A 113223-nucleotide genomic window follows, 5' to 3' on the forward strand; every position below is an offset into this window, starting at 1 on the left:
CACCGCCTCGTGGAGTTGCAGAAACCGGGTGCGGTCGACGATCCGCCGTACGTAGTAGTCCTGTTCAAGTCCCGCGAGTGAGGTCCGCTGATCACGCAGCGCGGCCACGAGCGCCGTCCGGCGACGCGCCGCCTCGGGATCAACGATTTCCGCCAGACGTTCGAGAATCGCTTGCATCAACGGATGCCCGTCCTCGAGCTCATCCAAGCGGTCCATCCATAACTGCATCACGGTGGCATCCAACGTTGGCTGATACGCCCCACCGGGTGCCGGGCAGTCACGACCGAGCCGCAGTGACTGGCAGCGGTACGAGTTGCCTTGTTTGCTCATCCGTTCGGCGCATCCGGCGCAGCGCAACAAGCCGGTCAGCAGGTATGCGCTGCCAGGAGCACGACGGCCCTGTCGTACGCCGTACTTCGACAGCCTGGTCCGCTGCTCGAACAGAGCCGCGATACTGAGCTGCTCTGCAGGTGTGATCAGCGGCGGTTGCCCGGGCGCCATGACTGACACAGGTTCGCCGGTGCGTGGGTCGATCCACGGACGGACCACTCCGCTGTAACGGCCGTCGGCGTACTTGATTGTCTCCGGCAACAGTCCTCCGATGGTGGGCGACCGGAGGAGTTGCGCGATCGTGCCGACTCCCCAGCTGCCACCTCGTGGCGCCCGAATACCTTCGGCGTTCAGCCACCGTGCCACCTCGACGAGCGAGGAGCCTCGAAGGATCCGGTCAGCGATCTGCCGAACGACGGGTCCGGTCACTGGGTCGATCGCGAGTTGTCCATCACGAACAACGAGACCGTACGGCGGTGCGCCACCCACCCAGCGACCCTGTGAACGCAAGTACGTTTTGGCCGACCGAACGCGTAGGCCCAAGTTGACCGACTCGGACCGCGCATGCTCGGCGAGCAATTCCAGCAGTCGGCGATCGGAAGTGTCCGAGGTGTCGAGGCCGTCCTGGACGGAGACCAGACGACCGCCGACCGCGCCGATGGTCTGCAGGAACTCCCCGACCTTTCCGATCCCCTGCCTGGAGAGCCGATCGAGCTTCCACACCACGAGCGTTCCGACCACACCGGATGACACGGCCGCCAGTGCGTCTCTGAGTCCCTGACGACGGCCTGCGGCATCGAGGAACGCGGAGTGGCCACGGTCGATGTGAGTTCGCCGCACCGTCAATCCCTGGTCGCTGGCCCAACTTCGGCAATCGGCTTCCTGTCGTTCGATTGCTGTCTGTCCGGGCCGGTCGACGGAGACGCGCAGGTACAAGTCGGCGTACTGGTTCCTCGTCATCGTCTGCGCCCCCAGAAAGCCCTGATCTGCGGCAAGAGTCGCCGTTGAACAGGTCTATCGGACGCTTCCGACATTCCTGCCAGGACGTGGTAACGATCAGCGCGGGAGGATCAGGGTGTCGGTGAGGAGTTTGGCGGTTTTGCGGAGGGTGGCTGGAGACGAGGAGAGGTCGGTGGCGAGGGTGTAGGGGGTGAGGGGTTCGCCGGGGCCGACCAGGCGGTGGCGGTGGGCTATCAGCCAGACGATGGCGCGGGGCCAGGTGGACAGGCGGGCCTTGGCCAGCAGGTCGGGGGCGTCGCGGACCAGGCGCTCGGCGATGTCGAAGGCGTCGGGGGCGTATGCCATACCCAAGGTTTCGCCGGCCATCAGCCAGGCGTGCGGCGCCAGCACGGAGAGCGTGGCGGCCTGGTGGTTGTCGAGGCCCTGAAGGTCGGGTTGCGGGGGTGAACCGAGGCCGGCCAGCGCGCGGTAAGCGTCTTCCAGGTCGTTCGTGGCGTCGTCGAGGAAGACCCGTTCGCCGGGTTTCGCGCCGACCGTGTCGATCATCGCGGCGGCTTCCAGCGCGGGCTGCCAGACGTCGACGGCGTCGACCGCCTCCTCGATCGTGTCGAGCGGCAGGTTCGCCTGCTCGCCGGCGAACTCGAGCCAGGCCTTCACCACCACCGGCACCGCGTCGAAGTAGGTGCTGTCGGCAAGCACCTTGCGGGGCAGCCAGTGCGCCAGGAACAGCTCGACGAGCACGCCGCTGACGCGGAGCGGACCGCCGACGGTGTGGTCGACCGCGTGGTCGATCCACAACCGGACGATGTCCGCGGCATCGTCGGGCAGACCAACGGCCTGCCGCGACTCGAGGAAGTCCTCGACCAAGTGCTCGCGCTGCCGCGGCGACAGCAGTGGCCGCATCGGCGGGCGCACCGGGCGCTCCGGCATCTGGGTGAGCCGGTTCACCAGCAGCCCGGTGAAGAACTCGAAGTCCTCGCTGACCGGCGGATCGTCGTAGTCCCGGGTCTCGCCGAGCGCCTGCAGGATGATCCCGGCCGCGATCGGCGGCCGCACGGTCCGGATCGTCACCCGGCCGCCGCGCTGGTAGGCGTCCAGGACGCGGTCCACCGGTGGGCCGACGAACACGTCCTTGATGATCCCGCCGAGGTTGTTGTCGACGAACACCACCAGGGTGTGCGGATGCTGCTCGTCGTCGTAGTCCAGGACGACGCTGAGACCGTCGCCGGTGATGTCCTCGGACACGATCGCGCTGGTCAGCCGGAACCCGGCGATCCGGGTCACCCACTCCGGGACTTCGTCCTGCGTCCGCAGCCGGGACACGTGGGCCCGCTGCAACGGCAGCCGTCCGGCCGGGCCGACCGTCCGGGCCAGGCTGGTCAGCAGCACGAAGGACTCCAGATCACGGCGTTCGCCGAGAACGTGGGCTGCGTCGGCCCAGAAGAACCGCTCGACCTCACCGATCTCGTCCGGCCGTCCGGCCGGCCACAGCTGGTCGGCGAGCATCGCGGCCGAGCGGGCCACGGACGCCTCGGCGATCACCGGGTGCAGCGCGGCCGGCGCCGCCGCGAGGTCGAGAGTGAGCGTTTCCAGCAGGGTCTCCAGCACAGCGACACTCGGCGTGGTGTCGACATCGACACCCGCCGCCGGCGGCGCGTAGGGCTCGTCGGGATCGGAGCCGACGAGCCGCAAGTGGCTGCGCCGTCCGTCCCGTCCACTCGGAGACTTGGTCACCTCCGTGAGATTACCGTCCGGGACCAGTCCACCGCAGTCCCCACCGCGCGCCCTGTGGACAACTCGGAAACGACGGCCCGTGCTCGGCAGCGCACGGGCCGTCAGAAATAGTCCGGGCGTCAGCCCTTCAGCGCACCGGCCATCAGCCCGCCGATGAACCACCGGCCGAGCAGGATGTAGACGATCAGCGTCGGGAACGACGTGATCAGCGCGCCCGCCATCGAGGCGGCGTAGTCGACCTTCTGGCCACCTGCCAGCGCCGCCAGTCCGAGCGTCACCGGGCCGTTGTTCTGCTGGGTCAGGAACAACGCGAACAGGAAGTCGTTCCAGACCGAGGTGAACTGCCAGATCAGCGTCACCACGAATCCGGAGATCGAGATCGGCAGGATGATCCGGGCGTACGTCTGGATCAGCCCCGCGCCGTCCACCCGGGCCGACTCGATGATCTCGTTCGGCACGATCGTGGCGTAGTAGTTGCGGAAGATCAGCGTGCAGATCGGGATGCCGTAGATGCAGTGCGCGACGATCAGCGTCGGTACGCCCCGGGTCACGTCCAGCTCGGTGAACGTGGTCCGCAGCGGCAGCATCACGGCCTGGTACGGGATGAACATTCCGAACAGGATGAACGCGAACACGATGTTCGCGCCCGGGAACCGCCAGCGGGCCAGTACGAACCCGTTCACGGACCCGATCATCGAGGAGATGATCGCGGCCGGGATCGCCAGGGACAGCGACCGGATCATGTACGGCTGGAGTACGTCCCAGGCCTTGCGCCACGGATCCAGCGTCCACGTCTTCGGGAACGACCACTGCGACGCGGCCGTCGTGTCCCCGGACGTCTTGAAGCTGGTGATCAGTACGACGTACACCGGGATCAGCACGAACAACAGGAACAGCAACAGCAGGACGTACCGCACCGTCCGGCTGCGCCGGGTCGAACCGTCGGCGATCGCCCCACGCCCCGGCTTCTGCCGGATCGCGGCGGCGGCATGCCCGGTCGCAGCAGCAGTATCGGCGCTCATTCCTCAGTCTCCTGCCGGACGGTCCACGCGAGGTACGGGATGACGAGTACGGCGACCACCGCGAGCATCACGATGCCGATCGCGGCCGCCTTGGCCTGGTCGCTGCGCAACAGCGTGTTCCACATCAGGATGGCCGGCACCTCGGTACGGAACTGGTTCGGCCCGGTGATCGCGTAGATCAGGTCGAACAGTTTCAGCGAGATGTGGCCGAGGATGATCAGCGCCGACAGCGCGATCGGTGACAGCTGCGGGAACAGCACGTGCCGGTACAGCTTGAACTCCGACGCGCCGTCCACCCGGGCCGCCTCGCGCAGCTCTGGCGGGATCCCGCGGAAGCCGGCCAGGAACAGCGCCATGATGTACCCCGACATCTGCCAGACCGCGGGCAGCGCGATGGACGCCATCGTCGTCCATCGACTGCCTGCGGTCCACCACGGATTCTCCAGGAAGTGCAGATGGAGGATCTCGAACAACCGGTTCAGCCCGCGGGCGTCGTCGCCGGTGGACGGGTTCAGCAACCACCCCCAGACGACGCCCGAGGCGATCATCGAGATCGCCATCGGGAACAGGTAGATCGACCGGAAGATCGACTCGCCGGGCACGCCCTTCTCCAGCAGCAGTGCCCACAGCAGGCCGAAGACCAGCGTGCCCACGATGAACGCCACCGTGAGCACACCGAGGTTCTTCAGCGAGTTGAGGAACCGGTCCTCACTGAACAGGTGACCGTAGTTCTCGAACCCGACGTAGTCCGCCGGGCCCTTCCGAGCGGTGTGCCGGTTCGTCAGCGAGGTGTTGAAGGACCAGGCGATCAGCCCGTAGACGAAGTACCCGAGCAACAGCACGGTCGGCAGCAGCACTAGGGCGCCAGGTCCCCAGGTGCGGATTCTTCCGTGCACGCCTAGCCCTCCAGTCCGGTCGTTCGCAACTCGCGTCGCATCAGCTCGTCTTCATCGCGGTACCGAGCGCGGACTGCAGCTTCGCGACGTCCGGGCTGCCGCTGAACTGGCTCAGCGCGGACAGGATGTCGTTGTTCTGACCCAGCGTGCAGGCCGCACCGTGGGCACAGGACGGGACGATCGTGTCCTTCTTCCAGTCCGCCATCGCGCTCTGCTGGTACTTCGGGTAGTCCGCCGGGTCGGCGTCCGAACGGGCCGGGATCGAACCCTTCTTGGTGTTGAACGCCTTCTGGCCCTCGGCCGAACCGACGACCTTCAGCCAGCACTTCGCACCGTCGGGGTCCGCACCGTTGGTCGGCAGCGTGAACGAGTCGGCGAGGAACTGGAAGTCCTGCCCGGTACCCGGCGCCGGCCAGTAGGTGTACGCGGTGTCCGGCACCTTGTCGGCGAGCTGCTGCGCGGCGACCCAGTCACCCATCAGCGTGTAGCCGGCCTTGCCGCTGTTCACGTAGCCCAGCGCGTCCGGCCAGTCGATCGCCTCGCGGTCGGTGTTGGTGAAGGTGAGCAGCGTCTTGTACTTGTTCAGCGCCGCGGTCACGTCACCGCCGGACCAGTCGGTCTTGCCGTCCCACAGGCCCTTGAACTTGTCCGCACCGAGCTCGCCGAGCAGCACGGCCTCGACCAGCATCTCCTGGGCGAAGCCCTTGGAGACCGCGAGCGGGGCAGCCACACCGGCGGCCTTCAGCTTGGTCAGGTCGGCGATCCACGCGTCCACGTTGGCCGGGGCCTTGGTGGCGTCGATGTTCGCCTTCTTCAGCACCGTCGGGTTCGCCCAGACCACGTTCGCCCGGTGGATGTTGGCCGGGATCGAGTAGATCTTGCCGTCGACGGTCAGGTTGTCGATCAGGTTCTGCGGGAACGCCTTGTCCAGCCCGTAGTCCTTGTACAACTGAGTGACGTCGTCGACCTGGCCGGCGTTGATGTAGTCCTTCAGCTCGGCACCGGCGTGCGCCTGGAAGGTGGACGGCGGCTTGCCCGCCTGCAGGTCGTTCGCGAGCACCTGCTTGGCGTTCGAGCCCGCGCCACCGGCGACGGCGGAGTTGACGAACTTGTAGTCCTTGCACTCGGTACCGAACACCGACACGAGGCCGTCCAGACCGGCCTTCTCACCACCGTCGGCCCACCAGGTGAAGACAGTGACGTCCTTGCTCGCCGACGAGCCTCCACCGCCGCTGTTGTCGTTGCTGTTCCCGCAGGCGCTCACCGCGAGAAGACCCGCCGCACCCACGAGCGCCAGGGTCTTACTCAGACCACCACGCATGTTAAATCTCCGATCAACGTTGATGGAGCCGCCGCTGACAACGATGCCCCCTTGACGGCCCCCACTCTGGAACTGCTACTGGCGAGTGTCAACGTTCCGCGCAGGCGCGTTGCGCAGCCGTGACCCCGTGTGGGTTGACAGTGTGAGAGCGCGCACATCGAGTGTTCGATCACAGCACTTGCGCACAAAGTCAGGGCCGGAGCAGCACCTTGATCGCGCGCCGTTCGTGCATCGCGGCGTACCCCTCGGCGACGTCCGCGAGCGGGAGCTCGGAATCGAACACCTTGCCCGGGTCGATCTCCCCGGCCAGTACGTCGGCCATCAACTGCGGCAGGTACGCACGGCACGGCGCCGCGCCGCCGCTCAGCCCGACGTTGCGGCCGAACATCGTCCCGATCGGCACCTCGACCCCGTGCGGCACGCCGACGAACCCGACCGTCGCGCCGGCCCGTGCGACCTCGAACGCGGTCGTCATCGACTGCTCGGTGCCGACGCATTCCAGTACCGCGTCCGCGCCGACCCCGTCGGTCAGTTCGAGGACGGCGTCCCGCGCCGCGTCGCCGCGTTCGGAAATGATGTCCGTGGCACCGAATTCCTTCGCCAGCTTCTGCCGTGGCTCGTGCCGTGACAGTGCGACGACTCGCTCCGCACCCATCCGCGACGCCGCGAGGACGCCGCACAGCCCGACCGCGCCGTCGCCGACGACGACCACGGTGTCGCCGGCCTTCACCCGCGCCGATCGAGCCGCGTGCCACCCGGTGCCCATCACGTCGGAGAGCGTGAGCAGTGACGGGACGAGAGAGTCGTCCGGTACTTCGGGCGTCGCGACCAGCGTGCCGTCGGCGTACGGGAGCTTCACGTACTCACCCTGGCCGCCGTCCGCTTTCGCACTGCCGTAGCCGACCAGGTTCTGGCAGGCGGTCTGGTATCCCGCGAGGCAGTGCGGGCAGGTCCCGTCGCTCACCACGAACGGCGCGATCACGAAGTCGCCGGGCTTGACCGTGCGGACCTCGGACCCGATCTCCTCGACGATGCCGACGAACTCGTGCCCGATCGGCCGCGGTTGCTTGACCGGGTTCTCCCCGCGGTACGGCCAGAGGTCGGAGCCACAGATGCACGAGGCAACGACCTTGACCACCGCGTCCCCCGGCCCGTCGATCTTCGGATCAGGCCGCTCTTCCAGCCGCACGTCGAACGCTCCATGAATCACGGTGGCTCGCATGGAGCCCACCCTAGATGTGATGTCCAGGGACGTTGGTCAGTCGGGTGATGGGTGGTTGGCCTCCGATGGAGCTGTGGGGTCGGTGGTGATTGTAGAAGTGGAGCCAGGCGGGTAGTGCTTCTTGGCGTTCGGTTTCGGTGCGGTAGTAGCGGGCGTAGGCCCAGCCGTCGGCCAGGGTGCGGTGGAAGCGTTCGATCTTGCCGTTGGTCTGGGGCCGGTAGGGCTTGGTCTTCTTGGGTGTGACGCCGAGTTCGGCGCAGGTGGCGTGCCAGGCGTGGGAGCGGTAGGCCGAGCCGTTGTCGGACAAGACTCGTTCGGTGGTGATGCCGTGGTCGGCGTACCAGGCCACGGCGCGGCGCAGGACTGCGGTGGCGGTGGCGGCGGTTTCGTCGGTGTGGAGTTCGGCGTAGGCCAGTCGGGAGTGGTCGTCGATGACGGTGTGCAGGTAGGTGCGGCCGAGGCGGGGTCCGTGGTGCCGGTCGCGGTCGCCGGTGCGGTGGGCGGTGGTGGTGCGGTTGCGTTTGCCTTGCTGGCGTCCGACGTAGCGCCAGCCGCCGCCGTCGGGGATGTTGCCGAACTTGGTCACGTCGACGTGCAGAAGTGAGCCGGGGTGGTCGTGTTCGTAGCGGCGCAGGGGTTCGCCGGTGACGCGGTCGATGCGGGACAGCCGGTTGATCCGGCAGCGCACCAGTACGGCGTGCACGGTCGAGGCCGGTACGCCGACACGGCCGGCGATCTGCACCGGGCCGAGCCGAAGCCGCCACCGCAGCCGCACAATCTGCCGTACCAGCGCCGGCGAGGTCTTGGCGGGGCTGTGGTGCGGCCGCGAGCTGCGATCGGCCATCCCGGCCGAGCCCTCGAGCCGGTACCGCTCAGCCCATTTACGCGCCGTGCGTGGCGAGACCATGAACCTCTTCGCAGCCGCAGCACAGGTCCAGCCTTGCTCGACCACCAGACGCGCCAGCCGTAACCGGGTGCGTGGGGTCAGGGTCGCGTTAACGTGGGACACGAAGGCCTCCTGGTTGGTGAAGCGGTTCCTTAGACAGCTCCACTTCACAACCGGAGGCCTTCACCTGTCACACAGACTCACCGCCCACCCGAAGAACAACCTCCCTGGACATCACACCTAGATCAGGCCGGTACGGGAACCTTCTCGACCCGCTTCGCACTCCAGGCCAGCCAAACGCAGGCGGCTGCGAGCAGTACGCCGTGGCCGATGCGCAGGGCGGGCGGGCCGAAGAACTGCGGGAGGAACAAGCCGAAGCCGACCGCGAACAGGATCGCCGGCACGGTACGCCGCCGGATCGCGACGATGATCGCGCCCGCCGCCATGGTCAGCAGCCCGACGCCGAACATCGTCATTGCGACCGGGTTGTACCGCACGTCCTCGGCCAGGTCGAGCAGGTTCGGCTGGTGGGCGATCGCGTGCAGGCCGAAGTCCTCGGCGCCGTAGTACGGCAGCGTCAGGCCGGCGCCGATCCAGAACACGATCGCGGCCGTCCGGTTGACGTTCAGCAAAGCGACGGCGACCAGGATGAACCCGATCATCGCGCACAGGTGGGCGATGACCCACGCGGTGGCGCCCATCGCGGCGGCGGCGCCCGAGGTGGTCGACTCGTCCTCCCACGGGCGGAGGGCGGGGTAGAGCAGGAACAGAACGCCTGCGACGGACAGGGGGATCCTCATGATTGGTTCCTCAGGCTGGCGAGATACATCCGGACGATTTGGTCGTAGGTCTCGTCGAGGTCCTCGGGCAGGCCGAAGCCGCCTGCCGACTCGACGGATGCGAAGCCGTGCACGAGCACCCGCAGGCGCCGGGTCGCATGCGCCGCTGCTGGGCCTTCGAGGCCGTATCCGCGCAGCGTTGCGTACATGACGCCGACCAGCTTCTGGCCGGCCGCCTCCTGCACCGGGTGATGCAGCGGGTCCATCGGCATCGCGGCATACCGCTTCGGATGCGCGACGACGTACGCACGGTAGGCGTGCATCAGCGCGGTCACCGCCTCGTCACCGCCCATTCCCAGGACGGCGGCGGTGAACTGCTCGGTCATGTCCTCCAGCACCCGGACCCCGACGAGCGCCTTCAGCTCGCCGAGGTTCGCCACGTGCTTGTACAGCGACGGCGTGGCGACCCCACAGCCCTGCGCGACCGCGGCGAGCGTGAGGCCGTCCGGCCCGTGCTCGTCGACGATGCCCAGCGCCACCTCGACCACGGCAGCAGGCGTCAGCGTCCTTCTAACGACCATAGCCCCAAGGCTAATGGCATTAGCCAACCGCGGTCAACCGATTCAGATCCCCGCGTACCGTCCCCGCCGGTGGACCAGGGCGGGTACGTCGTCCGCGCCGAATTCGACGTGCGCGATCTCGAGCTGGATCTGCAGGCCCCACCCGATCGCCGGCGGATCCGGGTCGACCAGCGTGCAGCCCGCCCAGGTCGAGACACCGACCGGCGCCGGTCCCCAGGCGGTGTCTGTCCAGTCGATCAACCGGAACGGGCCACCTGGAGCCGGCGCGACGTACCCGAACGCGTCGGCCAGCTGCCGGTGCGGCTCGCCGAGCAGCGACACCACCGCAGTCCTTGCCTCACGCAACATTTCCCACAGGTCCGAGTCCGGGTCGAGCAGGCCGATCACGTACCCGGGCTCGCCGTCCGCGACCAGCATCGACGACACGGTGAGCCCGGCCCGCTCCCCCTCGTACGCCGTCGTCCACAGCCCGACCGGCGACGGCAGCCGCCCGCGGAACCGGCGTACCGGACTCCGCTCGGACTCGGGTGGGAGGAACGGGTGGTCGCCGTGAATCGTCACTGCGCCACGGTAACCCGCTCCGGCAGGCTGAACTTGTCGATCGGGTCGTACCTGAGCCCGCCGGAGCCGCGGACCGACTCGACCGTGCCGTTCGCGCCGAACACGAACCGGTATGCCTCGCCGTACGACCCGTACCCGTTCCCGCCGGAGACACGGGCCACGTCGCCGTCCACCTCGAGTGGTTGCGGCTCGTCGGCCGGGTTCGGCCCGGTCGGGTCGGTGGCGTAGAGGCGGCCGCCGAGGACGACGAAGTCCGTGATGCCCCACAGGTTCGCGAAACGGCCGGTGAACCGGGTCAGGTCCTGGTCGCCGCGGTCCTCCGACGCGGCCAGGTCGAGCAGCCGGAAGAGACCTTCCGCGAGCTGGGAGGCCGGTCCGTCGATCGCGTTCGTCAGCACCGACACCACCACGCGCTGCTCGGGGTCGACCAGCGTGCGGGTGATGTGGCCCGGGTACCCGCCGCCGTGCCCGAACACCTCACGGTCGCCGACCTTGTTGACCGCGAGGCCGAGGCCGTACCGGGCCTTCTCGTCACTGCCGGTCGTCCACAGCGGGTGCTGCATCTCGCGCTTGGACTTGTCGGACAGCAGCCGGTCGTCGCCGGGCAGGTGTGCGGAGAAGTACGTCACCAGGTCGCGCGCGTTACCGAAGAACCCGGTCGCCGACGCGAGCGCCCGGGTGTCCACGTGCTCGATCGGCACGCGCGTGTCGGCGTACGAGAGTGCGCTGTAGCCGGCGGCATACTCGGAGAGCCGCGCCGGATCCAGCTCCGGACCGAGCGCGGACAGGCCGAGCTTGTCGACGATCGCGGCCTGGACGTAGGAGTTGTACGACGTACCGCCGGCCGCCTCGATGACGAGTCCGAGCAGGCCGTACCCGATGTTCGAGTACTTGAAGCGCTCGTTCTCCGGGATCACCGCGGACGTCTCGCTCCGCAGTACGGCGAGGAGCTGGTCGCGGTCCGGGAAGGCCGTGGCCAACTGCCACCAGTCGGCGTCGTCGCTGTCCCGGGTGATGCCACCGGCATGCGCGAGCAGCTCGCGGACGGTCCGCTCGCCGGCCGGCGTACCGACGATCTCGGTGACGTGCTGGGACACCTTGTCGTCGAGCCGCAACCGGCCCTGCTCGGCCAACTGGAACACCGCGGTACCGGTGAACGTCTTCGAGTGCGACGCGATCCGGAACAGGTGCTGCTCGGTCAGCGGTACGTCGTTCTCCACGTCGGCGCGACCGTACGCCTTGGAGAACACGACGCTGTCCTCCGCGTACACCGCCGCCTGGACCCCAGGGACGCGTTGATAGTGCTGGTTGAACCTCAGCCAGCTGTCGAAGTAGGTGAGCGCCTCGCGCAGGTTTTCCGGATTCAGGGCCTCAGACATGACGCCTAGATTGAATGACGCGGAAGCGACTCGCAACGTAAGCGCCGTCGGTGTACGTGGCGTTGGCCGCCGGATTCGCGCCGGTGCCGTGGAAATCGCTGAAAGCAGCCGATTGATTCACGAACACCTGGCCGGTCAGGTTCTCCGACAGCGCGACACCCGCGTCGAGGGCCGCGTCCCGTGCCTCGTCGAGGATCTTCGGGTCGGTCGAGTAGATCCCCGCGGTCATCGCGCCGCCCTCGGTCACGGTGGACCGGAACAGCTCGATCGACTGCGCGGTGTCGGCCGTCTTCACGATGAACGACACCGGGCCGAAGCACTCGCGCCGGTAGACATCGGCGTCCTCAGCGTCGATCGCGACGAGCAGCGGCGTACGGACGACGGCGTCCGGGAAGGCCGGGTGCTGGATAGCGCGCGACTCGAGCACGACGTCGCCGTACTCCGGAGCGAGTTCGAGCCGGCTGATCACGGCCTGGTTGACGATGCCGCCGAGGATCTCGACCGCGCGGGCGTCATCGCCGAGCAGTCTGTCGATCGCGGTCGCCAGCGCGGCGCCGACCTCCTCGAACGACTTGTGCCCCTCGTCGGTCTCGATCCCGCCGGCCGGGACGAACAGGTTCTGGGTGGTGGTGCACATCTGGCCCGAGTACAGGCTGAGGGTGAAGGCGAGGTTGCTGGTGAGCGCCTTGAAGGAATCCGTCGAGTCGATGATGACCGCGTTCACGCCGGCCTTCTCGGTGAAGACGGTCGCCTGGGTCGCGTTCTGCTCGAGCCACTCGCCGAACTCGCTGCCGCCGGTGAAGTCGATCAGCTTCACCTCGGGACGGGTCGCGAGCGGCTTGGCCAGGCCGTCGCCTGCGCGCTCGGTGGCCAGGGTGACCAGGTTCGGGTCGAAGCCGGCCTCGGCGAGCACCTCGCGGCAGACCTCGACCGTGATCGCCAGCGGCAGGACCGCCAGCGGGTGCGGCTTCACCACGACGGCGTTACCGGTGACCAGGGAGGCGAACAGGCCGGGCCAGGAGTTCCAGGTGGGGAACGTGTTGCAGCCGATCACCAGCGCGACGCCGCGGCCGGTGACCGTGAACGTCTTCTCCATCCGGATCGGGTCGCCCTTCGCGGGCTTCTCCCAGGTCGCGGTGGCCGGGTACCGGTTCATCTCCTCGTAGGCGTAGGCGACCGACTCCAGTGCGCGGTCCAGCGCGTGCGCGCCGCCGGCCTGGAACGCCATCACGAACGCCTGCCCGCTGGTGTGCTGGACCGCGTTCGCCAGCTCGAAGACCCGCTTGTGCAGCCGGTCGAGGATCTCCAGCGTCACCCCGGTCCGGCCGTCGATCCCGGCGCGCCGCCAGTCCGCCAGTCCGTGCTGGGCGGCGGCGAGCAGCTCGTCCAGGCCCTCCTCGACCACCCGCGGGTACGCGACGTCCATCGCGATCCCGTACGGCGACTGCTCGGTGACGACCGTGCCGCGCGCACCGGGGATGTCGAGCCGGTACTCCGTACTGAGATGTGCCTCGAAGGCGGCCTTGCCGTCGGCGGCCGCGGTCTCGCCGTACACCCGCGGGCTCGGCGACTCGGGGAACGCGGAGTGGTAGCCGCGGTCGTGGATCGCCTTCAGCGCGCCGTCGAGACGCTCACGGTGGGAGGAGAGCAGGTCCGTGGTCATGACTGCGATGTTACAGTCAATGGCGCAACTGGGACCAGGGTGTCACAAAGACTGAGGACGGCGGATGAGTGACTTGCCGGAGCGGGTCGCGGCGGCAATGTGGGCGGAAGACACCGCCAGTGCCGGGCTCGGGATGAAACTCGTCGAGGTCGGCGAGGGTACGGCGCGGCTGGAGATGACCGTCCGCGAAGACATGGTCAACGGGCACGGGATCGCGCATGGTGGATTCGTGTTCTGTCTGGCCGACTCCGCGTTCGCGTTCGCGTGCAACTCGCGCAATCGGGTGACGGTCGCACAGGCCTGCGACATCGTGTTCGTGGCCCCGGCGCACCGCGGCGACGTGCTGGTCGCTTCGGCTTCCGAACGGACAAGCTTCGGCCGGAACGGGATCTACGACATCACGGTCACCCGCGGCGACGAGGTGATCGCCGAGTTCCGCGGCCGCAGCCGCCAGCTCTCCGGAACCATCGTGGAGGAATCATGACGCGCGAGGCCTTTCTGGTCGACGGGGTACGGACGCCGATCGGGCGGTACGGCGGTGCACTGTCGGCGGTCCGTCCGGACGACCTGGCCGCGCACGTGATCTCGTCGCTGCTGAACCGGACCGCGCTCGACCCGGCACGGATCGACGACGTGATCCTCGGCTGCGCCAACCAGGCAGGTGAGGACAACCGGAACGTCGCGCGGATGGCGGTGCTGCTCGCGGGCCTGCCCGACTCCGTGCCCGGTACGACGATCAACCGGCTCTGCGGGTCCGGGCTGGACGCGGTCGCGTACGCGGCCCGGTCGATCATTGCCGGGGACAACGACATTGTGGTGGCCGGTGGGGTGGAGTCGATGTCGCGGGCGCCGTTCGTGATGCCTAAGGCAACTACCGCTTTCTCCCGCCAGGCCGAGGTGTTCGACACCACGATCGGGTGGCGGTTCGTGAATCCGGTGCTGAAAGCGCAGTACGGGATCGATTCGATGCCGGAGACCGCGGAGAACGTCGCGGCTGAGTTCGACGTGTCTCGTGAAGACCAGGATTTGTTTGCGTTGCGGTCGCAGCAACGGGCCGCGAAGGCACAGGCGAACGGGCGGTTGGCCGAGGAGATTGTCTCGGTTGACGTGGCTGGGAAACGCGGCTTGGTGACAACTGTTGATGCCGACGAACATCCACGTGAGACGTCGCTCGAAGCTCTGGCCGGGTTGAAGACTCCGTTCCGATCGCCTGGGACCGTTACGGCAGGCAATGCGTCCGGGGTGAACGATGGGGCCGCGGCGTTGCTGGTGATGAGTGCGGAAGCCGTCGAGGAGCACGGGGTTACACCGATCGCTCGGGTGGTCGGGACGGCTGCGGCGGGCGTGCCGCCGCGGATCATGGGGATCGGGCCGGCGCCCGCGACCCGGAAGCTGCTCGACCGGACCGGTGTCGCGTTGTCCGACATCGAGGTGATCGAGCTCAACGAGGCGTTCGCGTCGCAGTCGCTCGCCGTACTGCGCGAGCTCGGGCTGCCCGACGACGCCGAGCACGTCAACCCGAACGGCGGGGCGATCGCGCTCGGGCATCCGCTCGGCATGTCCGGGGCGCGACTGGCGCTGACCGCCGCGCTGGAGCTTCGGCACCGCGACGCCCGGTACGCGCTGGCCACCATGTGCATCGGCGTCGGTCAGGGCATCGCGACCCTGCTCGCCCGTCCCTAGGAGTCGTCCATGCTGGGTGAAGCTTGTCCCGTGGAGTTGCGCGACGCCGGCGAACAGCTTTCCGTCGACGAGCTCCGGTCCCGCCAACTTTCGTTGCTGCAGGCAACTGTACGGCGCGCGTACGAGAACGTGCCGCATTACCGTTCGGCGTTGGATGCGGTCGGGTTCAAGCCGGATGACCTGCAGTCGCTCGCAGATCTTTCGCGGCTGCCGTTCACCGCCAAGAAAGACTTGCGGGACAACTACCCGTTCGGAATGTTCGCAGTACCTCGAACCGACGTGGTGCGGGTGCATGCGTCCTCGGGTACGACAGGGCGGCCGACGGTGGTCGGGTACACGCGGCGGGATCTGGACAACTGGGCCGATCTGATGGCGCGGTCGATCCGCGCGGCGGGTGGACGTGCCGGGGACGTCTGCCATGTGGCCTACGGGTACGGGCTGTTCACCGGCGGGCTGGGCGCGCATTACGGGGCCGAGCGGCTCGGGTGCACTGTCGTACCGGTGTCCGGTGGGATGACCGAGCGGCAGGTGGATCTGCTCCGCGACTTCGGCGCGCGGATCATCATGGTCACGCCGTCGTACTTCCTCGCGATCGTCGACGAACTCGAACGCCGCGGCCTCGACCCACGGGACACGTCGTTGCGGATCGGGATCTTCGGCGCCGAGCCGTGGACCGAGGCGATGCGGACCGAGGTCGAGGAACGGACCGGGATCCACGCCGTCGACATCTACGGACTGTCCGAGGTGATGGGCCCGGGCGTCGCGCAGGAATGCGTCGAGACCAAGGACGGCCTGCACATCTGGGAGGACCACTTCTACCCGGAGATCATCGACCCGGTGACCGGCGAAGTACTTCCCGACGGCTCCGAGGGCGAGCTGGTCTTCACCACGCTCACCAAGGAAGCCTTCCCGGTACTGCGCTACCGCACCCGCGACCTGACCCGGCTCCTCCCCGGCACGGCCCGCCCCGGTATGCGCCGGATGGAGAAGATCACCGGCCGCACCGACGACATGATGATCGTCCGCGGCGTGAACGTTTTCCCCACCCAGATCGAGGAACAGATCCTCCTGGTCGAAGGCCTCACCCCGCACTACCTCTGCGTCCTCACCCGCCCCGGCCGCCTCGACGAACTCACGGTCCAGGTCGAGGCAGCCGCTGACTTGACCGACCGCTCGACCGCCGCCACCACCCTCGCGCACCGCATCAAGGAGCGCGTCGGCGTCACCGCCACGGTCGAGGTCGTCGACCCGCACGCCCTCGAGCGCTCCTTGGGCAAAGCGAAACGCATCCGCGACGACCGCCAAGCGTAAGAAATGCGGTTTCCTCCCTCGGCGCCGGTCCGCTACGGTGCTCGTGCCGGGGGTTTCGGCACCCCGGCGGCAGAGAGGAGGTGAGCGCGATGTCGAGTCCGATTGTCGTGCTGCCCTGCTGCCGCGTCCGCGGCTGACCGGGGTGGCTTCGTACCACCAAGGAGCTGTCGCATGACCGAAGTACAACGTCCGTCGCTGACCGCCGCAGAGCGCGAACAGCTGATCGGATGGCTCGACCTGCAGCGTTCGTTCGTCCGGATGAAGTGCGCGGGGCTGAGCGAGGCGGATGCCCACCGCAACGTCGTACCCACCTCGCCGCTGATGACGCCGGCCGGCCTGGTCGCGCACCTGCGCTGGGTCGAGTATTCGTGGTTCCAGCTCGGGATCGCCGGCGTGCCGGACACCGGGCAGACGCCGTGGACCGAGGGCGCGCACGTCGACGCCGAGATGTTCGTCGACGACGTACCACTGGAGCAGTTGCTGGACGAGTACGACGCGGAGTGCGGGCAGTCGAACGCCACGATCGCCGACCTGCCGCTGGACACCGTCGAGAAGGGACAACCTGCTGACAAGGCAGCTTCTTTGCGGTACGTCCTGTGCCACATGATCGAGGAAACCGCCCGCCACGTCGGCCACCTCGACATCATCCGCGAACTCCTCGACGGCACGAAGGGTTACACGAAGCAGGAGTAACCCGGTTACGCCTGCGCCGAGGGGTGGATAGGATGTCCGGCATCTGGCACGGGGTAGCGACAAGAGGTGTGATGAGGGAACCCTCCGTACGCCGTTATTCCGGGCGGTCAGTCGAGGAGTGGAAGGCCGCGCGCCGGGAACGGCTGCTGGCTGCCGCGCTCGAACTCTTCGGGACCGAAGGCTATCCGGCGACATCCGTGGAACGCCTGTGTACACAGGCGAAAGTGTCCACCCGGCACTTCTACCACGAGTTCCAGAACAAGGAAGCCGTGCTGCTCGCGGTGCACGCGCAGGTGATCGAGTTGGCGGTCCGGAGTACCGGGGACGCACTCCGCCGGACCGCCGACCGGCCTGTCCGGGAGCGGATCGCCGCGGCCGTCGAGGAGTACCTGAGAACCATCATGACCGACCTCCGGCGGGCCCGGATCTCGTTCGTCGAGGTGGTCGGCACCAGCCCGGCGGTCGAGGAGCAGCGCAACGCCTTCCGCGAACTGCTGATCCGCAACGTCCGCGACCTCGGCGACACCGCCGTCGAACGCGGCGAGATCAAGCGCAAGGACTTCCGGTTCCTCGCGCTGGCGTTCTTCGGCGCGGTGAACGCGGTCGTCCACGACTGGATGCTCGCCGACCCACGACCCCCGGAACAGAAGATCCAGAACTCCTTACGGGACCTCGCCGTCCAGCTGATCACCGGTTAGGTAGCGTTTGCGGATCTCGGCGAGGGCTTCGTCGCGCGGTACGGCGGCGCCGGCCGCGTACGCCGTCTCGTACCCTTCGGCGCCCAGGGCATCGCGAAGTTCGTCGACGAGCCGCTGCACGTCGGCGTCCGGGATCGTCCGCAGGCCCTTCATGGTGGCGGCCAGGCCGAGCACTCGCGCGACCTCCTCCGGCTTGCTCGTCAGCAGGTCGGCGTGCAGCCCGATCTCCACGACGGCCGCCGCGACCGGCATGTCCTCGGTGCCGAGCGCGAGCCCGATCGCCTGCCGGGCACAGTCCTGCGCCTTCTCCACGTCGCCGGTGGTCGCGTAGATCCGGCTGAGCTGGCCGAGCATCACGGCCTGTCCGTGCGGCGCCATCCGTTCGGCCTCGAGGTCGAGCGTGGCGTACGCACGCTCGGCGAGCTCGCGCGCCTCCTCGATGTGACCGAGCCGGAACTCCACCTTGGACAACCCCATGAACGCCATCGCTTCGCCGGCGCGGGACCCGGTCTCCTCGGACAAGCGCAGGGCCCGCTCCAGGTCGGCGCGGGCGCCGTCGTGGTCGCCGAGCTCGAGCCGGCTCATCGCGCCGCTGCCGAGCAGTTGGCCGACGCCTTCGCTCGTACCGAGCTCCTCGATCAGCTGGAGCGCCTCGGTCAGCGACGCCAGCGCAGCGACGTGGTCGCCGGTGCTGCTCTGGTACCCGGCGAGACCGCGCAGCGCCATCGACGTACCGAACCGGTCGCCGATCTCGCGGAAGCCGGCCAGCGCGACCGTCAGGTTGGCCGCCATCTCGTCGACCTCGCCCTCGTTCTCCCGGAACATCGCGCTGGTCATCACGCCCATGTTCCGGATCCACGGATCGGCGTGCCGGGAGGCGGCCTCGAGTTCGGCGAAGCAGGTCGCCTTGTCCCGCCGGATCGCGGCCCAGACCGCGTTGGTGAACAAGCCGATGCCGGAGTCGACGAGGATCCGGTGCCGGCGCGTCATCCAGCGCACCGTCGCCAGCCCGCGGACCGCCTGCCGGAACGACGTGCCCGGGTCGTCACCGGTCGACATCCGCCCGAGCGCCAGCAGGTACAGCGCCTCGGCTTTGTCCAGCGGCACGGTCGGACCTGGTACCGCGAGCGCGGCCTGCATCCAGTTGACCGCTTCGGCCGGGCGGCCGCTCATCGTCCAGTACTCACCGAGCACGGCGACCATCTGGACGGCGATCCGCGCCGACTCGGTGTCGATCGCGGTCCGGAGCGCGTCGATCAGGTTCTCGTTGTCGGCGGTCAGGCGGGCGATCCACTCGATCTGCTCAGCGGTCCGCAGCTTCGGCCGCGCCTTGCGGAGCATCCGGCTGAAGTACGCCGTGTGCGCCCGCCGGAAGCGGTCGTACTCACCGGAGGCGTCGAGTTGCTCGGCGCCGTACGCACGGACCGTCTCGAGCATCCGGTACCGCACGGACCGCTCGTCGGCGGCGGCTTCGACGAGCGACTTGTCGACAAGGGACGCGAGGACGCCGAGGACCGACTCCGCGGGAATGGACTCGTCGCTGCAGATCTGCTCGGCCGCCTCGAGGGTTGCGCCGCCGGAGAACAGGGAGAGCCGGCGCGCGACCGCCTGCTCGTCCGGGTCCAGCAGGTCCCAGCTCCACTCCACCACGGCCCGCAGCGTCTGGTGGCGCGGCAGGGCGGTCCGTGAGCCGCTGGTGAGCAGCCGGAAGCGGTCCGCCAGCCGGTCCACGATCTGCGGCGGTGTGAGCGCACGCAGACGGGCTGCGGCGAGCTCGATCGCCAGGGGCATGCCGTCCAGCCGTCGGCAGATCTCCGCGACCGCCTGCCGGTTGGCGTCGGTCAGCTGGAAGTCAGGGCGTACGGCGCGAGCACGGTCGACGAACAGCTGCATCGCTGGGTATTCGTCGGGCACGGTGTCCTCGGGCGGCAGCGCGAGCGGTCCGACTGGGTGCAGGTGTTCACCAGGGATGCTCAGCGGCTCCCGGCTCGTCGTGAGTACGCGCAGCCGCGGGCAGGACGCCAGCAGCGAGTCGACGAGCCCGGCGACCTCCTGGACGAGGTGCTCGCAGTTGTCCAACACCAGCAGGACGCGGCGATCGCCGATGACTTCGACGAGTCGCAGCGTCGCAGCACGGCTCGTGGGGATGTGCTTGGGCGCAAAGCGGGCCGGTTGGAGGTCCACGAACTCGCTGGCGCCCAGCGCGGACAGGACCGCTGGTGCTACGTCTGCTGCGTCGCCCAGTGGTGCGAGCTCCACGAACCAGATGCCGTCGCCGGACTGGTCGACGAGAGTCCTGCCGGTCTCCGTGGCCAGTCTGGTCTTGCCTGCACCGCCCGGGCCGACCATGGTGACCAGCCGGGTCCCGTTGCTCAACAGACGAGTCAGCTCGGCCACGTCCTCACGGCGACCGACAAAGCTCGTCAGCGGAGCCCGCAGGTTGCTACGGGGTGCTGACGGAACAGGAGCCGGTACGGCAGTGCTCTTGGCGGCAGGGTCTACCGGGTCGCCACGCAGCACCGACACGTGGAGGTCGCGCAGCCGGCTGCCCGGGTCAGCGCCCAGCTCGTCGGCCAGCGTGGTGCGGATCCGTTCGTACGCCGTCAACGCCTCCGCCTGCCGGCCGTCGGCGTACAGGGCGCGGATGAGCAGCTCGTGGACGCGCTCGCGGAGCGGATGGGTGACGGCGAGGTGTTCGAGATCGGAGATCAGGTCGCGGGCGTGGCCGCAGCTGACCGCCGCCTCCGCCAGGTCCTCCGCGCCGGCCAGCCGCAGCTCGGCGAGGCGATCTGCCTCGACCGCCGCGAACGGGAGGTCGCGCAGGTCGGTCAGGGCCTCACCACGCCAGAGCTTGTCGGCCTGCGTGAGCAGCACGTGCGCCTGCTCCGGGTCGGACGTGAGCAGCGCACGACCGCGCCGTACCAGCTCCTCGAACTGGAGGGCGTCGACGCAGTCCGGACCGATCGTCAGCGTGTACCCGGCCGGGCCGGACTGGACCGAGATGCTCGACTCGGTGGCGGGCAGACTCGCGCGCAGCCGGGAGACCAGGGACTGCAGTGCGTTCGCACTCGGTGCCTCGCTGCCCCACAACCCGTCGACCAGCGTCTCGACGCTGACCGGCCGGCCCGCACTCAGTGCGAGCCGCGCGAGCAGCCCGCGCAGGCGTACGCCGCGGATGTCGAGCGGAGTCCCGTCGGCCGCCCACATCGCGAGAGGCCCAAGCACCGCTATGCGCACTCCACCAGCCTCGCACATCCCGCCGACCAAATACCCTGCCTTTTGTCACTCGGCTCCTTTAAGGTCGGGAGCCGTGACAGAAATCGCCGCGCCGACGCAGCTCGCGCTCTCCCGAATCGTCGCCGAACGTCAAGCCAAGGGCCGGGTTCCCGGAGTGGTGGGTGCTGTCGCCCGCGGCGGGTCGCTGGTCTGGTCCCACGGGGCCGGATCGGCGGATCTGGACAATCCCGGCGTACCACCGACAGCCGACTCGCAGTTCCTGATCGCCTCGCAGAGCAAGACGCTGACCGCGGTGGCGATCATGGCGCTACGCGACGAGGGCAAGCTCAGCTTGGACGACACGGTCGACCAGCTGATCCCGGACAGCAAGCACGAGGGCATCACCGTACGGCAGATGCTCAGTCACGCCAGCGGGATGCAGCGCGAGCCGGTCGGCGACGTGTGGGACCTGATGAAGTTCCCGTCCCGCGACGAACTCGTCCCCGGCTGGAACGCGGCCGAGCGGATCGGCAAGCCGCACGACAGGTTCCACTACTCGAACCTGGTCTTCTCGCTGCTCGGCGAGATCGTCGCACGGCTGGACGGCCGGTCCTGGTACGAGTCGGTGAAGGCGCGGATCCTCGACCCGCTGGAGATGCGCCGAACGACGGTCGGCATGGACGGCGGGCCGGCTCAGACCGGGTACTACGTGCCGCCGTTCTCTGATGTGCCCGTCCGTGAGCCGCTGCTCGACATCGGCGCGATGGACGCCTGCGGCGGGCTCGCGTCGACTGCCGAGGACCTGGCGAAGTGGGCGATGTTCGTCGCGGACCCGGTCGACGAGGTGCTGTCGAAGGACACCCTCGAGGAGATGTGCCAGGTGCAGATCATGGCGGACGTGGACCGCTGGCAGCTCGCGTTCGGGCTCGGGTTCATGTTGCTGCGCCGCGGTGACCGGCTGTTCGTCGGCCACGACGGCGGCATGCCCGGCCACATCACCTCGACGTTCGTCGACCGCTTCTCCGGTACGGCCGGGATCGCGCTGTTCGGGTCCACCTCGGCACCGGCCCCGAGCGCGCTGGCGACCGACCTGATCATCAAGGTCCTGGAGGACGACCCGCTGCCACCCGAGGCCTGGGTCCCCGGCACGTCGGTCCCCGAGGAACTGTCCGGCGTACTCGGCACCTGGTTCACCGAGGGCAGCCCGTTCGTCTTCTCGGTCGAACAGGGCGTCCTCCAAGCCAAGTCCCCCACGGCCGCGGAGTACCAGTCCCCCGCCGTCTTCGAACGCATCTCCGAAAACGTCTACCGAACCATCCGCGGCCGCGAAACCGGCGAACTGCTGACAATCACCCGAGACCCAGCCGGCCACCCCACAAAGTTGCACTGGGCAACCTACCTCTGCACCCGCAACCCCCTCGCCTTCGCCGAGATCAAGCCCGACTAGCGGTTCACGTACGGCGGCGGTAGGCGCGGATTGCTAGGGGGGCGAAGACGGCTACCAGGCCGATCATCCAGGCGAGGGTGATCAATAGTGGCTTCTCGATCGGGCCGCCGAGCATGAGGCCGCGCATGGTGTCGACCAGGTACTTGACCGGGTTGACCTTGACGAAGGCTTGCAGGAATCCCGGCAGCGTGTCGGTCTTCACGAAGACATTGCTGCCGAAGGTGAGCGGGAACATGACCAGGAACGCGACCCCCTGCACGCCCTGCGCGGTCTTCAGCGACAGGCCGAGCCAGACCCAGATCCAGCACATCGACAGCGCGAACGCCAGCACGATCAGCAGCGCGAGTACGCCGTACCCGATGCCGTTCTGGAACCGGAACCCGAGCGCGAACCCGGTACTCATCAGGATCACGATCGACAGCGTGTACCGGACCGCGTCGCCGAGCACCGCACCGACCAACGGCGCGATCCGCGCGATCGGCAGCGACCGGAACCGGTCGAACACGCCCTTCGCGAAGTCGTCGTTGAGCGCGACGCCGGTGCCCATCGTGGAGAACACGACCGTCTGCACGAGCAGACCCGGCAGCAGGAACGGCAGGTAGTCGCGCCACCCGGCGCCCTGCGCGATCGCACCACCGAACACGAACAGGAACAGCACCAGGAAGATGATCGGCTGGAACGTCACGTCCGCCAGCGCTTCCGGGTTCTGCCGGATCCGGACGATGTTCCGCCAGGCCAGGGTCAGGCTCTGCTGGGCCCACGCGAACGGGTTGGCCCGCCTTGTTTCGATTGCCATCGTGCTCATCGGCCGGCTCCTTCCAGAACCTTGGGCTCTTCGGCGGTGTGACCGGTCAGCGCCAGGAACACCTCGTCCAGGCTGGGCAGTCGCAGCGACAACTCGGTCACCGCGATCCCGGCCTCGTCCAGCCGGCGTACGACGACCGGCATCGACGAACCGTCCGTCACCGGCACGCTGACGAGCGCGTTGACCACGTCGACGGTCGGCCGGGTACCGACGGACTCGGCGACGATCGCCGCGACCCGCTCGATGTGCGACGGCTCGGCCGGTCGTACGTCGAGCGACTGCTTGCCCGCCTGGGCCTTCAGCTCCGCGGGCCGCCCGTTCGCGACCACGGCGCCCTTGTCGAACACCACGATCGAGTCGGCCAGCGCATCGGCCTCTTCGAGGTACTGCGTGGTGAGCAGGACGGTCGTACCGTCGAGCACCAGGTTCCGGACCGTCTCCCAGACGCCGTTGCGGGCGTGTGGGTCGAGACCGGTCGTGGGCTCGTCGAGGTACAGGATGCTCGGATTGCCGACCAGGCTCGCGGCCAGGTCGAGCCGGCGGCGCATACCGCCGGAGTACGTCTTCGCGATCCGGTCGCCGGCGTCGGTCAGCTCGAACCGCTCCAGCAGTTCGTCCGCCTTGCTCCGGGCCTGCGGGCGCGAGTACCCGAGCAGCCGGCCGATCATGATCAGGTTTCGGCGGCCGGACATGTCCTCGTCGACCGACGCGTACTGCCCGGTCAGGCCGATGATGCTGCGGACCTTCCCGGCTTCGCGGACCACGTCGTACCCGCCGACCACCGCGTGCCCGGCGTCCGGCCGGAGCAGGGTGCCGAGAATCCGGACCGCGGTCGTCTTGCCGGCGCCGTTCGGGCCGAGGACCCCGAGGACCGTGCCGGTCGGCACGGTCAGGTCGACGCCGGCAAGCGCCGTGGTACTGCCATATTTCTTGACCAGACCGACCGCCTCGATGGCGACCTGGTTCGTTGTGGTCATGGGGTTCCTCCCAGCTCGGTTTGCTGGGACTACCGTCTCTTCACGTGCTGGCACGGGCCTGGCACGCCGCTGTCTCAGCCCCTGTCAGCCTTTGAGGGGAACGATCTGGTTCGCCAGCAGCGCCTGGTACGCCTCGGGGTTGTAGCGCGCGAGGTTGCCGCGCGCCCGGCGCCGGTACTTGAGGATCTGGCGGGTACCGATCGCCCACAGCACGTACTGGAAGGCCAGCGCGAACTTGAAGTCACCGATCGCCTGCGGAGCGCCGCCGGAGGAGGCGTCGAGCAGTACGCCGACCATCCCGATACAGAGCAGCGTCGCGATGAAGCCGCCGGTGTTGACCATCCCGTTCGCCGCACCGAACCGTGTGGTCGGGTTGAACGTCCGCGCATAGTCCAGCCCGAGCATCGACCCCGGCCCGCCGGCCGCCTGTACGACGATCAGCGCCAGGAGTACTGGCATCGGCGCCCGGCCCGGCCAGAGCAGTACGACGGTCCACATCACGACCGAGCCCGCGATGACCGCCAGCACGATCCAGGAGCGGTAGAACGGGAACTTGGCGGCGTACCGTCCGACCAGGGGCCCGTAGCAGAGCCCGGCGAGCACTGGGATGATCAGCATCGCGGCTGCGGTCGTTGGGGCGACCCCCTGTCCCTGGACGAGGAACGGGTACCCCCAGAGCAGGCCGAACGTGCTGCCGGAGAAGCTGGTGGTGAAGTGCGTCCACAGGCCGAGCCTCGTACCCGGCTCGTTCCAGGCGCGGCGCAGGTTCTTCCGTACCTCGTGGAGCGGCTGCTTGGCGCGGCGGAGCGGTTCGTCGTACGGGCTGTTCTTCACGAGCAGTAGTACCAGTGCGCCGGTCACCAGGCTCAGTACGGACGCCGCGGCGAACGTGGGCGTCCAGCCGAAGGCATGGAAGGCCGCAGCCATCGGAACGGTCGACATGATCGCGCCGAGACCACCGAGCATTCCTGTCGCCTGCGACATCACCGGCTGGCGTAGCGCGGGGAACCAGGACATGACGATGCGTAGCACGCTGATGAAGACCAGTGCGTCGCCAACGCCTAGTACTGCGCGGGCGGCGAGTGCGGCGGGGTACGAGTTGACCATGCTGAACGCGGACTGCGCTACGAACAGCAGGGCCGACGCAGCGATCAGCAGGCGCTTGGAACCGTACCTGTCGAGTAGTACGCCGACGGGGACCTGCATGGCGGCGTACACCGTCAACTGGACGACGGTGAAGCTGGCCAGGGCCGATGCGGAGATGTGGAAGCGTTCCGCGGCCTGTAGACCGGCGACGCTCATGGAGCCGCGGTGCAAGACGGTGACGAGGTACGTGAGGACAGCGATGGCCCACACCGCCCAGGCACGCCGTCCGCCCAGGGGGTAGCGAAGTTCGTTCACCGCGTGCCCCGCAGATCCGTCGCGGCGGTCTCGATGTGGGCGACCACGAGCTCGCGGAAGCGCTTGACGCTGTTGCCGCCCAGAGCCTCGATCATCTCCTGGTGTGCGGTGATCGACTTGTCCATCCGGGCCGGCTGGACCTCGATCCCGGGCACGCCCATCCGGACCTGGCGGTCGCGGAGGCTGTTGTACAGCTTGGCCAGGATCTGGTTGCCCGCGGCATCGACGATCGCCTCGTGGAAAGCCCGGTCGGCCTCCAGGAAGCTCTTCGCGTCACCGTCCTTACGGTGCGCGCGCATCTCGTCGACGCGCTCGGTAAGGGCCTCGATCAGCTGCTTGCGGCGCGGCCAGACCTTGGCGGCGGCATGCGTCTCGATCAGCTCGCGGGCCTCGAGGACGTCCTCGATCTCCTGCGGCAGCACCGGCAGGACGAGCGCGCCCTTCTTCGGGTACAGCTTGACCAGGCCCGACTCCTCGAGCCGGAGCAGGGCCTCGCGGACCGGCGTACGGGATACACCGACCGCGGTCGCAAGCTCACCCTCAGTGAGCAGCTCACCGCCCGGATACGTCCGGTCGAGAATCGCGGCCTTCACATACGCGTACACGCGCTCGGCCGCGGGGATCTTGTCCACCCCCGGAGCGGCCTCGACCACCACCCGTGCGATCTCGGCTGTTTCGTCACCCAATGTCAACGCGTCGTTCGCCGCGTCCCCGCCTACCACTGCACTCCAACCCATACGACTCGTATCTGTCTTGTATCTATCCTACACGCACAGGTAATCCACCGGCGAAGCCAGATATTCCCCAAGTTATCCACAGGTCGATCCACAGAATGTGTGCAACTGAGCGTGATCAGCCCGCTGCATGCAGGGTTTCCCCTGCGTTGTGGATGAAGGACTCCGTCTGTGCGCGATCCGGCCTAGAGTCTCGGGTTATCGGTCCGGACCCGTCCGTCCGGACGTTGCCCCTGAGGAGGCCTCGTGTCCCGACTTCCCCGTCCCCGCCGGCTGGCCGCCGGACTCTCCGCCGCCGCGCTGGTGTGCGTGTCGCTCGGCGCCACGACCACCGCGCATGCCGCCGGTCCCCTGATGAACTACGTGGTCAACACGAAGGCCACACCCGGTCATGTCCGCAAGACCGAGGACGCCGTGAAGGACGCCGGCGGGAAGGTACTCGTCTCGTACCAGCAGCTCGGCGTCGTCATCGCCCAGTCCACCAACCCGGACTTCAAGACCGACATCCGCACGGTGCACAACGGCCGCGAGGTCCAGTCGGTCGGCGCCACGCGCACCGTCGCTGTCACCGAAGGCGCCGGCGGGACGAACTCGACCGACGAGAGTACGGCGACCCCGGTGCCCGACCCGCGTGAGGGCGAGCAGTGGAACCTCGCCCAGATCAAGGCCGACCAGGCACATGCCGTCACCGACGGATCCCGCAGCGTCCTCGTCGGCATCAACGACAGCGGCGTCGACGACACCCATCCCGATCTCGCCCCGAACTTCGACGCCGCCGACTCGGTCAACTGCGTGAACAACGGCGTACCGGACACCACGCCTGGTGGATGGCGTCCGACGACGAGCATCCACGGTACGCATGTGGCCGGCATCGTCGCCGCGGCGCGCAACGGCATCGGGATCGTCGGTGTCGCCCCGGGCGTCCGGATCGCGTCGGTCAAGGTCGTCAACGACGCCGGTTTCATCTACCCGGAGTACTCGATCTGTGGGATCGTCTGGGCCGCCGAGCACCACATGGCCGTCACGAACCACAGCTACTTCATCGACCCGTGGGAATTCTGGTGCAACGACAACGGCGACCAGGGCGCGGTGCAGGAAGCCGTACGGCGCGCGTACGCGTGGGCCACGGACCAGGGCACGCTGTCGGTCGCTGCCGCCGGTAACTCGAACTACGACCTCGCCCACAAGACCACCGACAACGGCAGCCCCGACGACGGGACCGCCGTCCCCCGCACCATCGACAACGGCTGCCTCGACATGCCGACCGAGCTCCCCGGCGTCATCACCGTCGCCAGCACGACCCAAACCCGTGCCCGCAGCAGCTTCTCCAACTTCGGCCTCGGAAAGATCGACGTCGCCGCGCCGGGCAGCTCGGTCCTGTCCACCGTTCCCGGCGGCTACGCCAAACTGAGCGGTACGTCGATGGCCTCCCCGCACGTCACCGGCATCGCCGCCCTGATGAAGTCCACCCACCCGTGGTGGGGCCCCCGCGACATCGAACGAGCCCTCCAAACCGAGGCCGACGACACCGCCTGCCCCACCACCCCCGACGCCCGCTGCACCGGCACCACCGCCAACAACTCCTTCTACGGCGAAGGAATCGCCGACGCCCTCGACGCCGTAACCCGCTAACCCAAGCCGAGTGGGGGTCCACCGCCCGGGACCCCCACTCACCCCCAAAACTGACAGGTGCTGCACAGCCCGAGGAAGAGCTGACAGGTGCCGCGCCGCCCCAGCAAGGACTGACAGGGGATGAACCGGCTAAGCAAGAGCTGACAGGGGGCGTACTACTGGCAGCCAATCCACGCGCTGTTGCACGGGCCCTTCTGCCACCGAGCCATGCGCCGCCCCACCCGCGTCCATTTTTGAGGCTAACGCCGGGCCACATCCGGGCACCCACCGAAAATTCTGCCGATTGCCGCCGACGGACGGCGAGCTAACGCTACTTTCTGCTCGCGAACGCCGAGTGCAACTGCGAGGGCCGATTGAGCCCTCTACGGCGACAGCCGCGCAGGGCACCGCCCGTGCACGACGACGACCACACAGCGCGCGTTGTGATCCCAGGCCCACCTTCTGATTCGTAGGACCCGGCACCCGAGCCGCTGTCCCCTTCGCCTGTTGAAGACTTGAGCCGCCGCAGGCTTGGACAGGCAGAGCGTGCGCACTCGTTGGGGTACGACCGGGGTACGGCGCGCCTACTCAGATTGAGGGTTGCCGCCAGGAGGATTGTTGATAGGCCGTCGGTCGGCACCGGTCGACGGGAGAGTACAGGCGGCGGTATGAAGAAGTGGCTCATGAAGGTGCGGGCCGTCTTCGGACGAGTCAACGGCATCTCAACCCCATTTGGCGGGATCTCGTGGTCCGCCAAGCAGGAGAAGCACCCCGGTCAAGGCGGTCGCGGTGGAGCCGCAACGGTTGGGGGTACGGGACTCGCTGTTGGTGGACCAGGTGGCGGGGGTGGACCTAGCGGGGCAGGTGGTGACGGTGGCAGCGCTGAGGTTGGCGGTGACGGCTGGGCGTTCGGCGGCGAAGGTGGCGGGGCGGATGGTAGGGGCGGCCGCAGCGGGTACGAGTTGGCTGGCCTCCCTAACTTCCAACTCCCGGACGGTACGTGGATGTACGACATCGGCCGTGGCGGCGATGGTGCCGGTCAGGTCACGAGCGCTCCAGATCCAGATCCGGGCCTAGACGGCACACCGCCCCCATCTCTCTGATGGGGTTGTCATCAGGCTCAGTCGAAGCCTTGGCGGAGCCTGATAGCCATAGACGGTGTGGTCGATGTTGGCGCTGATCCGATTGGCTCGCCTCGATCTCTACCGCCGAGGTGTGCCACGAGTCGGCTTGCCGACTCCGAAGCGACGCGAAGCGCTCTTGATGCGTGCCGTGCGGACCGCACATCGAGCGGCCAGGGGAACGCGGCCAACTCGCCGGCCTTCGTCGATGCCGCCACCGATGCCGTGCTTGTCGGAGCTGACCAGTCGAGGATCGGCCGTACGCAGATGGCGCGGTGGAGGGCGTCGGCTAACAGGTCGCAAGCCCGGGGCGCCTTGATTCTTAAGAGGTCAATTGGGCAGACACGTCTGAAGCGTCCGACGGACGTGATGAAATGCGGCGTGAGCGTTTTTTCCATTATCGCTCGGACAGACCCGTCCGAGGCGGCGCACGGGGAGAGCCAGTTTCAGTATCTCGACCGCGTGGCAGGCCGCTATTGGGACCAAGTCCGCGACCTGATCGAAGACTGGTTCTCCCGACTGTGCACCGACGCTCAGAAAGATGTCAGGGGGCGTCTACGAGACAGGGACGACCGTCAGTTCACCGGGGCGTTCTTCGAGCTGTACCTCCACGAGTGTCTGCTGAGGATGGGCTACGCAGTGACATGTCACCCGAAGGTGGAGGGAACAACCCGTCGGCCAGACTTCCTGGCGCAGAAGGACAGTACGTCGATCTACTTCGAGGCACGCTCAACCTCGCTCAGCGACATTGACTTCGCCGCAACAGCGCGGCGCAACGCGGTATACCAGTCGCTCGATAAGCTGAACACTCCCAACTTCTTCCTTTGGATCGACGTGGTGCAGCAAGGCAACGGCTCACCGGGGGTTCGTCAGTTGCGACGCGATTTGGAGAACTGGCTCACTGGTCTCGACCCCGATGACTACGGCGAGGCGAAGCAGCGCGAAGACTTCGCCAGGTTCTCGTATGAGGAAGACGGCTGGGGTATTGAGTTTCACGCAATTCCCAAGACGGCTGAGGCTCGCGGGAAGGAAGGCGTGCGGCCGCTCGGGATCTTCGGCCCCCGCGGGGAGTGGCTGAACGACCAACAGGGAATCCGAAGCGCCCTCGCCACCAAGGGTTCGGCGTACGGCCAACTCGGCGCGCCATTCGTAGTCGCAGTGGCATCAAACAGTTGGTCCACCGATGATTGGGACGTGCGAAACGCCTTATACGGCACAGACGCCGTGCAGATTCGCAGGCTTGCAGACGGTACCGACGAAACCACTTCCATGCGCCTACCTGACGGGTACTGGTACGCTGGCGATCATTGGGCTCACCGTGGAGTCTCGGCGGTCCTTGTTGTGAAACAACTCCACCCTGCCCTCGTCGGCGGACAACAACAGACGATCTGGGAACACCCAGATCCGGAGATTCGCGTGGGCGCCTTGCCTATTTGGCGACGGTCCTTCGTAGGGCCAAACGGACACATCGAGTTCCAAACCCCCCAAAGCTCCCAGGCCGAGTGGTTCGGCCTAGGCAGTCCTTGGCCGGTTGGAGAACCTTTCCCCGAGTAGATCCCGCTCCGCAGCGGACGAGGCGAGCTTAGGGCGGTGACGTGGAACGCTGTTGATTGCAATCTGACTGAAGGACACATCGCATGGCAAGCGAACGACCCCGGCTGTCAGGTGGTCAGCCCGGGGTCGCTTGGTGGTGAGCGGGACGGGCGCGGATGCAGGGTCAGCACGCTCGCCCCGCCGATCAGGCAGTGATGCGCTTTCGAGGCTGGACGAATTGCCACTCCAGCCGGCCGTAGGTCTGAGTCGACATGCGAGGCGTGATCGGGCCGCGGGCTAGGTATGCCTCGACGCACCACGGGAGGAGGCCCACTGGGCATCGTCGGTCCGCAGCCCGGCCAGCGTGGCCTTCGTCGTAGCCCTTGAGCCATACGCCGTTGCAGCGGTTCTCCGCGAAAGCAGGCCAGGCCGACCGGTGTAACTGACGGTCCCGGGTGTTCCTTCGCCTAGTCATCTAGCCACTCTGCTCCGGTGTCGTCGCGGTGGTAGCCCTGGTGGTATCCCAGTCGGCAGACGCGCTCGGTCATCGGGTTGCGACCTTCGCACGGCTCGGCCGGCGCGCTCCGGAGCTCCGGCCATCCGAGTTCGTTTCGCTTCACGGGACGGTCACTGTCCCCCGACCACTCGACGCCACTGCCTGCCATCGACTCGACCATTGATGTGTCAGCCCCTTCTGCCACTGGTACCTTCGTGCTGTGGTGTTGACTCGCCGCGCCGCCCAGGTAACAGCACGTGATCCGGGTTTGGTGAGGCAGAAATGAGGCATCGGTGGGGCATCGGCGGCTCTCCCTGGCTCAGCGGCGTAAGTCCGTAGGGCTGAGCCAAGACGAGCTTGCCCACGCTCTTGGAGTCGAGCGGTCGACCGTGGTCCGCTGGGAGGCCGGCCGGACCGAGCCGCAAGCGTGGGTACGCCCCCACCTGGCGCGAGCGCTTCACCTGTCCGACGAACCGCTCGACGACTTGCTGTGCGCGGACGTCGGCTCGGATGCGGTGGATCGACGGGTCTTCGCCGGTCTGGCGACTGCACTGGCTCTCGCGCCCCTCGCTCGGGCGCGAATGGGCAGCCAGATCGGTACGACGCAGATTCGTCAGCTCCAGCAGCGAACCGCCCGCCTGCGACGACTGGATGACCACCTCGGCGGCATGGACACCTACGAGGTCTACACGAGCGAGATGGCGGCAACGGAGAAGCTGATCAAGACCGCCAGCTACAGCAGTGCGACAGCCCGAGCGTTGACCGGAGTGTTCGCCGAGCAGGCACAGATGGCTGGTTGGGCGGCATTCGACGCAGGCCGGTACGTCGAATCAAGGCGCCACTACACGGCGGCGCTGTCGGCGGCCAAGGAGTCTGGCGATCCCGGGCTAGAAGGCAACTCCCTGGCGTTCATGGCATATGAGAAGGCGGACACTCGGACTGCCGCCGAGTCGACACGCATCGCGGGCACCAAGGCGACGCCCCGAGTGCGCGCGCTATTGCATGAACGCCTTGCCTGGACCTACGCCGTGAGTGGGCAAATGTCCGCGACGGCGCGTGCGCTCGATGCCGCTACAGCCGCAATCAACGAGCCGTCACACTTCCCGGAGCCGGACTGGGTGTTCTGGGTTGACCCCCTGGAGATCGACATCATGGCCGGCCGCTGCTACACCGAACTTCACCGACCATCCCGCGCGGTCCCACTGCTGGACGACGCTCTTGCGCGATACGACGACACACACTCGCGTGACAAGGCGCTCTACAGCACATGGCTGGCTCACGCGCTCATGGACGCCGACGATCCCGAGCGGGCCGCATACGTAACGGAGCACGCAATCGACCTCGCGTCCGGCGTTGGATCTGTTCGCCCAGGAGATCGTCTGCGCGGTGTACTCAGTCGGTTGTCGCACTACGGCGGTCCCGAGGTGGCGGCCGTGCTCGAGCGGGCGCGCGGCTAGCCCTTCGTCGTCCGATCGACCCAGTCCAAGTATCTGGCGGATCCGGCGGTGATCGGGACGGCACTCACCTCGGGATTGGCCCAGGAGTGGTTCCCCAGCAGATGGGCCTCAAGTTCGGCGTACCGGCCTTCCGTCGTCTTCAGCAGCACCTGCCACTCTTCGCCTTCGCCGTACTGACCCTCGTGCCAAAAGATCGATACGACCGGCCCAACAATCTGGGCTCCCGCCGCAAGACCGGCACTGACCGCCGAGCCCGCGAGCTGGACCGCCTCATCACGCGTCGCCGTTGCCGTCGAGACCTGCAAGTAGCCAGACATGCCGTCGAGTCTAGGGCCGTCGCCTTCGCGGCAGCGGTTGGCTGGTCAGCCCGTTGTGATCAGGAGTATGCCGGCTACTACGACGGCGGCGGCGGTGGCTCGTTTGGGGCCGAAGCGTTCTTTGAAGAAGAGGGTGCCGATGAGGGCGCCGAAGATGATGCTGGTTTCTCGGAGGGCGGCGATGGTGGCCAGGGTGCCTCGGGTTTGGGCCCAGAGGACGAGGCCGTAGGCGATCATCGAGACCACGCCGCCGGCCAGGCCGGAGATGATCGCCGACCGCGGGAGGTTGAAGGTTTGTGGGCCGCGCCACAGCAGGATGACCAGCGGCAGGGCGAAGCCTTGGAGCATGAAGACCCAGCCCATGTACGTTGCCACCGGCATCTTGTGTACGGCGAGTCCGTCGACGACCGTGTACGACGCGATCGTCAGGCCGGTGCCGAGGGCGGCGAAGATCGCCGGGAGTTGGCTGCGGCCGGGGCGGCCGATGAAGACGATCGCGATCAGTCCGGCCGAGACGAGCAGTACGCCCGCCAGTTCGACCAAGGCCAGGTGTTGGTGCAGTACGACGATCGACACCAACGCCACCACCCACGGCGACGTACCGCGGGCCAACGGATACATCTGGCTGAACTGGCCGAGCTGGTACGACGCCAACAGCCCGCCGAGGTAGGCGAGGTGGATCAGCGCTGACGCGATGATGTACCCCCACGTCCCTGCCGGCGGGAGGCCCATCACGAGGACGGCGACTAGGCCGATGACACCCGCGGCCAGTTCGAACAGGGCCAGGCCGGCGACTCGGTCAGGTGCGCCGTGGGCCATCGCGTTCCACGTCGCGTGCAGAACGGCCGCCCCGAGCACCACCAAGATCACCAGCACGTCACCACCCTCTCACCACGACGCGAGCCGGTCAGGCAGATTATGGTGCCGTGGAGACCTCCCCCGAACAGCGCCTGTACGACGCAGCGGCACGGAGTCCGCGGGGTGAGGCGATGATCGCAGCTGCACGACGCGCGATCACCGAGGGGCTCGAGTCGGCTTCTCTCCGAGAGCTTGCCGAGGCGCCGCTGACCACCCGAAATCGAAGGGCACTTCTCCTCCGAGCGCTTGACGAATTGTCGATCCCTCGACCGGATCCGCGGGTACCAGGTCAGGTTGTCGAAGGTACGCCGTACGCGCGCCTGCCGACCGACACCCTCCACCTCGAAATCGTGGACGGGGAACTCGGACCTGAGGTGGTCATCCGCGTCAACGACGAGCTGATCACCGAGGAGGTCGATGGGATGGGGATGCACCCGTTCGACCTCCTCGTGCCCGCCAACCTCCTGGCCGCCGCCGGGCGGGTCGTGATCGGGCGGTGCAGCTGCGGCTCGGCAGGCTGCGGTTCGACCGAGGCTGAGGTCAGTCGAGTCGACGGTGTCGTGCACTGGGACTGGTCCGGTGATGCGCCCATGGAGCACGGCGTCTCGTTCGACGCCGCGCAGTACGACGTGGAGGTCGAGAGACTCGGCAACGACCAGGGTTGGGAGCGGACTGTGGACATCGGGGAGGTGGACATCGCCGGTCTGGAGCTCAGTTGGGCAGGTGTTGACTATCGGGATCCGCGGAAGCTTCTGGTTGCCCTGCATGCTGACGAGGAGCAGTTCCATATCTTCCTGCGGTTCCCGATCGACGCCGACCCGGATGACGTACGGCGTACCTTGCGGCAGCCGCCGAGGAGCTGGCAGGCGACGTACCACTCGTTGGTCGTCGGGCGGCGCGGGCGGCCGTCGATGGCGGGGTGGCGTTGGCGGTCAGAGGATGCCTGGGGGTAGTAGACCCAGGTCACGAAGGCTTTCAGCGGTTTCCACGATGGTCGTCTCGAGGGGACGCGGATTCCAACCGAGCACGGTGCGCGCTCGGGTGTTGTGGATGGTTGGGCGTGGGAGGTCGGGGCCCGGGGCTTCCTCCGTGGGTGTGGTCGCGCCGAGGCTGTTGTGGAGGAGTTGCGAGAGCTCGAGGAAGCTCGTGGCCGGATCATTGCCGACGGCAAGGAAACGGTTGCCAGCGGCATCGGGTGTGATCATGGCGCGGATGTGCAGGTCGGCTACATCGCGGACGTCGACCACTCCGAAGCGCGCGCGTGGGACGACCGTCATGGTCCCGTCGAGCATCATCTTGATCAGCTGGGTCGACGAGCGTAGGTCGGTGGTCAGCGTGGGGCCGAAGATCGCGGTGGGGTTGACCACCACCAGTTCGGTCGCACCGTCCTGCATGAGGCCCCAGGCGGCGCGTTCGGCGATTGCCTTTGACCGTGGGTACGGCGCCAGGCCCGGTGTGTCGGGGTCTGTCCAGTCGTCTTCGGTGTACTCAGCGGTGGGCTTCGGGGTGTAGCCGACCGCGGCGAAGGACGAGGTCAGTACGACGCGTCGGGCGCCGGCGTCTCGCGCTGCTCGTAGTACTCGCAGCGTGCCTTCGCGCGCCGGGACGATCAGCTCGTCCGGGTCCTCGGGTTGGACGACCGGGATCGGCGACGCGACGTGGTGGATCTCGGTGCAGCCGTCGACCGCGGCCTTCCAGCCGTCGTCGGACATCAGGTCCGCCTCGACGAACTCCAGATGCGTGTCGTCGGCACCACCACGGCGTACGGCGTCCCGCACCGAGGCGGCACGTGCCACAGAGCGGACCGTCGTACGGACGTCCGCACCATCGCGCAGGAGTCGCGCGATCAGATGCGTCGCCAGGTAACCGGAACCGCCTGTCACGAGTACCGGACTCGTGGGCGCCGGGCTCATCGGAGGGCTCCCAGACCGTCGACGACGTCGACGAGGCGCTCGATGGTTGCGGCTTCGGCGGCCTCGTCGCCGCGGTCGCGGGCGTCCCAGAGCGCGGCCTTCTCGCGGAGGTAGCGCAGCCGCGCCTGCTGCGCCGCGATCTCGGCCTCGATGCGTTCGGCGTGCCGGAGCAGGAGGTCGCGCTGTTCACCGGCGGCCTCGCGTCCGCGGGCGCGGTTCGCCAGGTACGTACGCATGTCGCCGATGCCGACGCCGACCGCGCGCAGGCAGGCGAGCGCTTCGAGCGTGTCGACGTCAGCGTTCTGGTACCGCCGGTGACCGCTCTGCGCGTCCCGGTCGATCGGGCCGATCAGCCCGACGTCCTCGTAGTACCGCAGCGTCGGCTCGCTCAACCCGCTCCGCCGCGCGACCTCCTGAATGGTGAAAACCGTCATGCCGCCACGGTCACACACTTAAAGCGCTTGAGGTCAAACAGGAAGGCCCGGGTGAATTCGCCCGGGCCTTCGAATTCAGAACATCAGTGCGCGGGCCGGGTCCTCGAGGATGCTGGCGACGTCGGCGAGGAAGGTGGAACCCTTCTCGCCGTCGATCAGGCGGTGGTCGAACGACAGCGCGAGCGTGGTGATCCACCGCGGCACGATCTCGTCGTCCACCACCCACGGCTGCTTGCGCACCGCGCCGAACGCGAGGATCGCGGCCTCGCCCGGGTTGATGATCGGCGTACCGGCGTCGACGCCGAACACACCGACGTTGGTGATCGTGAACGAACCGCCCGCCTGGTCGGCCGGCTGCGTCTTGCCCTCGCGAGCGGTGGCGACCAGGTCGTTGAGCGCCCGGCACAGGTCCGGGAGGGTGAGCGAGTCGGCGCCCTTGATGTTCGGGACGATCAGCCCGCGCGGGGTGGCCGCGGCGATGCCGAGGTTCACCGCGCCCTTGTAGACGATCTCCTGGGCCTGTTCGTCCCAGGCGGCGTTGACGATCGGCGTACGGCGGGCCGCCAGGGTGACCGCCTTCGCGACGATCAGCAGCGGGGAGACGCGCAGATCCTTGAACGCGCGGTCCGACTTCAACCGCTCGACGAGCTCCATCGTGGCGCTGACGTCGACGGTGATCCACTCGGTGACGTGCGGGGCGGTGAACGCGCTGGCAACCATCGCCTGCGCCATCACCTTCTGTACGCCCTTCACCGGTACGCGGGTGTCCTCGCGTCCGCTGATCACCGGTGCCGGTTCGTACGCCGGTACCGTGGCAACCGGCGCGTCGGCCGGGGCCGCTACATAGGCCTCGACGTCCGCCCGGGTGATGACGCCACCTGCACCGGTCGCCGTCACCGTGGCGAGGTCGATCCCGAGGTCCTTCGCCAACTTCCGCACCGGCGGCTTGGCCAGCACGTGCACCGTCCCGTTGCCTCCCGCGGCCGGCGCTGGGGTCGAGGGCGGTGCGGCGGGTGCCTGGCCGGTGCCAGCGGGTGCCGTGGGCGCGAACGCCGCGGGCGCCGCGGTCGCGGGCGCTGGTGGCGGGGCCGGCGTCGCAGCCAAAGCCGCGCCGGCTGTGCCCGGCGTGCCGACCGGTGTGGGCGTGCCGCCTGGGGTGGGGGCGGGTTTGCGTTGGCGGCGTTTGGATTCGGTGGTTTTGGGGCCGTAGCCGACCAGGACCGCGGTGCGGCCGCCGGATTCCTCCGGCTCCGGGATGGACGGGACCATGTCGTCGGCGAGCGGTTCCTCGCCCGCGGACTCGGTCTGGACCGAGATGATCGGCGTACCGACCGGGACGGTTTCGCCCTCCGGCACGAGCAGGTCGGTGATCACGCCGGCGAACGGAACCGGAAGCTCGACCAGCGACTTCGCGGTCTCGATCTCGACGATGGTGTCGTTGAGCTTGACGGTGTCGCCCGGCTTGACCTTCCAGCTGACGATCTCGGCCTCGACGAGACCTTCACCGACGTCCGGGAGCCGGAACTGCTGAATGCCCATCAGTACCCCATCACCCGGTCGACGCCGTCCAGGACGCGGTCCAGGTCCGGCAGGTACTCGTCCTCCATCCGCGACGGCGGATAGGGGGTGTCGTACCCGGTCACGCGCAGCACCGGGGCCTCGAGGTGGTAGAAGCACTCCTCGGTCACCCGCGCCGCGATCTCCGACCCGGGACCGAACGAGTACGGCGCCTCGTGCACCACGACCGCCCGCCGGGTCTTCTTCACGGAGGAGAAGATCGTCGGCAGATCGAACGGCGCGATCGTCCGCAGGTCGATGACCTCCAGGTTGCGTCCGTCCTCGACCGCGGCCTCGGCGGCCTGCAGGCACGTCTTCACCATTGGCCCATAACAGAGCAGCGTCGCGTCCGTACCTTCACGGACCACCTTCGCCTTGTGCAGCGGCAGGGCCGGCGGCGCGGACTCGTCCAGCTCGGCCTTCTCGTGGTACCGCCGCTTGGGCTCGAAGAAAACCACGGGGTCGTCGGACGCGATCGCCTGCTGGATCATCCAGTACGCGTCGACGGGGTCGCCGCAGGAGATCACCTTGAGCCCCGGGACGTGCGCGAACAGCGTCTCCGGCGACTCCGAGTGGTGCTCGACCGCGCCGATGCCGCCGCCGTACGGGATCCGGATGACGACCGGCATGGTGATCTTGCCCATCGACCGGTAGTGCATCTTCGCGACCTGGTTGATGATCTGGTCGTACGCCGGGAACACGAAGCCGTCGAACTGGATCTCGCACACCGGGCGGTACCCGCGCAGCGCGAGGCCGACCGCCGTACCGATGATGCCGGACTCGGCCAGCGGGGTGTCGATCACCCGGTCCTCGCCGAAGTCCTTCTGCAGACCTTCGGTGACCCGGAAGACGCCGCCGAGCTTGCCGATGTCCTCGCCCATCACGACGACCTTCGGGTCCTTCTCCATCGCGGCCCGGAGTCCGGCGTTGATGGCCTTGCCGAGAGTGATCTTGGTCATCGCTCAGCCCTCGCCTTCGAACGAAGCCGCGTACGCCACGTACTGGTCGCGTTGCTCGGCCAGTTGCGGCGTCTCGTCGACGTACACGTTCTGGAAGAAGTCGGTGAGCACCGGGTCCGGCAGCGCGAGACAGCCGGCCCGCAGCTCGGCCGCGATCTTGTCGCCCTCGGCGTCGACCTCGTCGAAGAAGTCGTGGTCGACCCCCGCGTGCCGGGCCAGGTACGCGTGCACGCGCTCGATCGGGTCCTTGAGCTTCCAGTGCTCGAGGTCCTCGCTGAGCCGGTACTTGGTCGGGTCGTCGGAGGTGGTGTGGGCGCCCATCCGGTACGTGTACGCCTCGATCAGCGACGGCCCGCTGCCCTCGCGGGCGCGCTTCAGGGCCTGCTGAGTGACGGCGTACGTCGCGAGTACGTCGTTGCCGTCGACGCGGACGCCCGGGAAGCCGAAGCCCGCCGCGCGCTGGTACAGCGGGATCCGGGTCTGCCGGTCGATCGGCTCCGAGATGGCCCACTGGTTGTTCTGGCAGAAGAAGACGACCGGGGCGTTGAACACCGAGGCCCAGATGAACGCCTCGTTGACGTCACCCTGGCTGCTCGCGCCGTCACCGAAGTACGCGATCGTGGCCTCGCCGTTGTCCGGGTCGCCGACCGCGTGGTCGCGCTGCTGGCCCATCGCGTACCCGGTCGCGTGCAGCGTCTGCGCGCCGATCACGATCGTGTACAGATGGAAGTTGTTGTCCTTCGGGTCCCATGCGCCCTGGTCGACCCCGCGGAACAGGCCGAGCAGGTTCAGCGGGTTGACCCCCTGGCACCAGGCGACACCGTGTTCCCGATACGTCGGGAAGACCATGTCCTTCTTGTTCAGGGCCCGGCCGGAGCCGATCTGCGCCGCTTCCTGGCCGAGCAGGGACGCCCACAGGCCGAGCTCACCCTGGCGCTGCAGGGCGGTCGCCTCGGTATCGATCCGGCGTACCAGGACCATGTCCCGATAGAAGCCCTTGATCGTCTCGTCGTCGAGATCGAACGAGTAGTCCGGGTGCTCGACGCGCTCACCTTCGGGCGTCAGCAGCTGGACGAACTCGACCTCTTCGGAGGCCTGGGGCGGACTGACCGGCGCCTCGTGGGGCGCGAACACTTCCGGGACAGGGCCCGGCACCGACTCACTCACATGCACTCCTCGGGTTCGAGCGCGGGATCGCCGCGACCGCAACGGTGCACGCGGTCCACCGGCTGTTGCCGGGTGAGGCTTCGCAGGCAGGTCCGCGTGGTTCCAGGGGTTGATGCACTGTTGGCAGTGGACCTCCTCACTGGTCTCACTCCCATCTTGCCGGACACCGTACAGACCAGGTGCCTGATCCGCTAACTGTCTGGACTCCGGCGGGTACGGCGGTACCGAAAACGGTCCTGCGGTGAGACACCAGTCCAACCACTGGTCCTATCGGTGCGCTCATATTACAGATTATTCGGGTGCCGACGGAACCTGTCACAAGTTGGTCTCGATCAAGGAGGTGCCTACGCGGCGGCACGGGTGCCCGGCGGGGGATCGGCGTGTGGAGCTGGCGGGAAACGGTGGGTTGCTGGCCGGATCTTGCTTGCGCGCCGCTGCGCGCGGGCCCTAGCGTAAGTATCGTTCATGTAAGACACCCCTGACAGACTCGAGGAGGGTTCGCAATGGCGGCGTCTGCCCCCGCCGGAGTGGTCGAGACCGGTTCCCGGCCGGCCTCCGGCGCGATGATCTGGACCGCGCTCGGGGTGGTGTACGTCGTCTGGGGTTCGACGTACCTGGCGATCCGGGTCGTGGTCGAGGCGCAGATCCCGCCGATGCTCGGGATGGCAGCCCGCTTCCTGACCGCCGCCGTACTGATGGCGGCCGGCCTCGCCCTGAAGTCGGGCTGGCGGCGGCTGCGGATCACCCGCCGCGAGGCGCTCGGCGCGGCCGCGGTCGGCATCATGCTCCTTGCTTTCGGCAACGGCGCCGTAGCGGTCGCCGAGCAGACCGTTCCCTCGGGTCTGGCGGCGCTGCTGGTGGCCGCCGTACCACTGTGGCTGATGCTGCTGCGGGTCGGCGGCGGCGAGCGACCACGAGCGCTGACCTGGGTCGGCGTACTGATCGGGTTCGGCGGCGCGGCGCTGCTGTCGCTGTCGGGCGGTAATACGAGTGCGAAGCCGTGGTCCGTCGCGATCCTCGTCGTCGGCACGATCTGCTGGGCCACCGGTTCGCGGTACGCGCCGCGGCTCGGCCTGCCGCGTGACCCGCTGGTGACGGCGCTCTACGAAATGGTCTTCGGTGGTACGGCGATGGTGCTGATCGGCGTACTGCGGGGCGAACCGGGGCGGTTGCACCTCGACCGGATCCACGGCAGCGGGTGGTTCGGGCTCGCGTACCTCGTGGTGTTCGGGTCGCTGCTGGCGTACACGGCGTACTCGTATCTGCTCGCGAACGCGCCGATCTCGCTGGTCGGGACGTACGCGTACGTGAACCCGGCGGTCGCGGTGTTCCTCGGGTGGCTGATCCTGAGCGAGAGCCTGACCTGGCAGATCCTGCTCGGCGGCGCGGTGATCATCGTCGGGGTGGCGCTCGTCGTCAGTTCGGAACGGCGGCGGAGTCAGTAGCACTCATCAAAGGAAAGACCCGGGCCCAAGGGACCCGGGTCTCCCACCGCTGCCGATGCGCGCGGCAGCGGGTCTGGCTGCCGGTCGCGCCCTGCCCCGAAAAAACACGGCACGAAACTCCGGCAATGGTTCCAAATTGTTCCGACGAATCGTGCTATTGCCAATTCGGCAGCCACCGAGCCCACCGAAACAATCTTCAGATTCACCGGGCCCATCCGTCACCCGCGCTGACTCAACGACGCATCTGCGGCCTGGTTACGGGCACTTCTGTCTCAACTTCCGCTCGCCCACATTGCTGTTTCATCAGGCATCCGACTGCCGCAGATAGTTGACAAAAAAGGTTGTAACCGGGTGTGCCAGGCGTCGTTACCACTAAGACGAATCCGTCAAACCCGAAAGGAAACCTGGCAAAATGCAGGTAACTCGCAAGATCGTCATCGCAGCTGCGGCGGCGACCGTTGCCACCCTTGGTGTCGCGAGCTTCGCGGGCGCCAACATGCTCGACGACGCGCAGAAGAAGGCGCAGGGCACGGGCCTCGCTGACTCGGTGTCGGCAGTCAGCCAGCAGGGCTACGGCAAGGACCACGCCCGCTGGTGGGGCGTCCACAAGGACGGCTCGCTGGTCGCCATCGACGACAACAACCTCGGCCCGTTCCAGGCTTGCCACAACTTCGGTTCCGGCACTGGCATCGGCGGCAACGTGCCGGCCGAGGACATCACCGGCATCGTTGGCTGGGGCAACGACGGCAACAGCGTGACCGCCGTCAAGACCTGCGAGCAGGGCAACGAGCAGAACAACCGCAAGTGGTACAAGGCTGACGGCCACGGCGTTGTCTCCGTGAGCCGCAACAACGTCGGCCCGTGGCAGGTCTGCCACAACGAGATCTCGGCGACCGGCATCGGCGGCAACGTCCCGCTGACGAACCCGGTTGGGATCCTGGGTCTGGACAACGACGGCAACTCCGTCGACTCGCTCAAGACCTGCGAGCAGGACTCCACGCAGAACAACTGACCCTCCCTGGTCAGTGATGCAGGACCCGAACCAGCCACCTCGGTGGGTTGACTGATTCGGCGCAACACCCGCAACACCGCGGCGCCGGGAGCAAGCCTCACTCCTCCCGGCGCCGCATCTTTTATGTCCACCACCAACCTCCGCCTGCCGGCTAGACGCCCCCGGGTACTGCGCAGTCGACCCGTCGTGCCGGTCAGCCGACCCACGCGGCGCTGGTCAGCCGACCCACGCCTGCTGGTCAGTCGACCCACGCCTGCTACGCGGCCGCTAGCCTCGTCGCTCCGCTCCTCAGACGCGGCCACTCCGCACGCTCCCACCCACCCCGGGCTCGCGCCCGGAAGATCAGCTTCCGGCTGGCGCCGGGCCGTTTCCGGCTGGCGCCGGGTTCTCCCGGCTTCCGCCGGGGGTGTTCGGCTACCGCCGGGGGTGTTCGGCTACCGCCGGGGGCCTTCCGGCTTCGCCGGGTTCTTCCGGCTACCGCCGGGGGTTCCGGCTACCGCCGGGGTTTGCCGGCTGCCGCCGGCGAGTTGCGGGCTGGGGCCCGCGAGCGACTGCCAGGTGTCCCGCCTCGGCTTAAACTGCTGTCAACGGCACGGACCCGGGTATCCCGTAAGGCGACGGTCGTCCCCCACCTCCGAGCCGCTCCGGACCACCCTCCGGCATCAACCGTTCCCGCCACGGGCCGTGCTTCGGCCCACGCCCTCGGACGCCCCAACACACCTCGGCATCGCCAGGCACTTCATCCAAGTGCCTGGGATGAGCACTCGCACGCGAGCAGCTCACAACGGTCGGCAGCGACGACAGGCGGACGCCCGCAACTCACGGCAGATGGATGCACGCGAAGCCACGCGCTCAGTAGCCACCGACGAACCTTGAGGCGCGCAGCACGCGCGGGACGAACCACACGCCCGGTCACCACCATCCACCCAGAGGCTCCCACCAAGCACTCGGAGGCAGGCGCGAGTGCGCAACTCACGGGGTCGGCGGGATCATTCGCGCAGTACGCGGGGCAACCACACGCGCCCGCTCACCACCAGCCGCTTCACTCCGAGCCCGCGCCAAGCACTCACCCGCGAGCGACAGCTCGCAAAACGCCGGCGGCAGCCGGCAGTACGCGGGCGGCAGCCCGCGCAACGCACGGGTGGGTGGGAGCGGGCGGAGCGACCGCAGTGAGGAGCGTAGCGACGAACTAAGCGGGCGCGCAGCACGCGCGGGACGTCACACGCCCCCGGTCACCACCAGCCGTCTCAGCCGCGGCCCAGTAAGCAGTACGCAAGTGGCGCGGGGAGCTAGTGCTGCTGGTGGGGCCAGGTTCGGGCTACGGTGAGGAAGAGGTTGTTGGCTTCGGGTTCGCCGATGGTTACTCGGACGCCGTCGCCGGGGAAGGGGCGGACTGAGACGCCTTCGGCTTGGACGGCTTCGGCGAACTTGACGGTGTCGTCGCCCAGGTCGAGCCAGACGAAGTTGGTCTGGGTTTCGGGGACGTTCCAACCGGCCGCCTGTAGTTCGCTGACGACCCGCTCGCGCTCCTCCACCAGGGCATCGACGCGTTCGAGTAGTTCGTTCTCGACGGAGAGCGATGCGATCGCGGCCGCCTGGGCGACGTGGCTGACGCCGAACGGAAGCGCGCACTTGCGGATCGCGCCGACGGCCTCCGGATGGCCGATCGCGTACCCGACGCGGAATCCGGCCAGGCCGTACGCCTTCGAGAACGTCCGGAGTACCAGCACGTTCGGGCGGTCGCGGTACAGCTCGACGCCGTCGACGACGTCGGGCTCCCGGACGAATTCGCGGTACGCCTCGTCCACCACGACCAGCACATTGGACGGTACGGCGTCGAGGAACGCGATCAGCTCGTCCCGTCGTACCACCGGGCCTGTCGGGTTGTTCGGCGTACAGACCAGCACGACCTTCGTACGATCGGTGATCGCCGCCTCCATCGCCTTGAAGTCGTGGCGGGCGTCCGCGGTCAGCGGGACCTGGACCGAGGTGGCGCCGGTCAGCTGGACCGCGATCGGGTACGCCTCGAACGAGCGCCACGCGTACACGACCTCGTCGCCGTCCGCGACCGTCGCCTGCAGCAGGTGGTAAAGCAGGGCGACCGATCCGGTACCGACCGCGAGGTCGCTCACCGGTACGCCGAACCGGTCCGAGAGCGCCTCGAGCAGGTCGACCGCGCCCATGTCCGGGTAGCGGTTCATCTGCGCGGCGGCCTCGGTCGCGGCGGCCAGTACCCCGGGAAGCGGCGGGTACGGGTTCTCGTTGCTGGACAGCTTGTACGTCGGGCGTCCGTCCGAGCGCTCCGGCGGACGGCCCGGCTTGTAAGCCGCGACATCGTCCAGGCAGGCGCGAAAGCGAACCTCGTTGTCAGGGGTCATGCCCGCAGGTTAGTCCTTACACCAGCCCGGAACCAGCCTCTCCGGAGCGACCTCGCGCACAGCGTTTGACTCCGGATACTCCCGGCCTCAAACTGACTGATTGTCGGACAATCAGGGGATCTTGCAATCAGATCTCAACGGTCAGGGAGGGTGTCATGGGTCAGCCGCTGGAGTGGGGGCGTCGCTATCTGATGGTCCGGCCGGACCACTTCCGGATCGACTACGTGATCAACCCGTACATGTCGACGCAGGACCAGCCGGACCCCGCGCTGACGCTCAAGCAGTGGGAGTCGCTGAGGCAGGCGATCGTGGACGCCGGCGGCGAGGTCGAGGTACTGGAGCAGCGCGCGGACTCGCCGGACATGGTGTACGCGATGAACCTCGGGCTGGCGGCCGCGGACGGGCGCGCGATGCTCTCGCACATGCGGTTCGAGCCGCGCCGGAAGGAGTCGCTGAGCGCGGCGGACTGGTTCACCGGGCACGGGTTCCGGCTGGACCGCGTCGGCGGCGAGGGCGTCGGGCCCCACTTCGAGTCCGGGGACGCGTTCGTGTTCGGTGACAGCCTGGTTGTCGGATACGGGCCGCGGACGGACGGAGAGGCGCTGAAGCACCTGGCGACCGAGTGGGACATCCGGGTCCGGGGGCTGCGGATCGCGCACGAGGGGATGTACCACCTCGATCTGCCGTTCTGCCCGGTGGACAGCACGCACGCGATGGTCTACCCGCCGGCCTTCGACGCCGCGAGTCAGGCGGAGCTGTCCGGGATCGTGCCGGATCCGATCGTGCTGACCGACGAGGAGGCGTTCGCGTTCTCGGCGAACTCGATCGTTGTCGGCGAGACGATCATCATGCCGGCGTGCTCGCCTCGCCTGCACGAGATCCTCACCGGCCTCGGTCTGCGGGTGGTCGTCCTGGACCTCTCCGAGTTCCACAAGGGCGGCGGCTCGGCGCGCTGCCTCACCAACCCCCTGGACTTCCCGCTGGCCGCCATCACCACCCCCGGCGGCGAGCTCATCCTCCCCGCCTGACAGGTGCCGGCGGGGGGTTACTTGCCGGTGGTCCAGATTATGTCGAGGGTGGTGGGGTTCCAGCCGTAGCCTTGGATCCATTGGAGGGCTTTGGTTTTGCCTTGGGGGCCGTAGACCTCGATGGCCAGGGAGATGGCTTCGGGGTTGTTCGGGTCGGACTTGGAGGGGGCCTGGGAGGCCTCGAAGCCGTCGCCGACGTACGGGAGGTAGGCCAGGACCGGGTACTTGGCGCGCAGCCGGTCGACCATCTCGTCGTAGTTCTTGCCGGCTTCGTGTTCGAGCTCCAGCTCCTGCTCGGGGTTGCGCTGCGCCCACTCGCGACCTTCGGGGCCGTTCGCGTACAGGTACATTTTGTAGTTGAGCGCCTTGCCGGAGATGTCGATCGTCTGGGTGTAGCTCTGGAACCCGGGCCGCGAGCCTTCCAGCGTGTGCTTGCCGGACTTGACGTTGACCTCGCCGTTCGCCGGGATCTCGTGGCCGTCGAGCCGCAGCGTCAGGTCGTTCGGGATCGACATCACCGTGAGCTTGGTGTTCGAGCCGCCGCGGAACAGCAGGACGCCACCGACCACGACGAGGACCACCACCAGTACGACGGCGCCGAACCTCAACAGTCCGCGGTTCTCCTCAAGCATTGCTCATCCCGTCCTTGCTCAGTTCTTCGGCGTCGTCGTCGGCGTGGTCCCGCCCTTGACCCGGAACACCCAGAACCCGTCCGGGCCGACACCGTACAGGTTGTCAGCTGTCGGGACGTGCTGGCCGAGGGATCCGGCCGCGGAGTTCCACCCACCACCATCGCCCCAGGGGCCGACGTACAGATAGGTGTGTCCCGGTCCGTTCAAGATGTCACCCGGCTTGTACCCGCCCGGTGGCTCGTTTTCCCAGTGGTCGTACTTCTCCGGGTGGTCGAGCATGTACTGCCGCTGGGTCGGGGTGTAGACCTGTGGGAAGTTCGGGTCGGCGCCGCTCATCCGCACCACCGTCGCGACGAACCGCCCACAGTCGGAGTACGGGTCGTCGAGCGACCGCCAGTTGTCCTTCGTGACGCCGTCGTACTTCTCGATCGCCGCGACGTACTCCGGCTTCGCCTCACTCGGGTCGACGCTCCAGTGCGCCTTCGGGCCTTGCGGCCAGGCGAGGTTCTTCGCGACCTCGGCGATGTTCCCGCTGCCCGCGCCGCACGGGTCCACCGGGGCCGAGGCGTCCTTCGGATCGGTCGCGCCGCCGCCGAACGTCGACAGCACGTGCCGCGCGTTCGCCTCGCGCTCGGCGTACGTCGGCGCGTTCGGGTCCTCGTGGCCGCCGAACCGCTCGTACTTGTCGGCGAAGACGTGCGCCGCGTCCTCGACCGTCGTGGCCGCCTTGAGGGCGTCACCGGCCGCCTTCTCCGGGGAGGACGTCTGGCCGAGGAGCTGTCTGTGCAGGAAGTCCAACTGGAACGCCAGCGAGGCGATCTGGTCGTCACTGGCGCCCGCGGTCCGCGACGGCTTGATCATCTTGCCGGGCGGGGTCCACTGCACGATGCCCCAGCCGACGTTGCCGGGGGCGTCCACCACGTCCGCCGGTTTGGTCACGGTGCCGGGCGGGGTGCCCTGCTTCCGGCCAGGCTCGACGCCGGACTCGGCGATCATGTTGCCGACCACGCCCGCCGCCTGCTCCTTGGTGTAGCCCTGGGAGACGAAGTAATTGAAGGCCTTCTGCTGGTTGTTCGCACCCGACAGGTCGCCGCCGGGGCAGCCGCAGGCATTACTGCTGTCGTCACCGGTGTCCTGGACAACGAACGGGTTCGTGTCCATGTGCGCGTTCTCGAGGTGGCCCTCGCCGTCCTTGTCGAGCCAGATCTCGAGGTGGAGGTGCGCGCCGGTCAGTCCGGGCGGGTCCTCGTCGCCGGAACCGGAAGTGGCGATCTGGTCGCCCTTCTTGACGGTCTTGCCGTTGCTGACCAGGACGTCCTTGAGGTACTTGTAGTGCGCCTCGGCCCCTTCTCCGAGCTTGAGCACGATCTCGTTCTTCGCGACCGAGGAGACGGTGCCGTCGGCAACCGCGTAGACCTTGCTGCCCTCGTCGACCTTGAAGTCCATCCCGGAGTGGCTGTTGCCGGTGTCCGGGTCGGGATCGGCCCAGTCCTGGGAGATCTCGTGCTTGTCGGTCGGCCACGCGAACGAGGCCGAGTCGGCGCCGTTCGCCGGAGACATGGTGCAGGCCGCCGCCTCGGCGTTGATGTTCATCAACGAGCCCAGCAGGAACACGAGAGCGAGCGCGAGCGCAAAGGCCAGCAGAAACGGTGCCGCGAGGAGCGGCAGCAGTTTCTTGGCACCATCCACGGTCTGCTCCTCACAGGCTCGAGTGGCTTCCGCGCCGGTCCACGGAAGGGGCGACCACGTGAGGAAAATGGTGCCCGAAAACCGGGTCATCGTGTCGGGAGTTATCCACATGGATGATGGGTTCGCTGGCCGGATGACTCAGTTATCCACCGTCACCGGCAACAGGGGTTGACTTCGGGCTGATCCGTCTCCGGCCGGCGAGCTGCACGCACCGGCCGGACGGAACGTGACCTGATAGGAGCCTGTCGCAGAGGCCCGTCCATGTGCTGTCCGCCCGGACCGGCGGTGCGTGCCGTCCCGTGTCGGTTCGCACAACGGAAGGACGGCTGTCTCTACGATGACAGACCCGATCGGCGTTACTCACTTCGACATCACCGACATCGCCGGATCAGGCGAAGTCGTCGGCGGGGTCGACACCCACTTAGACACCCACACCGCCGCCTGCCTGGATCACCTCGGCCGACTGCTTGCCCATGCCCAGTTCCCGGCCACCAACGCCGGGGAGAAGCAGCTACTGACCTGGCTGAGGGGTTTCGGCGACCTTGCCGTGGTCGGGTCGAGGGCACCGGCAGCTACGGCGCCGGCCTCGCCCGGCTGCTGACCTCCGAACACGTCCGGGTGGTGGAGGTGTCACGACCGAACCGGCAGAACCGCCGCCGCCGCGGCAAGTCCGACCCGATCGACGCTGAGGCCGCCGCCCGAGCGGTCCTGGCCGGCACCGCGACCGGCACACCGAAGACCCGTACGGGGATCGTGGAGTCCATTCGCGTCGTGCGTACCACCCGCTCCGGCGCGATCAAGGCCCGGACCGCCGCCATCAACACCTTGCGCCAGCTCGTCACCACCGCGCCGGAACCACTACGCGGACAACTCGCCGGCCTCACCACCGACCAACTCATCCACGCCACCTCCGCACTACGCCCCACCACCGATCTGACCGACCCGGTCCAAGCCACCAAGACCGCGCTGCGCCGCCTCGCCCGCCGCTGCCAGCACCTGACCGAGGAAGTCACCGACGCCGACACCCAACTGCGCACTCTCACCCACCAGGCCGCACCGGCCCTGCTCGAACGCTGCGGCCTCGGCCCCGAAACAGCAGGCCAACTCCTCACCACCGCCGGCGACAACCCCCACCGACTGCACAGCAACGCCGCCTTCGCGGCCGTCTGCGGGGCATCTCCGGTTCCCGTCGCCTCCGGCCGCACCCACCGCGTCCGCCTTAACCGCGGCGGCGACCGCCAAGCCAACACCGCCCTGCACACCATCGTCTTGGTCCGCATGCGCCACCACCAGCCCACCCGCGCCTACGTCGCCCGCCGACGCGCCGAAGGCAAAACCACCAAAGAAGTCATCCGCTGCCTCAAACGCAACCTCTGCCGCGAACTCCTACCCCTCATCACCCAAGCGCTCACAACCCAGACTTGACGGCTCCGGGTCTATAGGAGCATCAGGCCGGCCGCCGGGGCGGGGCGGGCGCGACAACCGGCCGGGTCTGGACGAGAATCCTCCCATGTACGAACGGCTGCGGGTGGACCGCTCGACCACGGTGGACCGGGTGGTCGACGCGCTGCGTGCCGCCATGTTCGCGGGCGACCTGGAACCGGGTACGCCGCTGCGCGAGCAGCCGCTGGCCGAGGCGCTGGGGGTCGCGCGGAGCACGATCCGCGAGGCGATGACGATGCTGGTCACCGAGGGGCTCGCGGTCCGCGAGCCGAACAAGGGCGTCAGCGTCGCGATCCTGCACCCCGAGGCGGTGGCCGACATCTGCCGGGCCCGGTTCGTCCTGGAGTCAGCGGGCATCCGCGCCTGGTTCGACGCCGACGAGGCGGCCCGGGAGCGGGTCCGCGAGGCGATGCGGGTGTTCGCCGCGACCGCCAAGGACGGCGCCGACCCGGAGGCGCTGACCGAGACCCATCTGGCCATCCACCGCAGCCTGGTCGCGCTGACCGGTAGCGAGCGGCTGATCGCGACCGCCGACTCGGTCACCAGTGAGGCCCGGCTCGCGCTGGCCCGGGTGGACGCGCTGCGGCAGGACGCGCGCCAGCAGGTCGCCTCCCACCGCAAGCTCATCCGGCTGCTCGAACGCGGCGAGCTGGACGAGTGCGTCGACGAGCTCCGGCGGCACCTCGCCGGCGCCGAGGAGTCGCTCCTCGAGGCCATCGCGATGCCGCCGGGCTGACCAGCAGTACCGTCAGACCTACCGTCGGACCAGCCCGTCCGCGGTCACGTCGTACGTCCGGGAACCGACTCGGAGGCCGGTCAGGCGGGCGTTGGGGTCGAGCTGGGCGAGCTGTGGATTCGCGGTGACGGTCCCGTCGAGGGCTACCTCGATGCCGAAGATGCCTTCCAGGACCAGGCTGACCCATGCGCCGGAGGACGAGCAGGACCAGTCGATCAGGTACGGGAACTGTGACGGCGCCTTCGCCGCGCCACCTGCCATCGGGGGCTGCGCCTCCTCGACGAAGTGCGCTTGACCGCACGGCCCCTGGTTCGCGGTCTTCGCAAGACCGGGCAGCCAGTCCAGCAGTACGTCGCCACGCCCGAGCGCGAACAATGCGCGCCCCGCGTCGGCCGGCCACGCCGGGTACGCGCCGTTCCACTGGTGGTCCGGGCGGACGCTGTACGAGGCGTCCGCGTCGTACGGCGACAGTGCCCGCATCCAGGTAGGTGTCTGCAGCTCCTGCTGGAAGAACGTGACCATCTCCGCGCGCTGCGACTCGGACATGTCGTCCGGGATCGTCGTACCGACGATGTTGAAGTCGTAGCAGTGCCGTACCGGTACGAGCGTGCCGTCCGGTTGCCGGGCGTTCCAGAAGCCCTTGCCGTCCACGTACAGCTCGTTGACGTGCCCTGCCTGCGCAGACGCCTCCTTGCGCAGTAGCGCCGCACGGTCCGAGTCACCCGACCGGTCTGCGATCTCAGCGGCCACCCTCATGCACCAGACGTTGGCGGCGTTGAAGCTCGCCACCTCGTGCACATAGCTGCTCACACACTCCAGCAGGTTGTCGATGCCGCCGTAGTCTGCCAGAGCGTGCTCACCACGCAGCCCGCGCCAGGCGGTCGCCCAATCGTTTACGTGCTCCCCCACCGCCTTCGGGCCAACCGCGGCGTCCAGGAACGCGTCGTCGCCGGTGAAACGGACGTAGTCACGCACCAGGCGAGTCATGGCGAAGTCGTTGACGGAGTACCAGTAGCCGACCGGTCCGCCGGTCAGCCACTCGGTGCCGAAGTGCTTGTGGATGTCGAGGTCGATCCAGTGCTCGATGTGCTTGCGCATCGGCTCGGGGTCGAGCAGCGCATGCGTCAGCGAGGACAGGCTGTAGTCCCAGATGAACGTCGTGGTCTGCCAGTACCGCGGCATCAACGTGTCGTACGTCCGCCCGAGTACGCTCGCCGGGTTGTCACGACGGAACCAGATCACGCCGAGGACGCCCCACCAGTACAGCTTCCGCAGCGCCTCGTTGGACGTCTCGAGCACTGGCAGCGATCCGCTGAAGCCCTCGCTGGACGGGTCGAAGGCGTCGGCGATCGCCACGTCCCACATGCTCTCCGCGACCGAGATCACCGCCGGTACGTCGGCCACGCACACGTCGAAGTGCTCCGTGGCCTCCTCCAACGTTCCTGCCAGCACATGTACATACGACAGTCGCGCCTGCCCGGCGCGGTCCAGGACAACTGTGGCCTCGAGCATCCCCCTGTCCACAGTGCTGGGTACGTCGAGGCCTTGCACGCTGACGGCGGATTTGGACGCCCCAGTGCCGACAACGCGACTGTCTACAACTGTCAGCGTATTGGGCTCGGACGGGGGCTCCGGGCGCAACCATCCGGTCGACGAACGGGTCGCAGTACTTGCCAACGAAAGCCCAACCTGAACCGATCGACCCGGTTGCCCAGCAATGTCCAGTTGTACGACCACGGCTGGTCTGCCCGGGGCGCAGGCGGTGGTGGTGCGTACCTCCAGCCCGTCGACTGTGGTCGAGCGGATCACGCGGTCCGGGCGCCACACGACCTCGACGGTGCCACCGTACGAGCGGGCCAGGCGGCCGTCGACGTACAGCTGGCCGGTGATCGTGTCGCCGTGCGAGTACGGCGGGAAGTTCACGCTGCGGATCGCGACCACGTCGTGGTCGACCTGGGCGGTGCCGAGGAAGTTCGTCAGCCCCGGCGGGTTGAACATGTCGTCGTACGAGTGCGTGAGGACGTCGCTCGCCAGGTCGGCGGAACGCGGGATCGTCATGACGGGTCTGCCCAATCGGTGTTCGGTAGCAGCGGGTACCAGTCCGGGCGGGCCGGATCGCGGTCGTACGGGTAGGGGCCGAGTTCGCGGAACAGTTCGGCGTACTCGGCGAGCTTGTCGCGGTCCAGTTCGACGCCGAGTCCGGGCGCGTCCGGGACCGCGATCGCGCCGTCGACGTACGGAAGCTTGCCGCCGGCAATGATGTCGTCGCGCAGATGGTGGTAGTGCGCATCCGCGGCGAACGACAGGTTGGGAACCACCGCACCGAGGTGCAGCATGGTCGCGAGCTGGATACCGAGCTCGCCCGAGGAGTGCACCGCGACGCCGAGCTGGAACGTCTCGCAGACGCCGGCCGCCTTGATACACGGACGGATCCCGCCCCAGAACGTGGTGTCGAGCAGGATCACGTCGACGGCCGGGTCGAGAACATTCGCGGCGAGTTGCTCGAAGTTCACCACGACGGTGTTGGTGGCGAGCGGGATCGGCGTGTTCTGGCGGACCCGGCGCATCCCGTTCAGTCCCCAGGTGGGGTCCTCGAGGTAGTCGTTGTCGAGGTCCTCGATACCGCGCGCGAACCGGATCGCCTCCTCGACGCTGAAGGCGCCGTTCGGATCGAACCGCACGCGATGCCCCGGGAACGCCTCCGCCAGCGCGCGGAAACACTCGCGCTCGTAGTCCGGCGGGAAAACGCCACCCTTCAGCTTGTGCACGCTGAATCCGTGCTCGTCGACCAGCGAACGCGCATGCGCGACCAGCTGCTCGGCGGTGCGGATCTCACCGGTACCGTCGTCCGCCGGATGCCGGAAGAACAGGTAGCTGGCGAACGGTACCCGGTTCCTGACCTTGCCGCCGAGCAACGCGTGCACGGGTACGCCGAGCTCACGGCCCTGCAGGTCCAGGCAGGCGAATTCAATTGCCGCTAGCAACTGAGTTCGGTTGTTGTACAGGCTCGCGGTCGGGTTGGCGAGCATCCAGCGCAACGCCTCGGTCCGGGCCGGGTCGTGGCCGACCAGGTACTCCTTCAGCCCGGCGACCGCGGCCTCGGCGCTCTGTCCGCCGCCGCCCATCTCGCCCAGCCCGATCAGCCCGTTGTCGGCCTCGACCTCCACGACGGTCCGCACGAAGCGTCCCCAGTGCGCCCCGTTGCTGTGCCGCAGCGGCGCCTCCAGCGGCATCGTCACCGTGGTCGCGCGGACGTCGACGATCTTCACTTCCGGCCCTCCGGCAGTACGACGGGAAGCCCCGCGGTCAGCCCACCGTCGACCTTGACGTCGGCGCCGGTGACGAACGACGCGGCCGGTGAGGACAGGAAGTAGATGACCTCGGCAACTTCTCCCGGCGTCGCGACCCGGCCGAGCGGATGCGACCGGCCCCACTCGGCGACCACCTCGTCGGTCGATCGCCCGTTGCCGAACTGCGCGGCCGACGTCCGCAGCATGGGTGTGTCCACCGACCCCGGGCAAACGGCGTTCACCCGGATGCCATCGGCGGCGTGGTCCACAGCCATCGCGCGGACGAGGCTCAACAGCGCGCCCTTGCCCATCGAGTACGCGGCGACGCTCGTCTGCGCGGCGTACGCCTGCACGGACGCCACCACCACGACACTCCCGCCGCGAGGAAGTTTCGGGACGAACGCCTGGCAGGCGAAGAACACGCCGCCGACATTGACGGCCATCACCTCGTCGTAGACGGCGGCGGGCGTATCGACAACAGTTCCGTAGCGCTGGACGCCCGCGGCACAGACAAGGGCGTCCACTTCGCCGATCTCTTCCGCGGCGGCTGCCAGCGCGGCCCGGTCGGCAACGTCTACCTGCAGGCCGGTGACCTGTCCATCGAGTGCAGAGATCTCGCGATCAAGGACGACAACGTGGTCGCCGGCGGCGAGGAAGCGCTCCACGGCACCGCGCCCGATGCCGGCGGCACCACCTGTCACGACGACTGTTCTTGGCATATGTGTCCTCTCAGAACTGACCCAGGGCGAGGCCCCGGGAGAAGAAGCGTTGGGCGGCGAGGAACAGGATGACGGTGGGGAGCGAGACGAGCAGGCCGCCGGCGAGGACGGTCGGCAGCGCGGCGCCGCCGTACGTGCTCTGCAGGCCGGTGAGGGCCGGCATGATTGGGCGGACCGAGTCGGACTGGCTCAGCGTGAGGCCGAGCAGCAGGTCGTTCCAGACGAAGGTGGCCTGCAGGATGAAGATCGCGGCCAGCGCCGAACCCGCCATCGGCAGGTAGATGCTGCGGAAGATCCGGAACAGCCCGCCGCCGTCGACCACCGCGGCCTCGAACACGCTACGCGCGATCCCAGTGAAGAAGTTCCGCATCACGAACGCCGAGAACGGCACGCTGATCGCGGTGTACACGACGATCATCCCAATCCGGGTGTCGTACAGCCCGGAGTTCGCGTACCCGGAGAACAGCGGCATCAGGATCATTTGCAGCGGAAATATCGTCCCGCCGAAGATGAACACGAACCACAGGAACCCACGCTTCAGTTTCAGTACGACGATCGCGTATCCGGCGGCCGCGCCGACCAGGACCGCGAGCACCGGCGCGATCACGCTGTACATCGTCGTCGACACCAACGTGTCGCTGAGCGCCGCCTTGCTCCACGCGTCCCCGAAGTTCGCGAACAGGTCGAACCCCGCCGGCTTCCAGACGGTCTTCGCGTCGTAACCGTCGACGGACTTCGACGCATTGACGACCAACAGATAAACGGGTGCCAGCCACAACAGACCGAGCACGATCAGCACCGCGGTCTTAACCCTGCTCACGGGCATCCCCCAACTGGTAGCGCAGGTACAGGATCGACGCGGCGAACGTCACCAGGCTCAGGAACAGCGCGATCGCCGCGCCCTGGCCGTAGTCGTTCAGCACGAACGTCTCCTTGTACATGGACAGCGCGAGGGTCTCCGACGACGTACCCGGCCCACCTTGGGTCATCACCCACACCACGTCGAACGTCTTCAGACTGCCGACGATCGACAAGCCGACAACCACCGTGGTGATCGGACGCAGTTGTGGCCAGAGATGAAAGCGGAAGAGCTTGAAGCCGTCGGCACCGTCCAAACGCGCGGCCTCGAGCGGTTCGCTCGGAATCGATTGGAGGCCTACGACGAACAGCAGGGCGTTGACGCCGGCGGCCTGCCAGGTGACGGCGATGATCATCATGATCGTGTTGCCGGGGCCTGCCTGCAGCCAGCCGGTGTGGGCACCCGGGAGCCCGAAGAACCCGAGTGCCTGACCCAGTGCGCCGTCCGGCTGCAGTACGAAGCCCCAGATGACGCCGACGGCCACACCGGAGATCGCGTACGGCAGCAGGAACGGCAGCCGCAACCAGGTGCCCCACTTGTGCCCGTACGTCAGCACCGCGACGAGCAGGCCGAGCGCGACCGGCAGCGTGACCATGCCGACCACCCACAGCAGCGTGTTGACCAGCGCCCCGACCAGGTCGGGGTCGCTGAACATCGCCTTGTAGTTCGCCAGCCCGGACCACACCGGTGACGCGAGCCCGTCGTAGGAGGTGAAGCTGACGTACGTCGTCCACAGGAACGGGAGGTACAGCAGCAGCGCGACGACAGCTACCGCGGGCAGTCCGAACAGCGGTGCCGCCCGGGCACCGGTCCGGTCCGGGCGTTGACTCCGCGCCCGGACCTTGACCGGTGACCGCTCGATCGTGGAGGTCACTTCTGCTTGGCCCAGTACGCGTCCGCCTCGGCCTGGATCTTCTGCAGGCCCGGCATCGGGTCACCCGGCTTGGTCACGAACGCGCCGAACACCTCCAGCGCCTTGTTGGCCACCGGCACCGGCGTCGCCTCGAACCACCGGTTGATCAGCCGGTACCCGTCGCCGCCGACGTCCTTGTTGAGCGCCGCCAGCCCCGGGTCCTTGATCTCGGCCTTCGGGTTGAACGACAGGTCGCCGCGCGAGTTCGCCCAGGCGGTCTGCGCCTGCGGCGTGACCCACCAGTCGGTCCACTTCTTCACCGTCGACGCGTGATCGCTCGCCGCGGCCGAGCAGACCGGCCCGGTCTCGAAGATCATCGAGGTCTTGGGCAGCGCGGGGTTCACGTTCGGGATGATGAAGAAGTCGTAGTCGGTGCCGGCCTTCATCTTCAGCGTGTTCAGGTTGCCGCTGAACCAGGTGCCGAAGTTCTCCATCGCGACGTCGCCGTTCTTCAGCTGCGCCTGCGGCTCGGTCTTCGAGCCCGGGTCGCTGAAGTAGCCGGCGTCGATCATCTTCTTCCACTCGTTCATCACGTCGACGACACCCTGGTCGGTGTACTTCGCCTTACCGGTGGCGAGTGCGTCGTACAGGTCGGGGTCCTTGCCCGCGAGCAGGGTCTCGAACCAGACGAACGAGAACAGGATGTTGGTCTGGTAGAACGGCTTCACGCCGATCGCCTTGACCTTGTCGGCGACCTTCAGCAGATCGGCCCAGGTCTTCGGGGTCTCGGTGATCCCGGCCTTCTTGAAGACGGCCTTGTTGTAGTACATCACCCAGTAGCCGGCGTTCAGCGGTACGCAGTACTGCTTGCCGTCGAAGGTGAAGTACTGCTTGAGCTGTTCCGGGATGTTGCCGTCAGCAACAGCCTTGGTCCACTGGTCGGTGGTCTCGGCAACGAGCTTCTGGTCCACCAGATCCTGAAGTTCCTTGCCGGTGTGCCAGGTGAACAGGTCGGCCTTCTCCTTGGTCCGGAACGAGGACCGGATGAACGCGGTGTACGTGTTCGAGTCGGAGTACCCGACCGGTTCCATGCCGACGCCGATATCCTTCTTGCTGGCCGCGCCGACCTGGGTGAACGCGTCCTTCCAGCCGCCCTTGTCGTTGTAGAACTTCAGCGAGTCGACCGGCTTGTCCTCGCCCTTCTTCGGCGCGGCGGCACCACCACCGCCGCCACAGGCGGACAGAGCCAGCGCTCCGGCCACGGCCAACGCCGTCAGCGCTTTCCGGTGAATCATGGTGTTCCTCTCAGCTCAGGGTTGCTGAAGTTTTTCGTTGATGACGGCAAGGACGCCGTCCAGGTGCTCGCGGGTGAGCAGCTCGGCCAGGTCGGGGTCACCGGACCGGATCGCGTCGTAGATCGCCCGGTGTTCGTCCAGGTCGGCCTGGCGGTCGCCGTGGATGTGCAGGATCTCCAACTGCTCCCGGGCGTTCACGACGGTCACGGACTCGACCACCTCGGCCAGGGTCGCGTTGCCGGACGCCTGGGCGAGTGAGCGGTGGAAGTCCATGTTCACCTCGGCCAGCTGCGCGTGGTCGCCGGAGGCGATCAGCTCGGCCGCAGCCTCGAGGTCCTTCGCCATCTGCTCCAGCGCGGTCTCCGCACGAGTCCTGGCGGCCAGTGCCGCAACAGGCGGTTCGATCAGTGCACGTGCCTGCAGCAGCTCCACCAACCGGTCAGGGCTCGGCGCCAGCGCCAGGGGGTTCGCCAGCACCAAGCGGCCGACGTTCGGACCCACGTAGACACCAGAGCCGTGCCGGAGCTCGACAGCCCCGGTAGCCTCCAGCCGGCGCAGGGCCTCGCGGACAGTCGGTACGGCGACCTTGAAGCGCTCCGCGAGCGACCGTACCGCCTCGAACTGGTCCCCCGGCGCCAGCTTGCGCTCCTCGATCAGCGTGAGCATCGACGTCGCCAGGTCGTCCAGCAGACTCCGCCGTACGACGCCTCCCGATGCGCTCACTTGGTCGCCGCCAGGGTGACCGAGAGGAAGCGCGGACGGTAGATGCTCACGTCGCCGTACAGCTCGTCACTGACCAGGCTGTTGACGTTGTAGCTCACCAGGAGCGACGTACCCTGCCGCAGGTCCGGGTGCTCGTGGGAGTTGTACGTGATGATGTTCCCGCCGGTCTCCGGGGTCTGGTACAGCTCGACCGGCTTCACCCACGGGCCGGTGGGCGAGCAGGAGAAGTACCCGAGGATGCTCTTGCTGAAGAGCTCCTTGGTGTTATGCGTGACCAAGAGGTAGCCGTCACCCCATCGGGTCACACTGTGCTCGTTGGCAACGCCCTCGAGTACCCGGGTCGACGCGGCCTCGTCAGCGGACCAGCCTGTGCCGGTCCAGTACTCCCAGGGCTTCGCGGTGAGGTCGTCGCCACGCACGCGGGCGACATGCTGGTACTTCGACGCGCCCAGGTCCTCGACTCCGTAGATGTAGGTGTAGCCCCGGTCGCGCAGCAGCCAGCCGGACCACTGCACGTTCGCAGCGGACGGGATCGGCGTCAGCGACTTGAGCTTGAACGTCTTGCTGTCGAAACGCGCCAGGTAGTTGCTGGCCCAGCGCCAGTCCCACTGACCCGTACCGGTCTTCTGGAAACGCAGTGCGACCACGTCGAGGTCCTGGCCGGCGTGGCTGGTCTGGGCTGCGCCGAACCAGTACCAGCCGTCGGACGGCGGCGGGACCAGCGCGGTCGGGTTGGTCGCCGTACCGCCGGTGACCGTCTTCAGGTCGGTGCCGTGCTGGATCACGAACGAGTTGTTGATGAACGGCGCCGTGGTCGGACGGCTGCCGTCCGGGTTCACCGGGCCGAGGAACGTGTCCGAGAAGACCCACGCCGTCCGGCCGCCGGGCAGCGCGACGGAGTACGTGCTGTCGGCGCCCGTCCAGCCCTTGCCGGTGTTGCTGTAGGCGTTCAGCAGGTTCTCGGGCGCGGCGTGCGGCGTCGTCCGCGCGGTCCAGTTCGTGGTGACCGCACCGCAGGTCGATGCGGCGGCAGGGACCGCGGGCACGGCAAGGCCCGCTGCCGTCAGGGACAACGCGAGAAGCACACCGAAGCGTCGTGACATGAAAATGATCAGATCACTTGGTCATTTTCGATGTCAATACCCAGGGTCTGATCAGGGTGTGTACGGAGCGTGCTTGCGCCTCGTGGGTGGGAGGATCGACGGCATGAAGAACTTGATCATCAGGTTGCTGGCGAACGCGGTCGCGCTGGCGATCGCCAGCTGGATCGTCAGCGGTATCACCCTGCAGGGCGCGACCACCGGCAAGCGGGTGCTCACGCTGCTGATCGTGGCCGCGATCTTCGGGATCGTGAACGCGATCGTGAAGCCGGTGGTGAAGGTGCTGTCGTTCCCGCTGCTGATCCTGACCCTCGGCCTGCTGACCTTCGTGATCAACGCGGTGATGCTGCTGCTGACCTCCTGGATCACCGGCAAGCTGGACGTCCAGTTCCACGTCAACGGGTTCTGGTCCGCGCTGTTCGGCGCGTTGATCATCAGCGTCGTCGGCATGATCATCAACGCGGTGCTGCCGGAGAAGGCCGAAATCCACTGAGCATGCGCGTCGAGATCGTCTGCAGCGGGAACATCTGCCGCTCGCCGATGGGCGAGGTGGTACTGCGCGCGAAGCTGGCGGAGGCGGGCATCGACGGCGTGCTCGTCTCCAGCTCGGGGACGGGCGGCTGGCACGTGGGCGACGGGATGGACCCGCGCGCGGCGGCGGCGCTGCGACGCCGTGGGTACGACGGGAGCTCGCATCGCGCCCAGCAGTACCAACGGTCCTGGGACCGGGACCTGGTGCTCGCGATGGACTCCGGCCACCTGGAAACGCTGAACCGGTACGGCGCCGCGGCGCAGTTGTTCGCGCGCGACGACGTACCGGATCCGTACTACGGCGAGGACGACGGCTTCGACGAGGTCCTGGCGCAGATCGAGGAGGCGGCCGACGCCTGGGTCGACCGCCTGCGCTCAGACCTGACCGAGCGCCGTCAGGCCTGACCGATCTCCGACTTCAGGCTGACGAACCACTCCACGCCGGCGTCGAACTCCTTGCCGCCGGCGATCCGCGGGAACTCGATCGCGCGCAACTCGTCGCCGCGCTCCTCGTCGTGGCCGACCACACCGGACTCACCGCGCAGTGCCGCGTCCACGGCGTAGTCGGTGCACTCCTTGATCAGTGCGAGGTCGCGGTCGTTGGCCGCGGCCGAGCGGGAGAAGTACCCGCTCTTCTGCACCATCGTCTTCTCGGCGCCGATCCGCTCCGCGAACTGCTTCGCGAACCACGCGCCCGGGTTGATCGTGTCCAGCTTGACGTGCCCGAACGGATCCCGCCCGACCTCCTCGCCGCGCGCCTCCATCTCGGCCACGATCGACGACACACCGGCACCCTCGGACAGGAAGATGTTCACGCAGTCCTCCTCGTCCATGACCTTGCGCAGCCGCTCCGCCTCGGCGTCCAGGTCGATCGTTGCCTCTGGCACGTACACGGCGTGCACCGACCAGCCGCCCTTGGTCAGGCCGATGCCCGGGTTCCACTCCTGCTCGTCGACCCACTGCTGGTAGGCCTGCGCGGTGGCGGCGGTCAGCCAGCCGCAGTTGCGGCCCATCACCTCGTGGACGATCAGCATCCGCGGGTTCGAGCTGTGCTCGGCGATGATGTTCTTGGCGAACAGCGCGCCCTGCTCGGCCGCGGTCCAGGCGCCCAGGCTCTGCCGGATCGGGACCACGTCGTTGTCGATGGTCTTCGGCAGGCCGACCACGGTCAGGTTGTAGTCGTGCTCCTGCAGGTACGCCGCGAGGTCGGCGGCGGTGGTGTTGGTGTCGTCCCCGCCGATCGTGTGCAGGACGTCGACGCCGTCCGCGACCAGCCGCTCGGCCGCGACCTGGAGGGCGTTCTGCCCGTCCTCGATCAGGCCGCGCTTGACCAGGTCGGCGGTGTTGGTGAGCTTCACCCGGCTGTTGCCGATCGGGCTGCCGCCGAACTTGTGCAGCAGCGCCGCCTTCTCCCGGACCTCCGGCGTCACGGTCAGGAACCGGCCGCTGAGCAGGCCGTGGTACCCGTTCAGGTAGGCGATGATCTCCACGTCGGGCGCCACTTCGGTGTAGCGCTCGATCAGTCCGCCGACGGCGGACGACAGGCAGGGCGCGAGCCCGCCGGCGGTGAGCAGGGCAACTCTACGGACAGCCATGGGTCCTCGGTCCTTCCGGAGTGTCTCTGAAATCGCCACCAGACTAGTGATGTGAACCACTCCGGGAAGTGGTCGGGTTCATCCTGCGGACAACGGCACGCTCCGCGGCGGTACCGGCGTGGAGACGACGAACGAGCTCGTGGTCTGGCCGTGCACCTGGAAGTTGTCCAGGACGGTTTCCAGGGCGGCGATCTCGGCGACCTGGACGCGGATCAGGAAGCAGTCCTCGCCGGAGATCCGGTGGCACTCGACCACCTCCGGCGTGCGCTCGGCGAGCGCGACGATCTTCGGGATCTGGTTCGGCCCGGGCCGCAGCCGCACCCACGCCGCGACCGGCCGGCCGGCCGAGCGCAGCCGGGTCGACGTCGAGACGGTACCCACGGATCACGCCGGACTCCTCCAGCCGGCCCACCCGCTCGCGGACCGTCGGCGTCGACACTCCGAGCCGCCGGGCCAGCTCGGTGGTCCGCAGCCGGGGGTCCGCAGTGAGCTCCTCGAAGATCCGAGTATTGAGCTCATCCAGAAGCTGACTTCTCGTTTCGGTAAGCAAAATGCCCTCCTGACCTCCGAACCACCATAGATCTACCGACGATCTGTTTCTACCGTAGTGGCGTGACAACCTCAACCGAAGCCCCCGCCCGGAGCGGTCTCGCGGCCGTCGCCGCCGCGATCACCGTCGTCCTGTGGGCCTCATCCTTCGTCGCCATCCGGCATGTTGGCACCGAGATCTCCGCCGGCGCCCTCTCGCTTGCGCGGCTCGGCCTGGGCAGCATCTTCCTCGGCGCGCTGCTGCTGACCCGGCCGCGTCCGGCCGTACGCCGCTGGCCGACCGGACGCGACCGGCTGCCGTTGATCGCCTGTGGGGTGCTGTGGTTCGGCGTCTACAACCTCGCGCTGAACGAGGCCGAACGCCGCCTCGACGCCGGTACGGCCGCCATGCTCGTGCACATCGCCCCGCTACTGATCGCCGTACTCGCGGGCCTCGGCCTGGGCGAGGGCTTCCCGCGGCAGCTGGTGATCGGCGGCCTGGTCGCGTTCGCGGGGATCGTGGTGATCGGTACATCGACCTCGAATGGGCGGGCCGAGACGTGGGGCGTCGTGCTGTGCGTCGTCGCCGCGATCTCGTACGCCGTCGGCGTGGTCACGCAGAAGCCTCTCCTGAGCCGCCTGCCCGCCGCAGAGGTCACGTGGCTCGCCTGCACGATCGGTGCGATCGTGTGCCTTCCGTTCACGCCCGCATTGATCAGTGACGTTCGCTCCGCCGACGCGGCAACCATCTGGTGGATCGTGTACCTGGCCGCGTTCCCTACCGCGTTGGGCTTCACCACCTGGGCCTTTGCGCTCCGGCGTACCAGTGCGGGTCGCATGGGAATCACCGTGTACGCCGTACCGGTCGTGGCAATTCTCCTGGCCTGGCTGCTTCTCGGGGAGACTCCCACGGCGCTCGCACTGGGCGGCGGGGCTTTGTGCCTGGCGGGTGTCGCTATCTCAAGGAGAGCTGCCTGAGCTGCTGGTGGATGCCGTCGTACACCTCGACCTGCGGTAGCAGGCGTTTCGGGACCTTGGTGACCACGCTGTAGTTGACGTCGACGACGTTCGCCAGCGGGACCTCGCTGACCTGGCTGAGCAACTGGTACGCGTCCAGCTTGTCCAGGCCGTACAGCTCACCGAGCCAGCGCACCATGTCGACCTGACCGGCCCGCCAGGCGTCCTCGAGTGGCCGGCCGGAGCCGACGACCGCGAGGTACTCGTCGTTCTCGATCCGCGGCCAGACAGGTCCGGGCGTCTTGACCAGCTCCACGACGAGTACGACGTTCATCGCGCCCTCGACCGCGGTACCGCAGGACTCTCCCTCGCCCTGGCGGTAGTGGCCGTCACCGACCGAGAACAGCGCACCTTCGACGTTCACCTTCAGGTAGCAGGTCGCACCGGCCCGCATCTCAGGCGTGTCCATGTTGCCGCCGAACATCTCCGGTACCAGTGCGGAGCGCGCCTCACCTGCGGCCGGCGCCACGCCGACCGTGCCGAGCATGGGCTCCAGCGGGAGCGCCAGCTCCAGGTGGCTGCTCTGTGCCTGGAATCCGACGGTCTGCTTGTCGGTGTCCACCTCGTAGATCCAGGTCCGCTCGGGCAGCGGGTCCTGCAGCGTCGCCGTCCGGTCCGTGCTGGTCAGGCCGCCGAAGTACGGGATGGTGGTGGACACGCCCCAGGTCCGGGCCGGGGTGAGCTCGACGAAGTGCAGCACCAGGGTGTCGCCCGGCTCCGCGCCCTCGACGTAGAACGGGCCGGTCTGCGGGTTCACGTACGGCATGTTGAGGGAGGCGCTGGCCAGGTCCGACGTGCTACGGAGAGTGCCGCAGTACGCATCCTCGGTCCACAGGCGCAGCGCGGTCCCCGGCTTGACCCGGCGTACGGGTGCTACCCCGCCGAAGGTCCAGGCGTAGTCGTTGGGTTCTGGGGTGTACTCGAGGACGTCCACACCCGGCAACTTAAGGTGTGCGTGAGGTGTTCGGCGAGGGATCAGCGGGTTCTCAGGCGATTCTCACAGAAGCGACCTACTCTCGGTGGCGGAACTTCTAGCGGAGCGGGGACTACAGATGCGGGTACTGGTGGTGGACGACGACCGGGCGGTCCGGGACTCGCTGCGCCGTTCGCTGGAGTTCAACGACTTCGAAGTGGTGACCGCGTCCGACGGCGCCGAGGCGCTCGCCGTGATCGGCAACGTCGAGCCGGACGTCGTGGTGATGGACGTGATGATGCCGCGCCTGGACGGCCTGGAGACCACCAAGGCGTTGCGGGCCGCGGGCAACAATGTGCCGATCCTGGTGCTGACCGCGCGGGACGCGGTCGCGGACCGGGTGGACGGCCTGGACGCCGGCGGCGACGACTACCTGACCAAGCCGTTCGCGCTCGAGGAACTGCTGGCCCGGCTGCGCGCACTGCTGCGCCGCAGCAGCACCCCCGGCGAAGGCGGCCAGCGTGGCGAGGTCCTGCAGTACGGCGACCTCGTGGTCGACGTCGACGCGCACGAGGTACACCGCGGCAACGTGGCGATCCAGCTCACCCGCACCGAGTTCTCGCTGCTCGAGCTGCTGATCCGCAACCCGCGCCGGGTGCTGGAGCGTGCGGTCATCCTGGACGCGGTCTGGGGCTACGACTTCCCGACCACCGCCAACTCGCTCGAGGTCTACATCGGGTACCTGCGCCGCAAGACCGAGGTGAACGGTCTGCCGCGGCTGATCCACACCGTCCGCGGCATCGGCTACGTGCTGAGGGACACCCCACCGTGAGCCAGCAACACCCCCAGGATTTTCCGTCGTACACCGGTGCGCCACCGCCGCAACCGCAACAACCACCCGCGCCCACGCAACAGCCGACGCAGCAGCCGACGCAGCAGGCAGCGCCCGGTCAGCCTGTTGCGAACGGCAACGGCAGCCGGGTGGCGGCGACGGCCGCCCGGACCCAGAACTGGTGGAACGAGACCCTCCACAAGCTGAGCCTGCACGCCCGCGTGACCCTCCTCGCCGCGGTTGCGGTCGGCCTGGCGGTGGCGATCGTCAGCATCGCGGCGTACATCACCGTCCGCCAGCAGATGTACCAGAACCTCGACAACAGCTTGTCGCAGCGCGTCGTGCAGGCGTCCCGCAACGGCGTCCTGACCAACCTCGAGAACCTGCGGCGGGCTTCCGCGGACGCGCTCGGCCTCAGCGACATCCGAGTCGGGGTGCTGAGCGCCAACGGCGATCAGTACGGCGCTCAGAACAGCCCACTCCCCCCGATGGGGCAATCCGAACTGCAGGTCGCCACCGGAAACAGGAGCTCCAGCCTGCGGACCGTCGGCGCCCGCAACGGTGGTTCACACTTCCGGGTGGTGGCGGTGCCCGCCAAGTTCTGTCCGGTCGGGTTCAGTGACCAGTGCCAGGACGATGCGGACTTCCTCCAACCAGGCGCGCTGGTGGTTGCGCAGTCGTTGGGGCCCATCGATCAGACATTGCACAACCTCGGGATCGTGTTGTGGGCGTTCGGGCTGATCGGTGTGATCGGGGCCGCTCTGGCCGGCAACGCGGTAGCCCGCTCGGGTCTGCGTCCGTTGGCGCGACTGACCGGGGCGGCCGAGCACGTCGCCGCGACCGAGGACCTGAAGCCGATCCCGGTCAGCGGTACGGACGAGATCTCCCGCCTCGCGATGGCGTTCAATGCGATGCTGCACGCACTCGCGCAGTCCCGGGACCGGCAGCGCCGGCTCGTCGGCGACGCGGGGCACGAGCTGCGGACGCCGCTCACCAGCGTCCGGACGAACCTCGACCTGCTCGCCCAGGCGGACAAGCGTGGCGGGCTCCGTGCGGAGGATCGGCAGCAGCTGCTGGACGACGTACGCGCCCAGATGGACGAGCTGACCCAGCTGATCGGCGACCTGACCGAGCTGGCACGCGACACTCCGCAGGTCCGCAACGCGGAGCTGATCGAGCTTTCCAACGTGGTCGAGGACGCCGTTATCAAGGTACGGCGACGCGCGCCCGGCCTCGAGTGGGACGTGCAGTTGTCGCCGTTCCCGGTCTGGGGTGACGAGCGCTTGCTGGGACGTGCCGTGACGAATCTGCTCGACAACGCGGCGAAGTACAGCGTCCCGGAGGGCGCGGAGCAGCGCACCGACGGCCTGCCCATCGGCCACGTCACGGTACGCCTGCAGGACGGCGTACTGACCGTGACCGACTCCGGCCCCGGAATCGCCGACGCCGACCTGCCGCACGTCTTCGACCGCTTCTACCGCTCCAGCGAGGCCCGCAGCCGCCCGGGCTCAGGTCTCGGCCTGGCCATCGTCAAGCACGCGGCAGAACAACACGGCGGCATGATCTACGCCCGCAACGCCCCCGGAGCCGGCGCCCAGTTCACGCTCTGGCTGCCCCACGCCGCAACGCAGACCCGCTGATCGTTCCTGACCGCAAGCTGACAGGTCCTTCAGAGGATCTTCATCGAGTTCTTCGGCGGCTCCGAGCGGATCTTCAGGCCCTTTTAAGGTCCGGCCGACAAAGTACGGGACATGACCGAGAACCAGCCGCAGCAGCCGCAGCAGCAACCCGGCCCGAACGCACAGGGACAGCAAGGGCCGGAGCGGACGCAGCAGTTGCCGATGTACGGGCAGCATCAGCAGCAGCAGTACGCGCCGCAAGGCGGGCAGCCGCGGCTGGACTCGGGGCCGCAGGGGCAGCGGCCGGGACAGTACCCCTCAGGTGGGGGCGCTTACCCGCAGTTCGGGGCGCCGGGGACGCATCAGGGGACGTCTCCCGCCCCGGGCTGGCCGCTCGGACCCCAGCAGGCCACTGCCACCGCTCCGAAGCAGAAGCGCCGCCTCGGACTGGCCGCGGTAGCGCTCACCGCGCTCCTGGTCGGTACGGCGGGCGGCGTCGGCGGTGCGGCGGTCTACTCGGCCAGCAACGACCACAGCACCAACACGCCGTCGGTGACCGCGCCGCTCAACGGCAACCAGGCCGCGCCTGCGTCGGCACCTGACGGCTCGGTGCAGAGCGCCGCCGCGAAGGTCCTGCCGAGCGTGGTGAAGATCGCGGTCGCGACCAGCCAGGGCCAGGCGACCGGGTCCGGCATCGTGATCAGCAAGGACGGCCTGATCGTCACCAACAACCACGTGGTCTCCGGCGCCGGGCAGGACGCGTCGCTGACCGTCGTACTCAACGACGGCCGCACGATACCGGCGACGGTCAAGGGCACCGACCCGCTCACCGACCTCGCGGTCATCCACGCGAACGCGACCGATCTGACGCCTGCCACGCTCGGCCAGAGCGGCAAGCTCGCGGTCGGCCAGGGCGTGGTGGCGATCGGTTCGCCGTTCGGTCTCGAGTCGACGGTGACGAGCGGGATCGTCTCGGCGCTGAACCGCCCGGTGACGTCGGGCGACGAACAGCAGGACAGTACGACGGTCTTCCCAGCCATCCAGACGGACGCCGCGATCAACCCGGGTAACTCGGGCGGCGCCCTGATCGACCTCGCCGGCCAGGTGGTCGGTATCAACAGCGCGATCAAAACCGCCGGCGGATCGGGACAATCCGAAGGCGGGAACATCGGCCTGGGGTTCGCGATCCCGATCGACCAGGCCAAGCCGATCATCGACGAGCTGGTGGCCAAGGGCAAGGCCACGCATGCGCGGCTCGGTGTGACGGTCGGTGACGCGCAGTCCTCCGACGGGCTCACGAACGGAGCACGCCTCGGCGAGGTCACGTCCGGCGGTGCGGCGGACAAGGCCGGCCTGCAGTCAGGTGATGTGGTCACCGCTGTGGACGGCAAGGCGATCGCGTCAGGGGACGCGTTGGTCGCCGCGGTCCGCTCGCACCGCCCGGGCGATCAGGTCAAGCTCAGCATCACCCGCAACGGCAAGGCCATGACCATCACCGCCACCCTCGGCTCCGACAACGGGAACCCAACCGGCTGACGGAGCGTCTCACCTAGGACCGGACTGCGCCGCCCACCGAGCGGCGCAGTCCGTTCGTCATCCACTAGGTTCGCGGTATGAACCTGCGTGACAAGCGGCCGCCGATCGTGGCTGATGAGCGGACTCAGTTGGTCGGGTGGCTGGATCTGCAGCGGATGCTGGTACGGCGGAAGCTCGAAGAGTTGCGGCCCGAGGACGAGTACCGGGCGGTGCTGCCGCAGTCGCCGTTGATGACTCCGGCCGGGCTCGTGTCGCACATGCGGTGGACCGAGCACTGCTGGTTCAACGTGATCTTCCTGGGCGAGCCGGAGTCGAGCAACCCGCAGTTCCAGGACGAACCGGAGAGCGCCGACATGCGGGTGGAGGGCGTACCGCTGACTCAGCTGCTGGACGAGTTCGAGGCGCAGTACGCGGAGTCGAACCGGATCACTGCGGCGCATTCGCTGGACGACGTCGGGAAGGACCCGGAGTACCAGCCGTCGCTGCGGTGGATCCTGATCCACATGGTCGAGGAGACCGCGCGGCACGTCGGGCACCTGGATGCGATGCGTGAGTTGCTCGACGGTGAGACCGGGTATTACTAGAACCTGTGGAGATCCATCGCGCGGGCGAGCGGTTCCGGACGTCTGAGGAGTGGCTGGACTCGCGGCATTCGTTCTCGTTCGGGGCGCACTACGACCCGGCGAATGTCGGGTTCGGGTTCCTGGTGGCGCACAACGACGAGACGGTTGCTCCGGGCACCGGGTTCGGGACGCATCCGCATCAGGATCTCGAGATTGTCACCTGGGTACTGCGGGGCGCACTGGCACACCGGGATTCGCAGGGCAACAGCGGTGAGGTGCATCCCGGTCTCGCTCAGCGGATGACGGCCGGGTCCGGGATCCAGCACTCGGAGTGGAACGACGGGGCCGAGCCGGTGCACTACGTGCAGATGTGGGTCCGGCCGGACCGGTTCGACCTGCCGCCGTCGTACGAACAGGCGGAGCTCGACCTGTCCACCGGTGAGCTCGTCCCGGTGGTGTCGGGTCTCGCGAAGCATTCGACGTCCACCGCGATCCGGATCAACCAGCCCGCCGCCGGGATGTCCGTCGCGCGACTGGCTCCGGGCGGTGCGATCACGCTGCCCGCAGCGCCGTACCTGCATGTCTTTCTCGCCACCGGTACGGCGACCCTCGACGGCGTCGAGCTCGGGACGGCGGACGCCGTACGGCTGACCGACGAGGGCGGGCAGCTGACCGCGGGACCTGCCGGGGCCGAGGTGCTCGTCTGGGAGATGTACTAGTCGACCTGCTCGCTCATCGTCCATACGTGCCGGAGGGACTGGCCGGCGACGCCCTCGGGGTTCTGGGCGAAGCCCTCGACGAACTGGCTCATATGTTGCTGCCAGCGCTGGTCGGTCGGGTTGTCTTTCAGGTACGCGAGTGCGGCCTCGAAGTCGTCGGCCTCGACCAGGTGGAACAGGTCCCGGCCGCTGCGCCAGATCGACCAGTCCCTGATCCCGGCGGTGTGCATCACCGTGATCAGTTCCGGCCAGACGCGGGCGTGCTCGGACTCGTAGGCCTCTTCGGTCCCGGGGATCAGGCGGCTGTGCAGCGCAAGGCGGGTCACAAACGAGCAGAATACGCCGCCGACGGCGCCCCGTGGAACGCGGTTCCAGATGGCGGCAGCCCGATACGCGCCCCGACTTGCTTCCGATTCACGCATCCTCTCCGGCCAACTCCTGAGCGGGACCGGGCGTCGTACTTGGGTAGGTTGAGTAGGTTCCGAGAGGTAGCCACACGCCGAAGGCCGTGTCCCGGTGTCCATCCGTCGTCGTGCGAGAGTTGAGAACGTGAAGCGAACCACTGCGATCGTGTGCCTGAGTAGTCTGCTGATCACCGCTGGTTGTTCGGACAGCAAGTCCGGTGGCGGGAAGTCCGGGAACGACGAGCAGAAGGCGTCCGGCGCGGTCATCAAGCAGTTCGCCGACGCCTGGGTGCAGGCCTGGGCGCCGAACGGGAAGCCGGACGCGGCCGGGGCGCTCACCGACAACCCGACCGTGTTCGCGAAGCGCCTCGACGACGTGGACACCGCGCTGGTCGCGAGCACCGTGACGGTCACCCCGCAGGACGTCCCGAAGTGCTCCGACGGCAACAACTGCACCCAGAACCTCGCGGTCGAAGCGCAACTGCGCGGCATCGGCACGATGAAGTGGACGAGTACGGCGACCGCGGTGAAGACCGGCGGCAGCTGGAAGATCAAGGCCTCCGGCGACACCATCTACCCGGGCCTCGGCGACAACAACTATCTGAAGCGGGTCCGCGCGCTGCCGGCCCGGGCCTCGATCCTCGACCGCAACGGCGTCGCGCTGACCGCGAACCGGCAAGTCGTGATCGTCGGCGTCGCATCCGGTACGAAGGCGACCGCGGCGACGTACGCGGCGTTCACGAAGTACCTCCAGGTCGACGGTGCGAAGCTGGCCGCGCGGGCGAAGGCGGCACCGGCCGGGCAGTTCGTGGACGCGATCACCATCCGCGCCGAGGAGTGGGAGGCGCTGCGGCCGAAGATGCAGGCGCTGCCGGGCGTTCTGACGATGGGCGGTACGCAGTCGCTGCCGCCGACCGCGACGTTCGCGAAGTCGATCCTCGGCACGATGAAGACCGCGACCGCGGACACGCTGAAGAACGCGGGCCCGACGGCGTCGGCGCAGGACCAGGTCGGGACGACCGGGCTGCAGTACGCGTTCCAGCAGCAGCTCGCCGGTACGCCGGGCGGCACGGTGACGCTGCGGGACGGCAAGACCAAGATGACGATCAAGACCGTCTTCACCCAGAAGGGCACCGCCGGGCAGCCGGTGAAGACGACGCTCGACACCAACATGCAGAAGGCGGCCGAGGCCGCGCTGGCGGCGAGCAAGCTGCCCGCGTCGCTGGTCGCCGTCCAGGCGTCCACCGGTCAGATCCTGGCCGCGGCGAACGGCCCGCAGCCGACCAGCTACAACCGCGCCTTCCAGGGCCGGTACGCGCCCGGTTCGACGTTCAAGATCGTCACCTCGGCGGCGCTGCTCGGTGCCGGTGAGACCACGACGACGCCGCTGCCGTGTACGCCGACGATCAACGTCTTCGGCAAGACCTTCAAGAACTACGACGGTCTGACCGCGTACGGCACCGGCACGATGCAGAAGGCGTTCAACGAGTCCTGCAACACCGCGTTCATCTCGCAGCACGCGAAGCTGCCGAAGGACGGGATGACCAAGGCGGCGGCGATGTTCGGCATCGGGCGCGACCTCGGCCTGTCGCTGTCGGCGTACGGTGGTCAGGTCCCGCTGCCGAAGGACGACGTCGAGGAGGCCGCGTCGATGATCGGCCAGGGTACGGTGACCGCCAGCCCGCTGGCGATCTCGCTGGTCGCGGCGACGGTCGACCACGGTACGGCGATGAAGCCGGTACTGGTACCGGGCAAGGACGCGGCCGGTCCGGCGGCGTCTCCGTTGCCCGCGGCAACTGTTGCGGCGCTGCGGACGTTCATGCGCACGACGGTGACGGGCGGTACGGCGAAGGTGCTGGCCGGCAACGGCGCGGTCGCGGCGAAGACCGGTACGGCCGAGGTCGTCGTCGGCGGCAAGGTCACCACGAACGCGTGGATGGCCGGCTACCGCGGTGACGTCGCGTTCGCGGTCATCGTCGAAGGCGGCGAATCCGGCTCCCACACCGCCGGCCCCCTCCTGAAAACCTTCCTCTCCAGCTTCAAGTGATCAGCGGCGTACGGCGATCACCGTGCCCTGGGCCAGTGCGCACAGGGTTTCGGTGTCGCCGTTGACGGTGCTGAGTTCGCAGGTGCACGTCGCCTGGCGGGTGGTCGAATGGGCGACCTTGGCAACGGCCCGCAGTACGGCGCCCTGCGCCGGACGCAGGTAGTTGATGGTGAACCCGCCCGTCAGCACCTCGGGCCCGAGCGCCGTACCGCCCGCGAACGTGAGCGCGTTGTCGGCCGCATAACTCAGCACTCCCCCGTGGAGAAACCCGTTCTGCTGCTGAAGGTCCTCGCGAATGTCGAGCTCCAACGTCGCCCCACCATCCCCGAACGCGGTCACCCGCGCCCCGACCAACACACTGAACGGCTGCGTCGCCAACAACTTCTGAGCCACCTCGAGCGTCAACTCCATGCCGCTCAGCCTAGAGTCGCGGCAATCATGCCGGCCGGCGAGGAGGAGTGCCGGCGGCGCGGGTACAGCCAGCTGGACCTGAACGTGTTCGGTGACAACCGTACGGCGATCAATCTGTACGACTCGCTCGGCTACGTCGTGACGTCGCAACAGATGCGCAGAGCCTCTAGGCGAATCGTCTGATCAGCTCCGCGAACCGCGCCGGCTGGTCCAGGGGGATCAACGTGTAGCTGTCCTCGATCAGTGCGAGCTCGGCATTGGGCAGCAGCGAGGCGAGGCGGCGCCCGTGGTCGAGCGGCATCACCCGATCGTCGGCCGCCCACACGACGAGCGCGGGCCGGTCGAAGTGCGCGAGCTCCGGCGCGGCCTCCTCGAGCACACGGCGGTTCGCGAACACCGCCCGCAGCATTCGGACCGTCTCCGCGCGGATCTCGGGCTGCTCGAGAACCGGGCGGATCCAGCCCGCCGTCGTGGCGTCGCCGCGCTTCGTCAACGACCCGAACGCGAGCGGCGACCGCCGGATCGCCTTCACCCGCAACTGTTGCATGAACGCTCCGAACAGCGCGGGCGGCAGCTTGCCGGACAGCGCGAGCGAGCGCCCCGTCAGCCCCGGCGGGAGGTTGTCGAACGCCTCGCACGACGCGAGCACGGCACGGCCGACCCGCCGCGGATCGTCCCGAAGGACGAGCTGGACAACGGCTCCCCCGGTGTCGTTGCCGACAAGTACGACGTCCTCCAGGTCGAGGCGGTCGAGGAACTCCACCACCAGGCGGGCGATCCCCGGGAGCGAGAGGTCGGCGTTCATCGGCATCCGGTGCGCGCCGAACGGCAGCGTCGGCGCGATGCAGCGGTGGTCCGCGGACAGGTCGGCGATCACGTCGTCCCACAACGACGCGTCCATCAGGAGTCCGTGCAGCAGTACGACGACCGGCCCGGTCCCGCGGTCGACGTACTGCACGGTTCCGGCGGACAGCTCGAGTTCGTTCATCGGTCTCCTCGATGGTTAGTATGAGAATCATAATATATGAAATTCATATCTAGGAGGAGAAGATGATTCTGGTCACCGGTGGGACAGGAACGGTTGGGCGGGCGTTGGTTGCCTCGCTCGTCGGGCGCGGGGCGGCGGTTCGGGTGGTCGGACGTTCGGTGGCGGAGGTGCCGGCGGGCGTCGAGCGGTTCGCGGCGGACCTCGGCGAGCTCGGCAGCGTGGCACCCACGCTGAAGGACGTCGACGTCCTGTTCGTGCACCCGCGGGCGGTCGGCGAGCAGGCGGCCGGGCTGGTCGCGCTCGCGGCCGAATACGGCGTCCGGCGGGTGGTGGTGATGTCGGCGATCAACGTCGACGACGACCCCGCGCTGCAGCCGTCACGGTGGAACGGCGACCGGAACCGGGAGGTCGAGGCGGCGGTCGTCGCGGGCGGGCTGCCATGGGTCGCCGTACGGCCGACGTCGTTCGCGGCGAACGCGATCGGCCTGTTCGGGGCGCAGGTCCGGGCCGGCGACGTCGTGCGGGCGCCGTACGGCGACTTCGCCGAGGCGTTGATCGACGAGGCCGACGTGTCCGCGGTACTGGCCGAGGTGCTGGTCGACGACAGGTGGGACGGGCAGCGACTTGCGGTCACCGGGCCGGAGTCGTTGACGCAGCGGGAGCTGGTGGACGTCATCGGTTCCGTCCTCGGTCTGCCGTTGCAGTTCCAGGAGGTTCCGGCGGAGGCCGCCGTACGGGGAATGGTCGCCAACGGTCTGCCGGAGACGTTCGCCCGCGCGCTGATGGAGCGGTATGCGAAGGTCGTGACGCCGGCAGCCACGGACACCGTCGAGAGGGTCCTCGGGAGGCCGGCGCGGTCGTTCGCCGACTGGGTCGGCGCACACCGGGAGGCCTTCCGGCGCTGAAACCGGCTGGACGACGCTTTCCGGATCGGAATACGGTGGGGACGGCAGCCGCACGTCGAAAGGACCACAGGGAGCGATGTCGCCAGCTCGTCGAGACAAGGGTTGATTCGAACCCAGCCCACGCGGTCGGACCGGACCGCGTAGCCGGGACGGACCTTCGGGGCCGCCGGCTGATTTTGCTCGGCGAAGCGTGCGTCCTGCGCTCTGCGCGTTTGCGCGTGGATGCTGCCCGGTCCTGACGTTCTCTCGAAAGCGGTGCACACCCGTGACGTCTGTTCACGCCCTGCCGCCTGTCATCGCGGCACATGATCTGACCAAGACCTACACCTTCCACCAGCAGCGCGCCGGCCTCGGCGGGGCGTTGAAGAGCTTGGTACGGCGTACGTACGAGACCCGTCTCGCCGTCGACCGGGTGACCTTCGACATCGGCCGCGGCGAGGTCGTCGGGCTGCTCGGCCCGAACGGCGCCGGCAAGACGACCACGTTGAAGATGCTGTCCGGCCTGCTCTACACCACCTCCGGCGACCTGCAGGTCCTCGGCCACACCCCGTCCGCCCGCAAGCACGAGTACCTGCGCCGGATCGCGCTTGTGATGGGCCAGAAGACCATGCTCTGGTGGGACGTCCCGGCGATGGAGAGCCTGCTGCTGCACAAGGACATGTACGGCCTGTCCACCACGGAGTTCGACCGCAACGTCAGCGAACTCGCCGACCTGCTCGAGGTCGGACACCTGCTGAACGTCCAGGTCCGCAAGACCTCGCTCGGTGAACGGATGAAGCTCGAGCTGATGGCGGCGCTCGTACACGGCCCGGAAATCCTGTTCCTGGACGAGCCGACGATCGGGCTGGACGTGGTCGCGAAGGCCCGCGTCCGCTCTTTCCTCGCCGACGTCAACCGGCTCCGCGGTACCACGATCCTGATCACCAGCCACGACATGGACGACATCGAGGCGCTCTGCTCGCGGGTGATGATCATCGACCACGGCCGGCTCCAGTACGACGGCGGCCTCGACGAGCTCGTCCGTACGGCGCGACCGCGCAAGCTCGTCCGCGCGACGTACGCCGCGCCGGTGGACGTCGGTCAGCTCGACGGGGTGACCGACGTCGAGGTGTCCGGTACGACGGTCGAACTCGAAGCGGATCGCGACCGCGCCGGCGCCGTGATGGAGCAGCTGACCCGGCTCGGACCGCTCGTCGACCTGGACGTCGCGGACGCCGACATCGAGGACATCATGCGCGACCTGTTCCAGCGCCGGAGCTCGCTGTGAAGGGCACGGTCGCACGGAACCTCCGCGTCGTACGGCGAATGACGGCGGCCGAGATCGCGCAGCAGTCCGTGTACCGCGCGGCCTGGGTGATCTTCATGGTGTCGAACATCTGCATGCCGATCATCTCGCTGCTGATCTGGCGCACGGCCCTCGCGAGCGGGGCGCGGTTGCCGGTCGACAAGCAGTACGTCACGACGTACTTCGTCCTGCTCGGCTTCGTCACGATGGCGACCTCGTCGTGGATGGCGGCGTTCCTCGCCCAGGACATCCGGCTCGGGAAGCTGTCCAGCTGGATGGTGCGGCCGGCGTCGCTGCTGACGAAGTTCGTCGCGAACAACCTGTCGGAGAAGTTCCTCAAGCTGTTCGCCTTGGTACCGATGATCGGCATCGTCTGGTGGATCTTCCGGGACTCGATGCGGATCCCGGCCGCACCGGGGCGCTGGGTGCTGTTCGCGGTCAGCATCCTGCTCGGAGCGGTGCTGGTGTTCACGATCGACATCCTGATCGCGTCGCTGGCGTTCTGGATGGACGACGTCAGCGCGCTCGTGCAGGCGCGGGTGATCATCGCGAGCGTGCTGTCCGGTGCCGTCGTACCGCTGGCGCTGATGCCGTCGTGGTCGCGCGGATTCGTCGACCACCAGCCGTTCCGGTACACGGTGTCGTTCCCGGTGGAGGTCGTCGCGGGGCAGCTCGACGGTGGAGATCTCGTGGCCGGGTTGGGCTTCCAGCTCGGGTACGTCGTCGTGTTCGCGGTACTGGCCCGGCTCGTGTGGGCGGCGGGCATCCGGTCGTATTCGGCGGTGGGCGCATGAGGTACCTGCGGTTGTGGCGGCGGTTCTTCCTGCAGGCCGTCGTACGTGAGACGCACTTCCGGGCGCACTTCCTGACCACGTTGCTCGTCGGGCTGGTGCAGCTCGGGCTGGGGATCGTACCGACGTTGCTGCTGTTCGGGTTCACGTCCGAGGTGCACGGGTGGTCGCGCGCGGAGGTGATCGCGCTGGTCGGCGTCTTCCAGATCGTCACCGGGCTGATCGCGACGTTCATCGCGCCGAACCTGAACCGGATGACGACGTACCTGACCGAGGGCGAGCTGGACGGCGTACTGCTCAGGCCGGTGTCGAGCCAGTTCTACCTGACGTTCCGGTGGATCAACGTCGCGGAGCTGACGAACGTTGCGAGCGGCATCGTCGTCCTCGTGATCGGGCTCGTGCAGGCTCACATCAACTTCGGGCCGTGGCAGGTCGTGCAGGCTTTGGTGCTGGTCTGCTGTGGGCTGGTGCTGCTGACGTGTGTGTGGTCGGGGCTGTCGTTCCTGGCGTTCTGGCTGCAGTCGGTGAACCCGATCGGCTTCGTGTTCCTGAGCCTGGTCGAGGCGGGGCGGTACCCGCTGGTGTTCTTCCCGGTGGCGGTACGGACCTTCCTGACGTTCGCGTTCCCGGTGGCGTTCGCGACGACGTTCCCGATCCGGGCGCTGGCCGGCGATCTCGGCTGGTCGACGGTCGCGATCGGGGCCGGGCTCGCGGTGGTGGCGCTGCTGCTGGTGCGGTTCGTCTGGCGGCGCGGGCTGCTGACGTACTCCAGTGCGTCGAGCTGATGTGGTTACCTGTGTGCTATGAGCTGGTGGGTCCTGCACGTGGACATGGATCAGTTCATCGCGGCCGTGGAGATCCGGCGCCGGCCTGAACTTCGTGGACTACCTGTCGTGGTCGGCGGGTCCGGCGATCCGGCCCGTCCCCGGCAGGTGGTCGCGACCGCGTCGTACGAGGCGCGCGCGTACGGCGTACATTCCGGGATGCCGGTGCGGGCGGCGTACAAGAAGTGTCCCGACGCGGTGTTCCTGCCCTCGGACCCGGCGGCGTACGACGCGGCGTCGGCCGAGGTGATGGACACGCTGCGGACGTTCCCGGTGGTGGTCGAGGTGTGGGGCTGGGACGAGTGCTTCGTCGGTGCCGAGACGGACGACCCGGAGAAGCTGGCCGCTGAGCTGCGGGCCGCGGTGCTGGAGCGGACCGGTCTGACCTGCTGCGTCGGGATCGGCGACAACAAGACCCGCGCCAAACTCGCCACGAACTTCGCGAAGCACGAGCGCTCGCACGCGGAGCCCTTCGAGGGCGCGGCGGGCGGGGCCGGCATCTACCGGCTGACCGCCGCGAACTGGCGAGAGGTGATGGACCACCGCCCGGTGCGCGACCTGTGGGGTATCGGTACCCGGATGGAACGCAACCTCAACGAACTCGGCCTGACCACGGTCGCCGAACTGGCCGCCGCCGACGTCGACGCCCTGCAGAAACGCTTCGGCCCGAAGATGGGCACCTGGTACGCCGCCCTCGGCCGCGGCCTCGGCGACACCCAGGTCACCGACGTCCCGCGCGAACCGGTCTCCCGCAGCCACGAGGAAACCTTCGAGACCGACCTGGTCGAACGCTCCGACATCGAACGCGAGATCCGCCGAATCGCCACCGAGGTAACCAACGAGGTGGTAGCCGACGGCCGCACCATCCAGCGAATCTGGCTGAAGCTCCGCTTCACCACCTTCTACACCCCCATCAAAAGCCGCAAACTCCCCGAACCCACCCAGGACCCCGAGGTCATCGCCACCACCGCCCTGACCCTCCTCGACAAATTCGACCTCCGCCACCCCATCCGCCTCCTCGGCGTCCGCGTCGAGTTCCTCCCCCCGGACTAGTGCTTATATAACTTTATCTGGAGAAAGTTATATAGTGAGCGGAGTGAACGAACTTTCGGTCGGCTGGGAGCGGTGCGATTGGGCCGGGACGGACGGGCCCATGTCCCGGCGCGAGCGGGCGCAGTCGCGCGGTTCGTACCTGGCATCCATCCCTCCGACGATCGCGGAGCTGGGTTTCGACGTTCCGTCCGAGGTCGCGGCCGAGGCCGAGGACGCGCTGATCGAGATCTCCCGGTTCGACGCGGAACTGGCCGCCTCGCTCCCGCGCGCCGACGGCGAGCTCGCGCCGCTGGCCGTCGTACTGCTGCGCACCGAGTCGGCGTCGTCGTCGCAGATCGAAGGTGTGACCGCCGGCGCCAAGGCCTTGGCGATCGCCACTCTGAACGCGTCCGCGGGGCAGAATGCCCGGTTGGTTGCCGCCAACGTCGAGGCCATGCAGAAAGCGATCGACCTCGCCGACGACCTGAGCACCGACTCGATCCTCGCTGCCCATCGGGCCTTGATGCACGACCAGACGTATGCGCGACCCGGGCAGTTCCGCGACAGCCAGGTCTGGATCGGTGGCGGCCCGACACCGCATACCGCGACGTTCGTCCCGCCCCGGCACGACCGGGTTCCGGCGCTGGTGGCCGATCTGGTCGAGTTCTGCAAACGGACCGACCTGCCGGTTCTCACCCACCTGTCGCTCGCGCACGCGCAGTTCGAGACGATCCATCCGTTCAACGACGGGAACGGCCGTACCGGACGGACACTGGTGCACGCGATGCTGCGGCGGTCGGGCGTGACCCGGCGCCTCACGGTGCCGGTCTCGGCGGGGCTGCTCACTGACACGGATGCGTACTTCGCGGCGCTCGGCGCGTACCGGGACGGCGACCCCGCGCCGATCATCACCCAGTTCAGCCGGGCGTCGTTCGCGGCGGTCGGCAACGGCCGCGAACTCGTCACCGACCTCACCGTGATCTACGAGGACTGGCAGCAGAATCTCCCGTCCCGCAAGGGTTCTGCCGCTCGTCGCTTGCTGCCGCACCTGCTCAGCCAGCCGGCCGTCACGGTCGCGCATGTCCAGGAGCACTTGGCCGTATCGCAACCAGCGGCTCAACGAGCAGTCGACCAACTCGTCGACGCATCGATCCTGAAGCAGATCTCCACCGGAAAACGTGACCGTGCGTGGATCGCTCGAGACGTCATCACCGCACTCGACAACTTCGCAAGCCGCACGGGCCGCCGCAGCTGACCTCCTAGAGGTTGTAGGTGCGGGTGGCAGTGGTGGTGAAGATGGCTTGTTGGTCGGCGGGGGTCAGGGTTTTGGTGAGGGTTTCGGCAGTTTCGACTACCTGGGGGTAGGTGGCGGCCAGGAGGCAGACGGGCCAGTCGGAGCCGAACATGACGCGGGCGGGGGTGAAGGCTTCCAGGACTACGTCGGCGTAGGGCTGGAGGTCTTTGGGGGTCCAGGTGGTCCAGTTGGCTTCGGTGACCATGCCGGAGAGTTTGCAGGTGACGTTGGGTTCGGCGGCCAACTCTCGGAGGTGGGTGGCCCACGGGTCCAGGGGTTGGCCGATGACCGGTTTGGAGATGTGGTCGACGACGAAGGTCAACCCGGGGAGGTTGCGGGCGGTCTGGATGGCGGCGGGGAGTTGGGGTGGTTTGGTCAGGAGGTCGTAGGCGAGGCCGGCTTCGGCGACCGCGGCCAGGCCTCGTTGGACGTCGGGGCGTAGCAGCCAGTCGTTGTCGGGTTCGTCGTGGACCTGGTGGCGGATCGCCTTCAGGTACGAGCCGTCCGGGCGGGCCTGGAGTGACGCCAGCGTGTCGGCGACGTCGGGCGCGGTCAGGTCGACCCACCCGACCACCCCGGCGACCAGATCGTTGCTCGCGGCAATTTCCAGGAACTCGACGGTCTCCTCGAGCACGCCGACTGTCTGGACCAGCACCGTCGCGGTGACGTCGGCGGCCGCGGCCAGTGGTGCGAGGTCGGTGATCGCGAAGTTCCGCCGGATCGGGTCCAGTTCCGGACCGACCATCCACGACTGCTCGCGAACGCTCAGGTCCCAGACGTGATGATGTGCGTCGACTCTGCTCATGCGCCGTACCCTCTCATCCGACCCGGCGGTCGTCGATGGCGTCCTGGTTCCAGTCGATCCCGAGGCCGGGTACGTCGGGCGCGACCGCGTGCCCGTCCACGATCTCCATCTCGGACGACGTGATCGCGCGCAGTTGCGGGATGTGTTCGACGTACCGCCCGTTCGGTACGGCGGCCGTCAGGCTCACGTGCAACTCCATCAGGAAGTGCGGGCACACCTCGAGGTTGAACGTCTCCGCGAGGTGCGCAACCTTCAGCCACGGGGTGATCCCGCCGACCCTCGCCACGTCCACCTGGATGATCCCCGCGCCGCCGGCCGCGGCGTACTCACGGAACTGCGAAACGGAGTACAAGGACTCACCGACCGCGATCGGAATCGAGGTCCCCGAGGCCAGCCGCACGTGACCGGTCACGTCGTCGGCCGGCAGCGGCTCCTCGAACCACGAGAGATCCACAGCCTCGAAGGCAGCGGCCCGCCGACGGGCTTCGGGGTACGTCATCGACTGGTTCGCGTCGACCATGATGTCCATCGCCGGCCCGACCGCGTCCCGGACCGCGCGCAGCCGCTCGAGATCCTCGTGCACCCGCGGCTTGCCGACCTTGAGCTTCACACCCGGCCAGCCGGCCTTCTGCGACGCGAGCGCGCCGGCGACCAGTTCATCCGTTGTCAGGTGCAACCAACCGCCCTCGGTGTCGTACAGCGGGACCTGTTGCCGGTACCCGCCGGCCAGCCGCCACAGCGGCTCGCCCGCCCGCAGGCACCGCAGATCCCAGAGCGCCGTGTCAACCGCCGCCAACGCCAGCGAGGTGATCGCGCCGACGGTCGTCGCGTGCGTGGACCAGAACAGGTCCGACCACACGGCCTCCACGTTGCGCGCGTCTGCTCCGGTCAGCCGCGGCAGCAGGTGGTCGCGGAGCAGCGCGAGTACGGCGGTGCCGCCGGTGCCGATCGTGTACGAGTAGCCGAGGCCGGTCAGCCCGTCCGCCGTCGTCAGCCGCACGAACACCGTTTCCTGTTTGAGGAACGCCTGGACGGCGTCGGTCCGGACGGTCTCGACCTCGAGGTCGACCAGGTACGCCTCGGCCCGGACGATCGCCGTACTCACATTTTCCTCCCGAGATCCTATAGGATATTGCGATCCTGATGCTCCCGCTTCACACTGGACGCGTCAAGACGGACTGCGAGTCGGGCAGAATGGTGGCTTTCCCGGGAGGAGTAACCCGTGACTGATGCGCACGTGGGCCTGGCGGGCCAGCTTGCCCGGCTGCCGCAGCGGCAGGTGTTGAGCGACGACGTCTACGAGACGGTCAAGGGCCTGATCATGGACAGCGTGGTCGAGCCGGGCACCCGGTTGAACATCGATGCACTGACCCGTGAGCTGGGCATCTCGCAGACCCCGATCCGCGAGTCGCTGGCCCGGCTGGAGTCCGACGGCCTGGTGATCAAGGAGCCGCTGCGCGGGTACCGGGTGTCGTCGCGGCTGACGCTCGCCGAGTTCGAGGACCTGTTCGAGTACCGGCTGCACATCGAGCCGTGGGCGGCCGGCCGCGCCGCGGAGCGGGCCGGTGAGGACGACCTGGCCCGGCTCAAGGCCGAGATGCTGAGCTACACCGACGTACCGGACCGTCCGTCGTACGAGAGCTACCGGGCGATGGCCGCGCACGACCAGCGGTTCCACGACCTGGTGCTCGAGCTATCCGGTAACGAGACCGCCCGGCTGTCCTTTCAGCGGACGCACTGCCACCTGCACCTGTTCCGGCTGTACTACGGTGGCGGCATCGCGACGAAGGCGTTGCGTGAGCACAAGGCAGTGGTGACCGCCGTCCGCAAGGGCAACCCGGAGGAGGCGGCCGCGGCGATGCGGTCGCATATCGAGTCCTCGCGCGCTCGGCTGCGGCCCATGTTCGACACCTCGGATTCCTAGGAGACTTCTATGGAACTGCTCCGCCTGGGCGCAGTCGGCGAGGAGCGCCCGTACGTGCGCGCCGCCGACGGCACCGTTCACGACCTGACCCCGCTGACCGCCGACATCGACGGTTCCTTCCTCGCCGCCGACGGCATCGCCCGCACCCGGGCAGCCCTCGACGCCGGCGAACTACCCGCGGCCGAGGTCGAGGGCCTGCGAATCGGGGCGCCGATCGCCCGCCCCGGCGCGGTGGTCTGCATCGGCATGAACTACGCGGCGCACGCGGCCGAGGGTGGCGCCGAGCCGCCGAAGCAGCCGATCGTCTTCTTCAAGCACCCGAACACGGTCGTCGGCCCGGATGACGAAGTACTCGTGCCGCGCGGCTCGGTGAAGACCGACTGGGAGGTCGAGCTCGCCGTCGTGATCGGGAAGGAAGCGCGGTACGTCGAGACCGACGAGGAGGCGCTCGCCTGCGTCGCGGGGTACACGATCGCGAACGACGTCTCCGAGCGCACCTTCCAGATCGAGGTGTCCGGCGGCCAGTGGTCGAAGGGCAAATGCTGCGAGACGTTCAACCCGCTCGGCCCGGCCCTCGTACCGGCCGACGAGGTCGACCCGACGAACCTGAACCTCCGCTCCTGGGTGAACGGCGAGCCGCGGCAGGACTCGAACACCCGGGACATGATCTTCCCGGTCGCGGCGCTGATCCGCGACCTCTCGCAGTACATGGTGCTCAGCCCCGGCGACATCGTGAACACCGGTACGCCGGAAGGCGTCGCGCTGTCCGGCCGGTTCCCGTACCTCGCGCCGGGCGACACGATGGAACTCGAGATCGAGGGCCTCGGCCGGCAGAAGCAGTCCCTCGGCAAGGCCTGAGAAAACTGTCCCCGGCCGACTCTAGGCTCGGCCGGGTGAGCTACCTGGACGACATCAGCACCTCGTACGACAACGTCGCGGTCTCGTACGCCGAGCTCGTGGTGGACGGCGCCGACTGGGAGGTCGAGGCGTTCGACCTGCTCGCGAAGTTGGTCGCCGGCAGCGGGCGGCCCGTACTCGACGTCGGCTGTGGACCCGGCCGGACGACCGGGCTGCTGGCCGCGCGGGACCTGCCAGTCGTCGGGATCGACCTCTCGCCGGGGATGATCGAGGTCGCCCGCCGCGACCACCCCGACCTCGACTTCCGCGTCGGCTCGATGACCGCGCTCGACCTCCCGGACGGCTCCGCGTCCGCCGTGGTGTCGTGGTGGTCGATCATCCACCTGCCGCGTGACGTCGTACCGCAGGCCTTCGCCGAGTTTCACCGGGTCCTCGCACCCGGCGGGTTCCTGTTGACGGGGTTCCACGTCGGCGAGCAGTCCACCCACAAGACCTCGGGGTACGGCGGCCACCCGATGAACATCTACGTCCACCGCTGGACCGCGCCCGCGTTGACCGAGATCGCGGTCGAGGCCGGACTCACGCCGTACCAGGTGAGCGAAATTCCCGAGGACCGATTGCTCTTCCAGAAGTAGCCTCTGCGCATGACTTCTCGCGTGCGGACCGTGACGTTCGATGCCCACGACCCCTACGAACTCGCCGGCTTCTGGCTGCAGGTGCTGAAGGCCGAACGCCCCGACGACGACAACCCCGGCGATCCGTACGCGTCGGTCCCGGCCGACGGCATTACCGTCCTGTTCGAGCAGAACAACGACGAGAAGTCGGTGAAGAACCGCGCCCACCTCGACCTGGTCCCGGATACCACCCGCGACGAGGAGGTCGCGTGGCTGCTCACCCTCGGCGCCACCATCGCCCACGACCGCCGCGAACCCGACGGCAAGGGTTGGGTCGTGATGCAGGACCCCGAGGGCAACGAGTTCTGCGTACTCCGCAGCGAGGCTGAGCGCGCCGCGGACTCCTAGAGTTCGTCGACGTACGGCGTCTGGCCGGTGAAGGTCAGGTGCCAGTCGGTGCTGCGGGCGGTGACCGTGAGGTCGTAGCCCTGGCGGCGGGCGGTGAGTTCGTGGCGGTCGTCGGTGGGTTCGGCGATCGTCACCTTCCAGCCGCGGGACTCGAGGGTGGCGGCGGCGAAGCCGAGTTGCGCCTCCGGGTCCGGGGTGACGGTCGGGTCGCCGGTCTCGACGGTGATCGTGCAGACGGACTCCGGCCCGCGGTCGTCGGACAGCGCGCCCTGGTCGACGGGTCCGGGATCCTGGGTCACCGCCGGCGTCTGGCCAGGTACGACGACGGCCGCGACCGCGAGGAGTTCCGAGCGGAGGTGGTTGCGGGCTTCGGTCAAGGTCACGCTTCCGTGATACACCGTGCGGCCAAGCCAGGCGAGGACACGCCGTACATCCGGTTCAGGAGCCGACGGGCGTTTCCCCGGTGAGTGTGATCCGCCAGTCGGTCGCCCAGGCGTGCACGGCGACGTCGTACCCGTCGCGGCGCGCGGCGACCCGATAATGACCGTTCTCCACAGGTACGACGTCCGCTGACCAGCCGCGGGCGCGCAACGCCGTCGCCGCGGCCTCGACCTCGGCCGCCGGATCCGGCGCCTGTGGGTTGCCGGTTTGGACGGTGACCCTCGAGACGGTAGCCGTCCCGCGGCCGTCGAACAGTACGCCGGGGTTCACCGGGCCCGGGTCGTGCGTGACGACCGGCCGCTGGTCGGGTACGACGGCCTCCGCGACCGCCACCAACTCGCTCCGCAGGAACTCCCTGTCGTCCGTCATCGCCGCCTCCCCTCCGCTCGACCGCTTCGCTCCACCATCTTGGCCCTCCTTGGGCCGGCGGCCCCGGACCCTTGCGGCGGACCCCCGGGCGCCACAACTCCGTCGTACGCCACCGCTGCTCCGCGGTCCAGCGAAGTCACCTCGTCGTAGGCGGTCGAAGCAAGGTGCGCCGCCACGTTCAGCGGGACCGCCCACGCCAACTCGGTCTCCGCGCCGCGTCCGGTGCTCGTCGTCGTGATGTGCTCAAGATCGCCCCGGACCACCCGGCCGATGTTGCGCAGCGCCTCGCTGTTCGGGCGGTAGTACTCGTTGTGCCAGTGCACTGAGACCGGGTCCTCGCCGCGCGGGTCGGCCGTCGCCATCCGGATCGCGTCCGGAAAGTTCGCCGGGTCCGGCCCGTGCCACTCGGAGTACGACACGTAGTCGCCCGGCGCGCGCTCGGTGAACAGCCGGGTCGGCGGCTGGACGAAGTCCGCAGCCTCGTCGATGTGCTTCTCGATCCCCGGCGACCCGGTCATCACCAGCCGCGTCGGCCGCGCGCCGCCCTTGATCACGGCCTGCCCGGCGACGTCGGTGCCGTACGAATGCGCGACCACCGTGACGTCGGCGTTCGGGTCTTTCAGCTCGTCGAGCTCGGTCAGGCACTCCGCGAGCCGCGGTCCACCCTCGATCGCCGCCTTCTTGCTGGCCGCCTGCAGCAAGCCTTGCGGCGAGTCGTAGTCGAGCCACACCACCACGGCGGTGTCCTGCGGGCCGGCCTCGTCCCGGATCAGGCCGCCACGGTCGGACTGCCCGCGGAACGTGTCCAGGCTGTTCCCCATCCCGGGCACCAGGACGGCGACGTTCTTAGCGTGCTCGAGATCGCCGAGGACCTCGACAGCACGGCCCTTGCCGTCCGGGTCGACCGTGAGGAACTGCCGCGGCCGCTGGACCTGCACGACGTTGCCGTCGGCATCCACGTCGGTGGCCGTGACCGGGACGAGCAGTTCCTTGATGGTGGCGAGCCGCTTCACCTGGGCATCAGTCGCCGTCCGCGCGTCGAGCGCGGCCTGCAGGCGGTCGCAGGCAGCAACGAGTAGCTCGTGGTTCGCACGGAACCGTTCATCCAACAGCTCGGACACGATCATCCGCGACTCCCCGTGACAGCCGGTCACCTGGGCGTGAGACCGGGCCTACCGCAGTTTGTCAGGAGATGCTTCCGAAGGCCAGCGACCAGTTGCCCGAGTGGTGTGACAGGCGGACCGCGGCCAGCGGACGTACGTCGACGTGCCGGAGCGACTCCGCCGGCGCGTCCACGGCGTACAGGACGACCGCCCGGACCACCGCGGGATGGACGACAGCGACGACCGAGGTCCGTTCGTCGTGCCGCTCGACCAGGTCGCCGAGCCAGTCCGCGACCCGGATCAGCACATCGTTCTCGGACTCGCCACCGGGCGTCGCCGTGTGCGGCCGCTCGAGCCACGCCGACACCCGCTGCGGATCCTCGCCGAGCAGCTCTTCGAGGTCGCGGCCGGTCCATTCGCCGTACTCACGGTCCCGCAGTGCGGGCTCGACCACGGGGTCTTCGAACCCCAGGGCAGCAGCTGTCCGTACGGCGGCCCGCTCGGGGCCGGCGTACACCGCATCGGCCGCGAACTTGAGCTCCCGCGCCGCCTCGACGCTCGCCGGATCCGGCTCGGCGTCGCCGCCGAGGACGAGTCCGCGCAGCGCGGGCGTCAGGGCGTGCGCGATCAAGGTCAACGACAGCGGCGGTGGGGCGGGGAAGGTCTTCAACTCCGTCAAACTGTCACCTTTTCTCGGGCCGGCCGGCGGTCCACCGCGGCCGCGTACCCGAATCCGAGCAGGAGCCACAGCGTCGCCTGCGTACCGAGCGAGGCGAACCGGAACTGCCACAGCAGCGTAGCGGGGAAGGCCTCCGGAACCTCGTTGATCCGCGGCAGGATCAGGTACGCCGCGACCACGGTCGCGACGAGTCCGACGACACCGCCCGCGAGCCGGGCGACCTCGCCGTACCGCTCCGCCCAGCGCGACAGCGCGACACCGGCCCAGACCGCGAGCAGGCCGATCACCAGCGTCAGCAGGTACGTGACGGTCCGCTTCGTGATCGTGTCCGGGTCCCCGACCGCGGGCGGATTGGGTGGGTATTTGAAGAACGGGACCAGAACGATGCCGACGAAGCCCGCCGCGGCGAGGCCCAGCGCGGCGTGCGCGTCGTTCCCGGTACGGAGCTTGCGGCGGAGCAGCGTGAACCCGACGGCGAACAGCCCGCCGAGCGCCACGCCGTACAGGCTGGTCGCGAGGAACAGGCCGACCTTCTGGCCTTCGCGGCTCACGAGTGGTGCTTCTTCCTCGTGGCCGTGGTCGTGTGAGTGCGCGGCGCCGGCCTCTTCGATCGCGATCGCCGCGTCGACACGCGGCTCGCCCATCACGTAGGCGAACGTTCCGGCCAGCAGGCCGGCGAAGAGTCCGACGATCAGTCCGCGCACCAGGAGCGATCCGAAGGTGCGCATCCGATCTAGTGGCAGGGCACGCCGAGCAGGTGCCGACCGTCGTGCATCAGCTCGTGCAGGTACATGCCCGAGCGGGACACGGCCCCCTGGTCGAAGCCGACCAGGTACGCGAGCAGCAACAGCACACCGACGCTGAGCAGCGCGGCGGCGAGAAGCTTCGGAGAAATCGCCGGTACGGCGACGGTGCGGGCAGGAGCTGCCATCTGAACTGAACCTCCTGGGGAAGTGCGCGTCCCCTTCGAAAGGCTGCAGTGCCCGAGCGTCCTGACTTACGAGCCGAAGCTCGATCACAGTGGCGCGGCCGCGCCGGACTCTCACCGGCTTCCCTCATGGCACCGCAGGTTGACTCCCGAACCGTACGGCCCAACCCGAACCCCGGTCAACGCGACCCGGCGCGCCGGTGACCAATCCCACTCGTGCCGACCGGCACCGAGGATCAGGCGGTACGGCGGGCCGCCAGCACTCCGAGCAGCGCGAGCAGCGCCGGGAATCCGAACGCCACGACGTACGCCGTGACCGCGGAATGCGGCTCCATCGCGGCGAACAGCGACCCGCCGATCGCGAGCACCGTTGCCGTGGACAACGAGTCGCTGAGCTGTGCGGCGGAGCTGTTCGCGCCCTGCTCGTCCCGTTCGGAGTACTCCAGCACGAGCACTGACAGCGTCGGGAAAACGGTACCCATCCCGAGCCCGGTCAGGCTCCAGCCGAGGATCCCGACCAGGACCGGTACGTGCTGGTTCAGCGTGAGGGTGGCGGTCGCGATGCCGAGCACGATCAGGATCATCCCGCCCTGCAGGAAGACGCTGTGCGCGAACGGCTGGTTCGGGCGCCCGCGGTACCACGACGCCGCGGTCCAGCTCAGCGCGCTGACGGTCAGCACCAATCCGGCCAGCGCCGGCGACAACCCGCGCTCCCGAGTCAGCATCAGCGGCAGGAACACCTCGGCACCGAACCCGGAAGCGGCCACCAACCCGCGCAAGGCGACCACCGACGGCAGTCCGCGCCCGAACGTGAATGTTGTTTTGGGCAACAACCGCGGACCGAACGCGATCACCCCGGCCAGCCCGACCGCCAACAGGACGAGCTGTACGACGCCACGCTGCTGGCCGCCGTAGTGCAGCAACCCGACGCCGACTGCAGCCGCCACCGCCCACATCGCGCGCTTGTCCCACAGCCTGCCCGGGCGTACGTCGTACCCGCTGCCCTGCGCCAGCCCCGGCCGCATCACCAGCGCTGCGGGTATCGCGAGGACCGGTACGGCGAGGAAGACCAGACGCCAGCTCGCGTGTTCGACGATCAATCCGGCGATCGCTGGTCCGACCAACGATGGCACGACCCATCCTGTTGCGAACGCGGCGAAGATCCGCGGCCGCAGGCGGGCCGGGTACAGGTGCCCCACGATGACATACAACGCAACCGTCAGCAGGCCGGAGCCGTATCCCTGGATGATCCGCCCGACGACGAGCACCTCCATCGAGGGCGCGAATCCTGCGATCACCAACCCCGCCAGGAACCACGCCGTACCGTGCCAGAGTGGCCGGGTCGGCCCCTTCAGGTCGCTCCAGGTGCCGGAGACAACCATCGCGACCACACCGGAAGCGAGCGGACCGCCGAACGCGAGCGCGTACAGGCTCAGCCCGTCGAGCGCCTGCGCGACCGTCGGCATCGCGGTCGCGACCGCCAGCGATTCGAACGCGACCAGCGTGATCAGCGCGACCATGCCGATCGTCAGCGCACGGTACTGCGGGGAGAGGACGCCGTCGGTCCCGGTCGCCGGCTCGGCAAGCCCGGTCACGGGGCCTCCCGTCCTGGACTGAGGAGCGGAGGGAGCGGAGCGACCGGAGCGACGAGGGAAGGACGGGAGTTACAGCCCCGTGGCCCGCCGCGACGGAGTCGCGGCATGAGTACTGTCGTCATGCCGAGAACGATCCGTCCTCAAGTGGGCTTTAAGTCAACTATTTCCTAGAGGACCGCGGCGAGCACGAGCGCGAGGAGCGGGGGGACGGCCTGGGCGGCGGCCGCGCGGAGCATCCGGCGGTCGGAGGCGAGCAGTACGACGCCCGCGCCCGCCATGCACGCGCAGGCGAACAGCGCGATCGCGTGGCCCTTGTCGCCGCCCCAGATCAGGCCGCCGAGGGCGCCGATCGCCAGGAACAGGTTGTAGAAGCCTTGGTTGAACGCCCACGGGCGGGTGGCCTCGACATCGTTTTCCTGCACCAGGAAACGCTGGTACGTGCTCGGCTTGCGGAACAGCAGGCTCTCCATGGCGAACACGGCCAGGTGGAACAGCCCCGCGACGACGACGAAGATCTGCGCGATCACGCTCATGCCCCGGAACGTACCGTTATGCTCGCCAATCCGTGGCGAAGGCGCGCGCTGGGTTGTTGCGGAACACGTTGTCGGCAACTTCCGCACCGAAGTACTGCGTGATCCGCGGACGGAGGTGGGTGAGCAGGTAGGGCATTCCCGGACCTTCGCCGGTCGACGCGCGGGCGCGGGCGGTCGTGGTGTCGCCGCCGAGCAGCAGGCTGTCACCGTACCCGGCGTCGATGAGCGCGGCGAGGCAATCCATCAGTCGCGGATCGGTCGCGTTGTTCGCCCGCGACGGTCCGTCGAAGGCCAGCCAGGCGCCGCGCCGCGCCAGCTCGAGGTGCGCGCGGTGGTCCGGAAACCGGTTGAGGTGCCCGAGGACGACGGCGGCCGGGTGGACGTCGAGTCGGTCGACGAGCAGATCGAGTACGGCGTCCGCGGCGGAGCCGAGCTCGTGGTGTACGGCGATCGGCGCGTTCGTCGCGTGATGGGCCTCGGCGGCGGCGCGCATGACGTGCTCGGCGTGCGCGTCGAGGATGTGGAAACCGCCGGCGATCTTGATCAGGCCGGCGCGGATCTGGGTGTCGCCGATTCCGGTCGTCAGCTCGCGGACGAAGATCTCCGCGAGCTCGTCGTGGATCTTGTCGACGTACCCGTCGGGGTAGTGCTCCCGCCGGTGCAGACCGGTCGCCGCGACGATCGCGACCCCCGTGCTGGTCGAGATCCCGGGCAGCAGGTCGGCACGCCGGTTCAGCCCGTGCGGAGTCCACTGCACGATCGCCTGCCCACCGGCGTCCGCAAACGCCCGCACCTCGGCAACCGCACCCGCCTCGTCATCAAGCTCCTGGTCCTCCGGCAACGCCGCAGACCGGAAGAACAGATGATCGTGCGAGTCGGTCACCCCGAGCGCACCCGGCACGAGATCGTTCAGCACCGTACGGATCCGCATCAATACCCCTCACTCACCCAACACACCCCCCAAACGGTAACCCGCCACGTCTCGCTCTGCGCGAACGAACGACGAGAGGAGACGGTGACGGGTGGGTGGGTTAGGCGGCTTGTTGGTTGGCGGGGCGGCGGCGGGTGCGGCGGGAAGGGCGGCGGCTCGGGGTGCCGGAGCGTGCGGCGTCTGCCCGGCTGCCTTCGGAGCGGCGCGCCTCGGACGGGCGTCCGTTCGTCTCGGATCGGGTGGCGGCCGGCCGCCTGCCCGAGCGTGAGCCGCCCGAGCGTGAGCTGCCCGAGCTGCGCTTGCCGGTGGACTGCCCGGTGACGGGCTCCTTGACCGACGGGGCGACGTAGGTGCGGTCGCCCGGAGCCAGCTCGGTGAGCAGCGGGTGGGTGGCGTCGAGTTTGGTGATCGTCGGGGCGATGCCCGCCTTGCGGGTCAGGTCGCGGACGTCGCGGACCTGGTCGTCGGTCATCAGCGTGACGACGGTGCCCTCGGCACCGGCGCGGGCCGTGCGGCCCGAGCGGTGCAGGTACGCCTTGTGCTCGACCGGCGGGTCAGCGTGGATGACCAGCGTGACACCGTCGACGTGGATCCCACGGGCCGCGATGTCGGTCGCGACCAGCGTCCGCGCCGTACCGTCCGAGAACGCCTCCAGGTTCCGCGTCCGCGCACCCTGCGACAGGTTTCCGTGCAGCTCGACGGCGGGCACGCCCTGGGCGATCAGCTTCTTCGTCAGCGCCTTCGCGCCGTACTTCGTCCGCGTGAACACCAGCGAACGACCCGGCGCCGCGGTCAGGTCGACGAGCACCGGGAGCCGCGCGTCGGACTGAACGTGCAGGACGTGGTGCGTCATCCGCGCGACCGGCGACCGCGCCGAGTCCACGCTGTGCGTGATCGGATCGGTCATGAACCGACGGACCAGTACGTCGACACCGGCGTCCAGCGTGGCCGAGAACAGCAACCGCTGCGCGTCGGCCGGGGTCTGCTCGAGAATCCGGCGTACCGCGGGCAGGAAGCCGAGGTCGGCCATGTGGTCGGCCTCGTCGAGCACGGTGATCTCGACCGCACCGAGCTTCGCGTGCCCGGCCTGGACGTGGTCCTCGAGGCGGCCCGGGCAGGCGACGACGATGTCGGCGCCCTTGCGCAGGCCGGTGATCTGCGGGCCGTGACCGACCCCGCCGAAGATCGTCATCGAACGCAGACCGAGCTTGTCGGCCAGCGGTGCGATCGACGCCTGGATCTGGGTCGCGAGCTCCCGCGTCGGCGCGAGGATCAGCGCCCGCGGGTGGTTCGGCCGGCGCTTCGTAGTGGACGCCGCGAGCCGCGCGAGAACGGGCAGCACGAACGCGTACGTCTTGCCGGAGCCGGTGCGGCCACGACCGAGAACGTCCTTGCCGGCCAGCGAATCCGGCAACGTGGCCGCCTGGATCGGGAACGGCTTGGTCACGCCGGCCGCAGCCAGCGCGGTGACCAGAGCGGAAGGTACGCCGAGGTCCGCGAACGTACGGTTGTCATCGGCAACTGTCTCGACGACGTCGTCGCCGAGGGTCTCCAGATCGTTGCTCACAGCAACCTCAACGCGACCGGCGGACTGCTGGTTGCGAGCGGCACCGGTACGGCGCCGGCGGCGCGGACGCGCCGCACCGGTTGTGGACGTGCTGGTCTGGGACGTGGGGTGGTTGTGCGTGGGGCGGCGGGCCGCCATAGAAGTACTCCAAAAGATCGGGGGTCGTCCTGCCCGGCGCGGCCGGTGCGGCCGCGGCGCGTGGTGGTCGACTGCTGGCGCAAGGTGTTTGCGCGCACCGGCCCGAGGCAGAACTGGGCGGGCCGTCGAGACCAGTTTACGGCATCAACCGGACCAACCCGCCCGATATTCCACCCGGCCCTCCCTAAACTGCTGCCTGTGACGGAACAGTTTCGGGTCGACCCGCCCACGGACGCCGACGAACGCACGCTGCTGCAGGGCTTTCTCGACTACCACCGCGGGACGCTCCTGTGGAAAGTGTCGAATCTCTCCACCGAGCAGCTGACCGAGCGCGCGGTCGATCCGTCCAGCATGTCGCTGATCGGTCTGGTCCGGCATCTGGGCGAGGTCGAGAAGTACTGGTTCCACCGCGCGCTGGCCGGCCACGACTCGCCTCCGAAGTACTGGACCGCCGAACACCCCGACGGCGACTTCGACCTGGTCAGCCCGGAGCAGGCCGAACAGGACATCGCCGACTACCGCGAGATCGTCCGCCGGTCCGACGAACTCGCCGCGAGCCACTCGCTCGACAGTACGTTCATCCGCCCCGGCCACGACGGACCGTACTCGGTCCGCTACCTCTACATCCATATGATCGAGGAGTACTCGCGCCACAACGGCCACGCCGACCTGCTCCGCGAACGCATCGACGGCTCGACCGGCGAGTAGAACTACGGCTTGACCGAGCGGATCAGCCCGACGAGATCGTTGGTCACGCCGCGCACACCCGGGATCCGGGTCAACCGGAGCAGCCGGTCCACGAGCGGTACGGCGCGGTCGATCAGCGTGCGCGTACGGCGTACGTCGTCGGACTGGTCGTGGACCCAGAACAGCACGATCCCCATCTGCAAAAGCCAGAGCAGCTCGGGCAGTTCGGACCGCAGCTCCGCGGGCACTTTCAGATCCGACCCGTCGACGACCCGGCGGAAGATCTCCACGCTCGCGTCCCGCGCCGGGCGGGACTCCTCACTGAAGGGCGAGAGTGGACTACGAGGATCGGCAGCCGTCTTGAAGAATGTCCCCGCGAACTCGTGGTACGGCGCGGCGACGTCCAGCCAGGCCCGCAGTACGCCGACCATGCGCGGAACGAACGCCGTCTCGGTGGCGAGTACGGACTCGACCGCCTCGCGGTGCTGGTGCTGCAGCAGGTCGTAGTACGCCTGCATCAGGTGGTCCTTGGAACCGTAGTAGTAGTACGCGTTCCCGACCGAGACGCCCGCCTCGGTGGCGATCGCACGCATCGTGGTCTTCCCGTACCCCTGCTCGCGGAACAACCGCAACGCGGTGGACAGGATCAGCTCACGCGTCTGCTCGCCCTTCGCGGTCGCACCGTCCGTCACACCCGTCAGCGTAATCACCTCCAGTCAACCGCCGCAGTCCAGCCGCCACCTGCACCATCGCCCGCGCGACCGGCCGCATCGCCGGACTCGCCAGCCGTACCGCGGTATGCCTGTGCTCCCCCGTGGCCCACAGGCAGACGATCCACGCCCGGTCCCCCACGTATACGGACCCGTCGTCGGCAACCACGGTGATGTCCCGCAACGTCGCCGCGTGGTCGAGCGCGGGATAGAGCGCCCGCGCGTACGCCGACCCCGCCGCGACGAACCGCAACCGCACCACCCCGCCGTACCCGTCCGGCGCCGGCCGCTGCCCTGCGAGCCAGTCCTTGAACCGGCGGCAGAGCGGGCACCCAGCGTCGTACAGCACCGTCAGTTCACGCATGCTCGATCGGCCACATCGGCGGCTGCCCACCCACGAAGCCAGGGCCCTGGACGGTGTCGTTCGGCGGCACCGGCGGCCGCGTCATCGTGTCGAGCTTGCTCCGGTTGCGGATCTTGTTGAAGATCCACACGTTCGTCAGGTGTACGACCCCGAGCACGAGCATGACGATCCCGAGCTTCACGCTGAGCTGCTCGAAGATCCCGCTGGCGTTCTCGACCCCGGTCCCGCTGCGCAGGAACAGCGTCACGAACCCGAGGTTGAGCAGGTAGAACCCGACCACCAGCAGCCGGTTCACCGCATCCGCGATGTCCTCGTTCCCGTGGAACACGTCGACCAGGAAGATCCGCCCGTACCGGCTCAGCGTCCGGGCCACCCAGACGGTCAGCGGCACCGCGATCAGCAGGTAGAGCAGGTACGTCGTGACTGTCAGATCCATCATCCACCCCACATCTTGAACACGTTCAAATCTCTGATACCGCTGACCGTACGGCAATCTTTTGAACATGTTCAAGTCGGCCTCGACGTGATCTGGGGCACGATGGAGCCATGACGACCTGGGTCTTCGAAGGAACCGTCCTCCCCAGCGGAGACACCACCCGCCTGACCTTCGGCGCGACCACGGACGGAGAACCACTGCCCGGCCGGTACGCCGTACCGGGCCTGGTCGACTCGCACTGTCATCTGACCTTGGCCGCGACTCCGGACGGACCGGTCCCGCGCGGCGAGGACTTCGCCGCCGAGCGACTGACCGAGCTGGCCGAGGCCGGCGTCAGTGCGCTCCGGGACGTCGGCGGCAATCGTGACGTCACGCTCCGGCTGGCGCGCTCCGCGGACGACGGGCGCCCGCTCGTACTCGCGGCCGGCCGTTTCCTCGCACCGGCCGGAGTGTACTTCCCGCGGGCGTACGAGCCGGTCGCGCCCGAGGATCTGCTGGCGGCCGTCGAGGCCGAGATCGCCGACGGCGCGACCTGGCTGAAGCTCGTCGGCGACTTCCCCGAAGTCGGCCCGGACGGCCCGATCCGGGGCAGCAAGATCAGCCCGACGTACGACCTCGACCTGGTCGCGGCGATGCTCGAGCTCGCGCACTCGCGCAACGCCCGCGTCGCCGCGCACGTCAACACCGACCATGTGACCGGCCTGATCCAGGCGGGGATCGACTCGGTCGAACACGGTACGGCGCTCACCGAGCAGGACCTGGAGGTACTCGGCGCCCGCGGCGGCGCGTGGACGCCGACGTTGTGCGCCTCGGTCAGCCCGAGCCCGGACGAGACCCCCGAGCAGAGGGCCCGCCGCGAGGAGCGGTCGGCGTACCTCGCGTCGATCCTCCCGCTCGCCGAGCGGTACGGCGTCCGCGTACTGACCGGGTCCGACGTGGTCGGCACGGTCGCGGGCGAGATCGACATGCTGGTCAAGCACGGGCTGTCCGTCGAGCAGGCGATCACCGCCGCGTCGACGGGCGCGCAGGAGTACCTCGGACTGAGCGGCGCGGGCAACCTCGTCACGTACGACGCGGACCCCCGCGAGCATCCCGGCGTACTGGCGCAACCGGCGGCGGTCGTCCTCAACCACCGGCGGATCGCGTGAAGGAGAAGGACCTCGACCGCTGGGTGCAGAAGTACCGGAAGGCGTGGGAGAGCAACGATCCGAAGGACATCGCGGCGCTCTGGACCGATGACGCGGCCTGGTACCGGCGCCCCGACGAGCCGGCCGTGGTCGGTCAGGAGGCGATCGTCGACGCCTGGCTGGAGATCGCGGACGCGCCGGGCGAGACGACCTTCGAGTACGAAGTGCTCGGCTTCGGGGACGGCGTGGCGTTCGTCCGCGGCTGGACGACGTACCTGACGAATCCGCCGGGCGAGTTCAGCAATCTGTGGGTGATCCGGATGGAGAAGGACCGTGCATACGAATTCATCGAGTGGTGGATGGAGAAGCCGCGCTAGGGGCTGATCGCGAGGAAGATGAAGGCGCTGAACACGGACAGGTGAACGGCGCCTTGCAGTAGCGTCGCGCGGCCGGTCGACAGCGTGAGCATGCCGGTCACGACGGTCAGCGCGAACAGCACCATCTCCTTGCCGCCGAGGCCGAGGACGAGCGGTCCGCTCAGCCAGATCGAGGCGATCGCGATCGCGGGGATGGTCAGGCCGATGCTGGCCAGCGCCGAGCCGAGCGCGAGGTTGACGCTCGTCTGGAGGCGATTCCGCAGCGCGGCGCGGACGGCGGCAATCGTCTCCGGCAGCAGTACGAGCATCGCGATCACGACACCGACCACCGACAGTGGCAGCCCGGCCGACTGGACAGCGTGTTCCAGGTTGGGCGAGACGGTCTTCGCGAGGCCTACTACCGAGATCAGGCAGACGAACAGCAGCGCGAGGCTGAGCAGGGCGGTCGCCGTGCTCGGTGCGGCGGCGTGGTGGTCCTCGTCCTCGTCGACGTCACCGTCCGGGCTGACCGGGAGGAAGTAGTCGCGGTGCCGGATCGTCTGGATGAACACGAACACGCCGTACAGCACGAGCGAGGTGACCCCGGCGAACGCGAGCTGCGCCGCACTGAACCGCGGCCCCGGCGCGCTCGTGGTGAACGTCGGCAGCACCAGGCTGAGCGTGACCAGCGCGGTCATCACCGTGAGGGCGGAGTACGACGCCTGTACGCGGAAGCCTTGCACGCGGTGGCGCAACGAGCCCACGACCAGCGCGAGGCCGAGGATGCCGTTGCAGGTGATCATCACCGCTGCGAACACGGTGTCCCGCGCGAGCGACGCGGCCTTGTCGCCACCGGACGCCATCAGCGTCACGATCAGCGCGACCTCGATGACCGTGACCGCGAGCGCCAGGATCAACGTCCCGAACGGCTCACCGACCTTGTGCGCGACGACCTCGGCGTGGTGGACGGCCGCGAACACGGCCGCGCCGAGCCCGACGCAGACCAGAATCAGCAGCACCGTGCCGAGGTGGCGATGCCACGACAACACCAGATCGAGAAAGGCGAGCACGGGCACAACGAGGGTCCAGCGCGGGAGACCTTGGATCACGGATCTACTCATCCCCGACAACCCTATCGGCAATCCCCTTGGCATCCGGCGAACATCGGGTGATGCTTCTCGCAAGATGACTGTCGAAATCAGGGACGCGACCGCTGACGACTGGCCGGCCATCTGGCCGTTCTTTCATCAGATCGTCGCCGCGCGCGAGACGTACACCTACGATCCGGAGCTCACCGAGGAGCAGGCGCAGGCGCTGTGGATGTCGCCGTCCAGCTCACCGTTGGCCCGGACGACGGTCGCGGTCGATGCCGACGGCACCGTTCTCGGCAGCGCCAACATGTACCCGAACCGGCCCGGTCCCGGCCGGCATGTGGCCAGCGCCAGCTTCATGGTCGACAGCGCGGCCCGCGGCAAGGGTGTCGGGCGGGCGCTCTGCGAGGACATGATCGCCTGGGCCGGCCGGACCGGGTTCCGCTCGATCCAGTTCAACGCGGTGGTCGAGACGAACCACCCCGCCGTACACCTCTGGCAGTCCCTAGGCTTCCGCATCGCCGGCACAGTCCCAGAAGCCTTCGACCACCCAAAACTCGGTTACGTCGGTCTGCACGTCATGTACCGTCCTTTGCCATGAATCGCGCTCGCCGGATGTGGAAGGCGCTCGAGCCGTTCCATGCGGTCACCTACTTCGCGCCGGAGACTCGGCAGGCGACCGACGCGCTCGGGCTCAAGGGCGGATGGATGAGCTACTTCGGGTGTCGGGCCGCGCCGTTGGGTGCGGTCGGTCCGGAGATCGTCAGCTCGGTGTTCTACAACTTCCACCCCGCGATGGTGGCGCGGTCGCTGCCCGACGCGTGGACCTACGCCACCCCCGCGCAACTCCTCGACGCACGCCTCGGAGCTGTCGACAACGCCGTCCGACGGCTGTCCGGCACGCCTCCATACCAAACCGTATGGTCTAGTGGCGTGTTCGACCGCGCGGCCGAGCTTGCCCGGCGGGCGGCGGAGCTGGCGCCTACCGCCGGGCGAGTACTCGCGGCGGCGAATGCAGCGTTGGAATGGCCAACAGAGCCGCACCTGGTGCTGTGGCACGCGACGACGATTCTGCGCGAATCGCGGGGTGATGGGCACGTTGCGGCGTTGGTTGCCGCTGGGCTCAGCCCTTGTCAGGCGCTGGTGACGATCTCCGCGGCGGGTGGGCCGGCCAAGGAGGTCTTCCAGGTCAACCGGCGGTGGAGCGACGACGAGTGGGCGGCGGCGTCCGACGATCTTCGCGAGCGTGGGCTGCTCGATGGTTCGGGTGCGCTGACTGCTGACGGGATCGCGCTGCGGCAGCAGGTCGAGGACACGACGGATGCGCTGGCGGATCAGGGCTGGCGGGCGCTGGGAGATGTCTTGTCTACCGAGTTGCACGAGTTGGTTCACCCGTTGAGCGCCGTACTCATGGCTGACGGGCTGATTCCCGCGGACAACCCGATGGCGTTGCGCTGGGACTGACGGCGGCTCAGCGCTTTGGTCTGCGAAGGCCGGCCGTGGCGGCTCGCAGTACGGCGGCTGTGAGCGCGTCGAGGATGCCGGACTCGAGCTTCCAGTGCTGCCAGTACAACGGCACGTCGACGTACTTGCCTGGGGCAACCTCCACCAGGCGGCCGGCGGCCAGCTCGGGGCCGGCCACCTGATCCTCGATCATCCCCCAGCCGAGGCCGATCCGGACCGCCTCGTGGAACGGCGCGGACGCCGGGATCGCGTGCGACGGCGGATCCAGCTTGCGCCGCGTGACCTTGCTGACCAGGCGGTGCTGCAGCACGTCCTTCTCGTTGAAGATCACCATCGGCGCCTCGGCAAGGGCCTCCGGCAACGGTTTCCCGGTCAGCCAGCGATCGGCGTACTCCGGGGTGGCGAGTGGGAGGTACCGCATCTTTCCGAGCGGTACGACGCGACAGCCCTGCACCGGGCGCGGATCGGCCGTGACCGCGGCCAGCACCGTGCCGTTGCGCAGGTACTCCGCGGAGTGCTCCTCGTCCTCCTGGTGGACCAGGAACCGCGCGTCGTGCGTCCGGGACAGGTCGAGCATCGCGGGCAGGAACCAGTTGTTCAGCGAGTCGGCGTTCACCGCGAGGGGGATCCGCTGCGCGTCGACCGTACCGCGGACGGCGGCGATCGCCTCGACCTCGAGCAACGCGACCTGACGCGCGAGCCGGAGCAACGCCTCCCCCGCCGCGGTCGCCCGAGCGGGCTTGCCGCGCATCACCACGACCTGACCCAGACGGCTCTCCAACGCCTTGATTCGTTGGCTCACCGCGGACGGTGTGACGCTCAGACGGCGCGCGGCCGCGTCGAAGCTGCCCTCGTCAAGGACTGCCACGAAGGTCTCGAGCTGCACGGAGTCGAATTGCATGGTGAAGTCATTCTAATGGTGCGTGAAAATCTTTAGCTGGCTTGATGGCCTGGGTGTCCTTACTGTCGAGACATGCCCTACCTCGCCGGTTTCGCCACGGCACTGTCCCTGATCGTCGCGATCGGCGCCCAGAACGCATTCGTCCTCCGCCAAGGCCTCCGCCGCGAACACGTACTCCCGGTGGTACTGACCTGCGCTCTCTCGGACGCCCTGCTCATCTCCAGCGGCATCCTCGGCCTGGGCGCCCTCCTCACCCGCAGCCAACTCGCCCTGGACATCGCGAAGTGGGGCGGCGCCGCGTTCCTCTACACGTACGCCTTCCTCGCCGCGAGACGCGCCTTCAACCCCAGCGCCATAACCCCCACCAGCAATGCCCCCGCCGCCTTGCGCACTGTCGTCCTGGCCTGCCTGGGCTTCACGTACCTGAACCCGCACGTCTACCTCGACACCGTCGTCCTCCTAGGCTCCCTGGCCAACCAACGAGGCACCATGGGCCGCTGGCTCTACGGCCTAGGCGCAGTAACCGCCAGCTTCACCTGGTTCTTCTCCCTAGGCTTCTTTTCCCGCAAACTAACCCCCACCTTCGCCCGCCCCCGCTCCTGGCAATACCTGGACACAGCCATAGCCCTCCTAATGACAACCCTCGCCACCTGGATGCTCCTCCCCTGATATCCACAGGCACACAATCCACCTGCCCCCACCCCCCAAATCCGGATACACTGTCAGTAGCAAGGCCAGCCCCTCTGCCCACTCGGGCACGGGCTGGTCGTCTTTTTTCCCGGGGATTTCCCAGTGCCTTCCTATGCCAAGCCACACCTGTCCTTCGAGGCCCAAGTCGAACTGCTCGAGAGCAGAGGCATGGTCATCGACGATCCCGCCGCAGCCGCCGAACTGCTGAGCGTGATCGGCTACTACCGATTGAGCGGCTATTGGTACCCGTACCGCCGGCAACTCGGCTCCCGACAACGCGCCGACCAGTTCGTCGACGGGACGAAGTTCTCCACGGTTGTCCGGCTGTACGACGCCGACCGGCGCCTCAAGCTGCATGTCCTGGACGCGATCGAGCGCGTCGAAATCGCGCTTCGCGTGATGATCGGCTTCACCTTGGGCAAGCGTGGGGCGTATGCGCACCTCTCCCCGGCGAACCTCGACGGCCAGTTCACGCGATCCATCCGAGGCCGACCCAGCCACTACGACGACTGGCTGGGCCGGGTCCTCGCGGGTCAGGCTCGCTCGTCCGAGGACTTCGTCGTTCATTTCCAGACGAAGTACGACGGCCGGCTGCCGGTGTGGGTGGTGACCGAGATCCTGGACTTCGGATCCACCGCACACTTGTACCGGGGGCTCAAGTCCGCCGACCGGGCGGCGATCGCCGTCGATCTCGGCATCCTTGACGAGCGTGGCGCAGGGAACGGTCACGCCCTCGGCAACTGGCTCCGGGTGCTCAACTACGTTCGCAACATCTGCGCTCATCATTCACGGTTGTGGAATCGGCACCTCGTCTACCAGATTGCGCCACGCCCACTTGCCGCCGTGCCGGAGTTACGTCAGCTGAGCGGCCTGCAGATGACGCACAATCGCATCTACTCGACGCTGTGCGTGCTGGCGTATCTCTTGCAGACGGTCGGCCGAAGTGACTGGGTTGCAGAGCTTCGTCAATTGGTAGATCAGGAGATTCCTGCCTGTGGGCGGAGCTTGTCTGAGATGGGGTTTCCGGTGGGGTGGGAGGGGTGTTGGCCGTGGACGTGACTGTGTTGTGTGATGCGGTGGCTGTGTTTCCTGAGGGGGTGGGGGAGGCGTTGGTGGGGTGGGATGTGGGGGATGAGGAGTGGGCTGGGCGGGTGGTGCCGGGGAATGTGGTGGGGGAGGGGTGGTTGCTGCATTTTCATAGTTTCTTGGTGGTTGAGGGGTCGCGGGTGGTGTTGGTGGATGCGGGGGTTGGGCCTGCGGGTGGGGAGGCGGCTGAGTGGCTGGGGGTTGCGGGGCGGTTGCCTGGGTTGTTGGGGCGGGTGGGGGTGGAGGTCGCGGAGGTGGATGCGGTCGTGTTGACGCATGTGCATCTGGATCACGTGGGGTGGGCGTCCGATGGGGTGCGGCCCTTGTTTCCGCGGGCGGAGTACGTGGTGCAGCGGGATGAGCTCGAGTACGTGCGTGGCGGGACGACGTACACGCAACGCATCCGGCCGATCGAGGAGGCCGGTCAGCTGCGGGTGGTGACGGGCGAAACGGTGCTTGGCGGGATGCGGCTGGTGCCGACGCCGGGTCACACGCCAGGGCATCAGTCGGTGGTCACGGACCGGGCGATCCTCGCCGGGGACGTGTTCGTGCACCCCGCGCAGGTCCGTCGGCCCGAGCTGACGTACGTCTACGAACGCGACCCCGCCACCGCAGTCACCTCCCGCCGTGACCTGCTGACGCTGGCCTCCACCCTCGGCATTCCACTAGCCGCCGCCCACCCCCACCCAGCCCTGTCCTCCACAGCCGAGCCAGTCACCTCATCAGGCCCCGGCAACACCCCCTGCCCACCCCACAACCTCCAGCCCAACAACACCCACAGACCCGCCCAGGCGCAGTGCGCTTAGCGGTAGCCGGTGGTGTTGGCTGGTTTGCCTGGTTGTTGTACTTCGGTGAGGTAGCGCCAGGCGTCGGGGCGGGAGCCGTCCAGGTCGGTGAAGTTGTAGAGCTGGGCCAGTTCGCCGCTGGAGGTGGATTTGCCGTTCCAGCGGCGGACGTCGGGGTCGGCTGCCAGGGCTGCTACGGCTCGGCCGACGTAGGACGGGCTTTCGGAGATCGCGAAGTGCGGGATGCGTTCGGTGGCGTCCTGCCAGTTGTCCTCGCGGACGCCGAAGGCCTCCAGCATCGCCTCCGAGCGGAGCCAGCCGGGCGTGAGGAGTACGGCGGTTGCGTCGTACTTGTCCAGCTCGTGCGCCAGCGCGAACGCGACCCGGCTGACCGCGCCCTTCGCGACGTCGTAGAAGAACGAGACGCGGTAGTTCTCCGCGTTGAACTCGTTCGTACCGTCGGTCATCTCGATCACCAGGCCGCCGGGCGACTTGATCAGCAGCGGGAGCGCGTAGTGCGCTGTGATCACGTGCGTGTTCACCCCGAGCTGCAGTAGTCGCAGGCCCGCATCGAGGTCGCTCTCCCAGACGGTCTTGTCCCACTCGGGTTCGCCGTGTTGACCCCAGATGTCGTTCACCAGGATGTGCAGCGCGCCCTGCTCGCGCTCGATCCGCTCGACCAGCGCCCGGACCTGCGCGGGATCCAGATGATCCACCGGTACGGCGATCCCGCGCCCGCCGGCCTTGTCGACCAGCTCCGCCGTTTCCTCGATCGTCTCCGGGCGATCCATCTCGGATCGTCGCGCCCGCGTGCTCCGCCCGGTCACGTACACGGTCGCGCCGGCCGCGCCGAGCTCCACCGCGATTCCCCGGCCCGCCGCCCGAGTCGCCCCGGCGACCAGCGCCACCTTCCCCGCCAACGGCTGCATCCCGTCCTCCTCCGAACTCAATCCATACACTGTACGATTATGTACCATACGGCGTATGGTTAACGTCGGCAACCGTTCCGGACGACCGCGGGCGGGGGAGGAGCGGCTCAGCCGGGAGGCGATCCTGCTCGCCGCGCTGCGGATTGTCGACGCCGAGGGCATCGACGCGCTGACCATGCGCCGGCTCGCGGCGACGTTGAAGGTGAACCCGATGTCGCTGTACCACCACCTGCCGAACAAGGCCGCCGTCCTGGCCGGCCTCGCCGAGCTGGTCTTCGCCGAACTCGAGCTACCCGACCCCGGCGACAGCGTGCCCTGGGACGAGCAACTGAAGGACGCCGCCCGCGCCTACCGGAACGGCCTCCGCGCCCACCCGAACCTCGCACTCCAGGTGCTGTCCGACCCGGCGGCGGTGTCGAACGTCGTCGTGGTCACGATGGAGCCGTTCTACCGTGCCCTCGATCGTGCCGGCCTGGCCCCACGCCAGATCTTCGAGGCCGCGAACACGCTGATCGACTTCATCCACGGTTTCAGCCTCGGCGAGACGTCCGTCCGCGGTGAGACCTTCGAGCTCGCGCCCGATCTCCTGGCCCAGGTCCGCGCCCTCCCAGAGGACAAGGCGCCGACCCTGACCCGGATCGTCAACGAACTGGGACCGGACGGTCTCGCCTACGACTTCGACAGCGGCTTCGAGTCGGGCCTGTCCACCCTGGTGGCCGGCTTCGCGCGATAACGCGAGATCGCGACGCCGACCAGGCACAACGCACCACCGCCGAACGCGAGCGGCGCCGGACTCTCGCCGAGCAACAGCCACCCGAGCGCGATCGCCAGCGGCGGAACCAGGTACGTCGTTGCGCCCATCCGCCCCGCGGTGGTCCGAGCCAACGCGTAAGCCCAAGTAGTAAAGGCGATCGCGGTCGGAAACGCGCCAAGAAAAACGATCCACCAAACGTTCGACGGCCGCACCTCGCGAACCAGGGCAGGCCCGAACGGCAAACAAGCAACCGCACCGATCACGCAGGACAGCCAGGTGACCTCCAACGCGGGAAGCCGCCCGAGCAGCGGCTTCTGTGACACGACACCGATCGCGTATGCCACCGCCGCGACCAAGCACAGCACCACGCCCCACACCTCGGTCCCACCACCGGACGACGACAGCCCGATCACGACGACGCCGCCGAACGCGACCAAACTCCCGATCACCAACCGTTGCGGGAATCCCTCATGCAGGAAGAGCCCAGCCAGCAAGGCGATCAGCAGCGGCCCGATGTTCACGAGCATCGCCGTCGTGCCCGCATCGAGATGCCGCTCGGCCTCGTTCAGCGCCAGGTTGTAGACGCCGAACCACAACAGACCGCACACGAGCAACAATTTCCAGTCCGCCCGAGCAGGCCAGCGCCGCCGGCGGGCGAACACGAAGAACCCGAGCACCACGCTGCCGACGAGCAACCGCCCGAGCGACAGCGCGCCGGCGGACATCCCCTGTCCGACGTGCCGGATCGCAACGAACGCCGACGCCCACAACACCACGGTCACCGCCGCCGCGCCCGCTGCAAGCGCACCCTGTTTCCTCATATTCGTACAACGTTTTCGCCACCCATGATGTGACACTAGGGCTCGGACGCTTCGGCAGCCGCCGAACTACGTGGCGCGGGCAACGAGGCAGGTACGACGAACGCGGTCAGCAGCACCGGGATCGTCAGGCCCGCGACCAGGATCGACATCGTGAACCACACCGACCCGACCGCGAACCCGGCGTACACCGCGATCGCCGACACCTCCGCGAACAGTCCCGAAACCGATGTCACGGTCGCCCGCGCCGGTCCGGTGATCGCGTCCTGCAGGCGCGCCTCGGACACCACGATCACGAGCTGCAGTACGCCGTACCCGATCGCGATCGGCAGGAAGCCCCACGGCGATCCGCTCAGCGCACCGACAGCGATCAGCACGGCCGTGACCGCCAGACCGCCGGCAAACGTTGCCGCACGCAACCTGTACAGAGGTCCGGCCAGTGCGCCGCCGATCGCCTGTGCCGCAACGGTTCCCGCGATCAGCAACGGGATCGCTCCGGTCGCGGCACCGGTCTCGCGGGCGAGCAGCGGGAAGTACTCGTCGAACCCGAGGAATCCACCCAGCAGCGCGACCAACAGCACCGCCCGCCGTACGACGCGACTGGTCAACACCTCGGACACACCGGTCCGCAACATGTGCACGTAGTTCGCGAGGGCGGCCTTGGCGCCGGGCTCGTCCGCCTCCCGCGCGCTCTCCACCGGCCGGGACTCAGGCAACGTCCACGCCACGAATGCCTCGACAAGGCAGCTCAGTACGCTCACCATTCCGGCGAGCATGTAGCCGCCGAGGTCGAACAGGGGTGCCGCGACAACGGTTGCCGCGAGGTTCGTCACCAAGGCGGCGGAGCGGGCGCGACCCAGCAGGGTCGGGTAGTGCTCGGCGCGGCCCCGGGCGGCGAGTTCGTCGTACACAAAGGCTTCGTACGTACCCGAGATCAACGCGGACGAGGCGCCCCAGAGGACGAAGCCCAACGCGAAGCCGGCGAACGAGGGCAGCGTGATCCAGGCGGCGTACCCGAGTCCGCTGATCAAGGCACCGAGGATCAGCAGCTTGCGTCGCGAGTACGCATCAGCCCACGCGCCGGACGGGACCTCGAGGACGAATCCGGTCGCGGACCAGATCACGAACAGCAGCGAGATCTGCGCAGCCGACAGCCCGTGGTCGGAGAAGAACAGCTGGTACAGCGGATACAGCGGGATGAAGTCGTGCAGCGCGCTGACGGCGATGATCCGGGCCGACAGCGCTCGGTCACTGGGTCAATGGTGTGGAGGAAGTCTCATGTCCTCGACCATACCGGTAAATGGCGCGCGGCTCCCGGGGAATTTCCGTCAGAGTAGAGCGATGGGAGAGGTCAGCGAACGGTTCTGGGCCAAGCTGCCGGACGGCAGCCGGGATGCCCTGGTGAACGGATTGAGCCAGTCCGAGTTGCAGTCCGTCCTGCTCGACGTGACCCGGGAGCGCGCGGCCAAGGTCAAGCCGGCGCGTCTGCTCGAGCGCTGGAAGCAGGACCGGTTCGTGCGGCCGTCGACCGTCGACCCACGCGAGCTGGTGAAGACCCAGCAGCGGTTGTGGGAGCTGCTGCCGGAGAAGTTCGCGGGCGTGCAGCTCTCACCACTCGCGCCGCTCGGGACGTGCTCCGCGGTCGCGCCGATCAATCAGCACCAGATCGTCAGCACGATCCGCGGTACCGAGGTGGCCAGCGACCCCACCAACGAGCTGGCGATCGAGGCCGCGGTACGACGGCGCGCCGGCCAGGACCGCGTCCACCTGGCGGCCTGCCAGCGGGTGGTCCGCGCGCAACCGTTCGACACGCCGGGGTTCTCCGCACACTTCGAGCTCTTCGTCCTGGTGTCGAGCGCGCGCGACACCGGATCGTGCCGGACCGAGGCGGAGTTGCTGATCGACCACCTCGGCTTCTGGCACGCCGTGCTGGGCGACAAGGCCGGGTTGACGTTCACCGCGTTCAAGGAGTCCGCGCTGCGGGACCGGATCGAGGACACGGTCCGTCCTGCGCTCGGCGTACCGTTCACCGAGGACACCGAGCGGACGAAGAGCGCGACGTACTACGCCGGTACCGGGCTCGGCATCGGCAACGGGATCGGCGACGGCGGGTTCACCACCTGGACCGCGGACCTGCTCGGCGACGCGAAGGAACGGTGCCTGACGTCCTGCATCGCGACCGAGTTCCTGACCGCTAGCGAAGCTTGAGCAGCCCGGCGTCGGTCGGCCGGAAACCGCAGGCGTCGAGGTAGAACGCGCTGAGGTGCGGCTCGAAGTCCACGTGCAACCACTCGCATCCGGCGGCGCGGGCCTCCGACGCCGCGGTCAGCACCAACTGCTTGCCGATGCCCTGCCGGCCGTGATCGGGATGGACGGCGGTGTCCAGCACGAACGCATGCGCACCGCCGTCCCAGCTCACCTGCACGAACCCGACCAGTTGATCGTTGCTGAACGCACCGACCCAGGTCAGCGCCCAGCGCTCCAGCCGCTCGGCCCAGGCGTGTACTTCCGGCTCGCTCTCGAAAGCGGCCGCGTGCAGGAAGGACAACTCGCGATCGTCGACCGGGAACCGGACGACGTACTTCAGCTCTGTCACCCGGTCAGGTTAGGCGACCAATGCGTAAGCCGTGGGGGAATTCGAGTACGCCCGGGGACCGGACGGGATGCGCTGGGTGCGCTGCTCGACCCGGATCGCTGCGGTCTGCAGGTGGACGGGCAGGTTGGACCGGACCGCGGTGGTCAGGTCGAACTGGACCTCGGCCAGCAGGTCGGTGAGCTGGAGGTCGAGGGCGCGGCAGATCGCGGCGAGGATCTCCGAGGAGGGCTCCTTGCGGCCGCGCTCGATCTCGGACAGGTACGGCACCGACACCTGGGCGAGCTCGGCGAGCTCCCGCAGGGTGATGCCCCGCTCACGCCGTAGTCGGCGGAACACGTTTCCGATCACCTGGCGTAGCAACACGACGGGCCCTCCTCGCCTCCGGATCTCCTGTATCGAGTGTGCCATCCGTCGCAGGCCGCCCGGACCGGATCTGCCCTGAGCAGACTTTCTGCTGTCAGAAGAATCAGCCGTCGAGCGCGTTCCGGAGGTCGGTGATCAGGTCCTCCGGGTCCTCCAGACCGAGGCTCAGCCGGAGCAGGCCGTCCGAAGGCTTCGCCTCTGATGCGACCAGCCGGTGGGTGAGCGCGGCCGGGTGCTGGATCAGGGTGTCGACCCCGCCCAGCGAGACCGCGTGCGTGATGAGCCGCAGCCTGCGGGCCACCTTGGACGCGGCCTCGAATCCTCCGGTCAAGGTGAACGCGAGCACGGCGCCCGGACCGGCTTGCTGACGCCCGATCAGGCCTTGCGGGTCGTTCAGTCCGGGGTAGTGGACGCGCTCGACACCGGGCTGCGCGGACAGCCAATCCGCGACCTTGATCGCGGTCGCCTGCTGCGCCCGTACTCGCAGCGGCAGCGTCTGCAGTCCCCTGTGCAGTTCGTACGCCGCCAGCGGGTGCAGCAGGCCACCGGTCACAGCGCGGATCTGCCGGAGCCGGCCGACCCACCCCACGCCGGCCGCAACGACGCCGCCCATGACGTCACCGTGGCCGCCGAGGTACTTGGTTGCCGAGTGCAACACCAGGCTCGCCCCGTGCCGAGCCGGCTGCTGCAGGACCGGCGTGGCGAACGTGTTGTCCACCAGGACGGGTACGTCGCCGGCCGCGGTCACGACGTACCGCAGGTCGACCAGGTCGACCGTCGGGTTGGCCGGGGTCTCGACGATCACCAGGCCGGTGTCCGGGCGGATCGCTCCCGCGACCTCGGTGGGTTTGGCGTACGTCACGGTTGTCCCCAGGAGGCCTGTGGACAACAGGTGGTCGGTACCGCCGTACAGGGGCCGTACGGCGACCACGTGCGTACGGCCTGCCGCGACGATGGCGAGCAGGCACGCGGTGAGCGCAGCCATGCCCGAGCCGAAGGCGACCGCGCCGTCGGTCTGCTCGAGTTCGGCCAGCGCGTCCTCGAAGCGGGCCACGTTCGGGTTCCACAGGCGCTGGTAGACGAGGCTCCCGCCGTCCGGGCCGCGGCCCTGGGTGAGTTCGTCGTACGACGCTCCGCCGGCGTCGATGTCGGGCAGCGGGTAGGTGGTGGACAGGTCGATCGGCGGGACGTGGACGCCGAGCGCGGCCAGGTCGTCGCGTCCGGCGTGCACAGCACGGGTGTCGAGCATCGCGGCCTCCTGTGGATAACTGAGGAGACTGTGAATCTTCTGCGCGATAGCTGCAAGAGTTCCGAAGATAATTCGTCCACAGGCTCGTCCACACGCTGTGGATTCTGTGGATGGCCTTACAGTAGATGGCATGCCGAAGGATCGTCGGAGCCCGGGACCGGCGCCGCGGCCGGTTCCGGAAGGGCTCGACGAGGTGGACCGGAAGCTGGTCGACCTGCTCACGGCCGACGGCCGGATGCCGAACAACGCGCTCGCGGAGGCGGCTGGGATCGCGCCGTCGACCTGCCTCACCCGGGTCCGCGCCTTACGCGAACGAGGGGTGATCCGCGGCTTCCACGCCGACGTGGATCTGGCCGCGCTGGGCCGGCCGTTGCAGGCGCTGATCGCGATCCGGATCGGCGCGCACTCGCGCGACGAGATCGACCGGTTCCGGACGAAGGTCCCCAGGCTGCCCGGGGTGTTGTCGCTGTTCCATGTCAGCGGCGCGAACGACTACCTGCTGCATGTCGCCGCGACGACGCCGGACGCGCTGCGAGAGTTCGTCCTCGACCACCTGACCGCGGATCCCGCGGTCACGCACGCCGAGACGAGCCTGATCTTCGAGCACGTCCGCGGCGGTTAGCGGGGCTTGAGACCCCAGGCCTCCGCGAGCAGCTGGAAGGAGTGCCGGCGTTCGGCGGGGTTGTGGATGTTCGTGGTGATGATCAGCTCGTCGGCACCGGCCTGGGTGGCGCGGCGGAGCAGGTCGGCGGCGACCTGGTCGGGCGTGCCGACGGACACCAGGCCGGCCCATTCCTCGACGGCGGCCTCTTCCGCCTCCGACCACGGGTACGCGGCGGCCTCCTCGGGCGACGGGAGCGGGCCCGGGCGGCCGGAGCGGAGGCGGAGCATGGACAGCGCGTTCGCGCGGGCGAGCTGCTGCGCGCGTTCCTCGGTCTCCGCGACGATCGCGGCGAGGGCGAGCATCGCGCGCGGTTCGCCGTCGTGCTCGAGGCGGCGGTAGTTCTCCTTGTACGCCGAGATCACGCCGGCCGGGTCGAGCGTGCCGAAGTGGCCCGCGTACGCGAACCCGGTGCCGAGCGCGGCGGCCGCCTGACCGCCGTACGTGCTGGAACCGAGGATCCACACCGGCGGCAGCGGTACGTCGCTCGGCTGCGCGGTGATCGGCTCGAACGGATGCCCGGCCGGGAAACCTTCGGCGTACGCGCGGAGCTCGGCGTACTGCTCGGTGAAGTCGTCCGCGCCGAGCGCCTCCCGGCTGCGGCGCAGCGCGAGCGCGGTGCGCTGGTCCGTACCGGGTGCACGGCCGATGCCGAGGTCGATGCGGTCCGGGTAGAGCCCGCCGAGGACGCGGAAGGTCTCGGCGACCTTCAGCGGCGAGTGGTTCGGCAGCATGATCCCGCCGGAGCCGACGCGGATCGTCGACGTGGCCGCGGCGACCGCCGCGATCATCACCTCGGGCGTCGAACTCGCCACGCTCGGGATGTTGTGATGCTCCGCCAGCCAGAACCGGTGATAGCCGGCCGCCTCGGCGGTGCGGGCCAACTCGAGCGTCTCGTGCAACGCCTCCGACGGCCGCGTACCCGTCGGCACCGGCGAAAGATCGAGCACGGACAGGGGCATCGGTTCGGCGCTCACGAACAACTGCCAACCGCCGGCCGCGACAACCTATTCCGGGTACGGCGTGTCGGCGCGGGCGTCCCGCAACGAACGAGCCCACCACGCGAGCTGCCGCAGCAGAGCCGCCGCTGCGACCGAGGTGGTCGGGTCGACGGGTTCGCCGTCCTCGAAGTCCTCCTCGCGGAAGCCGAGGGTGTCGCGGATCGTCACCGCGTGCAGCTCACCGAAGACCAGTCGCAGCTGTTCCGCGGCGCGCAGTCCGCCGGAGCGCCCGCCGTACACGACGAAGCCGACGGGCTTCGCGTACCAGGGCCGGCGGACCGCGTCGATCGCGGTCTTCACATCGCCCGGGTACGCGTGGTTGTACTCGGCCGTGACGATCATCACGGCGTCCGCGTCCTGGATCCGCGCCGGCAGCTCCACCGGCGGGGTCACGCTCAGGTCGATCAGATCCAGCTTGAACTCGTCCGCCCGCTCAACCTCGCGCGTGAACCACCGCGTGACCGCCGTCCCGAACCGCCCGTCGTCCAGGTTGCGCGTCAGCACGACGAGCCGGAGCGGATGAACAGTCACACCAACGGACGCTAATACCTCAACAACACTAGAGGTCAAACCGTCTCATCGGGCGGCTCGGCGGGCGCGGCCGGTGGAGTGGTGGTGTGGAGGTCTGTCTGAGCAGCGGTCATGAGGCTGGATGCGTCGGTGAGGACGCCGACGGTTTGCCAGGAGCTGGTAACTGCGTCGAGTTGGCTGGAACCGTCGCCGAAGAGAGTGCGGGCGGTGGTCTGCGTGGCCTCGGCGAAGTCCTTGAACGAGGCCGACGTCGCGAGATTGCCAGACGTCAGCGTTTCGTACCAGATCTTGCCGGCGTCGTCGTACGCGTTGCCGCCGATCGCCGCCGCGACCAGGTAGAACGCGCGGTTCGGGATGCCGGAGTTGATGTGTACGCCGCCGTTGTCGTCCTGCGTGTCGACGTACCCCGACATGTCGGCGGGCTGTGGATCCTTGCCGAGGCGCGGATCGTCGTACGCCGTGCCGGGCGCCTTCATGGACCGCAGCGCGACGCCCTGGACGCCGGGGAGGAACAACCCGGCGCCGATCAACCAGTCGGCGTCCGCGGCGCTCTGCTTGAGCGCGTACTGCTTGGCGAGCGAGCCGAAGACGTCCGAGATGCTCTCGTTGAGCGCACCGGACTGGCCTTGGTAGTCGAGGTTCGCGGTGTACTGCGTGACGCCGTGGGTGAGCTCGTGCCCGGTGACGTCGATCGACGACGTGAAGTTGCCGAAGATCTCGCCGTCCCCGTCGCCGAACACCATCTGCGACCCGTCCCAGAACGCGTTCGCGTAGCCGCGGTCGTAGTGCACGGTCGACACCAGCACGAGCCCGTTGCCGTCGATCGAGTCGCGCCCGTAGCACTCCTTGTACAGCGTCCAGGTTGCGCCGGTGCCGTCGTACGCCTGGTTGACCGGCTCGTCCTGGACCGGGTCGTCGCCCTCGGAACGGACCAGCGTGCCGGGCAGGTCGGTGCCGTGCTCCGCGTCGTACACCTTGCGCTGTCGTCCACTCGCCGCCGCCTCGGGTTTCGCGCCGGCCGCGGGCCGGGTTCGCAGTACGGCGTCGTGCTGCAACGACTGCCGGATCCGGGCACGAACGCTGGGGTCACCCACGGATCGCTCGAGCTGCTCGAGCAGGTACGGCGGGACGATGGCGTGGAACACCACTACAGGAAAACCCGGGCACGGGATAAACTCAAGGATTTGTGGCCGCGTCGGAGCGAATTCCGCAATTGCAGCCTAAAACCAACGCGCGCATTTTAACACGAGGGATGGGGAATTGCCGAAGAGGTCGCGTGAAGAGGTGGAGCCGTCGCGAGCGCCGCATCCGCGGGATGCTGGGCAAGGCGGAGGAGGGAGACGGGACGGAGTCCCGGCGACCGACGACAACGCCGCCCAGCGCCCGCGGGGCGGCGCGCAGCAGGCTCCACCTCTTCACGGGACCTCTGCTCCTGTTGACGCCGAGCAGGACAACCTGACGACGTTCTACGCTGCGCTCGATGCGGAGCGGGCGCGGACCGACGCACGGGCCGATGACGAGCAGCTGGTGCAGACCCGGAACGCGCAGGCGCTGCACCAGCGCGACGGGCGGATCCGCGACCTCAAACTGCGGCAGGCCCGGCTGAACGCGGCCGAGGAAGGGCTGTACTTCGGCCGCCTGGACACCGCGGACGGCGAGATCCTGCACCTCGGCCGGATCGGCCTGCACGACGACGAATACGAACCGCTCCTCGTCGACTGGCGCGCTCCGGCCGCGCGGCCGTTCTACATCGCGACCGCGGTGGCCAATCTCGGCATCGTCCGGCGCCGGCACGTCCAGACCCGGTTGCGCCGGGTGATCGACGTCCAGGACGAGCAGCTCGACCTCGGGCGGGAGGCCGCGGACGCGTCGAAACCCGGCACCGGCGTGATCGGCGAGGCGGTGCTGATGAAGGCGCTGGACGCCCGCCGGACCGGCCGGATGGAGTCGATCGTCCAGACCATCCAGGCCGACCAGGACCGGATCATCCGCTCCGAACTGCCCGGAATCCTGGTCGTCCAAGGCGGTCCGGGCACCGGAAAGACGGCCATCGCGCTGCACCGCGCCGCATTTCTCTTGTATACACATCGTGAGCAACTGGAAAAGCGCGGAATTCTCGTCGTCGGGCCGAATGCGGCGTTCCTGCGCTTCATCGGCCAGGTGCTCCCGTCGCTCGGCGAGGACGGCGTCCGCCTCGTCACGATCGCCGAGCTGTACCCGGGGATCAACGCCACCCGCCCGGAATCGCCGGAGAGCGCCGAGGTCAAGGGCCGGCCGGTGATGGCCGACGTGATCGCGCGCGCCGTCACCGACCGCCAGTGGATCCCGGACGCACCGGTGCACGTGACCGTCGAGCGCACAGAACTCACACTGGATCCCAACGTGTGCGAGGAGATCCACGCCAGGGTCGCCAACCGCAACCTCACCCACAACCAGGCGCGCCCGTTCGTGCTGAACGAGTACACCGACCACCTCACCAACCAGTACGCCGAACTGATCGGCACCGACCCGCTCGACGGCGAACAGTTGCTCGACGAGTACGACCTCGCCGAACTGCGCAACGAAGTACTCGCCGAACCCGCCGTCCAAGCGCTGCTCGAACAGCTCTGGCCGTTGCTCACGCCGCAGAAGCTGCTCGAGGATCTGTACGGCGACGAGGACCGGCTCGCGTCGGCGGCGCCGCAGCTGTCCGCGCTGGATCGCGAGCACCTGCTGCGGTACGGCGCCGACTGGAGCCCGGCCGACGTACCGTTGCTCGACGAAGCGGCGGAGCTGCTCGGTGACGACGGGACCGAGGCGGCGCGCGAGCGGGCCGCGCGAGCGCGCGCGATCGCTTACGCACAAGGGGCTCTGGACGTGCTGTCCGGATCAGGATCGACCGACTTCGACGAGGACGACGAGGCGGAAATCCTTACCGCCAAGGACATTCTGGACGCCGAGGCGTTCGCCGAGCGGTACGAGGCCGACGACGAC

At 68.3% G+C, this 113223-nt stretch carries 115 protein-coding genes, 1 pseudogene and 1 riboswitch (2 of these 117 cut by a window edge); of the genes and pseudogenes, 48 read left to right on the forward strand and 68 right to left on the reverse strand.

Annotated features, from left to right (window positions below; all coding sequences use genetic code 11):
• From FB475_RS14190 to paaN, 12 genes are all read right to left on the reverse strand, one after another.
• A protein-coding gene (locus FB475_RS14190; RefSeq protein WP_185759248.1) for a recombinase family protein crosses the window boundary here: on the reverse strand, nt 1–1266 show its 5' portion. Its footprint begins 261 nt before the window's first position; only the first 1266 of its 1527 coding nucleotides appear in the window; it begins with the start codon at nt 1264–1266; its stop codon lies beyond the left edge, outside the window.
• 120 nt (nt 1267–1386) lie between these two features.
• The gene (locus FB475_RS14195; RefSeq protein ID WP_238332138.1) at nt 1387–3024 is read right to left on the reverse strand and encodes a hypothetical protein; all 1638 of its coding nucleotides are present in this window, start codon (nt 3022–3024) and stop codon (nt 1387–1389) included.
• Between the two features lie 119 nt (nt 3025–3143).
• Nucleotides 3144–4046 carry a carbohydrate ABC transporter permease gene (locus tag FB475_RS14200; RefSeq protein ID WP_141856179.1) on the reverse strand — a complete coding sequence of 301 codons (903 nt, stop codon included), beginning with the start codon at nt 4044–4046 and terminating at the stop codon, nt 3144–3146.
• On the reverse strand, nt 4043–4942 hold the full coding sequence (locus FB475_RS14205) for a carbohydrate ABC transporter permease (protein WP_141856181.1): 900 nt from the start codon (nt 4940–4942) through the stop codon (nt 4043–4045). Before FB475_RS14205 ends, FB475_RS14200 begins: the two co-directional genes overlap by 4 nt.
• A gap of 40 nt (nt 4943–4982) precedes the next feature.
• Complete coding sequence (locus FB475_RS14210; RefSeq protein WP_141856183.1) at nt 4983–6263, reverse strand: ABC transporter substrate-binding protein; 1281 nt, start codon at nt 6261–6263, stop codon at nt 4983–4985.
• Between the two features lie 190 nt (nt 6264–6453).
• The gene (locus FB475_RS14215) at nt 6454–7485 is read right to left on the reverse strand and encodes a zinc-dependent alcohol dehydrogenase family protein (RefSeq protein ID WP_141856185.1); all 1032 of its coding nucleotides are present in this window, start codon (nt 7483–7485) and stop codon (nt 6454–6456) included.
• 10 nt (nt 7486–7495) lie between these two features.
• Nucleotides 7496–8494 carry an IS481 family transposase gene (locus FB475_RS14220; protein ID WP_141856187.1) on the reverse strand — a complete coding sequence of 333 codons (999 nt, stop codon included), beginning with the start codon at nt 8492–8494 and terminating at the stop codon, nt 7496–7498.
• A gap of 122 nt (nt 8495–8616) precedes the next feature.
• The gene (locus FB475_RS14225) at nt 8617–9171 is read right to left on the reverse strand and encodes a hypothetical protein (protein WP_141856189.1); all 555 of its coding nucleotides are present in this window, start codon (nt 9169–9171) and stop codon (nt 8617–8619) included.
• Nucleotides 9168–9731 (reverse strand): TetR/AcrR family transcriptional regulator, encoded by a 564-nt coding sequence (locus tag FB475_RS14230; protein ID WP_185759249.1) that lies wholly within the window; start codon nt 9729–9731, stop codon nt 9168–9170. The genes FB475_RS14225 and FB475_RS14230 overlap by 4 nt, the downstream gene beginning before the upstream one ends.
• A 42-nt stretch (nt 9732–9773) precedes the next feature.
• Complete coding sequence (locus FB475_RS14235; RefSeq protein ID WP_141856191.1) at nt 9774–10292, reverse strand: flavin reductase family protein; 519 nt, start codon at nt 10290–10292, stop codon at nt 9774–9776.
• Complete coding sequence (locus FB475_RS14240) at nt 10289–11671, reverse strand: serine hydrolase domain-containing protein (protein ID WP_141856193.1); 1383 nt, start codon at nt 11669–11671, stop codon at nt 10289–10291. Before FB475_RS14240 ends, FB475_RS14235 begins: the two co-directional genes overlap by 4 nt.
• Nucleotides 11664–13334, reverse strand: a complete 1671-nt coding sequence (gene paaN, locus FB475_RS14245; RefSeq protein ID WP_141856195.1) for a phenylacetic acid degradation protein PaaN — start codon at nt 13332–13334, stop codon at nt 11664–11666. Before paaN ends, FB475_RS14240 begins: the two co-directional genes overlap by 8 nt.
• A 64-nt stretch (nt 13335–13398) precedes the next feature.
• Here paaN and paaI point away from each other — a divergent pair, with 64 nt between their 5' ends.
• From paaI to FB475_RS14270, 5 genes are all read left to right on the forward strand, one after another.
• Nucleotides 13399–13818: a hydroxyphenylacetyl-CoA thioesterase PaaI gene (gene paaI, locus FB475_RS14250; protein WP_141856197.1), complete on the forward strand. Its 420-nt coding sequence runs from the start codon at nt 13399–13401 to the stop codon at nt 13816–13818.
• Entirely contained in the window at nt 13815–15017 is a 1203-nt protein-coding gene (gene pcaF / locus FB475_RS14255) for a 3-oxoadipyl-CoA thiolase (protein WP_141856199.1), read from the forward strand. Before paaI ends, pcaF begins: the two co-directional genes overlap by 4 nt.
• 30 nt (nt 15018–15047) lie before the next feature.
• Entirely contained in the window at nt 15048–16328 is a 1281-nt protein-coding gene (paaK, locus tag FB475_RS14260) for a phenylacetate--CoA ligase PaaK (RefSeq protein ID WP_238332139.1), read from the forward strand.
• A 171-nt stretch (nt 16329–16499) separates the two neighbouring features.
• Nucleotides 16500–17021, forward strand: coding sequence for a DinB family protein (locus tag FB475_RS14265; RefSeq protein WP_141856203.1), 522 nt, complete (start codon nt 16500–16502; stop codon nt 17019–17021).
• Nucleotides 17022–17092: 71 nt separating this feature from the next.
• Complete coding sequence (locus FB475_RS14270; protein ID WP_141856205.1) at nt 17093–17719, forward strand: TetR/AcrR family transcriptional regulator; 627 nt, start codon at nt 17093–17095, stop codon at nt 17717–17719.
• Here FB475_RS14270 and FB475_RS14275 read toward each other — a convergent pair.
• Nucleotides 17684–20944, reverse strand: coding sequence for an AfsR/SARP family transcriptional regulator (locus FB475_RS14275; RefSeq protein WP_185759250.1), 3261 nt, complete (start codon nt 20942–20944; stop codon nt 17684–17686). The genes FB475_RS14270 and FB475_RS14275 overlap by 36 nt on opposite strands.
• Nucleotides 20945–21029: 85 nt before the next feature.
• Here FB475_RS14275 and FB475_RS14280 point away from each other — a divergent pair, with 85 nt between their 5' ends.
• Entirely contained in the window at nt 21030–22382 is a 1353-nt protein-coding gene (locus FB475_RS14280; protein ID WP_141856209.1) for a serine hydrolase domain-containing protein, read from the forward strand.
• A 4-nt stretch (nt 22383–22386) separates the two neighbouring features.
• Here FB475_RS14280 and FB475_RS14285 read toward each other — a convergent pair whose 3' ends face one another.
• From FB475_RS14285 to FB475_RS14300, 4 genes are all read right to left on the reverse strand, one after another.
• Nucleotides 22387–23187: an ABC transporter permease gene (locus FB475_RS14285; RefSeq protein WP_141856211.1), complete on the reverse strand. Its 801-nt coding sequence runs from the start codon at nt 23185–23187 to the stop codon at nt 22387–22389.
• Nucleotides 23184–24164, reverse strand: a complete 981-nt coding sequence (locus FB475_RS14290) for an ATP-binding cassette domain-containing protein (RefSeq protein ID WP_141856213.1) — start codon at nt 24162–24164, stop codon at nt 23184–23186. Before FB475_RS14290 ends, FB475_RS14285 begins: the two co-directional genes overlap by 4 nt.
• A gap of 84 nt (nt 24165–24248) precedes the next feature.
• Entirely contained in the window at nt 24249–25565 is a 1317-nt protein-coding gene (locus tag FB475_RS14295; RefSeq protein ID WP_141856215.1) for an MFS transporter, read from the reverse strand.
• Complete coding sequence (locus tag FB475_RS14300; RefSeq protein WP_238332140.1) at nt 25562–26302, reverse strand: GntR family transcriptional regulator; 741 nt, start codon at nt 26300–26302, stop codon at nt 25562–25564. Before FB475_RS14300 ends, FB475_RS14295 begins: the two co-directional genes overlap by 4 nt.
• A 243-nt stretch (nt 26303–26545) precedes the next feature.
• Here FB475_RS14300 and FB475_RS14305 point away from each other — a divergent pair, with 243 nt between their 5' ends.
• The 3 genes from FB475_RS14305 (at nt 26546) to FB475_RS14320 (ending at nt 32517) form a co-directional block, all read left to right on the forward strand.
• A complete protein-coding gene (locus FB475_RS14305) occupies nt 26546–27931 on the forward strand; it encodes a S8 family peptidase (RefSeq protein WP_141856217.1) in 1386 nt (461 codons plus the stop codon).
• 1481 nt (nt 27932–29412) lie between these two features.
• Complete coding sequence (locus FB475_RS14310) at nt 29413–30585, forward strand: hypothetical protein (protein ID WP_141856219.1); 1173 nt, start codon at nt 29413–29415, stop codon at nt 30583–30585.
• Nucleotides 30586–31353: 768 nt separating this feature from the next.
• A complete protein-coding gene (locus FB475_RS14320; RefSeq protein WP_141856223.1) occupies nt 31354–32517 on the forward strand; it encodes a helix-turn-helix transcriptional regulator in 1164 nt (387 codons plus the stop codon).
• Here FB475_RS14320 and cutA read toward each other — a convergent pair.
• Both cutA and FB475_RS14330 read right to left on the reverse strand, forming a co-directional pair.
• Entirely contained in the window at nt 32514–32834 is a 321-nt protein-coding gene (gene cutA, locus FB475_RS14325; protein WP_185759251.1) for a divalent-cation tolerance protein CutA, read from the reverse strand. The two genes, FB475_RS14320 and cutA, sit on opposite strands and share 4 nt — an antisense overlap.
• Nucleotides 32835–32879: 45 nt before the next feature.
• Nucleotides 32880–33710 carry a DMT family transporter gene (locus FB475_RS14330; protein WP_202878324.1) on the reverse strand — a complete coding sequence of 277 codons (831 nt, stop codon included), beginning with the start codon at nt 33708–33710 and terminating at the stop codon, nt 32880–32882.
• Between the two features lie 113 nt (nt 33711–33823).
• Between FB475_RS14330 and FB475_RS14335 the strand changes: the two genes are divergently transcribed.
• The gene (locus FB475_RS14335) at nt 33824–34645 is read left to right on the forward strand and encodes a hypothetical protein (RefSeq protein WP_141856225.1); all 822 of its coding nucleotides are present in this window, start codon (nt 33824–33826) and stop codon (nt 34643–34645) included.
• Here the strand turns inward: FB475_RS14335 and FB475_RS14340 are convergent.
• The 5 genes from FB475_RS14340 to pdhA form a co-directional block, all read right to left on the reverse strand.
• A complete protein-coding gene (locus FB475_RS14340; RefSeq protein ID WP_141856227.1) occupies nt 34625–35605 on the reverse strand; it encodes an NAD-dependent epimerase/dehydratase family protein in 981 nt (326 codons plus the stop codon). The two genes, FB475_RS14335 and FB475_RS14340, sit on opposite strands and share 21 nt — an antisense overlap.
• Nucleotides 35602–36039, reverse strand: a complete 438-nt coding sequence (locus FB475_RS14345) for a MerR family transcriptional regulator (RefSeq protein WP_141856229.1) — start codon at nt 36037–36039, stop codon at nt 35602–35604. Before FB475_RS14345 ends, FB475_RS14340 begins: the two co-directional genes overlap by 4 nt.
• A gap of 75 nt (nt 36040–36114) precedes the next feature.
• Nucleotides 36115–37578, reverse strand: a complete 1464-nt coding sequence (locus tag FB475_RS14350) for a dihydrolipoamide acetyltransferase family protein (RefSeq protein WP_141856231.1) — start codon at nt 37576–37578, stop codon at nt 36115–36117.
• On the reverse strand, nt 37578–38555 hold the full coding sequence (locus FB475_RS14355) for an alpha-ketoacid dehydrogenase subunit beta (protein ID WP_141856232.1): 978 nt from the start codon (nt 38553–38555) through the stop codon (nt 37578–37580). Before FB475_RS14355 ends, FB475_RS14350 begins: the two co-directional genes overlap by 1 nt.
• Nucleotides 38556–38558: 3 nt before the next feature.
• Nucleotides 38559–39722 carry a pyruvate dehydrogenase (acetyl-transferring) E1 component subunit alpha gene (gene pdhA, locus FB475_RS14360; protein WP_141856234.1) on the reverse strand — a complete coding sequence of 388 codons (1164 nt, stop codon included), beginning with the start codon at nt 39720–39722 and terminating at the stop codon, nt 38559–38561.
• A 503-nt stretch (nt 39723–40225) separates the two neighbouring features.
• On the opposite strand from pdhA, the gene FB475_RS14365 reads away from it, so the two are divergent.
• A complete protein-coding gene (locus FB475_RS14365; RefSeq protein ID WP_141856236.1) occupies nt 40226–41167 on the forward strand; it encodes an EamA family transporter in 942 nt (313 codons plus the stop codon).
• A 412-nt stretch (nt 41168–41579) separates the two neighbouring features.
• On the forward strand, nt 41580–42179 hold the full coding sequence (locus tag FB475_RS14370) for a hypothetical protein (protein WP_141856238.1): 600 nt from the start codon (nt 41580–41582) through the stop codon (nt 42177–42179).
• A gap of 1289 nt (nt 42180–43468) precedes the next feature.
• Here the strand turns inward: FB475_RS14370 and hisC are convergent.
• Nucleotides 43469–44557 (reverse strand): histidinol-phosphate transaminase, encoded by a 1089-nt coding sequence (hisC, locus tag FB475_RS14375; RefSeq protein WP_141856240.1) that lies wholly within the window; start codon nt 44555–44557, stop codon nt 43469–43471.
• A 155-nt stretch (nt 44558–44712) separates the two neighbouring features.
• Here hisC and FB475_RS14380 point away from each other — a divergent pair, with 155 nt between their 5' ends.
• Nucleotides 44713–45585 (forward strand): dimethylarginine dimethylaminohydrolase family protein, encoded by an 873-nt coding sequence (locus FB475_RS14380; protein ID WP_141856242.1) that lies wholly within the window; start codon nt 44713–44715, stop codon nt 45583–45585.
• Between the two features lie 17 nt (nt 45586–45602).
• Here FB475_RS14380 and FB475_RS14385 read toward each other — a convergent pair whose 3' ends face one another.
• Both FB475_RS14385 and FB475_RS14390 read right to left on the reverse strand, forming a co-directional pair.
• Nucleotides 45603–46217, reverse strand: a complete 615-nt coding sequence (locus tag FB475_RS14385; protein WP_141856244.1) for an S-layer protein — start codon at nt 46215–46217, stop codon at nt 45603–45605.
• Between the two features lie 18 nt (nt 46218–46235).
• Entirely contained in the window at nt 46236–47906 is a 1671-nt protein-coding gene (locus FB475_RS14390) for a phage tail tip lysozyme (protein WP_185759252.1), read from the reverse strand.
• 337 nt (nt 47907–48243) lie between these two features.
• On the opposite strand from FB475_RS14390, the gene FB475_RS37570 reads away from it, so the two are divergent.
• From FB475_RS37570 to FB475_RS14400, 3 genes are all read left to right on the forward strand, one after another.
• Nucleotides 48244–48507 (forward strand): hypothetical protein, encoded by a 264-nt coding sequence (locus tag FB475_RS37570; RefSeq protein WP_202878345.1) that lies wholly within the window; start codon nt 48244–48246, stop codon nt 48505–48507.
• Nucleotides 48504–49331, forward strand: coding sequence for a transposase (locus FB475_RS14395; protein ID WP_238332283.1), 828 nt, complete (start codon nt 48504–48506; stop codon nt 49329–49331). Before FB475_RS37570 ends, FB475_RS14395 begins: the two co-directional genes overlap by 4 nt.
• A gap of 85 nt (nt 49332–49416) precedes the next feature.
• Complete coding sequence (locus FB475_RS14400) at nt 49417–50085, forward strand: GntR family transcriptional regulator (protein WP_141856249.1); 669 nt, start codon at nt 49417–49419, stop codon at nt 50083–50085.
• A gap of 18 nt (nt 50086–50103) precedes the next feature.
• On the opposite strand, the gene FB475_RS14405 is transcribed toward FB475_RS14400, so the two are convergent.
• The 8 genes from FB475_RS14405 to FB475_RS14440 are packed head-to-tail and all read right to left on the reverse strand — an operon-like array spanning nt 50104 to nt 58927.
• Nucleotides 50104–52143 (reverse strand): glucosidase family protein, encoded by a 2040-nt coding sequence (locus tag FB475_RS14405; protein WP_141856251.1) that lies wholly within the window; start codon nt 52141–52143, stop codon nt 50104–50106.
• Nucleotides 52140–53354: an enolase C-terminal domain-like protein gene (locus FB475_RS14410; protein WP_141856253.1), complete on the reverse strand. Its 1215-nt coding sequence runs from the start codon at nt 53352–53354 to the stop codon at nt 52140–52142. Before FB475_RS14410 ends, FB475_RS14405 begins: the two co-directional genes overlap by 4 nt.
• A complete protein-coding gene (locus FB475_RS14415; RefSeq protein WP_238332141.1) occupies nt 53351–54076 on the reverse strand; it encodes an SDR family NAD(P)-dependent oxidoreductase in 726 nt (241 codons plus the stop codon). The genes FB475_RS14410 and FB475_RS14415 overlap by 4 nt, the downstream gene beginning before the upstream one ends.
• A 28-nt stretch (nt 54077–54104) precedes the next feature.
• Nucleotides 54105–54914 carry a carbohydrate ABC transporter permease gene (locus tag FB475_RS14420; protein ID WP_141856257.1) on the reverse strand — a complete coding sequence of 270 codons (810 nt, stop codon included), beginning with the start codon at nt 54912–54914 and terminating at the stop codon, nt 54105–54107.
• Nucleotides 54901–55827, reverse strand: a complete 927-nt coding sequence (locus FB475_RS14425) for a carbohydrate ABC transporter permease (RefSeq protein WP_238332142.1) — start codon at nt 55825–55827, stop codon at nt 54901–54903. Before FB475_RS14425 ends, FB475_RS14420 begins: the two co-directional genes overlap by 14 nt.
• Nucleotides 55824–57101: an ABC transporter substrate-binding protein gene (locus FB475_RS14430; RefSeq protein WP_141856261.1), complete on the reverse strand. Its 1278-nt coding sequence runs from the start codon at nt 57099–57101 to the stop codon at nt 55824–55826. Before FB475_RS14430 ends, FB475_RS14425 begins: the two co-directional genes overlap by 4 nt.
• A 15-nt stretch (nt 57102–57116) precedes the next feature.
• The gene (locus FB475_RS14435; protein WP_202878327.1) at nt 57117–57824 is read right to left on the reverse strand and encodes a FadR/GntR family transcriptional regulator; all 708 of its coding nucleotides are present in this window, start codon (nt 57822–57824) and stop codon (nt 57117–57119) included.
• Complete coding sequence (locus FB475_RS14440) at nt 57821–58927, reverse strand: DUF4185 domain-containing protein (RefSeq protein ID WP_141856263.1); 1107 nt, start codon at nt 58925–58927, stop codon at nt 57821–57823. Before FB475_RS14440 ends, FB475_RS14435 begins: the two co-directional genes overlap by 4 nt.
• A gap of 103 nt (nt 58928–59030) precedes the next feature.
• Between FB475_RS14440 and FB475_RS14445 the strand changes: the two genes are divergently transcribed.
• Nucleotides 59031–59417: a phage holin family protein gene (locus tag FB475_RS14445; protein ID WP_141856265.1), complete on the forward strand. Its 387-nt coding sequence runs from the start codon at nt 59031–59033 to the stop codon at nt 59415–59417.
• A gap of 2 nt (nt 59418–59419) precedes the next feature.
• Nucleotides 59420–59860, forward strand: coding sequence for a low molecular weight protein-tyrosine-phosphatase (locus FB475_RS14450; protein WP_141856267.1), 441 nt, complete (start codon nt 59420–59422; stop codon nt 59858–59860).
• On the opposite strand, the gene FB475_RS14455 is transcribed toward FB475_RS14450, so the two are convergent.
• The 3 genes and pseudogenes from FB475_RS14455 to FB475_RS38285 all read right to left on the reverse strand — a co-directional run.
• Entirely contained in the window at nt 59851–61050 is a 1200-nt protein-coding gene (locus FB475_RS14455) for a pyrophosphate--fructose-6-phosphate 1-phosphotransferase (RefSeq protein ID WP_141856269.1), read from the reverse strand. The two genes, FB475_RS14450 and FB475_RS14455, sit on opposite strands and share 10 nt — an antisense overlap.
• A 78-nt stretch (nt 61051–61128) precedes the next feature.
• Nucleotides 61129–61431: an Lrp/AsnC ligand binding domain-containing protein gene (locus FB475_RS37575; protein WP_238332143.1), complete on the reverse strand. Its 303-nt coding sequence runs from the start codon at nt 61429–61431 to the stop codon at nt 61129–61131.
• Nucleotides 61432–61477: 46 nt separating this feature from the next.
• A pseudogene (locus FB475_RS38285) lies at nt 61478–61675 on the reverse strand (AsnC family transcriptional regulator); the annotation flags it as partial.
• Between FB475_RS38285 and FB475_RS14465 the strand changes: the two are divergent.
• Entirely contained in the window at nt 61663–62556 is an 894-nt protein-coding gene (locus FB475_RS14465; RefSeq protein ID WP_141856271.1) for a DMT family transporter, read from the forward strand. The pseudogene FB475_RS38285 and the gene FB475_RS14465 overlap by 13 nt on opposite strands.
• Here FB475_RS14465 and FB475_RS14470 read toward each other — a convergent pair.
• Nucleotides 62534–63529 (reverse strand): acetamidase/formamidase family protein, encoded by a 996-nt coding sequence (locus FB475_RS14470; protein ID WP_141856273.1) that lies wholly within the window; start codon nt 63527–63529, stop codon nt 62534–62536. The genes FB475_RS14465 and FB475_RS14470 overlap by 23 nt on opposite strands.
• A gap of 118 nt (nt 63530–63647) precedes the next feature.
• Between FB475_RS14470 and FB475_RS14475 the strand changes: the two genes are divergently transcribed.
• The 5 genes from FB475_RS14475 (at nt 63648) to FB475_RS14495 (ending at nt 68777) form a co-directional block, all read left to right on the forward strand.
• Nucleotides 63648–64340: a response regulator transcription factor gene (locus tag FB475_RS14475; RefSeq protein WP_141856275.1), complete on the forward strand. Its 693-nt coding sequence runs from the start codon at nt 63648–63650 to the stop codon at nt 64338–64340.
• The gene (locus FB475_RS14480) at nt 64337–65980 is read left to right on the forward strand and encodes a sensor histidine kinase (protein ID WP_238332144.1); all 1644 of its coding nucleotides are present in this window, start codon (nt 64337–64339) and stop codon (nt 65978–65980) included. Before FB475_RS14475 ends, FB475_RS14480 begins: the two co-directional genes overlap by 4 nt.
• Nucleotides 65981–66091: 111 nt before the next feature.
• Nucleotides 66092–67495, forward strand: a complete 1404-nt coding sequence (locus tag FB475_RS14485) for a S1C family serine protease (RefSeq protein ID WP_141856276.1) — start codon at nt 66092–66094, stop codon at nt 67493–67495.
• A 77-nt stretch (nt 67496–67572) separates the two neighbouring features.
• The gene (locus FB475_RS14490; RefSeq protein WP_141856278.1) at nt 67573–68079 is read left to right on the forward strand and encodes a DinB family protein; all 507 of its coding nucleotides are present in this window, start codon (nt 67573–67575) and stop codon (nt 68077–68079) included.
• A gap of 5 nt (nt 68080–68084) precedes the next feature.
• Complete coding sequence (locus FB475_RS14495) at nt 68085–68777, forward strand: pirin family protein (protein ID WP_141856280.1); 693 nt, start codon at nt 68085–68087, stop codon at nt 68775–68777.
• Here FB475_RS14495 and FB475_RS14500 read toward each other — a convergent pair.
• Nucleotides 68774–69103: an L-rhamnose mutarotase gene (locus FB475_RS14500; protein WP_141856282.1), complete on the reverse strand. Its 330-nt coding sequence runs from the start codon at nt 69101–69103 to the stop codon at nt 68774–68776. The two genes, FB475_RS14495 and FB475_RS14500, sit on opposite strands and share 4 nt — an antisense overlap.
• Nucleotides 69104–69326: 223 nt before the next feature.
• On the opposite strand from FB475_RS14500, the gene FB475_RS14505 reads away from it, so the two are divergent.
• Nucleotides 69327–71228 carry a penicillin-binding transpeptidase domain-containing protein gene (locus FB475_RS14505; RefSeq protein WP_141856284.1) on the forward strand — a complete coding sequence of 634 codons (1902 nt, stop codon included), beginning with the start codon at nt 69327–69329 and terminating at the stop codon, nt 71226–71228.
• Here the strand turns inward: FB475_RS14505 and FB475_RS14510 are convergent, their stop codons facing one another.
• Entirely contained in the window at nt 71229–71639 is a 411-nt protein-coding gene (locus FB475_RS14510; RefSeq protein ID WP_141856286.1) for a PaaI family thioesterase, read from the reverse strand. It lies immediately after the preceding gene.
• Between the two features lie 27 nt (nt 71640–71666).
• On the opposite strand from FB475_RS14510, the gene FB475_RS14515 reads away from it, so the two are divergent.
• Nucleotides 71667–71822 carry an N-acetyltransferase gene (locus tag FB475_RS14515; protein ID WP_202878328.1) on the forward strand — a complete coding sequence of 52 codons (156 nt, stop codon included), beginning with the start codon at nt 71667–71669 and terminating at the stop codon, nt 71820–71822.
• Here the strand turns inward: FB475_RS14515 and FB475_RS14520 are convergent.
• On the reverse strand, nt 71806–72627 hold the full coding sequence (locus FB475_RS14520) for an alpha/beta fold hydrolase (protein WP_141856288.1): 822 nt from the start codon (nt 72625–72627) through the stop codon (nt 71806–71808). The genes FB475_RS14515 and FB475_RS14520 overlap by 17 nt on opposite strands.
• Before the next feature lie 62 nt (nt 72628–72689).
• Here FB475_RS14520 and FB475_RS14525 point away from each other — a divergent pair, with 62 nt between their 5' ends.
• The 6 genes from FB475_RS14525 to FB475_RS14550 all read left to right on the forward strand — a co-directional run bounded on the left by FB475_RS14525 (nt 72690) and on the right by FB475_RS14550 (nt 78719).
• The gene (locus FB475_RS14525) at nt 72690–73532 is read left to right on the forward strand and encodes an NmrA family NAD(P)-binding protein (protein WP_141856290.1); all 843 of its coding nucleotides are present in this window, start codon (nt 72690–72692) and stop codon (nt 73530–73532) included.
• Nucleotides 73533–73797: 265 nt separating this feature from the next.
• Nucleotides 73798–74799: an ABC transporter ATP-binding protein gene (locus FB475_RS14530; protein WP_141856292.1), complete on the forward strand. Its 1002-nt coding sequence runs from the start codon at nt 73798–73800 to the stop codon at nt 74797–74799.
• Nucleotides 74796–75611, forward strand: a complete 816-nt coding sequence (locus tag FB475_RS14535; RefSeq protein ID WP_141856294.1) for an ABC transporter permease — start codon at nt 74796–74798, stop codon at nt 75609–75611. Before FB475_RS14530 ends, FB475_RS14535 begins: the two co-directional genes overlap by 4 nt.
• The gene (locus tag FB475_RS14540) at nt 75608–76393 is read left to right on the forward strand and encodes an ABC transporter permease (protein ID WP_141856296.1); all 786 of its coding nucleotides are present in this window, start codon (nt 75608–75610) and stop codon (nt 76391–76393) included. Before FB475_RS14535 ends, FB475_RS14540 begins: the two co-directional genes overlap by 4 nt.
• An 18-nt stretch (nt 76394–76411) precedes the next feature.
• A complete protein-coding gene (locus tag FB475_RS14545) occupies nt 76412–77485 on the forward strand; it encodes a DNA polymerase IV (RefSeq protein WP_141856298.1) in 1074 nt (357 codons plus the stop codon).
• Nucleotides 77486–77528: 43 nt separating this feature from the next.
• On the forward strand, nt 77529–78719 hold the full coding sequence (locus FB475_RS14550; protein ID WP_202878329.1) for a Fic family protein: 1191 nt from the start codon (nt 77529–77531) through the stop codon (nt 78717–78719).
• 4 nt (nt 78720–78723) lie between these two features.
• On the opposite strand, the gene FB475_RS14555 is transcribed toward FB475_RS14550, so the two are convergent.
• Together FB475_RS14555 and FB475_RS14560 are read right to left on the reverse strand one after the other, a co-directional pair.
• Nucleotides 78724–79563 carry an amidohydrolase family protein gene (locus FB475_RS14555; protein ID WP_141856300.1) on the reverse strand — a complete coding sequence of 280 codons (840 nt, stop codon included), beginning with the start codon at nt 79561–79563 and terminating at the stop codon, nt 78724–78726.
• Nucleotides 79564–79576: 13 nt separating this feature from the next.
• Nucleotides 79577–80668 carry a mandelate racemase/muconate lactonizing enzyme family protein gene (locus FB475_RS14560; protein ID WP_185759253.1) on the reverse strand — a complete coding sequence of 364 codons (1092 nt, stop codon included), beginning with the start codon at nt 80666–80668 and terminating at the stop codon, nt 79577–79579.
• 117 nt (nt 80669–80785) lie between these two features.
• Between FB475_RS14560 and FB475_RS14565 the strand changes: the two genes are divergently transcribed.
• Genes FB475_RS14565 through FB475_RS14580 form a run of 4 tightly spaced genes read left to right on the forward strand, consistent with a single transcriptional unit; the run spans nt 80786 to nt 83367 of the window.
• Nucleotides 80786–81487, forward strand: coding sequence for a GntR family transcriptional regulator (locus FB475_RS14565; RefSeq protein ID WP_141856303.1), 702 nt, complete (start codon nt 80786–80788; stop codon nt 81485–81487).
• Nucleotides 81488–81496: 9 nt separating this feature from the next.
• Nucleotides 81497–82345, forward strand: coding sequence for a fumarylacetoacetate hydrolase family protein (locus FB475_RS14570; protein WP_141856305.1), 849 nt, complete (start codon nt 81497–81499; stop codon nt 82343–82345).
• Nucleotides 82346–82380: 35 nt separating this feature from the next.
• Nucleotides 82381–82980 carry a class I SAM-dependent methyltransferase gene (locus FB475_RS36765; RefSeq protein ID WP_185759254.1) on the forward strand — a complete coding sequence of 200 codons (600 nt, stop codon included), beginning with the start codon at nt 82381–82383 and terminating at the stop codon, nt 82978–82980.
• Nucleotides 82981–82989: 9 nt separating this feature from the next.
• Complete coding sequence (locus tag FB475_RS14580; RefSeq protein ID WP_141856309.1) at nt 82990–83367, forward strand: VOC family protein; 378 nt, start codon at nt 82990–82992, stop codon at nt 83365–83367.
• Here the strand turns inward: FB475_RS14580 and FB475_RS14585 are convergent.
• The 10 genes from FB475_RS14585 to FB475_RS14630 form a co-directional block, all read right to left on the reverse strand.
• Nucleotides 83364–83750, reverse strand: a complete 387-nt coding sequence (locus tag FB475_RS14585; RefSeq protein ID WP_238332145.1) for a hypothetical protein — start codon at nt 83748–83750, stop codon at nt 83364–83366. The genes FB475_RS14580 and FB475_RS14585 overlap by 4 nt on opposite strands.
• A 55-nt stretch (nt 83751–83805) precedes the next feature.
• A complete protein-coding gene (locus FB475_RS14590; protein ID WP_141856311.1) occupies nt 83806–84177 on the reverse strand; it encodes a hypothetical protein in 372 nt (123 codons plus the stop codon).
• On the reverse strand, nt 84174–85304 hold the full coding sequence (locus FB475_RS14595; RefSeq protein WP_141856313.1) for an alpha/beta hydrolase: 1131 nt from the start codon (nt 85302–85304) through the stop codon (nt 84174–84176). The genes FB475_RS14590 and FB475_RS14595 overlap by 4 nt, the downstream gene beginning before the upstream one ends.
• A gap of 58 nt (nt 85305–85362) precedes the next feature.
• Entirely contained in the window at nt 85363–85959 is a 597-nt protein-coding gene (locus FB475_RS14600) for a histidine phosphatase family protein (RefSeq protein ID WP_238332146.1), read from the reverse strand.
• Complete coding sequence (locus tag FB475_RS14605; RefSeq protein WP_141856316.1) at nt 85956–86687, reverse strand: CbtA family protein; 732 nt, start codon at nt 86685–86687, stop codon at nt 85956–85958. Before FB475_RS14605 ends, FB475_RS14600 begins: the two co-directional genes overlap by 4 nt.
• Nucleotides 86688–86692: 5 nt before the next feature.
• Nucleotides 86693–86890 carry a CbtB domain-containing protein gene (locus FB475_RS14610; protein ID WP_141856318.1) on the reverse strand — a complete coding sequence of 66 codons (198 nt, stop codon included), beginning with the start codon at nt 86888–86890 and terminating at the stop codon, nt 86693–86695.
• A gap of 43 nt (nt 86891–86933) precedes the next feature.
• Nucleotides 86934–87028, reverse strand: a riboswitch (adenosylcobalamin (AdoCbl) riboswitch).
• 95 nt (nt 87029–87123) lie between these two features.
• A complete protein-coding gene (locus FB475_RS14615) occupies nt 87124–88482 on the reverse strand; it encodes an MFS transporter (protein WP_238332147.1) in 1359 nt (452 codons plus the stop codon).
• Nucleotides 88483–88649: 167 nt separating this feature from the next.
• Nucleotides 88650–89015, reverse strand: a complete 366-nt coding sequence (locus FB475_RS14620; RefSeq protein ID WP_141856320.1) for a DUF1304 domain-containing protein — start codon at nt 89013–89015, stop codon at nt 88650–88652.
• A 16-nt stretch (nt 89016–89031) separates the two neighbouring features.
• Nucleotides 89032–89946 carry a phosphotriesterase family protein gene (locus FB475_RS14625; protein ID WP_141856322.1) on the reverse strand — a complete coding sequence of 305 codons (915 nt, stop codon included), beginning with the start codon at nt 89944–89946 and terminating at the stop codon, nt 89032–89034.
• Nucleotides 89947–90046: 100 nt separating this feature from the next.
• Complete coding sequence (locus tag FB475_RS14630; RefSeq protein WP_238332148.1) at nt 90047–91513, reverse strand: DEAD/DEAH box helicase; 1467 nt, start codon at nt 91511–91513, stop codon at nt 90047–90049.
• A gap of 336 nt (nt 91514–91849) precedes the next feature.
• Here FB475_RS14630 and FB475_RS14635 point away from each other — a divergent pair, with 336 nt between their 5' ends.
• Nucleotides 91850–92359 (forward strand): DinB family protein, encoded by a 510-nt coding sequence (locus FB475_RS14635; RefSeq protein ID WP_141856326.1) that lies wholly within the window; start codon nt 91850–91852, stop codon nt 92357–92359.
• A 2-nt stretch (nt 92360–92361) separates the two neighbouring features.
• Here FB475_RS14635 and FB475_RS14640 read toward each other — a convergent pair whose 3' ends face one another.
• Genes FB475_RS14640 through FB475_RS14650 form a run of 3 tightly spaced genes read right to left on the reverse strand, consistent with a single transcriptional unit; the run spans nt 92362 to nt 93851 of the window.
• Nucleotides 92362–93030 (reverse strand): TetR family transcriptional regulator, encoded by a 669-nt coding sequence (locus FB475_RS14640; protein ID WP_141856328.1) that lies wholly within the window; start codon nt 93028–93030, stop codon nt 92362–92364.
• Nucleotides 92990–93412 (reverse strand): thiol-disulfide oxidoreductase DCC family protein, encoded by a 423-nt coding sequence (locus FB475_RS14645; RefSeq protein WP_141856330.1) that lies wholly within the window; start codon nt 93410–93412, stop codon nt 92990–92992. Before FB475_RS14645 ends, FB475_RS14640 begins: the two co-directional genes overlap by 41 nt.
• Nucleotides 93405–93851, reverse strand: a complete 447-nt coding sequence (locus FB475_RS14650) for a hypothetical protein (protein ID WP_202878330.1) — start codon at nt 93849–93851, stop codon at nt 93405–93407. The genes FB475_RS14645 and FB475_RS14650 overlap by 8 nt, the downstream gene beginning before the upstream one ends.
• Before the next feature lie 107 nt (nt 93852–93958).
• Between FB475_RS14650 and FB475_RS14655 the strand changes: the two genes are divergently transcribed.
• Together FB475_RS14655 and FB475_RS14660 are read left to right on the forward strand one after the other, a co-directional pair.
• Nucleotides 93959–94996 carry an amidohydrolase family protein gene (locus FB475_RS14655; RefSeq protein ID WP_141856332.1) on the forward strand — a complete coding sequence of 346 codons (1038 nt, stop codon included), beginning with the start codon at nt 93959–93961 and terminating at the stop codon, nt 94994–94996.
• A complete protein-coding gene (locus FB475_RS14660; protein ID WP_141856334.1) occupies nt 94993–95352 on the forward strand; it encodes a YybH family protein in 360 nt (119 codons plus the stop codon). Before FB475_RS14655 ends, FB475_RS14660 begins: the two co-directional genes overlap by 4 nt.
• On the opposite strand, the gene FB475_RS14665 is transcribed toward FB475_RS14660, so the two are convergent.
• Nucleotides 95349–96452, reverse strand: coding sequence for a calcium:cation antiporter (locus FB475_RS14665; RefSeq protein WP_141856336.1), 1104 nt, complete (start codon nt 96450–96452; stop codon nt 95349–95351). The genes FB475_RS14660 and FB475_RS14665 overlap by 4 nt on opposite strands.
• 64 nt (nt 96453–96516) lie before the next feature.
• Between FB475_RS14665 and FB475_RS14670 the strand changes: the two genes are divergently transcribed.
• Both FB475_RS14670 and FB475_RS14675 read left to right on the forward strand, forming a co-directional pair.
• Nucleotides 96517–97023, forward strand: a complete 507-nt coding sequence (locus tag FB475_RS14670; protein WP_141856338.1) for a GNAT family N-acetyltransferase — start codon at nt 96517–96519, stop codon at nt 97021–97023.
• Complete coding sequence (locus FB475_RS14675) at nt 97020–97886, forward strand: SCO6745 family protein (protein WP_141856340.1); 867 nt, start codon at nt 97020–97022, stop codon at nt 97884–97886. The genes FB475_RS14670 and FB475_RS14675 overlap by 4 nt, the downstream gene beginning before the upstream one ends.
• A 7-nt stretch (nt 97887–97893) precedes the next feature.
• Here FB475_RS14675 and FB475_RS14680 read toward each other — a convergent pair whose 3' ends face one another.
• Nucleotides 97894–98787, reverse strand: a complete 894-nt coding sequence (locus tag FB475_RS14680) for a LysR family transcriptional regulator ArgP (protein WP_141856342.1) — start codon at nt 98785–98787, stop codon at nt 97894–97896.
• 72 nt (nt 98788–98859) lie between these two features.
• On the opposite strand from FB475_RS14680, the gene FB475_RS14685 reads away from it, so the two are divergent.
• The 3 genes from FB475_RS14685 (at nt 98860) to FB475_RS14695 (ending at nt 101369) form a co-directional block, all read left to right on the forward strand.
• A complete protein-coding gene (locus FB475_RS14685; protein WP_141856347.1) occupies nt 98860–99456 on the forward strand; it encodes a LysE/ArgO family amino acid transporter in 597 nt (198 codons plus the stop codon).
• A gap of 189 nt (nt 99457–99645) precedes the next feature.
• Complete coding sequence (locus FB475_RS14690; protein ID WP_141856351.1) at nt 99646–100536, forward strand: Abi family protein; 891 nt, start codon at nt 99646–99648, stop codon at nt 100534–100536.
• Between the two features lie 149 nt (nt 100537–100685).
• Nucleotides 100686–101369, forward strand: a complete 684-nt coding sequence (locus FB475_RS14695; RefSeq protein WP_272952066.1) for an MBL fold metallo-hydrolase — start codon at nt 100686–100688, stop codon at nt 101367–101369.
• Here FB475_RS14695 and FB475_RS14700 read toward each other — a convergent pair.
• The gene (locus FB475_RS14700) at nt 101366–102298 is read right to left on the reverse strand and encodes an SDR family oxidoreductase (RefSeq protein WP_238332149.1); all 933 of its coding nucleotides are present in this window, start codon (nt 102296–102298) and stop codon (nt 101366–101368) included. The two genes, FB475_RS14695 and FB475_RS14700, sit on opposite strands and share 4 nt — an antisense overlap.
• A 34-nt stretch (nt 102299–102332) precedes the next feature.
• Between FB475_RS14700 and FB475_RS14705 the strand changes: the two genes are divergently transcribed.
• Nucleotides 102333–103010 (forward strand): TetR/AcrR family transcriptional regulator, encoded by a 678-nt coding sequence (locus FB475_RS14705; RefSeq protein WP_141856355.1) that lies wholly within the window; start codon nt 102333–102335, stop codon nt 103008–103010.
• Here the strand turns inward: FB475_RS14705 and FB475_RS14710 are convergent.
• On the reverse strand, nt 102947–103852 hold the full coding sequence (locus tag FB475_RS14710; RefSeq protein WP_141856357.1) for a DMT family transporter: 906 nt from the start codon (nt 103850–103852) through the stop codon (nt 102947–102949). The two genes, FB475_RS14705 and FB475_RS14710, sit on opposite strands and share 64 nt — an antisense overlap.
• A 35-nt stretch (nt 103853–103887) precedes the next feature.
• Nucleotides 103888–105090, reverse strand: coding sequence for an MFS transporter (locus tag FB475_RS14715; RefSeq protein WP_141856359.1), 1203 nt, complete (start codon nt 105088–105090; stop codon nt 103888–103890).
• Nucleotides 105091–105190: 100 nt separating this feature from the next.
• Here FB475_RS14715 and FB475_RS14720 point away from each other — a divergent pair, with 100 nt between their 5' ends.
• Complete coding sequence (locus FB475_RS14720) at nt 105191–106057, forward strand: hypothetical protein (RefSeq protein ID WP_238332150.1); 867 nt, start codon at nt 105191–105193, stop codon at nt 106055–106057.
• Here FB475_RS14720 and FB475_RS14725 read toward each other — a convergent pair.
• The 3 genes from FB475_RS14725 to FB475_RS14735 all read right to left on the reverse strand — a co-directional run bounded on the left by FB475_RS14725 (nt 106044) and on the right by FB475_RS14735 (nt 108057).
• Nucleotides 106044–106445: a GNAT family N-acetyltransferase gene (locus FB475_RS14725; protein ID WP_141856361.1), complete on the reverse strand. Its 402-nt coding sequence runs from the start codon at nt 106443–106445 to the stop codon at nt 106044–106046. The two genes, FB475_RS14720 and FB475_RS14725, sit on opposite strands and share 14 nt — an antisense overlap.
• 9 nt (nt 106446–106454) lie before the next feature.
• Nucleotides 106455–106808, reverse strand: coding sequence for a helix-turn-helix domain-containing protein (locus FB475_RS14730; RefSeq protein ID WP_141856363.1), 354 nt, complete (start codon nt 106806–106808; stop codon nt 106455–106457).
• Nucleotides 106809–106911: 103 nt separating this feature from the next.
• Nucleotides 106912–108057 (reverse strand): trans-sulfuration enzyme family protein, encoded by a 1146-nt coding sequence (locus FB475_RS14735; protein WP_141856365.1) that lies wholly within the window; start codon nt 108055–108057, stop codon nt 106912–106914.
• A 130-nt stretch (nt 108058–108187) separates the two neighbouring features.
• Between FB475_RS14735 and FB475_RS14740 the strand changes: the two genes are divergently transcribed.
• A complete protein-coding gene (locus tag FB475_RS14740; RefSeq protein ID WP_141856367.1) occupies nt 108188–108679 on the forward strand; it encodes an Lrp/AsnC family transcriptional regulator in 492 nt (163 codons plus the stop codon).
• On the opposite strand, the gene FB475_RS14745 is transcribed toward FB475_RS14740, so the two are convergent.
• Genes FB475_RS14745 through FB475_RS14755 form a run of 3 tightly spaced genes read right to left on the reverse strand, consistent with a single transcriptional unit; the run spans nt 108676 to nt 111395 of the window.
• Entirely contained in the window at nt 108676–109695 is a 1020-nt protein-coding gene (locus FB475_RS14745; RefSeq protein ID WP_238332151.1) for an LLM class flavin-dependent oxidoreductase, read from the reverse strand. The two genes, FB475_RS14740 and FB475_RS14745, sit on opposite strands and share 4 nt — an antisense overlap.
• A 30-nt stretch (nt 109696–109725) precedes the next feature.
• Nucleotides 109726–110250 (reverse strand): NADPH-dependent FMN reductase, encoded by a 525-nt coding sequence (locus tag FB475_RS14750; protein WP_141856369.1) that lies wholly within the window; start codon nt 110248–110250, stop codon nt 109726–109728.
• 35 nt (nt 110251–110285) lie between these two features.
• On the reverse strand, nt 110286–111395 hold the full coding sequence (locus FB475_RS14755) for a M4 family metallopeptidase (RefSeq protein ID WP_141856371.1): 1110 nt from the start codon (nt 111393–111395) through the stop codon (nt 110286–110288).
• Nucleotides 111396–111510: 115 nt separating this feature from the next.
• On the opposite strand from FB475_RS14755, the gene FB475_RS14760 reads away from it, so the two are divergent.
• Nucleotides 111511–113223, forward strand: partial view of a HelD family protein gene (locus tag FB475_RS14760; RefSeq protein ID WP_238332152.1) — the 5' portion only. The gene runs 687 nt beyond the window's last position; 1713 of the gene's 2400 nt are visible here — the first part of the coding sequence; its start codon is at nt 111511–111513; its stop codon lies off the right edge, out of view.

The organism is Kribbella jejuensis, assembly GCF_006715085.1.
In the GTDB taxonomy this organism is placed as follows: Bacteria; Actinomycetota; Actinomycetes; order Propionibacteriales; family Kribbellaceae; genus Kribbella; species Kribbella jejuensis.

What these genes read in the sequence shown, in the direction of transcription:
- FB475_RS14610 (WP_141856318.1), bottom strand. Translation starts at nt 86,890, where the DNA reads ATGGCAGCTCCTGCCCGCACCGTCGCCGTACCGGCGATTTCTCCGAAG.
- FB475_RS14515 (WP_202878328.1), top strand. Translation starts at nt 71,667, where the DNA reads ATGCCGGCCGGCGAGGAGGAGTGCCGGCGGCGCGGGTACAGCCAGCTG.
- FB475_RS14200 (WP_141856179.1), bottom strand. Translation starts at nt 4,046, where the DNA reads ATGAGCGCCGATACTGCTGCTGCGACCGGGCATGCCGCCGCCGCGATC.
- FB475_RS14650 (WP_202878330.1), bottom strand. Translation starts at nt 93,851, where the DNA reads ATGATGGATCTGACAGTCACGACGTACCTGCTCTACCTGCTGATCGCG.
- FB475_RS14430 (WP_141856261.1), bottom strand. Translation starts at nt 57,101, where the DNA reads ATGATTCACCGGAAAGCGCTGACGGCGTTGGCCGTGGCCGGAGCGCTG.
- FB475_RS14240 (WP_141856193.1), bottom strand. Translation starts at nt 11,671, where the DNA reads ATGTCTGAGGCCCTGAATCCGGAAAACCTGCGCGAGGCGCTCACCTAC.
- FB475_RS14670 (WP_141856338.1), top strand. Translation starts at nt 96,517, where the DNA reads ATGACTGTCGAAATCAGGGACGCGACCGCTGACGACTGGCCGGCCATC.
- FB475_RS14335 (WP_141856225.1), top strand. Translation starts at nt 33,824, where the DNA reads ATGATCGCAGCTGCACGACGCGCGATCACCGAGGGGCTCGAGTCGGCT.
- FB475_RS14570 (WP_141856305.1), top strand. Translation starts at nt 81,497, where the DNA reads ATGGAACTGCTCCGCCTGGGCGCAGTCGGCGAGGAGCGCCCGTACGTG.
- FB475_RS14340 (WP_141856227.1), bottom strand. Translation starts at nt 35,605, where the DNA reads ATGAGCCCGGCGCCCACGAGTCCGGTACTCGTGACAGGCGGTTCCGGT.
- FB475_RS14405 (WP_141856251.1), bottom strand. Translation starts at nt 52,143, where the DNA reads ATGACGATCCCGCGTTCCGCCGACCTGGCGAGCGACGTCCTCACGCAC.
- FB475_RS14440 (WP_141856263.1), bottom strand. Translation starts at nt 58,927, where the DNA reads ATGTCACGACGCTTCGGTGTGCTTCTCGCGTTGTCCCTGACGGCAGCG.
- hisC (WP_141856240.1), bottom strand. Translation starts at nt 44,557, where the DNA reads ATGACCCCTGACAACGAGGTTCGCTTTCGCGCCTGCCTGGACGATGTC.
- paaN (WP_141856195.1), bottom strand. Translation starts at nt 13,334, where the DNA reads ATGACCACGGACCTGCTCTCCTCCCACCGTGAGCGTCTCGACGGCGCG.
- FB475_RS14580 (WP_141856309.1), top strand. Translation starts at nt 82,990, where the DNA reads ATGACTTCTCGCGTGCGGACCGTGACGTTCGATGCCCACGACCCCTAC.
- FB475_RS14485 (WP_141856276.1), top strand. Translation starts at nt 66,092, where the DNA reads ATGACCGAGAACCAGCCGCAGCAGCCGCAGCAGCAACCCGGCCCGAAC.
- FB475_RS37570 (WP_202878345.1), top strand. Translation starts at nt 48,244, where the DNA reads ATGACAGACCCGATCGGCGTTACTCACTTCGACATCACCGACATCGCC.
- FB475_RS14270 (WP_141856205.1), top strand. Translation starts at nt 17,093, where the DNA reads ATGAGGGAACCCTCCGTACGCCGTTATTCCGGGCGGTCAGTCGAGGAG.
- FB475_RS14590 (WP_141856311.1), bottom strand. Translation starts at nt 84,177, where the DNA reads ATGACGGACGACAGGGAGTTCCTGCGGAGCGAGTTGGTGGCGGTCGCG.
- FB475_RS14450 (WP_141856267.1), top strand. Translation starts at nt 59,420, where the DNA reads ATGCGCGTCGAGATCGTCTGCAGCGGGAACATCTGCCGCTCGCCGATG.
- FB475_RS14225 (WP_141856189.1), bottom strand. Translation starts at nt 9,171, where the DNA reads ATGAGGATCCCCCTGTCCGTCGCAGGCGTTCTGTTCCTGCTCTACCCC.
- FB475_RS14540 (WP_141856296.1), top strand. Translation starts at nt 75,608, where the DNA reads ATGAGGTACCTGCGGTTGTGGCGGCGGTTCTTCCTGCAGGCCGTCGTA.
- FB475_RS14680 (WP_141856342.1), bottom strand. Translation starts at nt 98,787, where the DNA reads ATGCAATTCGACTCCGTGCAGCTCGAGACCTTCGTGGCAGTCCTTGAC.
- FB475_RS14385 (WP_141856244.1), bottom strand. Translation starts at nt 46,217, where the DNA reads ATGCTTGAGGAGAACCGCGGACTGTTGAGGTTCGGCGCCGTCGTACTG.
- FB475_RS14510 (WP_141856286.1), bottom strand. Translation starts at nt 71,639, where the DNA reads ATGGAGTTGACGCTCGAGGTGGCTCAGAAGTTGTTGGCGACGCAGCCG.
- FB475_RS14370 (WP_141856238.1), top strand. Translation starts at nt 41,580, where the DNA reads ATGCAGGTAACTCGCAAGATCGTCATCGCAGCTGCGGCGGCGACCGTT.
- FB475_RS14455 (WP_141856269.1), bottom strand. Translation starts at nt 61,050, where the DNA reads ATGGCTGTCCGTAGAGTTGCCCTGCTCACCGCCGGCGGGCTCGCGCCC.
- paaI (WP_141856197.1), top strand. Translation starts at nt 13,399, where the DNA reads ATGAGTGACTTGCCGGAGCGGGTCGCGGCGGCAATGTGGGCGGAAGAC.
- FB475_RS14645 (WP_141856330.1), bottom strand. Translation starts at nt 93,412, where the DNA reads ATGCGTGAACTGACGGTGCTGTACGACGCTGGGTGCCCGCTCTGCCGC.
- FB475_RS14740 (WP_141856367.1), top strand. Translation starts at nt 108,188, where the DNA reads ATGCCGAAGGATCGTCGGAGCCCGGGACCGGCGCCGCGGCCGGTTCCG.
- FB475_RS14545 (WP_141856298.1), top strand. Translation starts at nt 76,412, where the DNA reads ATGAGCTGGTGGGTCCTGCACGTGGACATGGATCAGTTCATCGCGGCC.
- FB475_RS14525 (WP_141856290.1), top strand. Translation starts at nt 72,690, where the DNA reads ATGATTCTGGTCACCGGTGGGACAGGAACGGTTGGGCGGGCGTTGGTT.
- FB475_RS14475 (WP_141856275.1), top strand. Translation starts at nt 63,648, where the DNA reads ATGCGGGTACTGGTGGTGGACGACGACCGGGCGGTCCGGGACTCGCTG.
- FB475_RS14350 (WP_141856231.1), bottom strand. Translation starts at nt 37,578, where the DNA reads ATGGGCATTCAGCAGTTCCGGCTCCCGGACGTCGGTGAAGGTCTCGTC.
- FB475_RS14710 (WP_141856357.1), bottom strand. Translation starts at nt 103,852, where the DNA reads ATGAGGAAACAGGGTGCGCTTGCAGCGGGCGCGGCGGCGGTGACCGTG.
- FB475_RS14720 (WP_238332150.1), top strand. Translation starts at nt 105,191, where the DNA reads ATGGGAGAGGTCAGCGAACGGTTCTGGGCCAAGCTGCCGGACGGCAGC.
- FB475_RS14705 (WP_141856355.1), top strand. Translation starts at nt 102,333, where the DNA reads ATGGTTAACGTCGGCAACCGTTCCGGACGACCGCGGGCGGGGGAGGAG.
- FB475_RS14285 (WP_141856211.1), bottom strand. Translation starts at nt 23,187, where the DNA reads ATGAGCACGATGGCAATCGAAACAAGGCGGGCCAACCCGTTCGCGTGG.
- pcaF (WP_141856199.1), top strand. Translation starts at nt 13,815, where the DNA reads ATGACGCGCGAGGCCTTTCTGGTCGACGGGGTACGGACGCCGATCGGG.
- FB475_RS14555 (WP_141856300.1), bottom strand. Translation starts at nt 79,563, where the DNA reads ATGAGCAGAGTCGACGCACATCATCACGTCTGGGACCTGAGCGTTCGC.
- FB475_RS14490 (WP_141856278.1), top strand. Translation starts at nt 67,573, where the DNA reads ATGAACCTGCGTGACAAGCGGCCGCCGATCGTGGCTGATGAGCGGACT.
- FB475_RS14665 (WP_141856336.1), bottom strand. Translation starts at nt 96,452, where the DNA reads ATGAGTAGATCCGTGATCCAAGGTCTCCCGCGCTGGACCCTCGTTGTG.
- FB475_RS14655 (WP_141856332.1), top strand. Translation starts at nt 93,959, where the DNA reads ATGACGACCTGGGTCTTCGAAGGAACCGTCCTCCCCAGCGGAGACACC.
- FB475_RS14625 (WP_141856322.1), bottom strand. Translation starts at nt 89,946, where the DNA reads ATGCGGATCCGTACGGTGCTGAACGATCTCGTGCCGGGTGCGCTCGGG.
- FB475_RS14300 (WP_238332140.1), bottom strand. Translation starts at nt 26,302, where the DNA reads ATGGGTTGGAGTGCAGTGGTAGGCGGGGACGCGGCGAACGACGCGTTG.
- FB475_RS14290 (WP_141856213.1), bottom strand. Translation starts at nt 24,164, where the DNA reads ATGACCACAACGAACCAGGTCGCCATCGAGGCGGTCGGTCTGGTCAAG.
- cutA (WP_185759251.1), bottom strand. Translation starts at nt 32,834, where the DNA reads ATGTCTGGCTACTTGCAGGTCTCGACGGCAACGGCGACGCGTGATGAG.
- FB475_RS14690 (WP_141856351.1), top strand. Translation starts at nt 99,646, where the DNA reads ATGGTCATCGACGATCCCGCCGCAGCCGCCGAACTGCTGAGCGTGATC.
- FB475_RS14605 (WP_141856316.1), bottom strand. Translation starts at nt 86,687, where the DNA reads ATGCGCACCTTCGGATCGCTCCTGGTGCGCGGACTGATCGTCGGACTC.
- FB475_RS14685 (WP_141856347.1), top strand. Translation starts at nt 98,860, where the DNA reads ATGCCCTACCTCGCCGGTTTCGCCACGGCACTGTCCCTGATCGTCGCG.
- FB475_RS14215 (WP_141856185.1), bottom strand. Translation starts at nt 7,485, where the DNA reads ATGCGAGCCACCGTGATTCATGGAGCGTTCGACGTGCGGCTGGAAGAG.
- FB475_RS14345 (WP_141856229.1), bottom strand. Translation starts at nt 36,039, where the DNA reads ATGACGGTTTTCACCATTCAGGAGGTCGCGCGGCGGAGCGGGTTGAGC.
- FB475_RS14400 (WP_141856249.1), top strand. Translation starts at nt 49,417, where the DNA reads ATGTACGAACGGCTGCGGGTGGACCGCTCGACCACGGTGGACCGGGTG.
- FB475_RS14380 (WP_141856242.1), top strand. Translation starts at nt 44,713, where the DNA reads ATGGGTCAGCCGCTGGAGTGGGGGCGTCGCTATCTGATGGTCCGGCCG.
- FB475_RS14735 (WP_141856365.1), bottom strand. Translation starts at nt 108,057, where the DNA reads ATGCTCGACACCCGTGCTGTGCACGCCGGACGCGACGACCTGGCCGCG.
- FB475_RS14265 (WP_141856203.1), top strand. Translation starts at nt 16,500, where the DNA reads ATGACCGAAGTACAACGTCCGTCGCTGACCGCCGCAGAGCGCGAACAG.
- FB475_RS14355 (WP_141856232.1), bottom strand. Translation starts at nt 38,555, where the DNA reads ATGACCAAGATCACTCTCGGCAAGGCCATCAACGCCGGACTCCGGGCC.
- FB475_RS14230 (WP_185759249.1), bottom strand. Translation starts at nt 9,731, where the DNA reads ATGGTCGTTAGAAGGACGCTGACGCCTGCTGCCGTGGTCGAGGTGGCG.
- FB475_RS14210 (WP_141856183.1), bottom strand. Translation starts at nt 6,263, where the DNA reads ATGCGTGGTGGTCTGAGTAAGACCCTGGCGCTCGTGGGTGCGGCGGGT.
- FB475_RS14445 (WP_141856265.1), top strand. Translation starts at nt 59,031, where the DNA reads ATGAAGAACTTGATCATCAGGTTGCTGGCGAACGCGGTCGCGCTGGCG.
- FB475_RS14365 (WP_141856236.1), top strand. Translation starts at nt 40,226, where the DNA reads ATGGCGGCGTCTGCCCCCGCCGGAGTGGTCGAGACCGGTTCCCGGCCG.
- FB475_RS14675 (WP_141856340.1), top strand. Translation starts at nt 97,020, where the DNA reads ATGAATCGCGCTCGCCGGATGTGGAAGGCGCTCGAGCCGTTCCATGCG.
- FB475_RS14595 (WP_141856313.1), bottom strand. Translation starts at nt 85,304, where the DNA reads ATGATCGTGTCCGAGCTGTTGGATGAACGGTTCCGTGCGAACCACGAG.
- FB475_RS14620 (WP_141856320.1), bottom strand. Translation starts at nt 89,015, where the DNA reads ATGAGCGTGATCGCGCAGATCTTCGTCGTCGTCGCGGGGCTGTTCCAC.
- FB475_RS14520 (WP_141856288.1), bottom strand. Translation starts at nt 72,627, where the DNA reads ATGAACGAACTCGAGCTGTCCGCCGGAACCGTGCAGTACGTCGACCGC.